Annotated in this window: 90 protein-coding genes and 9 pseudogenes (2 of these 99 running past the window's edge); 51 read left to right on the top strand and 48 right to left on the bottom strand. The window is 72.9% G+C overall.

Annotated features, from left to right (window positions below):
* On the bottom strand, positions 1-849 hold the 5' portion of the coding sequence (locus OG715_RS01560; protein WP_327063666.1) for an ROK family protein. It extends 171 nt beyond the left edge of the window; only the first 849 of its 1,020 coding nucleotides appear in the window; its start codon is at positions 847-849; the stop codon falls past the left edge of the window.
* A gap of 408 nt (positions 850-1,257) precedes the next feature.
* Between OG715_RS01560 and OG715_RS01555 the strand changes: the two genes are divergently transcribed.
* The 5 genes from OG715_RS01555 (at position 1,258) to OG715_RS01535 (ending at position 8,277) form a co-directional block, all read left to right on the top strand.
* Positions 1,258-2,058, top strand: a complete 801-nt coding sequence (locus OG715_RS01555) for a DeoR/GlpR family DNA-binding transcription regulator (RefSeq protein ID WP_266308944.1) — start codon at positions 1,258-1,260, stop codon at positions 2,056-2,058.
* A gap of 495 nt (positions 2,059-2,553) precedes the next feature.
* Entirely contained in the window at positions 2,554-3,822 is a 1,269-nt protein-coding gene (locus OG715_RS01550; protein WP_327063665.1) for an extracellular solute-binding protein, read from the top strand.
* Positions 3,823-3,865: 43 nt separating this feature from the next.
* The gene (locus OG715_RS01545) at positions 3,866-4,798 is read left to right on the top strand and encodes a carbohydrate ABC transporter permease (RefSeq protein ID WP_327063664.1); all 933 of its coding nucleotides are present in this window, start codon (positions 3,866-3,868) and stop codon (positions 4,796-4,798) included.
* Complete coding sequence (locus tag OG715_RS01540; RefSeq protein WP_327063663.1) at positions 4,798-5,721, top strand: carbohydrate ABC transporter permease; 924 nt, start codon at positions 4,798-4,800, stop codon at positions 5,719-5,721. The genes OG715_RS01545 and OG715_RS01540 overlap by 1 nt, the downstream gene beginning before the upstream one ends.
* Before the next feature lie 405 nt (positions 5,722-6,126).
* Positions 6,127-8,277 carry a family 20 glycosylhydrolase gene (locus OG715_RS01535; protein ID WP_327063662.1) on the top strand — a complete coding sequence of 717 codons (2,151 nt, stop codon included), beginning with the start codon at positions 6,127-6,129 and terminating at the stop codon, positions 8,275-8,277.
* Positions 8,278-8,332: 55 nt separating this feature from the next.
* On the opposite strand, the gene OG715_RS01530 is transcribed toward OG715_RS01535, so the two are convergent.
* Positions 8,333-11,212, bottom strand: a complete 2,880-nt coding sequence (locus OG715_RS01530) for an ATP-binding protein (RefSeq protein ID WP_327063661.1) — start codon at positions 11,210-11,212, stop codon at positions 8,333-8,335.
* A 521-nt stretch (positions 11,213-11,733) separates the two neighbouring features.
* Between OG715_RS01530 and OG715_RS01525 the strand changes: the two genes are divergently transcribed.
* Together OG715_RS01525 and OG715_RS01520 are read left to right on the top strand one after the other, a co-directional pair.
* Positions 11,734-13,182: an RICIN domain-containing protein gene (locus OG715_RS01525; RefSeq protein WP_327063660.1), complete on the top strand. Its 1,449-nt coding sequence runs from the start codon at positions 11,734-11,736 to the stop codon at positions 13,180-13,182.
* Between the two features lie 125 nt (positions 13,183-13,307).
* Positions 13,308-15,749 (top strand): RICIN domain-containing protein, encoded by a 2,442-nt coding sequence (locus OG715_RS01520; protein ID WP_327063659.1) that lies wholly within the window; start codon positions 13,308-13,310, stop codon positions 15,747-15,749.
* Between the two features lie 68 nt (positions 15,750-15,817).
* On the opposite strand, the gene OG715_RS01515 is transcribed toward OG715_RS01520, so the two are convergent.
* The 5 genes from OG715_RS01515 to OG715_RS01495 form a co-directional block, all read right to left on the bottom strand.
* Entirely contained in the window at positions 15,818-16,891 is a 1,074-nt protein-coding gene (locus OG715_RS01515; protein WP_327063658.1) for a LacI family DNA-binding transcriptional regulator, read from the bottom strand.
* Positions 16,892-17,082: 191 nt separating this feature from the next.
* On the bottom strand, positions 17,083-18,123 hold the full coding sequence (locus OG715_RS01510) for an ABC transporter permease (RefSeq protein ID WP_327063657.1): 1,041 nt from the start codon (positions 18,121-18,123) through the stop codon (positions 17,083-17,085).
* Positions 18,120-19,703 (bottom strand): sugar ABC transporter ATP-binding protein, encoded by a 1,584-nt coding sequence (locus OG715_RS01505; protein ID WP_327063656.1) that lies wholly within the window; start codon positions 19,701-19,703, stop codon positions 18,120-18,122. The genes OG715_RS01510 and OG715_RS01505 overlap by 4 nt, the downstream gene beginning before the upstream one ends.
* A gap of 151 nt (positions 19,704-19,854) precedes the next feature.
* Complete coding sequence (locus tag OG715_RS01500) at positions 19,855-20,898, bottom strand: substrate-binding domain-containing protein (protein WP_266308933.1); 1,044 nt, start codon at positions 20,896-20,898, stop codon at positions 19,855-19,857.
* 667 nt (positions 20,899-21,565) lie between these two features.
* Positions 21,566-22,195 (bottom strand): hypothetical protein, encoded by a 630-nt coding sequence (locus tag OG715_RS01495; protein WP_327063655.1) that lies wholly within the window; start codon positions 22,193-22,195, stop codon positions 21,566-21,568.
* A gap of 265 nt (positions 22,196-22,460) precedes the next feature.
* Here OG715_RS01495 and OG715_RS01490 point away from each other — a divergent pair, with 265 nt between their 5' ends.
* Positions 22,461-23,774 (top strand): hypothetical protein, encoded by a 1,314-nt coding sequence (locus OG715_RS01490; protein WP_327063654.1) that lies wholly within the window; start codon positions 22,461-22,463, stop codon positions 23,772-23,774.
* 131 nt (positions 23,775-23,905) lie between these two features.
* Here OG715_RS01490 and OG715_RS01485 read toward each other — a convergent pair whose 3' ends face one another.
* Entirely contained in the window at positions 23,906-24,589 is a 684-nt protein-coding gene (locus OG715_RS01485; protein ID WP_327063653.1) for a hypothetical protein, read from the bottom strand.
* Between the two features lie 188 nt (positions 24,590-24,777).
* On the opposite strand from OG715_RS01485, the pseudogene OG715_RS01480 reads away from it, so the two are divergent.
* The 5 genes and pseudogenes from OG715_RS01480 to OG715_RS01460 all read left to right on the top strand — a co-directional run.
* Positions 24,778-26,406: pseudogene (locus tag OG715_RS01480) on the top strand (RICIN domain-containing protein); the annotation flags it as partial.
* Positions 26,407-26,430: 24 nt separating this feature from the next.
* A pseudogene (locus tag OG715_RS01475) lies at positions 26,431-26,940 on the top strand (WxL domain-containing protein); the annotation flags it as partial.
* A gap of 63 nt (positions 26,941-27,003) precedes the next feature.
* Entirely contained in the window at positions 27,004-27,966 is a 963-nt protein-coding gene (locus OG715_RS01470) for a WxL protein peptidoglycan domain-containing protein (protein WP_327063652.1), read from the top strand.
* Positions 27,967-28,077: 111 nt separating this feature from the next.
* Positions 28,078-30,837 (top strand): SpoIIE family protein phosphatase, encoded by a 2,760-nt coding sequence (locus tag OG715_RS01465; protein ID WP_407660934.1) that lies wholly within the window; start codon positions 28,078-28,080, stop codon positions 30,835-30,837.
* Between the two features lie 172 nt (positions 30,838-31,009).
* Positions 31,010-32,152 (top strand): ABC transporter substrate-binding protein, encoded by a 1,143-nt coding sequence (locus OG715_RS01460; protein WP_407660933.1) that lies wholly within the window; start codon positions 31,010-31,012, stop codon positions 32,150-32,152.
* 57 nt (positions 32,153-32,209) lie between these two features.
* On the opposite strand, the gene OG715_RS01455 is transcribed toward OG715_RS01460, so the two are convergent.
* On the bottom strand, positions 32,210-34,048 hold the full coding sequence (locus OG715_RS01455; RefSeq protein ID WP_327063651.1) for a sigma-70 family RNA polymerase sigma factor: 1,839 nt from the start codon (positions 34,046-34,048) through the stop codon (positions 32,210-32,212).
* A gap of 853 nt (positions 34,049-34,901) precedes the next feature.
* On the opposite strand from OG715_RS01455, the gene OG715_RS01450 reads away from it, so the two are divergent.
* The 3 genes from OG715_RS01450 (at position 34,902) to OG715_RS01440 (ending at position 39,424) form a co-directional block, all read left to right on the top strand.
* Positions 34,902-35,288 (top strand): hypothetical protein, encoded by a 387-nt coding sequence (locus tag OG715_RS01450; protein WP_266308927.1) that lies wholly within the window; start codon positions 34,902-34,904, stop codon positions 35,286-35,288.
* Positions 35,289-35,649: 361 nt separating this feature from the next.
* The gene (locus OG715_RS01445) at positions 35,650-38,094 is read left to right on the top strand and encodes a M4 family metallopeptidase (protein WP_327063650.1); all 2,445 of its coding nucleotides are present in this window, start codon (positions 35,650-35,652) and stop codon (positions 38,092-38,094) included.
* Positions 38,095-38,482: 388 nt separating this feature from the next.
* Positions 38,483-39,424 (top strand): hypothetical protein, encoded by a 942-nt coding sequence (locus OG715_RS01440; RefSeq protein ID WP_327063649.1) that lies wholly within the window; start codon positions 38,483-38,485, stop codon positions 39,422-39,424.
* A gap of 28 nt (positions 39,425-39,452) precedes the next feature.
* Here OG715_RS01440 and OG715_RS01435 read toward each other — a convergent pair whose 3' ends face one another.
* From OG715_RS01435 to OG715_RS01415, 5 genes are all read right to left on the bottom strand, one after another.
* The gene (locus OG715_RS01435) at positions 39,453-40,814 is read right to left on the bottom strand and encodes a PhoH family protein (RefSeq protein WP_327063648.1); all 1,362 of its coding nucleotides are present in this window, start codon (positions 40,812-40,814) and stop codon (positions 39,453-39,455) included.
* A 494-nt stretch (positions 40,815-41,308) separates the two neighbouring features.
* A complete protein-coding gene (locus OG715_RS01430) occupies positions 41,309-41,713 on the bottom strand; it encodes a hypothetical protein (protein ID WP_327063647.1) in 405 nt (134 codons plus the stop codon).
* A gap of 92 nt (positions 41,714-41,805) precedes the next feature.
* Positions 41,806-43,485, bottom strand: coding sequence for a phosphocholine-specific phospholipase C (locus tag OG715_RS01425; protein ID WP_327063646.1), 1,680 nt, complete (start codon positions 43,483-43,485; stop codon positions 41,806-41,808).
* Positions 43,482-43,853 (bottom strand): alkaline phosphatase family protein, encoded by a 372-nt coding sequence (locus OG715_RS01420; RefSeq protein WP_327063645.1) that lies wholly within the window; start codon positions 43,851-43,853, stop codon positions 43,482-43,484. The genes OG715_RS01425 and OG715_RS01420 overlap by 4 nt, the downstream gene beginning before the upstream one ends.
* Before the next feature lie 69 nt (positions 43,854-43,922).
* The gene (locus tag OG715_RS01415) at positions 43,923-44,987 is read right to left on the bottom strand and encodes a Gfo/Idh/MocA family protein (protein ID WP_327063644.1); all 1,065 of its coding nucleotides are present in this window, start codon (positions 44,985-44,987) and stop codon (positions 43,923-43,925) included.
* Between the two features lie 443 nt (positions 44,988-45,430).
* Here OG715_RS01415 and OG715_RS01410 point away from each other — a divergent pair, with 443 nt between their 5' ends.
* Positions 45,431-47,734 carry a glycosyl hydrolase family 95 catalytic domain-containing protein gene (locus OG715_RS01410; RefSeq protein WP_327063643.1) on the top strand — a complete coding sequence of 768 codons (2,304 nt, stop codon included), beginning with the start codon at positions 45,431-45,433 and terminating at the stop codon, positions 47,732-47,734.
* A 752-nt stretch (positions 47,735-48,486) separates the two neighbouring features.
* Positions 48,487-48,873, top strand: a complete 387-nt coding sequence (locus OG715_RS01405) for a winged helix-turn-helix transcriptional regulator (protein WP_407660932.1) — start codon at positions 48,487-48,489, stop codon at positions 48,871-48,873.
* 95 nt (positions 48,874-48,968) lie between these two features.
* Here OG715_RS01405 and tatC read toward each other — a convergent pair whose 3' ends face one another.
* Positions 48,969-49,883, bottom strand: coding sequence for a twin-arginine translocase subunit TatC (gene tatC / locus OG715_RS01400; RefSeq protein ID WP_327064203.1), 915 nt, complete (start codon positions 49,881-49,883; stop codon positions 48,969-48,971).
* Between the two features lie 350 nt (positions 49,884-50,233).
* Here tatC and OG715_RS01395 point away from each other — a divergent pair, with 350 nt between their 5' ends.
* Positions 50,234-51,988 carry a glycoside hydrolase family 35 protein gene (locus tag OG715_RS01395; RefSeq protein ID WP_327063642.1) on the top strand — a complete coding sequence of 585 codons (1,755 nt, stop codon included), beginning with the start codon at positions 50,234-50,236 and terminating at the stop codon, positions 51,986-51,988.
* Positions 51,989-52,063: 75 nt separating this feature from the next.
* On the opposite strand, the gene OG715_RS01390 is transcribed toward OG715_RS01395, so the two are convergent.
* The gene (locus OG715_RS01390; RefSeq protein WP_327064202.1) at positions 52,064-53,083 is read right to left on the bottom strand and encodes a LacI family DNA-binding transcriptional regulator; all 1,020 of its coding nucleotides are present in this window, start codon (positions 53,081-53,083) and stop codon (positions 52,064-52,066) included.
* Between the two features lie 335 nt (positions 53,084-53,418).
* On the opposite strand from OG715_RS01390, the gene OG715_RS01385 reads away from it, so the two are divergent.
* From OG715_RS01385 to OG715_RS01370, 4 genes and pseudogenes are all read left to right on the top strand, one after another.
* Positions 53,419-54,348 (top strand): carbohydrate ABC transporter permease, encoded by a 930-nt coding sequence (locus OG715_RS01385; protein WP_407660931.1) that lies wholly within the window; start codon positions 53,419-53,421, stop codon positions 54,346-54,348.
* A 4-nt stretch (positions 54,349-54,352) separates the two neighbouring features.
* Complete coding sequence (locus tag OG715_RS01380; RefSeq protein WP_327063640.1) at positions 54,353-55,420, top strand: carbohydrate ABC transporter permease; 1,068 nt, start codon at positions 54,353-54,355, stop codon at positions 55,418-55,420.
* Positions 55,421-55,536: 116 nt separating this feature from the next.
* A complete protein-coding gene (locus tag OG715_RS01375) occupies positions 55,537-56,883 on the top strand; it encodes an ABC transporter substrate-binding protein (RefSeq protein ID WP_327063639.1) in 1,347 nt (448 codons plus the stop codon).
* A gap of 282 nt (positions 56,884-57,165) precedes the next feature.
* Positions 57,166-57,420 (top strand): annotated as a pseudogene (locus OG715_RS01370) (hypothetical protein); the annotation flags it as partial.
* 696 nt (positions 57,421-58,116) lie between these two features.
* Here OG715_RS01370 and OG715_RS01365 read toward each other — a convergent pair.
* Positions 58,117-58,479, bottom strand: a pseudogene (locus OG715_RS01365) (hypothetical protein); the annotation flags it as partial.
* Between the two features lie 140 nt (positions 58,480-58,619).
* Here OG715_RS01365 and OG715_RS01360 point away from each other — a divergent pair.
* The 3 genes from OG715_RS01360 to OG715_RS01350 are packed head-to-tail and all read left to right on the top strand — an operon-like array spanning position 58,620 to position 60,397.
* On the top strand, positions 58,620-58,979 hold the full coding sequence (locus OG715_RS01360) for a hypothetical protein (RefSeq protein WP_327063638.1): 360 nt from the start codon (positions 58,620-58,622) through the stop codon (positions 58,977-58,979).
* Complete coding sequence (locus OG715_RS01355; RefSeq protein WP_327063637.1) at positions 58,976-59,986, top strand: hypothetical protein; 1,011 nt, start codon at positions 58,976-58,978, stop codon at positions 59,984-59,986. Before OG715_RS01360 ends, OG715_RS01355 begins: the two co-directional genes overlap by 4 nt.
* 12 nt (positions 59,987-59,998) lie before the next feature.
* Complete coding sequence (locus tag OG715_RS01350) at positions 59,999-60,397, top strand: roadblock/LC7 domain-containing protein (RefSeq protein WP_327063636.1); 399 nt, start codon at positions 59,999-60,001, stop codon at positions 60,395-60,397.
* Between the two features lie 360 nt (positions 60,398-60,757).
* On the opposite strand, the gene OG715_RS01345 is transcribed toward OG715_RS01350, so the two are convergent.
* Positions 60,758-61,594 (bottom strand): hypothetical protein, encoded by an 837-nt coding sequence (locus OG715_RS01345; RefSeq protein WP_327063635.1) that lies wholly within the window; start codon positions 61,592-61,594, stop codon positions 60,758-60,760.
* A 267-nt stretch (positions 61,595-61,861) separates the two neighbouring features.
* Between OG715_RS01345 and OG715_RS01340 the strand changes: the two genes are divergently transcribed.
* The 5 genes and pseudogenes from OG715_RS01340 to OG715_RS01320 all read left to right on the top strand — a co-directional run.
* Entirely contained in the window at positions 61,862-62,146 is a 285-nt protein-coding gene (locus OG715_RS01340; protein WP_327063634.1) for an SHOCT domain-containing protein, read from the top strand.
* Positions 62,147-62,168: 22 nt separating this feature from the next.
* A complete protein-coding gene (locus OG715_RS01335; RefSeq protein ID WP_327063633.1) occupies positions 62,169-62,324 on the top strand; it encodes a hypothetical protein in 156 nt (51 codons plus the stop codon).
* Between the two features lie 20 nt (positions 62,325-62,344).
* Positions 62,345-62,632, top strand: coding sequence for an amino acid kinase family protein (locus OG715_RS01330; protein WP_327063632.1), 288 nt, complete (start codon positions 62,345-62,347; stop codon positions 62,630-62,632).
* 85 nt (positions 62,633-62,717) lie between these two features.
* Entirely contained in the window at positions 62,718-63,110 is a 393-nt protein-coding gene (locus tag OG715_RS01325; RefSeq protein WP_327063631.1) for a sigma 54 modulation/S30EA ribosomal C-terminal domain-containing protein, read from the top strand.
* An 11-nt stretch (positions 63,111-63,121) separates the two neighbouring features.
* Positions 63,122-63,349 (top strand): annotated as a pseudogene (locus OG715_RS01320) (hypothetical protein); the annotation flags it as partial.
* 447 nt (positions 63,350-63,796) lie between these two features.
* Here OG715_RS01320 and OG715_RS01315 read toward each other — a convergent pair.
* The gene (locus OG715_RS01315; RefSeq protein WP_327064201.1) at positions 63,797-65,257 is read right to left on the bottom strand and encodes an MFS transporter; all 1,461 of its coding nucleotides are present in this window, start codon (positions 65,255-65,257) and stop codon (positions 63,797-63,799) included.
* A gap of 236 nt (positions 65,258-65,493) precedes the next feature.
* On the opposite strand from OG715_RS01315, the gene pucL reads away from it, so the two are divergent.
* From pucL to cutA, 4 genes are read left to right on the top strand one after another with little or no spacing between them, the layout of a single operon-like run.
* Positions 65,494-66,387, top strand: a complete 894-nt coding sequence (gene pucL, locus OG715_RS01310; RefSeq protein WP_327063629.1) for a factor-independent urate hydroxylase — start codon at positions 65,494-65,496, stop codon at positions 66,385-66,387.
* Complete coding sequence (locus OG715_RS01305; RefSeq protein WP_327063628.1) at positions 66,384-67,310, top strand: FAD binding domain-containing protein; 927 nt, start codon at positions 66,384-66,386, stop codon at positions 67,308-67,310. Before pucL ends, OG715_RS01305 begins: the two co-directional genes overlap by 4 nt.
* Positions 67,310-67,855: a (2Fe-2S)-binding protein gene (locus OG715_RS01300; RefSeq protein ID WP_327063627.1), complete on the top strand. Its 546-nt coding sequence runs from the start codon at positions 67,310-67,312 to the stop codon at positions 67,853-67,855. Before OG715_RS01305 ends, OG715_RS01300 begins: the two co-directional genes overlap by 1 nt.
* Positions 67,852-70,230 (top strand): aerobic carbon-monoxide dehydrogenase large subunit, encoded by a 2,379-nt coding sequence (gene cutA / locus OG715_RS01295; protein WP_327063626.1) that lies wholly within the window; start codon positions 67,852-67,854, stop codon positions 70,228-70,230. Before OG715_RS01300 ends, cutA begins: the two co-directional genes overlap by 4 nt.
* Positions 70,231-70,791: 561 nt before the next feature.
* Here the strand turns inward: cutA and OG715_RS01290 are convergent.
* Genes OG715_RS01290 through OG715_RS01275 form a run of 4 tightly spaced genes read right to left on the bottom strand, consistent with a single transcriptional unit; the run spans position 70,792 to position 73,872 of the window.
* Entirely contained in the window at positions 70,792-70,965 is a 174-nt protein-coding gene (locus OG715_RS01290) for a hypothetical protein (protein ID WP_327064244.1), read from the bottom strand.
* A 33-nt stretch (positions 70,966-70,998) separates the two neighbouring features.
* Positions 70,999-71,973, bottom strand: a complete 975-nt coding sequence (locus OG715_RS01285; protein WP_327063625.1) for an FAD:protein FMN transferase — start codon at positions 71,971-71,973, stop codon at positions 70,999-71,001.
* Positions 71,970-72,485, bottom strand: coding sequence for an FMN-binding protein (locus OG715_RS01280; RefSeq protein WP_327063624.1), 516 nt, complete (start codon positions 72,483-72,485; stop codon positions 71,970-71,972). Before OG715_RS01280 ends, OG715_RS01285 begins: the two co-directional genes overlap by 4 nt.
* A 10-nt stretch (positions 72,486-72,495) precedes the next feature.
* Positions 72,496-73,872, bottom strand: a complete 1,377-nt coding sequence (locus tag OG715_RS01275; protein WP_327063623.1) for a ferredoxin reductase family protein — start codon at positions 73,870-73,872, stop codon at positions 72,496-72,498.
* A gap of 231 nt (positions 73,873-74,103) precedes the next feature.
* Here OG715_RS01275 and OG715_RS01270 point away from each other — a divergent pair, with 231 nt between their 5' ends.
* Together OG715_RS01270 and OG715_RS01265 are read left to right on the top strand one after the other, a co-directional pair.
* The gene (locus OG715_RS01270) at positions 74,104-74,814 is read left to right on the top strand and encodes a response regulator transcription factor (protein WP_327063622.1); all 711 of its coding nucleotides are present in this window, start codon (positions 74,104-74,106) and stop codon (positions 74,812-74,814) included.
* Positions 74,815-74,843: 29 nt separating this feature from the next.
* The gene (locus OG715_RS01265) at positions 74,844-76,286 is read left to right on the top strand and encodes a sensor histidine kinase (RefSeq protein ID WP_327063621.1); all 1,443 of its coding nucleotides are present in this window, start codon (positions 74,844-74,846) and stop codon (positions 76,284-76,286) included.
* Here the strand turns inward: OG715_RS01265 and OG715_RS01260 are convergent.
* The 3 genes from OG715_RS01260 to OG715_RS01250 all read right to left on the bottom strand — a co-directional run bounded on the left by OG715_RS01260 (position 76,283) and on the right by OG715_RS01250 (position 81,478).
* On the bottom strand, positions 76,283-76,765 hold the full coding sequence (locus tag OG715_RS01260; RefSeq protein WP_327063620.1) for a CBS domain-containing protein: 483 nt from the start codon (positions 76,763-76,765) through the stop codon (positions 76,283-76,285). The two genes, OG715_RS01265 and OG715_RS01260, sit on opposite strands and share 4 nt — an antisense overlap.
* Positions 76,766-76,974: 209 nt before the next feature.
* Positions 76,975-77,679: a helix-turn-helix domain-containing protein gene (locus tag OG715_RS01255; protein ID WP_327063619.1), complete on the bottom strand. Its 705-nt coding sequence runs from the start codon at positions 77,677-77,679 to the stop codon at positions 76,975-76,977.
* A 244-nt stretch (positions 77,680-77,923) separates the two neighbouring features.
* A complete protein-coding gene (locus OG715_RS01250) occupies positions 77,924-81,478 on the bottom strand; it encodes a hydantoinase B/oxoprolinase family protein (RefSeq protein WP_327063618.1) in 3,555 nt (1,184 codons plus the stop codon).
* A 126-nt stretch (positions 81,479-81,604) separates the two neighbouring features.
* On the opposite strand from OG715_RS01250, the gene OG715_RS01245 reads away from it, so the two are divergent.
* Positions 81,605-82,759: a Rossmann-fold NAD(P)-binding domain-containing protein gene (locus OG715_RS01245; RefSeq protein WP_327063617.1), complete on the top strand. Its 1,155-nt coding sequence runs from the start codon at positions 81,605-81,607 to the stop codon at positions 82,757-82,759.
* A gap of 3 nt (positions 82,760-82,762) precedes the next feature.
* On the opposite strand, the gene OG715_RS01240 is transcribed toward OG715_RS01245, so the two are convergent.
* The 3 genes from OG715_RS01240 to OG715_RS01230 form a co-directional block, all read right to left on the bottom strand.
* The gene (locus OG715_RS01240; RefSeq protein WP_327063616.1) at positions 82,763-83,374 is read right to left on the bottom strand and encodes a hypothetical protein; all 612 of its coding nucleotides are present in this window, start codon (positions 83,372-83,374) and stop codon (positions 82,763-82,765) included.
* 379 nt (positions 83,375-83,753) lie between these two features.
* Positions 83,754-84,467, bottom strand: a complete 714-nt coding sequence (locus OG715_RS01235; protein WP_327063615.1) for a CBS domain-containing protein — start codon at positions 84,465-84,467, stop codon at positions 83,754-83,756.
* Positions 84,468-84,509: 42 nt separating this feature from the next.
* Entirely contained in the window at positions 84,510-84,869 is a 360-nt protein-coding gene (locus tag OG715_RS01230; RefSeq protein WP_327063614.1) for a universal stress protein, read from the bottom strand.
* A 14-nt stretch (positions 84,870-84,883) separates the two neighbouring features.
* On the opposite strand from OG715_RS01230, the gene OG715_RS01225 reads away from it, so the two are divergent.
* The 3 genes from OG715_RS01225 to OG715_RS01215 are packed head-to-tail and all read left to right on the top strand — an operon-like array spanning position 84,884 to position 85,723.
* The gene (locus tag OG715_RS01225; protein ID WP_327063613.1) at positions 84,884-85,009 is read left to right on the top strand and encodes a hypothetical protein; all 126 of its coding nucleotides are present in this window, start codon (positions 84,884-84,886) and stop codon (positions 85,007-85,009) included.
* Positions 85,006-85,221, top strand: coding sequence for a hypothetical protein (locus OG715_RS01220; RefSeq protein WP_327063612.1), 216 nt, complete (start codon positions 85,006-85,008; stop codon positions 85,219-85,221). The genes OG715_RS01225 and OG715_RS01220 overlap by 4 nt, the downstream gene beginning before the upstream one ends.
* A 1-nt stretch (position 85,222) precedes the next feature.
* Positions 85,223-85,723, top strand: coding sequence for a hydrogenase maturation protease (locus tag OG715_RS01215; RefSeq protein WP_327063611.1), 501 nt, complete (start codon positions 85,223-85,225; stop codon positions 85,721-85,723).
* A 182-nt stretch (positions 85,724-85,905) separates the two neighbouring features.
* Here the strand turns inward: OG715_RS01215 and OG715_RS01210 are convergent, their stop codons facing one another.
* From OG715_RS01210 to OG715_RS01200, 3 genes are all read right to left on the bottom strand, one after another.
* Positions 85,906-86,439 carry an ester cyclase gene (locus tag OG715_RS01210; protein ID WP_327063610.1) on the bottom strand — a complete coding sequence of 178 codons (534 nt, stop codon included), beginning with the start codon at positions 86,437-86,439 and terminating at the stop codon, positions 85,906-85,908.
* 163 nt (positions 86,440-86,602) lie between these two features.
* Positions 86,603-87,067, bottom strand: a complete 465-nt coding sequence (locus OG715_RS01205; protein ID WP_327063609.1) for a universal stress protein — start codon at positions 87,065-87,067, stop codon at positions 86,603-86,605.
* Positions 87,068-87,330: 263 nt separating this feature from the next.
* The gene (locus OG715_RS01200) at positions 87,331-88,332 is read right to left on the bottom strand and encodes an Acg family FMN-binding oxidoreductase (protein WP_327063608.1); all 1,002 of its coding nucleotides are present in this window, start codon (positions 88,330-88,332) and stop codon (positions 87,331-87,333) included.
* 701 nt (positions 88,333-89,033) lie between these two features.
* Here OG715_RS01200 and OG715_RS01195 point away from each other — a divergent pair.
* Positions 89,034-90,578: a hypothetical protein gene (locus OG715_RS01195; RefSeq protein WP_327063607.1), complete on the top strand. Its 1,545-nt coding sequence runs from the start codon at positions 89,034-89,036 to the stop codon at positions 90,576-90,578.
* A 20-nt stretch (positions 90,579-90,598) separates the two neighbouring features.
* Here OG715_RS01195 and OG715_RS01190 read toward each other — a convergent pair whose 3' ends face one another.
* The 5 genes and pseudogenes from OG715_RS01190 to OG715_RS01170 form a co-directional block, all read right to left on the bottom strand.
* A complete protein-coding gene (locus OG715_RS01190) occupies positions 90,599-91,939 on the bottom strand; it encodes a cation-translocating P-type ATPase (protein ID WP_327063606.1) in 1,341 nt (446 codons plus the stop codon).
* Positions 91,940-92,184: 245 nt separating this feature from the next.
* Positions 92,185-93,390 (bottom strand): annotated as a pseudogene (locus OG715_RS01185) (HAD-IC family P-type ATPase); the annotation flags it as partial.
* Positions 93,391-93,621: 231 nt separating this feature from the next.
* The gene (locus OG715_RS01180; protein WP_327064200.1) at positions 93,622-93,735 is read right to left on the bottom strand and encodes a hypothetical protein; all 114 of its coding nucleotides are present in this window, start codon (positions 93,733-93,735) and stop codon (positions 93,622-93,624) included.
* A 128-nt stretch (positions 93,736-93,863) separates the two neighbouring features.
* A pseudogene (locus OG715_RS01175) lies at positions 93,864-93,995 on the bottom strand (putative PEP-binding protein); the annotation flags it as partial.
* On the bottom strand, positions 93,995-95,725 hold the full coding sequence (locus tag OG715_RS01170; RefSeq protein WP_327063605.1) for a PEP/pyruvate-binding domain-containing protein: 1,731 nt from the start codon (positions 95,723-95,725) through the stop codon (positions 93,995-93,997). The pseudogene OG715_RS01175 and the gene OG715_RS01170, both read right to left, overlap by 1 nt.
* A 522-nt stretch (positions 95,726-96,247) precedes the next feature.
* On the opposite strand from OG715_RS01170, the gene OG715_RS01165 reads away from it, so the two are divergent.
* Together OG715_RS01165 and OG715_RS01160 are read left to right on the top strand one after the other, a co-directional pair.
* Positions 96,248-96,919, top strand: a complete 672-nt coding sequence (locus tag OG715_RS01165) for an alpha/beta fold hydrolase (RefSeq protein ID WP_327063604.1) — start codon at positions 96,248-96,250, stop codon at positions 96,917-96,919.
* Positions 96,861-97,592, top strand: coding sequence for a GAF and ANTAR domain-containing protein (locus tag OG715_RS01160; RefSeq protein ID WP_327064199.1), 732 nt, complete (start codon positions 96,861-96,863; stop codon positions 97,590-97,592). Before OG715_RS01165 ends, OG715_RS01160 begins: the two co-directional genes overlap by 59 nt.
* Here OG715_RS01160 and OG715_RS01155 read toward each other — a convergent pair.
* The 5 genes from OG715_RS01155 to trpA form a co-directional block, all read right to left on the bottom strand.
* Positions 97,552-99,324, bottom strand: a complete 1,773-nt coding sequence (locus OG715_RS01155; protein WP_327063603.1) for a helix-turn-helix transcriptional regulator — start codon at positions 99,322-99,324, stop codon at positions 97,552-97,554. The genes OG715_RS01160 and OG715_RS01155 overlap by 41 nt on opposite strands.
* A gap of 257 nt (positions 99,325-99,581) precedes the next feature.
* A complete protein-coding gene (locus OG715_RS01150) occupies positions 99,582-100,535 on the bottom strand; it encodes an IS481 family transposase (protein ID WP_266272374.1) in 954 nt (317 codons plus the stop codon).
* Between the two features lie 60 nt (positions 100,536-100,595).
* The gene (locus tag OG715_RS01145; RefSeq protein ID WP_327063602.1) at positions 100,596-101,357 is read right to left on the bottom strand and encodes an AAA family ATPase; all 762 of its coding nucleotides are present in this window, start codon (positions 101,355-101,357) and stop codon (positions 100,596-100,598) included.
* A gap of 68 nt (positions 101,358-101,425) precedes the next feature.
* Entirely contained in the window at positions 101,426-102,331 is a 906-nt protein-coding gene (locus OG715_RS01140) for a hypothetical protein (protein WP_327063601.1), read from the bottom strand.
* A gap of 14 nt (positions 102,332-102,345) precedes the next feature.
* Positions 102,346-103,218: a tryptophan synthase subunit alpha gene (gene trpA / locus OG715_RS01135; RefSeq protein WP_327063600.1), complete on the bottom strand. Its 873-nt coding sequence runs from the start codon at positions 103,216-103,218 to the stop codon at positions 102,346-102,348.
* Between the two features lie 435 nt (positions 103,219-103,653).
* Here trpA and OG715_RS01130 point away from each other — a divergent pair, with 435 nt between their 5' ends.
* The 3 genes and pseudogenes from OG715_RS01130 (at position 103,654) to OG715_RS01120 (ending at position 105,975) form a co-directional block, all read left to right on the top strand.
* Positions 103,654-104,109 (top strand): ATP-binding protein, encoded by a 456-nt coding sequence (locus OG715_RS01130; protein ID WP_327063599.1) that lies wholly within the window; start codon positions 103,654-103,656, stop codon positions 104,107-104,109.
* Between the two features lie 25 nt (positions 104,110-104,134).
* A pseudogene (locus OG715_RS01125) lies at positions 104,135-105,154 on the top strand (thiamine pyrophosphate-binding protein); the annotation flags it as partial.
* 266 nt (positions 105,155-105,420) lie between these two features.
* The gene (locus tag OG715_RS01120; protein WP_327063598.1) at positions 105,421-105,975 is read left to right on the top strand and encodes a thiamine pyrophosphate-dependent enzyme; all 555 of its coding nucleotides are present in this window, start codon (positions 105,421-105,423) and stop codon (positions 105,973-105,975) included.
* Positions 105,976-105,992: 17 nt separating this feature from the next.
* On the opposite strand, the gene OG715_RS01115 is transcribed toward OG715_RS01120, so the two are convergent.
* The 3 genes from OG715_RS01115 to OG715_RS01105 form a co-directional block, all read right to left on the bottom strand.
* Complete coding sequence (locus OG715_RS01115) at positions 105,993-107,594, bottom strand: oleate hydratase (protein ID WP_327063597.1); 1,602 nt, start codon at positions 107,592-107,594, stop codon at positions 105,993-105,995.
* A gap of 300 nt (positions 107,595-107,894) precedes the next feature.
* A complete protein-coding gene (locus OG715_RS01110; RefSeq protein ID WP_327063596.1) occupies positions 107,895-108,365 on the bottom strand; it encodes a cupin domain-containing protein in 471 nt (156 codons plus the stop codon).
* 31 nt (positions 108,366-108,396) lie between these two features.
* The gene (locus OG715_RS01105) at positions 108,397-109,440 is read right to left on the bottom strand and encodes an alcohol dehydrogenase catalytic domain-containing protein (RefSeq protein ID WP_327063595.1); all 1,044 of its coding nucleotides are present in this window, start codon (positions 109,438-109,440) and stop codon (positions 108,397-108,399) included.
* A gap of 299 nt (positions 109,441-109,739) precedes the next feature.
* Between OG715_RS01105 and OG715_RS01100 the strand changes: the two genes are divergently transcribed.
* The 3 genes and pseudogenes from OG715_RS01100 to OG715_RS01090 form a co-directional block, all read left to right on the top strand.
* Positions 109,740-111,212 carry a pyridoxal phosphate-dependent decarboxylase family protein gene (locus OG715_RS01100; protein ID WP_327063594.1) on the top strand — a complete coding sequence of 491 codons (1,473 nt, stop codon included), beginning with the start codon at positions 109,740-109,742 and terminating at the stop codon, positions 111,210-111,212.
* The gene (locus OG715_RS01095; protein ID WP_327063593.1) at positions 111,209-112,147 is read left to right on the top strand and encodes a hypothetical protein; all 939 of its coding nucleotides are present in this window, start codon (positions 111,209-111,211) and stop codon (positions 112,145-112,147) included. The genes OG715_RS01100 and OG715_RS01095 overlap by 4 nt, the downstream gene beginning before the upstream one ends.
* Positions 112,105-112,254: pseudogene (locus tag OG715_RS01090) on the top strand (adenylyl-sulfate kinase); the annotation flags it as partial. The gene OG715_RS01095 and the pseudogene OG715_RS01090, both read left to right, overlap by 43 nt.
* A gap of 389 nt (positions 112,255-112,643) precedes the next feature.
* Here the strand turns inward: OG715_RS01090 and OG715_RS01085 are convergent.
* On the bottom strand, positions 112,644-113,189 hold the full coding sequence (locus tag OG715_RS01085) for a hypothetical protein (protein ID WP_327063592.1): 546 nt from the start codon (positions 113,187-113,189) through the stop codon (positions 112,644-112,646).
* Positions 113,190-113,693: 504 nt separating this feature from the next.
* Between OG715_RS01085 and OG715_RS01080 the strand changes: the two genes are divergently transcribed.
* Positions 113,694-114,527 carry an SDR family NAD(P)-dependent oxidoreductase gene (locus tag OG715_RS01080; RefSeq protein WP_327063591.1) on the top strand — a complete coding sequence of 278 codons (834 nt, stop codon included), beginning with the start codon at positions 113,694-113,696 and terminating at the stop codon, positions 114,525-114,527.
* Here OG715_RS01080 and OG715_RS01075 read toward each other — a convergent pair whose 3' ends face one another.
* Positions 114,528-114,935: a bestrophin-like domain gene (locus tag OG715_RS01075; protein ID WP_327063590.1), complete on the bottom strand. Its 408-nt coding sequence runs from the start codon at positions 114,933-114,935 to the stop codon at positions 114,528-114,530.
* A gap of 145 nt (positions 114,936-115,080) precedes the next feature.
* Positions 115,081-115,343, bottom strand: the 3' portion of a protein-coding gene (locus OG715_RS01070; RefSeq protein ID WP_327063589.1) for a GNAT family N-acetyltransferase. It continues 361 nt past the right edge of the window; only the last 263 of its 624 coding nucleotides appear in the window; its start codon lies off the right edge, out of view; it ends in the stop codon at positions 115,081-115,083.

Below are 115,343 nucleotides of genomic sequence, written 5' to 3'. Positions count from 1 at the left end.
GTCGCCGAGTTCGGCCCGCACGACGACGGGACGGCGCTGGAAGGTCAGGCGCTCCGCCAGACCGGCCCGTACGGGGTCGAGCAGGAGCCGGTCCGCCTCGGCGAGACCGCCGCCCAGGACGATAAGTTCCGGTGCGAGCAGGGTGGCGGCGGTGGCCAGTGCCTCCGCCAGTGCGGTCGCGGCCCGGTCCCAGACCGCTCGCGCCACGGGGTCGCCCTGTGCGGTGAGGGCGGCCACGTCGGCCGCGCCGGACACGGGCCGGCCGGTGCGCGCGGTGTAGGCGGACGCCACGGCGGCGGCGGAGGCCACCGTCTCCAGGCAGTCGGAGCCCCCGCAGGCGCACGGCCCCGCGCCGGACGGGACGGGGATGTGGCCGATCTCGCCCGCGTACCCGCCGGCCAGGAGCGGTCGGCCGTCGCAGACGACGGCCGCGGCGATGCCGGTGCCGATGGCGACGAACAGGACGTCGGCCGCCCCGCGGGCGGCCCCCATCGCGCACTCGGCGACGCCGCCCGCGCGGACGTCGTGGCCCAGGGTGACGGGCAGGCGGGTCCGTTCCTCCAGCAGGGCGGCGAGCGGGAGGTCGTGCCAGCCGAGGTTGACCGACCTGACGGCGACTTGGCGGGCGTCGTCCACGATGCCGGGGACGGCCACCCCCGTGTGGTGCACCGGCAGACCGGACTCCGCGGCAGAGCGGTCCAGGGCGAGCAGGGTGTCCGTGATGGCGTCGAGCACGGCGGCGGGCCCGTCGGCGCGCGGAGTGTGTCGGTGCACGGTGTGCAGCGGGCGCATGCCGTGGTCGAGAACGGCGCCCTTCATCCCGGTGCCGCCGACGTCGAGTGCGATCACGCAACCGGGCGGACGGTCGTCGGGCGAAGGGTCCGCCGGGGGAGCGGGCGGGAGTAGGGCGGGAGGCAGCGGTACGGAGCCGGTCGGGTGAGGGGAGGTGTTGCTGATCATGGGTGTCGAACCATCCTGGATGATCGAAGATGCGCACTGAAAGCGCCAAAGATGCGAAATCCATCAAGATGTGTGAGCGCAGTATCCAGCGAGAAGGCCCACTGAGTCCAGAGGTCGGCCGCCGAATGTCGTGTGACGTGCGCGGCTTGCCCGTGTCACCCGCCGCGCGACGCTGCGGCGATACGATCAACTCCGCGCACACGTCCCGGGGCGGCGGACCGGCCGCCACGGGGCGGCGTCCGTTCCCGCCGGGCGCGGCGCGGTGCCGGAGTTCCAGTCGAAGAAGGGTTGCTGCGCATGTCCAAGCAGGAGCGGTGGAGCAAGCTGCTCGAACTGCTCGCGGTCGACGGCAAGCTGGACGTCGACGAGGCGGCCGTTTCGGTGGCGGTGTCGCCGGCGACCATCCGGCGCGACCTCGACGAGCTGGCCGAGCAGCGGCTGCTCGTCCGCACCCGCGGAGGGGCGATCGCGCACGGTGTCTCCTACGAGCTCCCGATGCGCTACAAGTCCTCGCGGCGGGTGTCGGACAAGCAGCGCATCGCGACGGCGGTGGCCGAGTTGCTGGGGGAGGGGGACGTCGTCGGACTCAACGGCGGCACCACCACCACCGAGGTGGCCCGGGCGCTGGTGCTCCGGGCCGGCGGGGGGCCCGCGGAGCGCGGGGAGGCGGCCTCCGGGCCGGTCTACACGATCGTCACCAACTCCCTGAACATCGCCGGTGAACTCGCGGTCCGCCCGCAGTTCAAGCTGGTGGTGACCGGCGGCGTGGCGCGGCCCCAGACCTACGAACTGGTCGGGCCGCTCACGGAGGGCGTGCTGAACCAGGTGGTCCTCGACGTCGCCGTGCTGGGCGTGGACGGCGTCGACCCGAGACTCGGCGTGATGACGCACCACGAGGACGAGGCCGGCATCAGCAGGCTGCTCGCGGAGCGCGCCCGGAAGGTGATCCTCGCGACGGACTCGTCCAAGATCGGCAGGCGCGCCTTCGCCCGGATCTGCGGCCTGGACCGGATCGACGTGCTGGTCACGGACTCCGGTCTGGTCCCCGAGATGGCGGCGCGGTTCATCGAGGCCGGTATCGAGGTCATCGCGGTCTGACTCTCCCGCCCGGCCCTCGACATACAGACGTACAGACATACACACAGCCGGAACCGGGTGCGCGAAGCACCTCCGCCCGGCGGGCTCCGCTCCGGCGGCGGCCCGCCGGGCGTCGTGCGTTCCGGCGCCGGAGCGAGGACGTCGCCGGAACGAGGACGTCGCCGGAACGAGGAAACCGGCCGGGGACAGCGGCCGGGGGCCGCGACAGGGGCCGGTGGCCGGGGCCGGCGACCTGCCGCTTTCCCCGTCGCCGCCGTACGGTGTTCCTCCTGTGTGCCTCCGGTGCCCGACACCTGCGGTGTTGGCATCGTTTGCGTAACGGGCCTGGCCCGGGCCTGCGTCCTCGTGTTTACTTTGCCCACAGCAGATGCTCGTTTATGAGCGAAACACGGTTGGATCTTCCACGTGTATGCACGCTCCGAACTCTGCGGCTGTTTCCAGACCCCCACTGGGCCGTGTCTCCTGGACCGGCCGGGAGACAAGGCGGTACTGACGATGAACAAGCGCTCTTTCGCGGCGGCCTGTGCCTGCACCCTCGGGGCGCTCGCCCTCACCGCCTGCGGCAGCGGCGGCGGCGGCACGGCCTCCGCCGACAAGGACGTGACGCTCAAGCTGGTGGCCGCCGACTACGGCGACAAGGCCTCGAACAGCTCGGCCGCCTATTGGAAGGATGTGGCGGACCGGTTCACCGCCGCCAACCCGAAGATCAAGGTCGACGTCCAGGTGATCAACTGGAACGACATCGACTCGCAGGTCAAGACGATGATCCAGAGCGGCAACGTGCCCGACGTCCTGCAGACCGGCGGCTACGCCGACAAGGTCGCCGACGACCTGCTGTACCGGGCGGACGAGGTGCTGTCCGAGCCGACCCGGGCCAACCTGATCGACAGCTTCGCCAAGGCCGGCGAGGTCGACGGCAAGCCCTACGGGATCCCGTTCGTCGCCTCGGCGCGGGCGTTCTTCTACAACAAGGCGCTCCTTGCCCAGGCGGGCGTCACGGAGGCACCCAAGAGCTGGGACGACGTCAGGGCCGCGGCCGAGAAGATCAAGGCGGCGGTGCCGGGCGTGACCCCGTACGCGCTGCCGCTCGGCCCCGAGGAGGCCCAGGGCGAGTCCCTGATCTGGGAGCTCGGCACCGGCGGCGGGCTCACCGACGCCAAGGGCGCCTACACGCTCAACAGCCAGGCCAACATCGACGCGTTCACCTGGCTGAAGACGAACCTCGTCGCTCCCGGCCTCACCTACGCCAACCCCGCGACGACGGACCGCAAGACCGCCTTCGCGGACTTCGCGGCCGGCAAGGTCGCCATGCTCAACGGCCACCCCTCCCTGATCCAGATGTCCAAGGAGGGCAAGGTCGACTACGGCGTCGCGCCGATCCCCGGGAAGGCCGGTGCGCTGAAGTCCACGCTCGGCGTCGCCGACTGGATGATGGCGTTCAAGGGCCCCGGCCACAAGGAGCAGGTCGGCGCGTTCCTCGACTTCGCGTACGCCAAGGAGAACACGCTCAAGTTCGACGAGCTCTACAACCTGATGCCGGTCACCGAGGACACCCTCAAGGAGATGACCGGCAACGGCAAGCACGCCGACCTCGAACCCTTCTTCTCGCTGCTGCCGAACGCGGTGTTCTACCCGCTCGGCGACACGACCTGGGACGCCGTCTCGGCCGAGATCAAGAAGAGCGGGGGCACGGCCGTGACCGACCCGGCCAAGGTCCTGGGGGAGCTGCAGAAGAAGGCCGAGGCAGCGGTCTCCGACAAGTAGGCAGCCCGCGCACCGCACTGTCACGGAAGGCAGGCACTCCCTCGTGTCCACCACCTCAACCACACCGGGCCCGGTCCACAAGGACACCCCGGTCCGCAAGGACAGGGGCGGTCTGGCCCGGCTCGGGCCGCTCCCCTGGATCGGGCCGGCCGTCCTGCTGATCGCCCTGGTCGTCCTCTGGCCGGTCTACGAAATGGTCCGCACCTCGTTCCTGAGGATCAGCAGCAGCGGATTCGTCCGGGGCTCGGCCGGGTTCGACAAGTACAAGCAGCTGTTCGCGGAACCGTCACTGCCCTCGGTCGTCCTGTCGACCGTGGTGTGGACGGTGGTCGTGGTCGGCGCGACCATGCTGGTCTCCCTGGCGCTGGCCCAGCTCTTCAACCAGCGGTTCCCCGGCCGGCGCCTCACCCGCTGGGCGCTGATCGCGCCGTGGGCCGCCTCGGTCGTGATGACCGCCATCGGCTTCAAGTGGATGCTCAACCAGACCGCGGGCGTCCTCAACACCCTCATGAAGGACCTCGGTCTGATCGACGGCCCCCGGGACTGGCTCGGCGATCCCGCGACGGCCTGGCCCTGGATGATGTTCGTCGCCGTCTTCGTCTCCCTGCCCTTCACCACCTACACCCTGCTGGCCGGGCTGCAGACCGTCCCCGGCGAGGTCTACGAGGCGGCCCGGGTGGACGGCGCGGGCCCCTGGCAGACGTATGTGCGGATCACCCTCCCGCTGCTGCGGCCGGCCTTCCTGGTCGGGGTGGTCATCAACCTGATCAACGTCTTCAACTCCTTCCCGATCATCTGGAGCATGACCCACGGCGGCCCTGACAGCGACACCGCCACCACCACCGTGTTCATGTACCAGCTCAAGAACTCGGACATCGGCGAGTCCGCCGCGATGTCCGTGGTGAACTTCGCCCTCGTCGTCGTCATGGTCGTCGTCTTCCTCAAGGCCAGCCGCTGGAACCAGGAGGAGAACTGATGGCCCGCTCCACCCTCACGACCGGGGAGACCGCCCCGGTCGCGGAGACCGCGGCTCCCGCCGTCACCGCCCGCACCGCGAGGGCCGCCGCCCCGCGCCCCACCCGCACGTTCCGCCCGCGCACCCTGCTGATCGCCGCCGCCGCCTGGCTGCTGGCGGCCGGGTTCCTGCTGCCGTACGTCGAGATGGTCGTCACCGCACTGCGGCCGGCGAACGAACTGCGCGACGCCGGCTACCTGCCGTCCACCTTCGAGTGGGCGAACTTCGTCGACGTGTGGCGCGAGTCCCACCTCGGCGACAACCTCCGCGTCACGCTGCTCGTCGCCGCCGGGTCCACCCTGCTCGTCCTGCTGGTCGCGATCCCCGCCGCGTACTACACCGCCCGGGTACGGTTCCGGGGCCGCAAGCTGTTCCTGCTGCTGGTGCTCGTCACCCAGATGTTCCAGCCCACCTCGCTGCTGGTCGGCCTCTACCGCGAGTTCTACCAACTGGACATGCTGAACTCGGTGTGGACCCTGATCCTGTGCAACGCGGCCTTCAACCTGGCCTTCGCGATCTGGATCCTCACCGCGTACTTCGCCTCCATCCCGGTGGCCCTGGAGGAGTCCGCCATGATCGACGGACTGGGGCGCGGCGGAGCGCTGCTGCGGATCACCCTGCCGCTCGCGATGCCCGGGGTCGTCACCGCGATGATCTTCACCTTCATCGCGGCCTGGAACGAGTTCGTGATGGGGCTGACCCTGTCCACGGTCCCGGAGAACCAGCCGCTGACGGTGGGCATCAACAGCTTCATCGGCAACTACACCGTCCAGTGGAACTTCCTGTTCGCCGGCTCGGTCATCGCCATCGTGCCGGTCGTCGTCCTCTTCGCGATGATCGAGCGCAAGGTCGTCTCCGGTCTCACCGCGGGATCCGTGAAGTAGCGCCGAACCGCCCCGAACGCCCGCCCCCGAGAACCCGCCCCCGAACGCCCGCCCCCGGCCCCCGAGCCCGGGGGCGGGCCCTTCGGCATGCCCGGCCCGACGGGTGGCGGAAGCGCCCGAAACTACGGCCGGGTAGGTCTTGACGCCCACTCGGCGCCCTGACACCTTCGTGGTTGAAGCTGCTCGAAAAGCTCTCCATTAGAGCATGTACGAGCGCCATTCATGCTCTGTCGCACTGTGGGCCAGCCGAACTGCTGCCACAGGACGAGCAGTCCGCAGTGCGGCAGGACCCCCGGCGCGAACCCCCGGGCGGCGACGCACCCTCCGCCGCCGGCGCGTACCGCGCCCTCCCGGCCGCCCGCCCTTGAGCGGCTCCGTACCTTCCCCCCACAGAAGGAGTCCAGCATGAACCGGTTCCACCGACGGGGCCGAGGCCTCGTCGCGCTCGCCTCGGTCGCCCTCACCCTCCCGCTCACGGCGATGGTCTCCCCGGCCGCCGCCGCACCCGCCGCGTCCACCGCACCCACTCCCGCCCCGTACGCCCTGGTGCCGCAGCCCGTCTCGCAGCAGGCGGTACCGGGCGCGGGGTTCACCCTCACCCCCAAGACCCGGATCGCCGTCCTCTCCAAGGACGCTGCGGCGCTTGGCGTCGGCAGCTACCTCTCGAAGCTGCTCGCGCCCGCGACCGGCTACGACCTCAAGGTGGTCAGGAAGGCCAAGGCGCCCGACAAGGCCCTCGTCCTCGACCCCGGCGGCCCGGCCTCCTTGGGTGCCGAGGGGTACATCATCACGTCCGGCAAGAACGGCGTCGTCGTCACGGCGTACGGCGCCCAGGGCCTGTTCCGCGGTGTGCAGACCCTCCGTCAACTGCTGCCCGCCGCAGTCGAGTCCCGCAGCAAGCAGTCCCGGACGTGGACGGTGGCGCCCGCGAAGATCTCCGACGCGCCCCGCTACGAGTACCGCGGTGTGATGCTGGACGTGGCCCGCCGCTTCTTCCCCGTCGAGCAGGTCAAGCGCTACATCGACGAGGCCGCCGCCTACAAGATCAACAAGCTGCACCTGCACCTCACCGACGACCAGGGCTGGCGCATCGCCGTCGACGCCCTGCCCAACCTGACCAAGGTGGGTGCCGGCACCCAGAGCGGCTTCACCGGCGGCACCGACTGGTACTACACGGCGGCCGACTACAAGGAGATCGTCTCCTACGCCGCCTCCCGCTTCATGACCGTCGTCCCCGAGATCGACGGCCCCGGCCACACCATGTCCGCCCTGGCCTCGGTGCCCGAACTCAACTGCGACGACAAGGCCAAGGCTCCCTACTCCGGCTTCGACGTCGGCATCAGCCTCTACTGTCTGAAGGACCAGAAGCACAAGGACGCGACGAAGAGCTTCCTGCAGACCGTCGTCAACGCCGTGGCCGACCTGACCCCCGGCCCCTACGTCCACCTCGGCGGCGACGAGACCCCGCAGGCCACCCAGGACGAGTACGACTCCTACGTCAAGGCGGCCACCGACGCGACCACCGCCCGGAAGAAGACCGCGGTGGGCTGGCACCAGCTCGGCCAGTCGCCCCTCCCCGCCGGCAGCCTGCTCCAGTACTGGGGCGAGGACAGCGACCGGGAGACCATCGGCACGGCGAACGAGAAGCCGGGCATCACCCACCTCCGCCAGGGCGTCGCGCAGGGCGCCAAATACATCATGTCCCCGTCCGACCACGCCTACCTGGACATGAAGTACGACGTCTCCACCCCCTACGGCCTGAGCTGGTCCGGCTACGTGCCGGTGCAGCGCTCCTACGCCTGGGACCCGGAGACCGTCACCGGCAAGCTCGACGGCACCGGCGCCATCGTCCCGGCCGGGCAGATCGCCGGCGTCGAGGCCGCCCTCTGGGCCGACCGCGCCTACGAGGGCAGCAACAACCTGCCGACCTCCGGCACCCGCTGGCCCTCGCCCCAGGAGTACGCCGACTACATGAGCTTCCCGAGGCTGCCCACCGTCGCCGAGGTCGGCTGGAGCCCCCAGTCCGCCCGTGACTGGAGCAGCTTCCGCCAGCGCCTCGCCCAGCACGGCCAGCGCTGGACCGCCGCCGGCATCGGCTTCCACGCCGCTCCGGGCGTTCCGTGGCCCGGCACGGTGCGCACGGTGGAGGGCGAGCACGGCATCGTGGTCGGGAACGTCGACGGCGTCGGCCTGGAGAACGCCGGCTCCACCTCCGACGGCACCGACCTGGTGCTGTGGGCCCCCAACCGCGGACCCAAGCAGACCTGGACCGTCGCGGCGCAGTCCGACGGTACCTACACCATGGCCAACAAGGCCTCCGGAAAGTGCGCCGAGGCGTCCGGGAGCGCGGCCGGTGCCACTGTGGTCCAGCGGACCTGCGACGCCGCCCGGACCGGCCAGCGCTGGAGGATCACGGCCCGCCCGAACGACGACCGGCACAGCATCGCCTCCGCCGCCGGCGGCCTGGTCCTCACCGCGGGCTCGGCCACCAACGGCGCCAAGGTGACCCTCCAGTCCGACACCGGCTCCGCCCTGCAGACCTGGACCGTCGACTGACCGCTCCCGTCGCTGGAGAGCCCCTGCCCCGAGTACGTACCCGGGGCAGGGGCTCTCAGCCGTGCGGCCCGTCCGTCCGGGTGAGGTCGGTGCGGGTGGTGTTGAGTTTGGTGAGGATGCGGGCGACGTGGTTCTCGACGGTGCGGGTGGAGAGGAAGAGGGCGGCGGCGATGTCCTTGTTGGTGGCGCCGGTGGTGAGGAGGTCGCGGATCTGTTGTTCGCGGGGGGAGAGGTTGTTGCCGTAGCCGGTGCGGCCGCGCGGGTTGGGGGCTTGCCGGCCGTGTTCGCGCAGGAGGCGGTGGCAGCGGGCGGCGTCGGAGGTGGCGCCGAGCTGTTCGAAGGCGGTGAGGGGTGCGGCGAGGCGGGTGACGGCCTCGGCGGGGTCGGTGCGGGCACGGGCGGCGCGTTCGGCGGCGAGGGCCGCGTGGTGGGGGCGGCCGATGTCGGTCCACTGGGCGGCGGCGAGGCCGAAGGCGGCCGTCGCGGCGTCCGGGTCGGTTCCGCGCAGCAGCAGGCCCCGGCACAGGTGCTGTTCGGCGATCGCGCCCGGGGCGTCGCGGCCCTGGATCTCTGCGGCGTGGTGTTCGGTCAGCTCGCGGGCGTCGTCGGCGCGGTCGAGGGCGAGCAGGGTTTCGACGGCGGTGGGGACGAGGTCCCAGGCGTGGGCCCAGGCCTCCTTGCGGTCCAGGAATCCGAGGAAGTCGAGCGGGTCGGTGAGGGTCCGCCAGGCGGCCCGCGGGTCGTCGCGGCCGAGGTGGAGCCGGGCCCGCCCGGCCGCCGCGCCGAGCGAGTTCAGGTGCAGACCACCGGCGAGGACCTCGTCGAACACGGTGGCGGCCCGGGCGGAGAGGCCGTGGACGGCGGCCGTGAGGCCCTGCACGGCGGCGGGCAGTCCGGCGGATCCCAGACGGCTCTGGGGATAGCGTTCCCGGAAAGCCGCCAGGCCGCGTTCCGCCTCGTCCCAGCGCCCGGACTGCCAGTCGAGCACGATCTGCTGGCAGGTCAGGTAGAACTCCAGGACCGGGAGACCGATGAGCGGCAGCATCGCCCGTGTCTCGGCAAGGGCGGCGCCGGCGCGGGCGTCGTGGCCGACGGCGATCGAGCGGCCGATGGTCGCGCAGACCATCGTCGCGGTGTGCTGGAGCACGGGCACGTCGGAGCCCCCGCGGGGCAGCGCCGCTAGCACCGCGGGAACCGCGGGGTCGGCCGCCGTGCTCAGCAGCGACAGACGGGCGAGGTCGAGCATCGACCGGGAGCGGTGGTCCTCCTGGGCCAGCGGCAGCGCGCGACCGCGTTCGACCATGGCCCGCTGCTCGGCGAGCGTGAACCGCCCCGTCTCCGACAGGGCCAGCAGGGCGAGCAGCCGCGCGGTGGCCGAGGGATCGCTCCCGCCCGCCTCCGTCAGCGCGGTCACCAGCTCCTCCTCGCCCGAGAGGTCGCCGACCTGGTGGATCAGGATCACGCCGAGGCTCGCCCTGATCGCCGCGCGGACCGGGGCGGGCAGGCCGGGCAGCCCGAGGATCCTCCGCAGAGCGACCGCCTTGGAACCGGACAGCGTGCTGACCGAGACCGAGTAGGCCAGGGCCCTGGCCGCACGAACGAGCTGCTCTGGCGCGAGGTCGGGCTGTTCCACGATCTCGCCGAGCAGCACGGCCTCGGTGCCGTGGTCACCGACCGCTGCGGCCCGGTCGGCCGCCTCCTGCGCGCGGAGCAGCCAGGCCGCCCGGTCGCCGACGGCGCGGGTGTGGTGGGCGATCTGCACCAGCGGCGGCGGGTCCAGCGCCAGCAGCGCCGTCAGGACGCGCCGGTGGACGCGGGTGCGCACCGGGCCGGGGAGGGAGCCGTACACCGCCTCCTGCGCGAGCGCGTGCGCGAATCCGTAGGCGTCCGGACCGGTCTGCCGGAGCACCGCCGAGGCCACCGCCTCCTGGAGGGCCGCGGCGGTACGGTCCTCGTCCAGACCGGCGGCCGCGGCGAGCAGCGCTTCCCCGGCCGGGACCGCCAGGACCGCCGCGACGTCCACGAGTGCGGCGGCGTCCGGGCCCAGGCGGCTCCGGCGTTCGGCCAGCACCTCGCCCAGGCTCCGCGGCACCCGCAGGACGCCGGGGTCCGCGTCGGCCGGCGAGTCGGCGAGCGTGAGCAGATCCTCCTCGATCACCAGCGGCAGGCCGCCGCTGCGCTCCAGCAGGGTGCGCACCAGTTCGGCCGCCGGTTCGCGGCCGAGCCCCTCCCGGGCCATCGCCCGGAGTTCCGCCTCGCCCAGAGGGCCGAGCCGGAGCTCGACGACGCCCGTGCCCGGTGGACGCCGGAACGGTGCGCCCAGCACCGGCCGACCGGCGGGAAGGTCCTCCGCCCGGTAGGTGAGCACCAGCGCGACGTCCTGCGGCATGTCCGTCGCGAGCAGGAGCAGCAGTTCGCGGGTGGCCTCGTCGGCCCAGTGCAGGTCCTCCACCACCAGGACGGCCGGTGCCACCGCCTCCAGCAGCGTCCGCACCGCCGACACCACCCGGAACCGGTGCAGGCCGGCACTGGAGGAGCCCGCCTCGATCGGGGGCAGCGGGGGCGGGGGAGGGGGCAGGGCGTCGGCGAGGTCGGGCAGCAGCGGTACCAGCGCTCCCGTCGAGGCGCCCAGTCGCTCCACCGGGGGCAGCCACGGCCGGATCCGGCGCAGTGCGTCGATCACCGGTCCGTAGGCCAGCGGTTCGCGCAGCGGGTGGCAGGCGCCCGCCAGCACCCGCAGACCCTGTCCGCGCAGTACCTGCGACGCCTCCGCGACCAGCCGGGACTTGCCGATCCCCGCCTCGCCCTCCACCAGGGCCACTGTCGGGCGCACCCCGGAGACCGCGCCCAGCAGCGCGCGCAGCTCGGCCTCCCGGCCCGCGAAGGAGAAGCCCCGGGCGCCGTCGGGAGTCGTGACACCACCGTGGTCGTCCACACCCTGCTCCCATCGGATCCGCGGCCTCCACGGCGGAGGGGACGGGCTGCCGCGCTCCCGTCCGTCCACCCTAGCGCCGCCCCGGGCGGGGCAGCGGGGAGGCGCGGGCCACGTGCTGCCGAGCAACATCGGCCGGCTTCTTGATCGAACAGAAATCAACGAAAAACAACGCCCAAACATGACGATCTGTGGTCGGACGTATGCCCCTGGTGGAGGATTCGGCCCCGATTCCCCTGTTCCACCTGTCAATCGGTCAGAAGCCTTGACACAACCGAACAGCGCTCTGAAACTCTGCATCACCCCGATTGTTTGCGCGAACATCAGCGACTGGACGCGCTGTCGCCGCGACGGTCGGGGCCACCCCCCCACCCACGACGCGCCCGCGATCGGTCCCCGTCGCCGTCCGGCCCGGGCGGAGGCGTCGGCGCGGCCGCCGCCGCGCGGTCACCCGCACCGGCCGGACGGTCCGCCGCGCCACGATCGGCCCGCGGGCGCGTCGTTGAACGAAGGACGAAGTGGACATGCTGCGTTTGAGAACGGCCGTCGGCGCCGCCGCACTGGCCCTGTGCGCCTCCCTGTTCCAGGGCGCCGGGCAGGCCGAGGCGGTCACCGTGACGGTCACGAACGGGACCCAGTTCGTGGACACCGCGGGCAACCCGCTGCACGCCCACGGCGGCGGTGTGATCAAGGTCGGTGCGTACTACTACTGGTTCGGCGAGAACCGCAACGCCGACAACTCCTTCCGGTACGTCTCCGCGTACCGCTCGACCGACCTGAAGACCTGGGAGTTCCGCCGGCACGTGCTGACGCAGGCGACCGACCCGGAGCTGGCCGGCGCGAACATCGAGCGCCCCAAGGTGATGTACAACGCCGCCACCGGACAGTTCGTCATGTGGATGCACAAGGAGGGCAGCGCCACCGACTACAGCGAGGCCCGGGCGGCCGTCGCGGTCTCCTCCACCGTCGACGGCGACTACACCTGGCGCGGCAGCTTCCGCCCGCTCGGGGAGATGTCGCGGGACATCACCACCTACGTCGACGACGACGGCACCGGCTACATGGTCTCCGCCTCCAACGAGAACCGCGACCTGCACGTCTACCGCCTCACCGCCGACTACACCGGCATCGACGCGCAGGTGCAGAGCCTGTGGAACGGCGAGTCCCGCGAGGCCCCGGCCCTGTTCAAGCGCAACGGCGTGTACTTCCTGCTGACCTCCGGCGCCAGCGGCTGGGCCCCCAACCAGCAGAAGTACGCGACCGCCAGCAGCATCACCGGCACCTGGAGCGGACTGCGGGACGCCGGTGACGGCGTCACCTACGGCAGCCAGACCGCCTTCGTCCTGCCGGTGGCGGGCAACCAGGGCACCAGCTACCTCTACATGGGCGACCGCTGGGGCAACTCCACGGGCGGCACGGTCAACGACTCGCAGTATGTGTGGCTCCCGCTGGCCTTCCCCACCGACACCACCCTCACCCTGGGCTACTCGCCGCAGATCAACGTGAACGCCGCCGCCGGACGGATCACCCCGCTCAAGGCCACCTGGCAGCAGCTGGTCGGCCGGCAGAGCGGCAAGTGCGTCGACGTCGGCGACTACTCCTTCGCCGATTCGGCCCGGCTGCTCCAGTGGACCTGCGGCAACGGCGCCAACCAGAACTTCTTCCTGAAGAACCTCGGCACCGGCTACGCGCAGGTGATGGCCCGGCACAGCGGCAAGTGCCTCGACATCGAGGGCGGGTCGCCCCTCGACGGGGCCCTCGCCGTGCAGAAGACCTGCACGGGTGCGCTGTCCCAGCAGTGGCAGGTCCAGCAGGTCGGCGACGGCTCCGGGAACGTCCGGCTGATCGCCCGGCACAGCGGCAAGTGCCTGGACGTCGTCAACCAGGCCACCACCGACGGCGCCGCCCTCGAACAGTGGGCCTGCAACGGCGGCGCCAACCAGCAGTTCGGGCGCCGGACCGTCACGGTCTGACCCCGGGCGCGGCTCCGCCCGCCCCGGCGTGGTCCCACCGTCGTCCACGCCTCCCCACCGGCACGCCCCTCCCCCCACCCGAGGGGCGTGCCGTTCGCCTGCCCGCTCCCGTCCCTGGAGGACCGATGGCTCCCCGAACGAAGACCCGGCACCGTACGGCCCGCGGCTGCCTCACGGCGGCCGTCGCGGTCGCCGCGGCCGGCGCCGGCCTGCTCGCGCCGCCGCAGTCGGCCGCGGCCGCCGAACCGGCCCCGTCCGCCCGCCTCACCGTCCGGCTCGACCCCTCCTACCAGCAGCAGCCCTTCCAGGGCTGGGGCACCTCGCTGGGCTGGTTCGCCAACGTCACCGGCGGCTGGCCCGAGGCCCAGCGCAATCGGCTGGCCGACGAGCTCTTCGGCGCCGAGGGCCTCGGCCTCACCGTCGCCCGCTACAACATCGGCGGCGGCGACAGCCCCGAGACCGCGCCGTACATGCGGCCCGGGGCGGCCGTTCCCGGCTACTGGAACCGCCCTGCGGAACACGGCCCGGGCGGCGCCGCCGGGGCGGCGGACTGGTGGGACCCGGCCAACCCCGAGCACTGGAACGCCGCCGCCGACGCCAACCAGCGCTGGTGGCTCACGGCCGCGAAGAGCCGCGGCGCGGACACCTTCGAGGCGTACTCCAACTCCGCCCCGTACTTCATGACCAACAGCGGCCTGGTCTCCGGCGCGGCCAACAGTTGGCAGGACAACCTCCGCCCGGACCAGTACGAGAAGTTCGCCGCCTACCTGGCCGGAGCCGTCAAGCGGGTGCAGGAGTCCACCGGCGTCGCCTTCGGCTCCCTGTCGCCGGTCAACGAGCCCGGCACCGGGTACTGGCACGCGGGCGGCCCCCAGGAGGGCTCCCACTGGGACCACGCCTCGCAGGCGCGCATGATCGGCAGCCTGCGCGGCGCGCTGGACGCGGCCGGACTGGCCACACCGGTGGCGGCGATGGACGAGACCGACCCGGCCATGTTCCGGGACGACTGGAACTCCTACCCGGCCGCGACCCGCGCGGCGATCGGCAAGCTCAACGTCCACACCTACAGCCCGCGGGACCGCGCCGGCGCCCGGGACATCGCCAAGGGCTCCGGCAAGCCGCTCTGGATGTCCGAGGTCGACCTCGGCGGCAGCGGGCCGCAGAACTTCACCGACATGGACCCCGCCCTCGACCTCGCCGACCGCATCACCGGCGACCTCAAGGAGCTCGAACCCCGGGCCTGGGTGCTCTGGCAGGCCGTCGAGGACTACGAGAACATGACGCCCGCCCACGAGAACTCCAACTGGGGCCTGATCCAGGTCGACCTGACACCCCAGGACGCGGGCGCCGAGCCCGTCCGCAAGAACAAGAAGTACTGGGCGATGGCGAACTACACCAGGTTCGTCCGGCCCGGCGCCCGGGTCGTCGCCACCAACTCCGCCGCCACCCTCGCCGCCCTGCGGCCGGGCGGCGCGGGCACGGTGGTCGTCCACACCAACGACACCGGCGCGGCGCAGGCCCTCACCCTCGACCTGGCCGGCTTCCAGAAGCCGGGCTCCGGCACGGCCGTCCAGCGCTACACCACCGACGCCACCAAGGACCTGCGGCGCGAGGCGGACCTGACCGTGACGGCCGCCGCCACGGTGACCACGACGGTCGCGCCCGGGTCGGTCACCACCTTCGTCCTGCCGGGCACGACCGGCGTGAACACCTCGACGGCGGCCACCTCGGCCGGTGACTCCCGGCAGCTGCTGAACGGGAACAGCGGCCTGGCCCTCGCGGCCGGGCCCTCCGCCCAGGGCGGGCCCGTCCAGCGCACCCCCGACCCGGCCGACCCCGGCCAGAAGTGGAACATCACCCGGATCGGCGGCGGCTGGGACAGCACGGCGACCTACCGGATCGCCAACGCCGCCACGGGCAAGGCACTCGCGGTGACCTCGGGCACCCTCGGCTTCGCCGATCCCGGCAACGCGGCGAAGCAGCTGTGGATGCGCTCCACCACCGGCGACGGGCACGGCACCTTCGTCAACAGGGCGAGCGGGCTCCTGCTGGACGTCGGCGACGCGGCCCGCTGGGACGGTGCGCCGGTGGGCGTCTGGCCCGCCACCGCCGGCAGCAACCAGTCGTGGTCGGTGCGCGGCGCGGCCGCGGACGTGTGGCAGCCGGTGACGGTCCGGCGCAGCGGCCTGTGCGCGGAGGCCGCCGGGGGCGCGGACGCCGCCGGCAGCGCCGTCGTCCAGTCCGACTGCACCGGGGCCCCGGGCCAGCAGTGGTCGCTGCGGGCGGCGAGCCCGGGCCAGGTGTCCGTGGTGGTGCGCTCCGGCGGGCTGTGCCTGGACGTGGCGGGCGAGTCCGTGGCGGACAACGCCCCGGTGGTGCAGTACGGGTGCAGCGGGGCGTGGAACCAGGAGTGGTCGGTCCGTCCCACCGGCGGCGGCTGGTCGGCCCTGGTGGCGCGGCACAGCGGCAAGTGCCTGGCCGTCGCGGCGAACGCCGCGCAGCCCGGGGCGGCGCTGGCGCAGGAGCCCTGCGGAGCGGGTGCCGGGCAGCGGTTCAGGATCGGCTGACCCTCGGGTGGAAGGCGCGTGTTCCCGGCCGGACGACGGCCGGGGGCACGCGCGTCCGTCGTGTCCGGTCAGGAAGCGCGGCCCGTGCGACCGGCGGGCGGCGGCGCGGCCGAGCTGGCGCGGACGATCAGTTCGGGCCGGACCACCACCGACGTGACGGGGGCGCCCTCGTCCGTCGGCGGTTCGATCCGGTCGAGCAGCCGGGCCACGCACTGGCGCCCGACCTCGTCGAAGTCCTGCCGCACGGTGGTCAGCGGGGGCACGAAGAAGGCCGCTTCGGGGATGTCGTCGAAGCCGACCACGCTGACGTCCTCCGGCACCCGGCGCCCGGCCTCGTGCAGGGCGCGCAGCAGGCCCAGCGCGAGCTGGTCGTTGGCGGCGAGGACGGCGGTGACGTCCGGCTTGGCGGCGAGCCGCCTGCCGATCGCGTAGCCGGACGCGGCGGTCCAGTCGCCGAAGTCGATCGGCGGCACGGGGGCTCCGGCCGCCTTGAGCGCGCTGTGCCAGGCGGCGGCCCGCCGGCGGGCGGCATAGGAGTTCTGCGGGCCGCCGATGTGCCGGACCGTCCGGTGCCCGAGGCCGAGCAGGTGCTGGACGGCGGCCGTGACGCCCGCTGCCTGGTCGGTGTCGACGGAGGTGTAGCGGCGGTCGGGATCGCCGTCCGCGACGACGACCGGCACGCCGGAGGTGATGTCGAAGCCGGGCCGGTCGAGGATCTGGGCCTCGATGACGGCGAGGCCGTCGACGGCCTGGTCGGTGAGCCGTCGGACGGCGCGCTGGACGGCCTCCTCGGTCTCGTCCTCGATGCAGACCACGTGGACCGAGTAGCCGGCGGCCTGGGCGGCCCGGGAGATCGCGGCGAGGGTCCGGGCGTTGCCCTGCGCGGTGACGTCGAAGGTCACCACCCCGAGGGCGTGGAAGCGCCCGAGGGTGAGGGCCCGGGCCGCGCTGTTGCGCTGGTAGCCGAGCATGCGCATGGCGGACAGCACCCGCTCGCGGGTCTCGGGCTCGACGTTGGGCCGGTCGTTGGCGACCCGGGAGACCGTCTGCGAGGACACTCCCGCGAGGGCTGCCACGTCGGCCTGGGACGCCGGGCGCCGCGTGGAACGCGCGGCAGCGCCGGGGTTCGCCGCGCTGTTCATACCGGCCCCTTCCGCTGATGTCTGCGCGGACATCGTAGCGGCAGTGATCAGCGGGCGCGCCCGACAGGCAGGCCCCGTCCCTCCCCCGGGTAAGGACCGGGGGTACGGACGGGGCCGGGGCGCAGGGTCGGACGGGTCAGGCAGCGGGTCGTGCGGTCAGGCGGGTCAGGCGGGTCAGGAGGTCAGGCAGGTCAGGCGGGGAGGCCGATGGGGCGTTCGCCGCTGCGGCGCTGCTGGATGACGACGGCGATGACCAGCAGGGAGCCCTGGGCGACGTTCTGCCAGAAGGAGTTGACGCCCTGGACGGTGAGGCCGTTCTCCAGGCAGCCGAGGAGGGCGACGGCGAGCAGGGTGCCGCCGATGCCGCCCTTGCCGCCCTTGAGGGCTGCGCCGCCCAGCGCCGCGGCGGTGATGGCCTTGAGTTCGAGGCCCTCGCTGCCGGAGACGGGCTGGCCGCTGCCGGTTCGGGCGGTGAGCAGGACGCCGGCGACGGCGGCGACGACGCCGATGAGGCCGTAGACGGCGATCAGGTACTTGTTGATGCTGATGCCGGCGAGGCGGGCGGCGGTGTCGTTGCCGCCGATGGCGTAGATGTTGCGGCCGATGTCGGTGTACTTGAGCAGGACGTGCGCGGCGACGGCGACCAGGATGAGGATCCAGACCATGACGGGGAGTCCGGCGATCTTGCCGCGGCCGAGGAAGACGAAGAGGTCGTCGTTGAGGACGTAGCCCTGGGCGCGGCCGTCGGAGAGGAGCTGGGCGAGGCCCTTGTAGGCGGCGAGGCCGGCGAGGGTGGCGATGGTGGGGTTGACCCGGCCGTAGACGATGACGAGGCCGTTGAGGATGCCGACCAGGACGCCGACGGCGAGGGCGGCGGCGATGCCGAGGTAGGGGTTGGACCCGGCGGAGGTGAAGGCCATCGCGGAGACGACGGAGGCGACGCCGGCCTGGGAGCCGACGGAGATGTCGAGGCCGCCGATGATGATGACGACGGTCTGGACGACGGCGAGCAGTCCGGTGATGGTGGCGGCCTCGGCGACGACCTGCATGTTGCCCAGGCTGAGGAAGTTGTCGTTGAGGGTGCCGAACAGGGCGAGCACGACGACGAGGGCGCCGATCAGGCTGAGGTTCTGCGCGCCGACGGAGGCGAGGATCCTGGTCGCGCCGCCGGAGGTGTGCGGCAGGTTCCCGCCGGCCTTGGCAGTGGGCGGATTGCCGGTGGTGGTGCTCATGCGGATGCTCCAGGAGTGGGGACGGTGGCGATGTCGTCGGCCATGGCGAGGCTGAGGATGGCCTCCTCGGTGGCGTCGGCGCGGTCGAGTTCGCCGGTGACGCGGCCGTTCTGCATGACGAGGACGCGGTCGGCGAGGCCGAGGATCTCGGGGAGTTCGGAGGAGATGACGAGGACGGCGACGCCTTCGGCGGCGAGGTCGGCGATGATCCGGTAGATCTCGGCCTTGGCGCCGATGTCGATGCCGCGGGTGGGCTCGTCCAGGATCAGGACCTTGGGTTTGCGGGCGAGCCAGCGGGCGAGCACGACCTTCTGCTGGTTGCCGCCGGAGAGCTTGCGGACCTCGTGCTCGATCGAGGGCGTCCGTACCCGGAGCCGGTCGGTGTACTCCTGGGCGAGTTCGCGTTCGGCGCCGCGCTTGACGAAGCGGAAGCGGCGCAGGCGTTCCAGGACGACGGTGCTGGTGTTGTCGCGGATCGAGCGGTGCAGGAACAGGGCCTGCGCCTTGCGTTCCTCGGGGGCCAGGCCGAGGCCGGCGCGGACGGCCGCACCGGGGTTGCCGGTGCGCAGGGGCCGGCCGTCGAGGGTGACGGTGCCGGAGCGGACGGGGCGGTCGCCGGCGAGGGCGAGGGCGAGCTCGGAGCGTCCGGCGCCGATGAGTCCGGCGAGGCCGACGACCTCGCCGGCGTGGACCTGCAGGCTGATGTCGTGGACGTCGTCGGTGGTGACGCCCCGGACGTCGAGGACGAGGCGGTCGGTGGCGACGCGGGTGCGGGAGAACATGGCGGACAGGTCGCGGCCGACCATCAGGCGCACGAGGTCGCCCTCGGTGGTGGTCGCGGCGTCCTGGACGCCGGCGAGGGTGCCGTCGCGCAGGACGGCGATGCGGTCGGCGAGTTGGAAGATCTCCTGCATCCGATGGGAGACGTAGATCACGGCGACGCCCTGGTCGCGCAGTCGGCGGATGAGGGCGAACAGGGCGTCGACCTCGTGCTCGGAGAGCGAGGAGGTGGGTTCGTCGAAGGCGATGACCTTGGCCTCGCCGGTGAGGGCGCGCAGGATCTCGACCAGTTGCCGCTGGGCGGGGGTCAACTGCGAGCCGAGGAGGTCGGGGTCGAGGACCTTGTCGAAGCCCAGGCGCTCCAGGTCGGCGGTGATGCGGCGGCGCAGTTCGGCGCGGTCCAGGCGGCGGCCCGCGGCGCGGGGGAGGGCGCCGGCGTAGACGTTCTCGGCGACGGAGACGTGCGGGATGATCTCCGGTTCCTGCGGGATGATCCGGATGCCTGCGGCGCGGGCCTGGGCGGGGGAGGCGAGGTCGATGCGGCGGCCGTCGAGGACGACATGGCCCTCGGTCGGCTGGTGGTCGCCGGTGAGGATCTTGAGCAGGGTGGACTTGCCGGCGCCGTTCTCCCCCATGAGGGCGGTGACCTGACCGGCCGGGAAGTCGAGGGTGACTCCGCCGAGCGCCTGCACCGCGCCGAACCGCTTGGTCACCTGGTGCACGCCGGCGAAGCCTGCCGGGCCCTGGCCCTGGCCGGTGGGCGGGCGCGGGGCGGGAGTCGGGTCGTGGGCTTTGCTCATGGAGATTCCTCGGGAGGTCTGTCGGGGAGTGGGTGGAGCCGGTCGGGGCGCCGGGGAGCCGGGCCGAGCGCCTCCGGCCCCTGGTCAGGGCAGCTGAGGGGGCCGGAGGCGGGCCGGGCCGGCGTGGGTGCGCCGACCGTTCGGGGGGAGGTCAGCCGCAGGTGACGCCGGCGGACTTCCAGGTGGCCGCGTCGACCATGGTGGTGGGCGCGAACGCCTCCTTCGGGAACTCCTTGCTGTTCTTGAGCTTGTCGTACATCGTCTGGACGGCCAGGGCGCCGACGTCCTTGCCGTTGATGAACAGCGCGCCCTTCATGCCGGAGGGCTTGCCGGAGCCCCAGTTCTTGCAGGCGAGGTAGGCGCCGATGCCGACACCGATCACCCGGTCCGCGCCGATGCCGGCGTTCTCCAGCGCGGTGACGCCGCCCTGCACGTTCTCGTCGTTGCAGCCCCAGACGACCCAGTTCTTGACGCCGGGGTTGGCGGTGACGGTGGCCGCGATCTTGTCCTGGGCGCCGGTCGGGGTGTTGTCGGTGGCCACGTCGATGTTCTGGACGCCGGGCGCGGCGGCGCCGAAGGCCTCCTTGGCGCCCTTCACCCGGTCGCCGCAGACGGTGACGTCCTGCTTCCAGGCGGAGATGGTGCGGGTCTCGGCCGGGTTCCAGCCCGCCTTCTTGTACTCCTCGGCGGCGCGCTTGCCGACCTCGCCGCCCATCTGGGAGCCGGAGAAGCCGATCCGGGGGACCAGGTTCTCCTTGGCGCAGGTCGAGGGGTCGGGGCCGTTGGTGCAGATCTGGTCGTCCGAGGTGAGCAGCGCCAGCTTGGCGTCCTTCGCGGCCTGGACCACCTGCGGGCCGACCGCCGGGTCCGGCACCACGATGATGATGCCGTTGGTCTTCTGCGCGACGGCCGCCTGGACCTCGCTGATCGTCTTGTTGGCGTCGTTGCCCAGGTTCACCACCTTGAGGTCGACGCCCAGCTCGGCCGCCTTCGCCTTGGCACCGGCGGCCTCGCCGACGAAGTACTCCTGGTCACCCTGCTTCTGCAGGTAGGTGATCGAGATCTTGCCGTCGACCTTGGCGACCGGGGCGTCGCCGCCGGAGGCGGCCTCCTTGCCGGTCGAACAGGCGGTCGTCAGACCGAGGCTGAGAAGCAGCCCCGCTGCGGCGACGGTACGGCTGGTGGTACGGAACATGGGGAGCTCCTTCGGGACCGCACCCGTTGACGGCAGGGTGCCGGGTGCGGTGGGGCGCTGGTACGTGGGGCCCGAGGTGGCGGACCACGATCTGGAGGAACGTGGCTGGTCGGGAACTACGTTTGTCGGTGAACAGCAAAGCGAACACAATGCTTCAGAAACCAACAGACTCGAACGTAGTGGGGATATGACACCTCTGTTTCGGAAGTCACGTCAAGAGCATGCCGGTGTCGAGACCACCTTGTGACGTGTGGCACTCGGCCCCGCCCGGCACCGTGCCCGGGCTGCGTGGGAGGTGGCGGGCGCGGGACCGCCGGCGGGGCCCGCGCGTAACGGTTCGGTAAACCCGCGGGACGGATCGGGGTCGAGCGCCTCGTACTCCAGGGACCTGCGCGCGGACCGGCGGCAGGTTGCCCGGAGAAAGCCGACCCGAGCCGAGGAGAGCAGTGAGAGACCCCGCATCGTCCTGGAGTGCCTTCGTTCCCCGCGGCGAGAAGCCCCGGCGGGGCGAATCCGCCCCGGCCGCCGACCGCGCCGCCGACGCGGAGAACGGGCGGTCGGACGGGACGGAGTGGTTCGGTCCGGCGCCGGAGGACACCGAACCCACCATCGTCGTGCGCCGCCCCGCGGCCCGGGTCCGCACCGGGGACCCGTTCCCGACGAACCATCAGGAGGCCCCGGAGGAGTGGGACATGGTCGGGCGGGGCGCCTTCCCCCGAACCGCGGCGTGGTGGACGCTGGTGGTCTCGGTCGCCGCCCTGGCGGGCGGCACGGCCGCTGCCGTCCAGTACGAAGGCGCCACCGGCGGGACGCCCAGGCCGGGGGCCTCGCCCCCGGCGGGCGGGCCGGCCGGTGCGCCCGCGCCGACGGCCGGGAGTCCCTCCGGCCCTGCCCAGCCCGTCCCGCCCGCCCCGGCCACGACGGCGGCACCGCGGAAGGGAGTTGCGGAGAGGAGCGGGGGCACCGCCACCGCGTCGGGTACCCCGGAGCCGGTGAAGCCGAGCGGAGCCCGGTCCTCCGCTTCCGTCCCCGGCGCGCCCGCCCCCGCCGCGTCCGGCGGGCCGCTGTCGGGCGAACGCTCCTCGTCCGAGCACTCCGACGGTCGCCGACCCGCGCCCGAGCCGACGCCCGAGTACTCCGAGACCGCCGCGCCACCGGCGGCCCCGGGCGCCGGCGGGTCGGCCCGGCCGTCCTCCACGCCCCCTGCGGGCCGTCCTCCCGTCACCGCGTCGGACAGCCCGACCGCGCGCCCGACGGAGGCCGCGACGCCGCCCGCCCCGAGTCCGGGAAGCACCAACGGGCCCACCACGCCGGTCCCGAGCGCCTCCGGCACGGGTCTGCCCGGCGCGGAGCCACCGTCCGGACTGCCGGCCCCGCCGCAGCAGCCGTAGCGCCTCGCCGACCGGGGCGGCCCCGCTGCGGTTCCGCCCTGGTCCCGCTGCCGTCCCGCCCTGGTCCCGTAACGAATTCGCATACCAGCGGGACGGGTGGGGACACGGGGGCTCTAACCGGCAGACACCGAGACGGGTGTCCGAACTCCTCCTCGCCGGAAGGTGACCACGTTGTCCACCCCCCGCAGTCTGATCCTCGCGGGTGCCACCGCACTCGTCCTGTCGGCCGTCCCGGTCGTCGGTGTGGCAGGAGCCACCGCCGATGCCGCGTCGGCCGGCCCCTCGGCCCCGGCCCTGAGCCTCGACGTCCCGCTGCAGCGGGGCCTGGAGCCGTCGGTGACCGGGGTGCCGCGGGAGTTCGAGGCGGGCGGCGGGGCCAAGGAGTTCACCGTCACCCTCACCAACCCGACGGAGCACGATTTCGTGGCCTTCGCGCTGCTGAAGTTCAAGAACCAGGCCGGTGACCTCCGCGCCGCCGACCTCAAGGTCGAGTACCGGCTTCCCGGTGGCACCGCCTGGCTCCCCGGCTCCCTCGCCCCGGGCGGCGAGGGGACGGACGGCAGCGTCCTGACGGTGCTCGGGGCCAGGGACGGCGAGGGTGTCTCCGACGACGCGCTCCTCGCGGTGCGGAAGGGGCGCAGCCTCGTCCTCAAGGTCCGTGCCTCGTTCTCGGCCAAGGCCCCGCGCGGCAAGGCCGGCGTCGCGCCGGTGACCTTCGCCGCGCGGCTCGACCCCCGGACCGGACTGCCGGTGGACCAGGGCAGTTACGGCTGCGCGTGCGCGGTCGGCTGCGCCGGGTTCAAGATCAAGGAACCGGCCCCGCCGGTTCCGGTCCCCACCGCGACTCCGTCGCGGACGGCCACGCCCAAGTCCACGCCGACGCCTACGACTACGCCCACGCCGACTCCCACCGTCACGGCCACTCCGTCGCGTCCGCCGACGCCGACGCCGACGGTCGCGCCGACACCGACGACCACCGCGACTCCCACCGCCGCGCCCTCGCCGTCGCCGACGCCCACCGCCACCCCGACGGCGGCGCCGACCGCGACCCCGACGCCCAAGGGGGCCCCGACCTCCGTCGCACCGCCCACGACGCCGAGTGCCACGCCCACCACCCTCCCCAGCCGCTCGGTCACCCCGACCCCGACCCCGACCGCCACGTCGGCACCGGCCGCTCCGACGCCCACCGCCACCGGGGCCACGGTCGCACCGCCGGCCGAACCCTCCTCCGACAGCACGGCCGAGGGCGCCGACCAACTGCCGGTCCCGTTCCCGATGGAGGTCCCGACCGGCGCGCCCCTGAAGATCGTTCCGGCGGCGGTCACCAAGGCGACCAGCACGGCCGACACCCTGGAGCGGAACCTCGCCACGACCGGTGGCGGCGAGGGGAAGGCCGTGATCGCCGGTGCCGGGGCGGCCATGCTCGGCGTCGGCGCCGGTGCCCTCGTCCTGCTCCGCCGCCGCAGGACGGCGCGGCACGGGTGACACGTAGCGCGGGGCGGGCCCGGGTCCGGGCCCGCCCCGTCGGACCAGCTCCGCCGCCGGGACGCTGTCCGGCGGCGGTATTTCCCTGCTTTCCGTCAACTGTCTTTCCGACGGCCTTGCTTGAGTATCAGTCAGGCTCCGGTCCGACGTCGGCGGCCGGGGGCGGAGAGCGCGATCCGGTTCATCCGGCGGCGGACCGCGCGGACGACGGGGTCGGAGTCCGGACCCGGGGTGACGAGCAGGAGAACCGCCAGCAGGGCGGTGCCGCCGATCGCCGCCTCCGCGTCGGGAACCTCCCACCAGGACGCGGCCGCCTGCCGTGCGCCGAAATGGGCGAGCGGGCTGGTCGGCCCTTCGAGCCGTGCCCACCCTTCGGCGATCAGAATCCAGAACTCCGCCGCGCACCAGGCCTCGCCCGACAACCAGGCGACGTCGGCACGGACTTCGGCGGCGCTGAGGGTGAACCGGTGGTGGGGGCCGAACGAGGAGGCCAGGGTGGTGAGCAGGCTGTCCGCCCGCCGGACGGCCAGGGCGAAGTCGTGGCACCGGGCCGCGGCGAACACCTGCTCCAGGGCACGGTGTTGGTCGAGGGGCAGCCGTGTCCGCACGTCGGCCCCGAGGGCACTCCTGTCCGTCACGCCCGGGGCCGAGAAGCCCAGCACGCACCGCCCGTCGGGCCCGAGGCGCAGCTGGAGCCCCCGGTCCCGGTCGGCGCCGGGCGCGTCCGTGGTGACCAGCCGGAGGCCGGGGAAGGCCGTGCGCGGGCCGGTCGGTCGGTGCGGTGGAAGGTCGGACGCCGTGCGGTCGGACACCATGCGGGCGGTGCTCCCTCGGTCGTGGGCGGCTGCTCGGGGCCTCGGGCCGGCGGAGGCCCGGGCATGAGGGGGAGGGTCGACTCCCGGGACCGAGCCCGCACCGTTATCGAACGGTTGCGATCGAATCCGCACGACAGGTGGTGCGGGAAGGGGCTCCTGTGAGCGATTGTGATTGCGGTTCGGCCGCAATGCTGCGACAGGATGAACCAGATGTTTCGTATGTGTTGACAGTGGCCCCTGAGGCGAGTCAGGCTACCCCTCAACATGTTGATTTCCGTTTGATGGTGTCGCTTGCTGTTCGGTTTTGGATGAGTGATCTCTCCGGCCGGACCTGGGCGCGGGACCGGACGGATGACATCAAGGAACCCTGCATGAGAAGAGTGGGATCCGTTTTCGTGGGCCTTCTGGGCCTGCTCCTGTCACTCACGGTCTGGGTGCCGGCGGCGGAGGCCGCACCTGTCACCACCTCCACCGGGACCCAGTTCCCGGACACCGCCGGCGCGGGCGTTCAGGCGCACGGCGGCGGTGTGATCAAGGTGGGCGAGTACTACTACTGGTTCGGCGAGGACCGGGGCGAGGACAACCTCTTCCGCTTCGTCTCCGCCTACCGCTCCAAGGACCTGAAGACCTGGGAGCCCCGGGGGCACGTCCTCGCCCAGGACTCCTCCCCGGAGCTGGCCGACGCGCTGATCGAGCGGCCGAAGGTCCTCTACAACGAGAAGACCAAGCAGTTCGTGATGTGGATGCACAAGGAGGCCGACGCCTGGTACGCCGAGGCCCGTGCGGCGGTGGCGGTCTCGCCCACCGTGGACGGCCCGTACGAGTGGAAGGGCTCGTTCCGGCCGAAGGACGCGGCGGGCAACGAGTACATGTCGCGCGACATCACCGTGTTCGAGGACAAGGCCGCCGGCAAGGCGTACATGATCTCCGCCGCGAACAACAACGCCGACCTGATGATCTACGAACTCACCGACGACTACACCCAGGTGAAGGACGTCGTGGCGAACCCCTGGCCGGGCCAGCACCGCGAGTCGCCGGCGCTGTTCGAGCGCGGGGGCGTCTACTTCATGCTCACCTCCGGTACCAGCTACTGGGACCCGAACCAGCAGAAGTACGCCAGCGCCCCGAGCCTCGCCGGGCCGTGGACGCCGATGCGGGACGTCGGGAACCAGGACGGCCACCAGTCGCAGACCACGTTCGTGCTGCCGGTCGAGGGCAGTGAGACCACCTCCTACCTCTACCTGGGCGACCGCTGGGCGGGTAAGTGGTCGGATCCGAAGCGGGTGAACGACTCCACCTACGTGTGGCTCCCGCTGGAGTTCCCGGACGCCACGACGATGATCCTGCCCTGGTACACCGAGGTCTCGATCGACACGGCCACCGGCCGGGTCCGGGGCAGCGGCGGGGACCAGCTCAACACCCTCGTCAACAAGGCCAGTGGGCAGTGCGCGACCGTGCCGGGCAGTGTCTCCGACAACGGCGTGGTGGTGGTCCAGGGGGCCTGCGACAGCGGGCTCAACAGCCAGTGGCGCTTCACCGACAACAACAACGGCAACGTCCGGGTGCTCGCCCAGCACAGCGGAAAGTGCCTCGACGTCTCGGACAAGTCGACCGCGAGCGGGGCCGAGGTCAAGCAGTACGACTGCGGCTGGGCCGACAACCAGCGCTGGCGGTTCGAGGACCTCGACGAGGGCTACGTCCGTATCGTCGCCAAGCACAGCAACAAGTGCCTCGCGACCGAGGACGGATCGGCCCGGGTCGGCGCCCGGCTGGTCCAGACCGACTGCGGTACCGGTGCCGGCCAGGCGTGGAAGGTCACCAAGGTCGGCGCACCCACCGACCCGACCGGCCCCACCGACCCGACGAACCCCACCGACCCGTCCGGCGGTGACACCCCGGGCAAGGTGGACCGGCGGATCAGCACCTCGGTCAAGGCCGGTGCCCTCACCATGAGCGCCGCGACCGACGCCGTCCGGCTCCCCCCGGTCGCCTTCGGGGCCGGCGGGGCATCGACGGGCACCCTGAACCCGGCGACCGTCAAGGACTTCCGCGGCGGGGCGACCGGATGGTCGCTCACCGGCAAGGTCACCGACTTCACCGGCCCGCGCGGCAGGATCGAGGCGGCCAGGCTGAGCTGGACCCCGACCTGCGCCACCAGGGCGAAGAGCCCGAGCACCTGCGTGGCCGGCAGCGCCGGAACCGTCGGCACGGTCGGCGCGACCCTCGCCTCCGCACCCGACGGCGCCCTGACCGGTGGCGAGTTCACCGCCGGTGCCGCCGTCTCCCTCGACGTCCCCGAGTTCACCCCCGTCGGCGACTACACCGGGACGCTGACCCTCACCCTCCTCTGATCGCACCACCGGGTGCCGGACGTCCCGCGTCCGGCACCCGGGTTCCAGGAAAGCGGGCGCGCCATGCGCAGAGCCTCCGTTGCCACCCTCCTCCTCGTCGTCCTGACGGTGTTCCTCCCCGCCCAGGCGCGGGCCGCCGACAACGGCGAATGGTCCGTCGAGCCGGCCGACTCCGTCATCACCCCGCGCACGGCCTTCCATCTCTCCGCGAGTCCCGGTGCGACCTTCGCCGACCGCGCCGTCGTCACCAACAGCACCGACGGGCCGCTGACCCTGCGCCTCCACGTCGCCGACGCGTACAACACACCCCGGGGCGGCGGCCTGGCGGTACGCGGCGAGGAGGAGACCCAGCGCGACGTCGGCACCTGGGGAAGGCCCGAGCACGACGTCGTGACCGTCCCCGCCCACGCGTCCGTGACGGTGCCCTTCACCCTGACGGTCCCCGCCGACGCCCCGCCCGGGGACCACGTCGGCGCCCTGGTCGCGGTCGACGACCGGGTGCAGCCGGGGGCCGGCTCGTTCATCGGGGTCCGGCGCGCGGTCGGGGCGCGGATCTACCTGCGGGTCGAGGGACCGCAGCGCCCGGCCCTCGCCGTCGAGGGACTGCGCCTCACGACCAGGAACCCGCCCGTGCCGGGGACCGGCGACAGCAGCACCACCGTGTCCTTCACCCTCCACAACACCGGGAACGTGAAGCTCGACCCCCGGGCCACGCTGCGGGTCGGCGGGATCCGTGTCGGAGGCCCGGCGACGAAGCAGTTGACGAACGTGCCGGCCGAACTGCTCCCCGGCGAGAAGGTCCAGGTGACCGAGGGCTGGGAGGGGGCGCCCTCGGGCTGGGGCGAGGTGACGGTCACGGCGACCGCGAACGGGGCCGACGCCACCGGCTCCGTCGGCTTCCTCGACCTGCCGTGGATCCTCCTCGGCGCGGTACTGGCGCTCCTCTCCGGAGGCTCCGCCGTCCTGGTGGTCAGGCGCCGCCGCGGCGGCCGGGGCCGGACCGGGGCCCGCCCCGCGGTCGGCTGAGCCGGCCGCCGGCAGGGCCCGCCCAACAGCAGCCCGAGCCCGCCGCCGGCAGGGCCCGCCCCGCAGTCCCCGGAAGCCGCTTGTTGCCTGAAACCCGGTAAACCGGGATAAATGATGACTATGGACCCTCGCCCGGGTGGAAGCGACGCGCACCGTCCGGCCGGCCCCCGGGCCGGCCCCGGCGCGCGAAGGATCGGGCGCAGCTTCGCCCGCGAGATCTTCCTGCTCCAGCTGGTGATGGTCGTCCTCCTGGTGGTCGGCGCCGTGGCGGCCCTCGTGGTGCAGCAACAGCGCTCCACCACGACCGACGCCCGGCACCGCACCCTCGCCGCCGCCGAGTCCTTCGCCCACGCGCCCGGACTCGTCGCCGCCCTGGACGGCCCCGACCCCACCACGACCCTCCAGCCGCTGGCCGAGGAGGTCCGCACCGCCGCCGGGATCGACGCGCTCATCGTCTACCGGCTCGACGGCACCGTGCTCACCCACAGCGACACCTCGCAGATCGGCAAGCACCTCATCGGCCCCTACGCCGAGGCCGCCGAGGGCAAGGCCTTCACCAGGACCTTCAACGGCGCGCTGGGCCGCTCCGTGGTCTCGGCCGTCCCCGTCGAGGACGCGACCGGCGCGGTGGTCGCCATCGTCGCCGCCCCCGTCACCCTCGAATCCATCCACAAGTCCGTCCACCACGAACTGCCCGTCTTCCTGGTCGGAGCGGTCGCCGCCAGCGCCCTCGCGGCCGGCTGCGCCGCCCTGGTCAGCCGCCGACTGCGGCGCCAGACGAGGGGCCTCGGCCCGGCCACGATGACCCGGATGTACGAACACCACGACGCCGTCCTGCACGCCGTGCGCGAGGGCGTCCTGATCACCGACGACACCGGCCGCCTGCTCCTGGCCAACGACGAGGCCCGCCGCCTCCTCGACCTCCCCGCCGACGCCGAAGGGCAGCACGTCGACACCCTCGGGCTCGCCCCCGGCACGGCCGCACTGCTCGCCTCCAAGCGCACCGCCGACGACGAGGTCCACCGTTCCGGGGACCGGCTGCTCTCCCTCAACAAACGGCCCACCTCACCCACCGGCGAGCACGGCACCAGCGTGGTGACCCTGCGCGACACCACCGAGCTGCGGGCACTGGCCGGCCGCGCGGAGCTGGCCAGGTCGCGGCTGCGGCTGCTCTACGACGCCGGGATGCGGATCGGCTCGACCCTGAACGTGGTGCGGACCGCCGAGGAACTGGCACAGGCGGCCGTCCCGGGCTTCGCCGACATCGCCACCGTCGAACTCCAGGACCCGGTGCTGCACGGCGACGCCCCGGCCGGGGCCTCCACGGTGCTGCGCCGCAGCGCCGTCGCGGGCCTCGCGCAGGACCACCCGCTCTACCCGGTCGGGAAACTGATCGACTTCGTGCCGGGCACGCCCATGGCGGCGAGCGTGCGCGAGGGCCGAGCTGTCGTGGAGGCCGACCTCGCGGCCTCCACGGGCTGGCGGAGCCAGGACCTCGAACGCGCCCAGCAGATCCTCGACCACGGCATCCACTCGCTGCTGGTCGCCCCGCTCCAGGCCCGCGGCGTGACCCTGGGGCTGGTGAACTTCTGGCGCGCCCACACCTCCCCGCCGTTCGACGAGGAGGACCTCGCCTTCGCCAAGGAGGTCGGCGGCCGCGCCGCGGTCTGCATCGACAACGCCCGGCGCTACAGCCGGGAGCACGCCATGGCGGAGACCCTCCAGCGTAGCCTGCTGCCCCGGGAACTGCCCGCCCAGGAGGCCCTGGACGTGGCCCACCGCTACCTGCCCGCCCAGGCCGGCGTCGGCGGCGACTGGTTCGACGTCGTCCCGCTGCCCGGCGCCAGGATCGCCCTCGTCGTCGGCGACGTGGTCGGCCACGGCCTGCACGCCGCCGTCACCATGGGCCGCCTGCGCATCGCCGTCCACAACTTCTCCGCCCTCGACCTGCCCCCGGACGAACTGCTCGGCCACCTCGACGACCTGGTCGCCCGCATCGACGACCAGGAGGGCGAAGGCCCGGACAGCGCCCAGGTGATGACGGGCGCCACCTGCTTCTACGCCATCTACGACTCGGTCGCCGGACGGGTCGCCGCCGCGAGCGCGGGCCACCTCCCGATGGCGCTGGTCGGCCCCGACGGCACCGTCACCTTCGTCCGGCCGCCGGTCTCCCCTCCGCTGGGCCTCGGCGACGGCCTGCCCGTGGAGGCCGTCGAGTTCGCCGTGCCCGAGGGATCCCGGCTGGTGCTCTGCACCGACGGCCTGCTCAAGGCCCGCGACCGGGACGTGGACCTCGCCCTGGACGCGCTGGCACAGGTGCTCGCCGGTCCGGCCCGCGCCCCGGAGGAGGACTGCGAGCGGGTGATCGGGTCGATGCTGCGCACCAGGCCCACCGACGACATCGCGCTCCTGGTCGCCCGCACCAGGCTCCTCGCCCGGGACCGGGTCGCTGAATGGGACGTCACCAGCGACCCCGCGGCCGTGGGCCCGGTGCGCCGGGACTGCGCCCGGCAACTGGCCGACTGGGGGCTGGAACGGCTCTCCTTCGGCACCGAACTCATCCTCAGCGAACTGATCACCAACGCGGTGCGCTACGGCAGGGAACCCGTCCACGTCCGGCTGCTCCTCACCGACACCCTGGTCTGCGAGGTCTCCGACGGGAGCAGTACCGCACCGCACATCCGCCGGGCCGCGGACACCGACGAGGGCGGCCGGGGGCTCTTCCTCGTCGCCCGCTACGCCGAGCGCTGGGGCACCCGCTACTCGGCGCGGGGCAAGACCATCTGGACCTCCCAGTCGCTCACCGGGGAGGACGCCTCGGCCGACGAGCTCTCGGAGGACGACCTGCTCGGCCAGTGGGACGATCTCTAGGCCCGACCGTGCCCGGATACCGACTGTGTCCGGACACCGACCGTGGCCGGGTACCGACCGTGGCCGCCCGCAGGCCCCCGCCCGGACGGGCACGCCAGGAGCGCACCGCCGCGGCCGAGTAGGCTCGGAAGCGGACACATCGCGTCACCGCCGAACCCCCTCAGGAGGCGTCGTGGCCCCGACCGCACGCCGTGTCGGCGTCCTCGCCGCCTGTTGCTGCCTGGCGGTGACGGTCCTGGCCGGCTGCGGCAGTGACGGCCACCGCGCGCCGACGAGGCCGGCCCTCGCCGTCTCCGCCCAGGACGCCGGCGGGACGGACGCGCTGGTCGCGGCGGCCAGGGCGGAGGGGAAGCTCAACGCCACCACGCTGCTGCCGCACTGGGCGAACTACGGGGGCCTGATCGAGGGCTTCACCGCGAAGTACGGGATCCCGGTGGTCGTCGACAACCCCTACGGCTCCAGCCAGGACGAGATCGACGACATCAAGCGCTACCGGGGCCAGGACCGGGCACCCGATGTGCTCGACCTCGGCGACACCTACGCCCGGTCCGCGGCCGGGGAGGGCCTGCTGGCCACCTACCGGACGGCGACGTTCGGCCGGATCCAGGCCGACCAGAAGGACGCCGCCGGACGCTGGAGCAACAGCTACGGAGGCTACGTGGCGATCGGCTGCGACGCGCACCGGGTCCGGCACTGCCCCGCGTCGTTCGCCGACCTGCTCAAGCCCGAGTACCGGGGCATGGTGGCGCTGAACGGCAACCCCACCACCGCCGGATCGGCCTTCGCCGGAGTGTTCGCGGCGGCCCTGGCGAACGGCGGCTCGTTCGACGACATCGCGCCGGGCGTCGCCTTCTTCGCCCGGCTCGACGCCGTCGGCAACTACAACCGGGCCAACCCCGACCCGGCCGCGATCGTGAGCGGCGCGACGCCCATCAGCATCGAATGGGACTTCCTCAACCTCACCCACACCGCCGACTTCGCCGGAACCGGGGTGGACTGGCGGGTGGCGATCCCGTTCGACGGCAGCTTCTCCCAGTACTACGCCCAGGCCGTCAACAAGGATGCCCCGCACCCGGCCGCCGCCCGGCTGTGGGTGGAGTACCTGGCGAGCCCGGAGGGGCAGAACCTGCGGCTCGTCGACTACGCGCGCCCGGTGCTGATGGACGTCATGGCGAAGAACGGCACCCTGGACAAGTCCCTCGCCGCGAAGCTGCCGACGGTCGAGGGCACGCCGGTGTTCCCCTCCGAGGCCCAGCTGAACACGGCGCTGCAGTACGTCCGGCAGCACTGGCCCACGGCCGTCCCCGCCCGGTGACAGCGGGCCCGGCCCGGCCCGGCTCGGTCCGCCCAGGTCCGGTCCGGCCGGGGGCGTTCACAGGCGGAAGGCGGCGGCCGGCCGACAGGCCGGGTCCGAGGTGCAGCCGGCGGCGCGCAGCTCCAGGACGCCGTCCACCTTTCCGGCGGCCTCGGCGGCGAGGAACAAGCCGGAGGAACGGTGGCGGAGCGCGCTCTCCCCGCCGCCGAGGTCGACGAGCTGCCAGGACTGACCGGTACCGCCGTCGCACACCTGCTCGGCGACGGCGGTCCCGGCGCTCCCGGCCGCTTCCAGGCACCCGTTGTTCGCGGCGCCGACGAGCCGGACGCCGCCGGAGCGGTCGGCGCGCACGATCCAGACCTGGTCCTCCGAGCCGGTGCAGGGAGTCAGGAACGGCTGGCCGCCGGTCGCCTCCCGGTCCTCGACCTCACCGCAGGTGCCCGGTCCGGCGAGGCGCAGCCGGACCCGCCGGTCCCCCGGGAGCGCGGCGGCCGGGGTGGAGACCGAGAGCACGCTCGCGGACAGCCCGCCGCTCCGCCCGCCGGCCGGCGGGGGCGAGGGGGCGGTCGCGGACGGGGAACCGGGGCGGGTCGAGGTGCTCGGCGGCGTGGTTCCGGTGGGGGAGAGGAGAGTGCCCGGTGTGCCGGTGGCGCGGCTGCGGTCCCCCGTCGGGACCGGCGGCATCGGCGGTGTCGGTGTCGGTGTCGGCGTGGGCGTCGGCAGGAGGTCCGGGAGGGTCGGGGCGGTGGCGGCCGGGGTGTCGTCCGCCGGGACGGGGGCGGGTGGTCGCGCGTCCGCGGGCCGCTCCGGGGAGGGCGGGACGAAGAACGGTGTCAGCGCGAGCGCGGCGAGGACGGCCACGCCGACCGTGAGCGAGCCCGCCACAGCCTTCGAGGTACCCGTACGCGGGCCGGGGACCGACGGCGGCTCGTACGGCGGCGGGCCGGTCTGCGGCGTGTCGACCGGTGGTGCGTCGTGCGGTGGTGCGTCGTGCGGCGACGGGGAGGACACCGGCCCGGTGGCGCCCACGAGCGCGGACGCGTCCGCCCCGCCCGCCGGCCACGGGCCGACGAACGCCACCGCGGCGAGCCGCAACCGCCGGTTGACGTCCTGCAGTTCCTCGTCGCAGCGGCGGCAGTCCGGGCACTCGTCGAGGTGCCGGGCCAGGGCTTTGGACCTCCGCTGGCCGCTCCCGCGGACCTGGGCGGCGAGCCGGCCGGAGAAGGCCTGGCACTCGGCCGACTGCGCCGTGGACAGGTGCGCCGTCAGGTAGGCCGTGCGCAGACCCTCCCGGGCCCGCGCGGCGAGCGAGGAGACCCCGCTCGCCGACAGGCCGAGCAGCTGCGCCACCTTCTCCGCGGGCAGGCCCTCGACCACCGAGTGCCACAGCACCGACTGCCACCGCTCCGGGAGCGAGCGGAACGCCGCGACGATCAGCTCGTGCTCGGCGGAGGCGGCGAGGATCTGGTCGGGGGAGAGGGCGTGCTCGGCCTCGTCGGCCCAGTCCTGGACGTCGTCGGTGGGGAAGGAGCGCCGGTCGCTGGTCGCCCACGCCGCCGCGGTGTTGCGGACGACCGTCAGGAGGTAGGGGCGCCAGCTGTCGGTCGGCCCGCTGCCCGCCCGCACGGCCGCCAGGGTCCGGACGAAGGCCTCGCTCGCGAGGTCCTCGGCGCGGTGGTCCATGCCGCCGAGCGAGCGCGCGTAGCCGAGCGCGGCGCGGTGGTGACGCTCGAACAGGGTTCCCACCACCTCGTCGTCCCCGGCCCGCAGACGGGCGATCAGCGCGGCGTCCGACTCGGTGTCGGCGCCCGAGGAGGACGGGTGGGGCCCGCCGGCCGTCCCTCGCGGGGAGGTGGGCTCGGGGGCGGCGTCGGCCGGGTGCGGCGGCTGGGGCATGGGTGTCCTTGAGGGGGTGCGGACGTTCGGTGGATCGTGGGGCGCGGGTGGCTCAGGGCCCCGCGCGGACGGCCGGGGGCGCGGTGCGCCGTCCGGGTACCGGAGGGCTCGGGGCGTGCGGCCGCGCCCGGTCCGCCTCCGGGCGGTGATGTTGGCGCGGCCACGCGCTCCGGCGGCCGGTCCGTGGACGGTGCGTCAGCGGGTCTTCGGCGTCGGCGACATGACAGGTCGGCACGGCGCACTCCTCGGTTCGGGGGACTCGGACAGGGGGGAGTGGCGATCGCAGCCCGCGTCCCGCTGCGTTGCGAGATCGTTACCCGCCCGGCGAGCGACGGACGAGTGGGTCGGGCGAGGGGCGGGGGAGGTCGGGGCAAAAGGCATCGGGGGTGGCCGCCTTTCCCGGAACGGGGCGGGGTCTGCAAGAGTAATCACAGATCGGCGGAACGGGGAAATGCGTCAAGATGCTTTCCCGTCGGTGCGGGTCCGCCGGTCGCCCACGGGTTTCCGTTCGGCGCGACCGAATCCCGGAATCGGAATTCCCGGGCCGCTGAGGGCCCTCCGCGACCTTGCCGCCGACCCCTGGCGGCCCCCGCCGGAGGTGGCCGCCGAAGGTGACGGACGGTAGTGGGACGGCTTCCCGCCGGTGCGGCAGGGCCGCCTCCGGGCCGGTACTGCCACGTATTCGGCCCCCGGAGGCCCGTACTACCCAGAGTTGCGGCCGGGGGTACCTACGGTTCCGCCGGCCCGTGAGAACTTGGGTGGCCGTGACTCTGGACCACCCCGTGTGCGTTTGCTTTCCTGGAATCAGCAATACCGCCCGGGACGACCGGGTGCGGCACCGAGGAGAAATACCATGGCCACGAGAATTCGGCCCGTTGCGAGCCGTCCCACCGCCATTTATCTGCGGTGCTACCCGTGCGACGCGGTCCGGATGCTCGATTTCTGGCAGATCCTGGAGCGCTATTCCGTCGAATCCGGACTGGGTGAGGCGACCCTGTTCCTGGACAACGGCAGGCGGTCGACCGAGCCGCTGGCGGCGCTGGCCGACCTGACCCGCGCGGTCGAGGCGGGTGTGTGCGAGACCGTTCTCGTCCCCGGTCCGTTCGTGTTCTCGCTGGACGACGCCAAGGCTGCGGCGACCGTCCGGCGGCTGGAGGAGGCGGGCGGCCGGGTGGTGGAGATGCCGCGGCCCCCGTACTCCGCCGCGGTGCCGCCGGCGGACGCGGTCGCGGTCTGCTGACCCCGCGTCCCGGCCCGTGACCGGGGCCGGTGCACGTCCGCCCGTCGCCGCCACCTATGCCCCGGCCTCTCCGGAGAGGCCGGGGTATAGGTGTGCGTAGGGGTGGTGGGCCCGGGGCGGCGCCGCCGGTGGGTGTGCGGGGGTGACGGCTGTTGGCCGGATCCAGCCGGTCCGCGAAGGGCAGGGTGACATGTTCGCGCAAACATGTCAGGCTTCGTCGCGCCTGCCGGACTCGCCAAGTCGTCAGTGGAGAGCGGCAGTTGCCTGTACGCCGTTGCCCGGACGGCGACCGGACAACGTCGTCCGGCGCATCCGGGCCCCGAGGCCGGGCCCGACGCCGGCCACCCCCCGAGGAGTTTCCTTGACACCTCACACCCGCAGGACCGCCGGAGCGTGCGCGCTCGCGCTCGGCGTCTCCCTCGTCACCGCCCTGCTGCCGTCCGGGGCCGCCACGGCCGGACCGGTCGGCGCCGGCCCCACCGTGACCGCCGCCGGGCGCGTCGGCCCCGGCCCGGGCGTCCCCGGCGTCCCCGCCCCCCGGGCGGGCTCCGCGCCCGCGGCGCTGGACCGGGAGGAGCAGGCCGCGCTCACGGCCGACGCCCGGACCCGCCGCTCGGCCACCGCCGAAGCCCTCGGCCTCGGCCCCGAGGAGGAGTTGGAGCCGAAGTCCGTCAGCAAGGACACCGACGGCACACTGCACACCCGGTACGACCGCACCCTCGCCGGAGTCCCGGTCCTCGGCGGAGACCTGGTGGTCCACACGGCCGCCGACGGAACCGTCAAGGACGTCGACCTGGCCACCGGCGCTGCCCTGGCGGTCGCCCCCGCCCTGGCGGGCGTTACCGCCGGGACCGCCAACGCCCGCGCACTGGAGCGCGCCGGGGCCGAGGGGGTGAGCGCCGCGAAGATCGACTCCGTTCGCGAGGTCGTGTGGGCCGCGACCGGTCGGCCGGTGCGCGCCTGGGAGAGCGTCGTCGGCGGGGTGCAGGGCGACGGGACCCCGTCCGAGCTGCACGTCGTCACCGACGCCGCCACCGGCACCCGGCTCTTCGAGTACCAGAACGTCAGGAACGGCTCCGGCCACAGCCAGTACTCCGGCGACGTCACCCTCGGCACCACCGCGGCGGGCGGCACGTTCAGCCTGACGGACGGCACCCGCGGCGGGCACCGGACCTACGACCTGGAGCACACCGAGGACGACCGCGCCACCGGCACCCTGTTCACCGACGCCGACGACGTCTGGGGCACCGGCCGGCCCGACCACCCGCAGACCGCCGGGGTCGACGCCGCCTACGGGGCACAACTGACCTGGGACTGGTACAAGAACGTCCAGGGCCGCGACGGCATCCGGAACGACGGCGTCGCCGCCACCAGCCACGTCCACTACGGCACGGGCTACGCCAACGCCTACTGGTGGGACGTCTGCTTCTGCATGACGTACGGCGACGGCGACTACGACGCCAAGCCGCTCACCTCGATCGACGTGGCCGCCCACGAGATGATGCACGGCGTCACCGCCAACACCGCCGGCCTGGTCTACAGCGGCGAGTCCGGCGGCCTGAACGAGGCGACCTCCGACATCATGGCCGCCGCGGTCGAGTTCTGGGCCGGGAACACGGCCGACCCGGGGGACTACCTGATCGGCGAGAAGATCGACATCAACGGCGACGGCACGCCGCTGCGCTACATGGACAAGCCCTCCAAGGACGGTGCCTCCAAGGACTACTGGTACGCCGGGATCGGCTCCAGCGACGTCCACTTCTCCTCCGGCCCGGCCAACCACTGGTTCTACCTGGCCTCCGAGGGCAGCGGCGCCAAGCTCGTCAACGGCGTGGCGTACGACTCGCCGACCTCCGACGGCCGGCCGGTCAACCCGATCGGGCGCGAGGCCGCCGCAGCGGTCTGGTACCGCGCCCTCAGCACCTACATGACCTCCTCCACCGACTACGCCGGTGCCCGCACCGCCACTCTCGAGGCCGCCGCCGACCTGTACGGTGCCGACAGCCCCGCCTACCGGAACGTTGCCAACGCCTGGGCCGCCGTCAACGTCGGGGCCCGCATCACCACCGGCGTCACCCTGGCCAGCCCCGGCGACCAGGTCACCCGGACCGGCACCGCGGTGAACCTCCGGACCGAGGCCACCAGCAGCAATGCCGGGCCGCTCGCCTACACCGCCACCGGCCTGCCCGCCGGCCTGGCGATCGACGCCACCACCGGCGTGATCACCGGCACCCCCACCACCCAGGCCACCGCCACCGTCACCCTCACGGCCACCGACCCCACCGGCGCCCACGACGTGGTGTCGTTCTCCTGGACCACCTGGACCACCTGGACCGCCGGCCAGTGCGCCACCGCCCAGCAGTTCGCCAACCCCGGCTTCGAGGACGGCCCGGTCGCCTGGAGGGCCTCGAACAGCCGGAGCATCGACTCCACCAACCCTTACACCCTCCCGCGCAGCGGAGCGTGGAAGGCCTGGCTGGGCGGCCACGGCGACACCAGCACCGACACCCTGTCCCAGTCCGTCCACATCCCGTACGGGTGCCGGGCGGTGCTGACCTTCTGGGTGCACATCAGCACCGACGAGAGCACCACGACTGTGCCCTACGACAAGCTGACCGTCCAGGCCGGCGACACCGTGCTGGCCACCTGGTCCAACCTGGACGCGACCACCGGTTACGTCGAGCGGAGCGTCGACCTGTCCTCCTACGCGGGTCAGTACGTCGACCTGCGCTTCGTCGGCCGGGAGGACCTCGCGGCCCGGACGACCTATCTGATCGACGACACCGCGGTCACCCTCGGGAACTGACCCACCCGCGGGACCACCGGGACACCTTCCCCCAGGACCGCCGCCCGCCGGGGCGGCGGTCCGCCGCTTACCCGGGCGCGGTCGCAGGCCCGCGCGGTAACGGTTGGGCAACACGGCGGGCGCGGCCGCCGGTCAGCGGCTCCCCCAGGGACAGCCGAAGGAGACCCGGGGCCCCGGCAGGGCACGGGTCCGCCCGGGACCGATCCAGCAAGGACCTCCATGCCCGCTCCCGTCGCCCCCCTCACCGACTCCGAACTCTGCGGTCTGCTGGTGGCGGCGCCCACCCGGCGCGCCGCGGCCGAGGAGCTGATGCGCAGACACGGCGAGGTGGTGCTGGCCTACGCCCGGCGTTCTCTGCGGGGACCGGCAGAGCGCCGAAACGCTCACGGTGGCGACCTTCAACCGGGCGCTGGACGTCTTCGGCCTCGGGCCCGTCCCCGCCCCGACCTGGATGTCCTGCCTGGTGGACGGGGCCCGTGAGCTGGCCGCCCGGTGGGCCGACGACGGACACCCCGACCTTCTGTCGCCGGCCTTCGGGGGCTGGCTGCGGCACCGGCAGCAGGTGTCCGACCGGGTCGGGTCCGTCGCCGCGCTGCGTGCGGCCGAGAGCGGCTGCCCGCTCCTCCGCGCGCTCCACCGGCTTCCCGAACCCGCGGCCGCCGAGGTGTGGCACACCCTGCTGCCGGCGCCCGGAACCGGTGTTCCGCCGGTGCCGCCGGCCGGCCCGGTACGGCGGGAACTGGCCATGGCCTACCTGCGGGAACGCAACTCCCTCGTGGCCGAGCGGCTGTGCCGGCACCTGGCCGTCCGACTGGCCGATGCCGCGGGCGACGGTCGTCCGGCTGGCCCGGAGCTGACCGGGCACCTGGACGGGTGCGGGCCCTGCGCGCGAACACTGGCCGACCTGCGGGCCGTCCACCACTGGGACATCGCCCGACTACGGGCGCGGGCGCTGCTGGACCAGTGGGAGCCCAGCCCGCAGGACCCGCCCGCGCCCGGCGCCGAGGACGCCGTCACCAGTCCCGTACCCGCACCGGCCGGAGCGGGTACGAGTGTGCCGGAGCACCGTCGGCGCCGCCGGTCGGCGCGGCACGCCCGCAAGCCCCGGACGGGAGCCGTCTGGGCGGCCGGACTCGGAACACTGACGCTGGCCTGCGCCCTGACACCGGTGCTGGGCGCGTCCGACCGCGAGCGCACCGTGCCCGCGGTGCCCACCCCGTCGGAGGGGCCGGGCAGCGAGCCCGCTCCGACACCTCGAACCGTGACCCCCACCCCTCCGACCCCGACCCCGACGACCCTGCGCCGGGCGAGCTGGGAGCACACGTCCTGACACCGCGGTGGCTCCAGCCGCAGGGCGGTCAGACCTCCAGGCCCTCCAGCATCTCCGTGACCAGGGCGGCGATGGGGGAGCGTTCGGAGCGGGTGAGGGTGATGTGGGCGAACAGGGGGTGGCCCTTGAGCTTCTCGACGACGGCGACGACGCCGTCGTAGCGGCCGACGCGGAGGTTGTCGCGCTGGGCGACGTCGTGGGTGAGGACCACCCTGGAGCCCTGGCCGATCCGGGAGAGCACCGTCAGCAGGACGTTGCGCTCCAGCGACTGCGCCTCGTCCACGATCACGAAGGCGTCGTGCAGGGAGCGCCCCCGGATGTGGGTCAGCGGCAGGACCTCCAGCATCCCCCGGGAGATGACCTCCTCGACCACGTCCGGCGTGGTGACGGCCGACAGGGTGTCGAAGACCGCCTGCGCCCAGGGGCTCATCTTCTCCGACTCGGACCCCGGCAGGTAGCCCAGCTCCTGGCCGCCGACCGCGTACAGCGGCCGGAACACCATCACCTTGCGGTGCTGCTGCCGCTCCAGGACCGCCTCCAGCCCCGCGCACAGCGCCAGCGCCGACTTCCCCGTACCCGCCCGCCCGCCCAGCGAGACGATCCCCACCTCCGGGTCCAGCAGCAGGTCCAGCGCCACCCGCTGCTCGGCGCTGCGCCCGCGCAGGCCGAAGGCCTCGCGCTCGCCGCGCACCAGACGCACCCGGCCGTCGCCGGCGACCCGGCCCAGGGCCTTCCCGCGCTCGGAGGTGAGGACGAGGCCGGTGTGCACGGGCAGGTCGGCGACGCCGGGGACGTCGACGCCGGCGTCGTGGCCGGCGGCGAACAGCGCGTCCACGTCGTCGGCGTCGACGTGGAGCTCGGCCATGCCGGTCCAGCCGGAGGTGATCGCGAGCTCGGCGCGGTACTCCTCGGCGAGCAGGCCCACCGAGGACGCCTTGATCCGCAGCGGGAGGTCCTTGGAGACGACGGTGACGTCGTATCCCTCGGCCTGGAGGTTGCGGGCGACCGCCAGGATCCGGGTGTCGGCCTCGCCGCCGCCGGCCCGGTAGCCGACCGGCAGTATCGAGGTGTCCGAGTGGTTGAGCTCGACCCGGATGGAGCCGCCGAGCTCGCCGACCGGGATCGGCTCGTCCAGGCGCCCGAACCGGATCCGGAAGTCGTCGAGCAGCCGCAGCGCCTGGCGGGCGAAGTAGCCCAGCTCCGGGTGGTGCCGCTTGGCCTCCAGCTCGGTGACCACGACCACGGGGAGGACGACCTCGTGCTCCTCGAAACGGGTCATCGCCAGCGGGTCCGCCAGCAGCACACTGGTGTCGAGAACGTACGTCCGCCGGTCGCGCTTGCGTGCGTGGAGCCACTGCTCGGGCCGGTTCTCGTGGTCTTCGCTGCTCATCGGGTACCTCCAGGGGGACTGGCCGGAGCGGGAACCGCGGCCCGGGGGAGGGGCCGGACGGCGCACGGTCCGCCGGGGCGGGCGATCCCTTCGCGGATCGCGGCGGACGCCGGATCGGCGGGGCGTTCCGCGACCGCCGACCGTGTCCGGTCCGATAGCCCGGAGGCAGGGGCGGATCATCGGGGGGCGAGACCGCCGGAATGCCGACCGGTGCCGTATTCCTGACCGGGGCGACCTCCTTCCAGCGAGGCGGGGAATCGCGGTGCGACGGCCCCTGACCTGCGGTTGTGCGGCTCCGAATGCGTGCGGGGAATCCCGGTGACGGACCGGGATCCGCTGATCCCGGGCACTCCTCGGGCGGGATCTGGTTGCCCGGAATCGGGCCGCACCGCGGTGGGCCGGAAATCCTTCCCCGCTTCGTTGGGAGCACGATAACCAGCGATCCACGCCACGGGAACGTGACGTGGATCACGGTGCGGTGTCGGCGCGCGGCGTCACGGTGCGCCGTGCGGACCCGCCTTCCCGCGACGGTGGGCGGGGCGGGCCGACGGCAGGTGCATCAGCACCTGGGCGGCCGGGGGGAGGAGGGCGGTCGCCAGGTCGAGGACGGGCAGCGGCGTGCGGGCGCCGATCGTCAGCACCACCGTCACGGCGGCCAGCAGCAGCGAGAGGCCGGCGAGGACGTCCAGCATGCCCCGAGCCCGGCGGCCTCCGCGCACGGCGCGGCGGACGATCAGGCCCGACGCCGCCAGCACTCCGACCGCCGGAACCAGGAGGACGATGTCGCCGGGCTCGAGCCCGGCGGGAATCCGGGCGGAGAACACGTCCAGCAGCATCAGGCCCGCGACGAGCAGGAGGAGGGACCAGAGGGCCGTCGCGCAGCGCAGGGGGAGGGGCATGTGACCTGTCTTCGGTGGAGGCGGCTCGGTGACGGGCGGGAGGACGGCGCGCGGGGCGGGGTGGGGCCCGCCCCGCGCGCCGGACCCCCGGCCTACCGGAGGTCGGCCCCGGAGGTGCCGCCGGCGGCCGGGTCGGTGATGCTTTCGGCCCCGTGCTCGACGTGGCCGGCGAACCGGCGCAGGAAGCCGTCGGCCGTGTCGGCGGTGGCGGTGAGGTCGTACCACCAGCCGCTGTCGGTGATCGTCCAGGAGTTCCGCACGGTAGCGGAGGCGGGCAGGTGGAACGTCCATGGGCCGTCCGCGCGGTAGGCGCCGGCCGTGACCGTGACGGTACACGGGGCGGCGCCGCTGTTGGTCATGGTGAGGGTGAGGCAGCCGTTCGGGACGTCGGCCGCCGCGGTGACCTCCGGGTTGGCGCGCCCGGCGGTGGTAGCGGTGAGCCGGTTGCCGCGGAAGCGCCGGTGCAGGCCGTTCGGACCGTAGAGGGAGAGGTCGTAGGCGCCGGCCGGCGTGCCGCTCACGAAGTGGTCGCTGAGGCTCTTGCCCGCCTCCACCGTGTGCCGCCAGGGTCCGTCCGTCCGGAAGGCGTTGGCGTAGAGGTGGACGCACTGCCCGGCGGTGCCGCTGTTCACCATGTCGATCCAGAAGGCCTCCGGGGTGACGCGTCCCGAGGCCTCGAAGGCGTACGGCAGGGCGCGGGCCCTGCGGTGCCCGGCCTCCTGCACCGGGAGGGCCTGGACGTCGGGCACCTCGGGCGCGGGAAGGTTGCCGCACTGTGCGGCGGCCCGCGCCCGGTAGCCGACGGTGTCCGGCAGGTACGGCCAGCCGGTCCGCGCCGAGGTGAAGTCGAACACGGACATCAGGTCGCCGGTGACCGCCCGGCGCCAGGGGCTGATGGTGGGCTCGGGCACGCCGAACACCCGGGAGCAGAACCGGAGGACCGAGGTGTGGTCGAAGACCTCGGAGCAGACGTACCCGCCGCGGGTCCAGGGGGAGACGACGATCATGGGCACGCGGAAGCCGAGCCCGATGGGCTTCCCGGAGCTGATCTCCCCGGCGGTGGAGACCGTGGACAGTCCGTCGGCCTCGGAGGTCGGCGGCACGGGCGGTGGCACGTGGTCGAAGAAGCCGCCGTTCTCGTCGTAGTTGAGGACGAACACGGTCCTGGCCAGCACCGCCGGGTCGGCGGCGAGTGCGGCGAGCAGCCGCGCCGTGAGGTTCTCGCCGTCGGCGGGACGGTGGTTCGCGTGCTCGGACAGGGCCGTCGGCGCGACGATCCAGCTGACCTGCGGAAGCGTGCCGCGCGCTACGTCCTCGCCGAAAGCTTCGACGAGGTCGGCGACCCTGGCCATCTCCTTGTCGTGGAGGGGCTGCCCGGGGCGGGACCGCTTGAAGGTCGTGAACCAGGCGAGCGCGTTGTCGTCGAAGTTGTCGTCCTCCTGGTAGACCTTCCAGCTGACGCCGGCCGCCTCCAGGCGTTCGGCGTAGGTGGTCCAGCCGAACCCCGCGTCCGGAGTCGTGTTGTCCATGACCGCCGCCTCGCCCACCGAGAGGCCGTTGCTGCCGGTGAAGGCGTGCAGCCGGTTGGGGTTGGTCTGGGTCAGGGTGGACTGGAAGTAGTGGTCGCAGATGGTGAACTCGTCGGCGAGCCGGTAGTAGAACTCCAGGTCCGGGCGGGTGAAGCAGCCCATTCCGAGACCCGGGTCCCTGGCCGTGTTCCACCGGTCGTACCGTCCGCCGTTCCAGACGGCGAGGTCGATCGGCCAGTTCATGGCGGCGCGTCGGCGCAGGTCGCGGAGGTGGTCGTGGTGTCCATCCGGAAGGGCAGGATCGTGCCGGCGGCACTGGACGCGGGTTGGTGCCACACCGGCCTGCCGGTCGGGAGCCTCACCGCGTTGCGGTCGCCGAAGCCGCGGACCCCGCTGAGGGAGCCGAAGTAGTGGTCGAAGGCCCGGTTCTCCTGCATGAAGATCACCACGTGCCCGACGTCGGCGACCGTACCGGTGCCCGTCGGTGCCGGGGCGGCCGTCGCCCGGCGCAGCGCGGGCGGCAGTGCGGCCGTGCCGGCGACGGCGGCCGCGGCCGCAGCGCCGCCGAGCAGGGCGCGCCGACTGACACCGGCTCTGGACTTGTCGTTCATCGGGGAAGGAACTCCTCTGCGGCCGAGGGGATGTGTGGGGGAGACGGCGCAAAGCGGTGTCGGGGCGGGTCACTCGCCGGGGAAGACGACGCCGAGGTCATGGCGGATGCTGTCCAGGACTCGCATGATCCTCAGCGTCTCGGCGAGCGGCATCAGGTCGGACTCCGGTCGGCCGGCGGCGATGCAGCGGGCCGCCTCGGCGGCCTGGTAGCAGAGGCCGCCGTCGCGCAGCGGCGGGGCGAAGCTGTCGACCGGCCGGTTGTCCCGGCCGACGAGGCGGACCCGGGCGGGTTCGTAGAAGGGGCCGTCGATCTCCAGTCGGCCGTGCGTGCCAGAGATCGAGGCCGTGGTCGGGGTGCGGGCGAAGAGCGTCGTGTTCAGCACGCCGTGCGCGCCGGAGCCGGAGGTGACGATGATCGACGCCTGGCCGTCGACCCCGGTGAAGGCCCTGGTGCCCACCGCCGTGACGGAGGCGAAGGGTCCCAGCACCATCGAGGCGAAGGAGACCGGGTAGATGCCGAGGTCCAGCAGCGCCCCGCCGGCCAGCTCGGGGGCGAACAGACGGTGTGCCGGGTCGGGTTCGAACGGCTGCCCGTGGTCGGCGGTGACGGTGTGCACCTCGCCGAGCAGCCCGGCGTCGAGCACCTGGCGGACCACGTCGATGTGCGGCAGGAAGCGGGTCCACATCGCTTCCATGAGGAAAACCCCGCGCTCGCGGGCCGCCCGTATCAGCTGCTCGGCCTCGTGGGCGTTGCGGGTGAACGCCTTCTCCACGAGCACGTGCCGACCGGCCTCGATCGCCTGGAGGGCGTGTTCGTAGTGGCCGGAGTGCGGCGAGGCGACGTAGACGATGTCGATCCGGTCGTCCTGGAGGAGTTCGGTGTAACTCCCGTACGCGGCGGGGATGCCGAAGCGGTCGGCGAAGGCGCGGGCGCGCCCGGTGTCGCGGGAGCCGACCGCCACGACCTTCTGCGTGGTGTGCTTCTGCAGCGCGTCGACGAACCTGGCCGCGATCCAACCGGGTGCCACCACCCCCCAGTTGAGCGACGGTGCGGTGCGGGGGTCGGGGGTCCGGGGGGCGGGCAGCGCGGTGGCCGCCGGTGCGGGGGCGGGGACGGGTCGGGCTTGCGTCATGGGATTCCTTCTGGGTGGGGTGCGATCCGCGTGGAATCGCGAGCGTGTCGCGGTGTTCGCCCTGTGCCTTCCTTGCCCCGCCCTGTTCGGCGGGCGACGAGGGCTCAAACGGGAAGCGACATAATCAAACATATTCAAACAGGCGGGGGCTTTCATGACATCCGAAGACGGAAGAGGTGTCAAGTACCGGCCCGGGCGTTCCATGTCGGAGGCCGCCCGCCCGGCCGACCGGCCCGGGGAGCAAAGGGCTTGCGGGGCCGAGACCTTGACGTGGGCCGACCCGTCCTCGAAACTCGGCTGCAACCAGATGTTCACGCCAACATCTCACCGGGCGTGACCGTGCGCAGCACCGGACCGGACCACGGCGCCGAGCCGCCCGTGCGTACCGCAGATGCTCCGCGCCTCCCCCCGCTGCTCCCCCATCCGGCCGATGGAGCCCCACCATGAGCCTGCCCGATCCCCCTCTGCGCCGCCGGCACTTCCTCGCCGGAGCCGCCGCCACCGCCGGCGCCGTCGTCCTGCCCGGCGCGCTCCGGCCCTCCCGGGCCGCGGCCGCCGTGCCGTCCCGGGTCACCCTCCCGGAGCGCGGGATCCACGACACCGCGCCCGCCGCGGACTGGACCGACGGCTTCCTCACCGGCAACGGCGAGTACGGCGCGGTGCTCCACGGGACCCCCGCCCTGGAGAAGGTCGTCCTCAACCACCACCGCTTCGTCCTGCCCAACGGCACCCGCACCGTCCAGCCCCCCGACCTCGCCGGACGCCTCCCCGCGGTGCGGGACAAGGCCCTGGCCGGCGACTACGCCGGCGCGGCCGGGGAGTTCGCCGGGGACTGGACCCTGCGCTGGACCCAGACCTACCACCCCGGCTACGAACTCCACCTGGGCACACCGGAGGCGAGCGGCGCCGCCGACTACGCACGGCTGACCGACTTCCGCACCGGCGAGGTCACCCACACCTGGGCCGACCCGGCCGGTACCTGGCGGCGCCGCGCCTTCGTCTCCCGCGCGGACCGCGTGATCGTGCACGAGCTGCTGCCCGCGACCGGCCGCACCGTCTCCACCGTGCTCGGCGCCCACACCGCCCTCGAAGGGACGCCGGGCAGCGTCACCTTCCGCACCACCGCCAAGGTCGTCGGCCGGGACGGCTACCTCGGCCTGCGCGGCACCTACCCCGCCGGACAGGGAGCGTTCGGCTACGAGGGCGTCACCCGCGTCGTCGCCGCCGGCGCCCGCGCCTCGGTCACCGTCGACGGCTCCACCCTGGTCGTCGCCGGGGCCGCCAGGGTCCTGCTCCTCACCAAGCTCGACCGCTACGAGACTCCGGACGCCTGGGACGCCGAGCCGCTGCAGAAGGCACTCGCCGCCCTGACGGCCGACTACGGCACCCTGCTCGGCCGGCACCGGCCGCTGCACCGGGCGATGTTCGACGGGTCGAGCCTCGACCTCGGCGTCCCGGCCGCCGACCGCCGACTGCCCACCGGTGACCTGGTCGCCCGCCAGAACGGCAACCGGTGGAGCCTCGACCTGGCCCTCCTGGAGCGGATGTACGACTCCGGGCGCTACCTGTTCGTCAGCTCCAGCGGGGTCCTCCCGCCGCGGCTCACCGGCATCTGGACCGGCAGCTGGACCGGAGCCTGGGCCGACGACATCACCACGGACGCCAACGTCAACCTCCAGGTCGCCGGCGGCAACATCCTCAGCCACGGCGACGCGATGCGCGGCTACTTCGACTTCGTCCTCGGCCAGCTCGCCGACTGGCGCGACAACGCGGCCAGGATCTACGGCGCCCGCGGCTTCCTCGCCCCCAGCCGCACCGACGGCGAGCACGGCCACATGCTCCACTTCAACGACAGCGACTTCCCCGGCCAGTGCTGGACCGGCGGCGCCGACTGGCTGCTCCACCCCCTGCTGGAGTACTACCAGGTCACCGGCGACACCGCCTTCCTGCGCGACCGGCTCGGCCCCGCGCTGATGGAACTCGCCCTGTTCTACGAGGACTTCCTGACCCGCACCGACGCCGCCGGGAAGAAGGTCTTCGTCCCGTCCTACTCGATGGAGAACGCGCCCGCCAGCACCGGGCAGATGCTGGCGGTCAACGCCACCGGCGACATCGCGGCCGGCCGGCACGCCCTGCGGGCGGCGGTCGACGCCGCCGACGCCCTCGGCGCCGAACAGGGCCCCGGCCGGGGCGTCGCCCGCTGGACCGCCCTGCTGGCCGCCCTTCCCGACTACACCGTCAACGGCGACGGCGCGCTCGCGGAATGGTCCTGGCCCGGCCTGACCGACCGGTACGACCACCGGCACGTCCACCACCTTTACGGGGCCTGGCCGCTGCACGAGATCAACCCCGAGGAGCGCCCCGACCTGGTCCGCGCCGCCGGCCGGGCCCTGGACCTGCGCGGCGACGAGAACCTCTCCGCGCACGGCAGCCTCCACCGGGCGCTGGCCCGGGCCCGGCTGAAGGACGGTGCCGGTGTCCACGAGAACCTCCGGAAGATCCTCGGCAACGACATGGTCTTCCGCCGGGCCGGGGCGCAGCGAGGTGGAGCGGCTGGGCCGAAGGCCCGGTCCCGGGCGACTGCGTCGGGGGCGACATCGGGGGCGAACTCGGGGAAGAACTCGCACCAGTGCAACGCAGAGTCGGAGATCGAGTCAAGAGTTGCTCGAAGCGAGGCCGGATCGCGCATGATCGAGCAGCGTTGTTGGCGCGGGACGGTGTCCCGGGTCCGGGGCCCAGTCGCCTGACCGCCGTGCCTCCGTCGACGACACGCGGCACGACGTGGTTCGCTGCGGGTGCGTCCGTCGACCGCGCGCCGCTGTGAAAGGGTCGGGAGATCCCCGGCGGCCGCCGCCCACGCGGTGGACCGGACCAAGACCCGGGCCTTTCCGGCCACCGGACGGCCCGCGCGCGGGCCGCCGTCGCGGGGGAGGAGCGGGCGGCCCGGGCGTCAGGGCGGCACGAGGGACACCCGGGCGAGGTGCCGTCCCCGCGGAGCACCGGAGGCGGCCCCGACCGCACGTGCTTACCCGGAGGGAAGTAGGTGCCCTTGATGGTAACCAGCCGGCTTCCCGTACAATATTGCCACGGCCGCAGGCGAGTTGACGGCACGTCGGCCGGTCGACGACGACCGGCACGGCTGCCCCCCCCCGGAGCGGCCCCGGACCGGTGCTGCCGGGCACTGCCGCCCGCGGAGACGCACCGTCGCCGGCCCGCCCGTCCGGAGCCTCCGCCCGGACCGTTCACGTGGGGCCGGTCGGTGCCGTCGCCACGCGCAGGGGTCGACGGTCGTAACGCTTCGACAAACCCGCGGGACGGCCGGGGACCGCAGGCCTCCTGGTCCAACGGGCCGGGCCGGCCGGCCCATGCCCGGGGAGCGCCCGGCCCGGAACCCGAGGAGAGCAAGCGTGAGTGAACCCGCAGACGCCGGTGCGAACAGACCCACCCGGACTCCTCCACCGCCTCCCTCCGCCGACCCGGCCGTCGAGGGGGCGTCCGGGTGACCCGGCGCGTCCCGGGCCGACCCGACCACCACGATGTCTACGCGGCCCAGTGCCCCTGTCGGGCCATGCTCGACCTGCTGTCCAACAAGTGGTCGGCCCTGGCCATCGGCGCACTCGAACAGGGGCCCCGGCGGTTCGGCGAACTCCAGCGGCGGCTGCAGGGCGTCAGCGCCAAGGTGCTGACCCAGACGCTCCGCCGCCTGGAGGACGCGGACCTGCTGACCCGCACCGTCTATCCGGCGGTCCCCCTGCACGTGGAGTACGCCCTGACCGAGCTCGGCCACGGCGCGGCGGTCCCCCTCGCGCACCTGCGGGCGTGGGTCGAGGAGGCGAGCCACAGTGACGACGTTTGCCCGGGGCCGCCGTCCCGGCCGGAGCTGTGACGGATCCGCACACCCCCGCTCCGCACATGCCCGGCTCGTTCGGCCTCCCCTTCCCGTCCGGCCGCCGCCGAGACGTGCGGCCTCCCGTCACCGGATCAGGTGATGTCGTCCAGGGGTGCCCGGTGCTCCACCTGCTCCTGGCGTTCCTGGTGCGGCAGGAGCACCTCGACGCTCGCGGACGGCTGGGCGGAGGCCTCGACGGCCGCCACCGCCGAAACCGGTCGCACCGTGAGGTCGACGTCCGAGGCCTCGTCGTCGTCGAGCCCGAGGTCGGGATTGCGCCGGGCCTTGCGGCGGTCGTTGACCATCGCGATCCCGCAGGCCAGGAAGTACAGCGCCCAGATCGGCGCGGCCAGCGCCAGCATGCTCAGCGGGTCGACGCTCGGGGTGGCGAACGCCGCGAAGACGGTGATGCCCAGTACCATCCCGCGCCACCAGCCGAGCAGCCGCTTGCCGGTGACGATGCCGGTCAGGTTGAGCATCACCAGCAGCAGCGGGAACTCGAAGGCCAGGCCGAAGACCAGGATCAGCCGGGTGGCGATGTCGAAGTAGTCGTCGGGCGGCAGGATCGGTGTGGTGTTGTCGGGCGTGAACGACATGAGCATCCGGACCGTCGTCGGCAGCAGCACCATCGCCAGGGTGACGCCCGCCAGGAACAGCGGGGCGCCGCAGGCGACGAAGATCCGGGTGTACTTGCGCTCGTTCCGGTGCAGGCCGGGCGCGACGAACGCCCAGATCTGGTAGAGCCAGACGGGGACGGTGGCCACCACGCCGGCGGTCAGGGCGACCTTGAGCATCCAGGTGAAGCCGGCCGTGAGGCCGATGGTCGAGACCTGCGCGCACTTCTCCTTCCCCGCGGCGACGATCTCCGGGGTGCAGCGGAGCGGCTGCAGCAGGAAGTCCTCGATCCTCTTGTGGAAGACCAGCGCCAGGACGGTGAACACCACGATCGCCAGGACCGACTTGACCACGCGGTTGCGCAGCTCCCGCAGGTGGTCGGCGAGGGCCATCCGCCCCTCGGGGTCCTTGGACGCCTTGGACGCGTCGAGCGACTTGGAGGTCTTCGGTACCTTGATCAGCTTGCTCAACCCGGGCCTCGGCTGGTGTTCGGAGGCCCGCTGGTGGACGGGCCTCGGGCGGATCCGTGCCGAGGCGGGACGGGACACGGGCCCGCGGCGCCGCCGGTACGCGAAGTCTGCGGGCTGCCGGGTCCGTCCGTCAATGCTCCCACCGTCAATGCTCCTGCCGGGACCTTCCCGGCCGCCCGGAAGCTTGCCACGAGGTCGATGGTTACGTAAACATAGTCGAAGGGGCAGGCCCCCTGCCGCACCGCATCCCTTCCCACAGGAGCAAGACGCGCATGCCCGTTCTCCAGACAGACCAGGCCGGACTCCTGCTCGACGGCCAACCCTTCCGGCTGCTGTCCGGCGGGCTCCACTACTTCCGGGTCCACCCCGCGCAGTGGGCCGACCGGCTGCACAAGGCCCGGCTGATGGGCCTCAACACCGTCGAGACCTATGTGCCCTGGAACCTCCACCAGCCGCGACCGGAGCAGTTCCGGCTCGACGGCGGGCTCGACCTGCCCCGGTTCGTCGAACTCGCCGCCGCCGAGGGCCTGCACGTCCTGCTGCGCCCCGGCCCCTACATCTGCGCCGAGTGGGAGGGCGGGGGCCTCCCGTCCTGGCTGCTCGCCGAACCCGACATCCGGCTGCGCTCCCGCGACCCCCGGTTCCTGGCCGCCGTGGACGACTACTTCCGCCGCCTGCTCACCCCGCTGCTGCCCCAGCTGGCCTCGCGCGGCGGTCCGATCCTGGCCGTCCAGGTGGAGAACGAGTACGGGGCGTTCGGCGAGGACACCGCGTACCTGGAACACCTCGCCGACTCGCTCCGGCGCTGCGGCGTCGACGTGCCGCTGTTCACCTGCGACCAGCCGACGGACCTCGAACGCGGCGCGCTGCCCGGCGTGCTCGCCACGGCCAACTTCGGCAGCCGCTCCACCGAGCACCTGGCCGAGCTGCGCCGCAAGCGGCCGGACTCGCCGCTGCTGACCACGGAGTTCTGGATCGGCTGGTTCGACCGCTGGGGCGCCGGGCACGTGGTCCGCGACCCGGACGACGCGGCCCGCGAGCTCGACGAGCTGCTCTCCGCCGGTGCCTCGGTCAACTTCTACATGTTCCACGGCGGCACCAACTTCGGCTTCACCAACGGCGCCAACGACAAGCACACCTACCGCCCGACCGTCACCTCCTACGACTACGACGCGCCGCTCGACGAGGCCGGGGACCCGACGGCGAAGTACCACGCCTTCCGCGAGGTCATCGCCAAGCACGCCCCCGTGCCCGAGGAGCCGGTGCCCGCGCGCGGCCCCAAGCTCGCCCTCCCCCCGGTCGTGCTGACCGGGAGCGCCGAACTGCTGCCGAACGCCGCCGCCCTCGCCCCGGCCACCGTCCGGTCGCCCCGGCCGCTCACCATGGAGGAGCTGGCGCAGGACTTCGGCTTCGTGCTCTACGAGACCGTGCTCCCGGCCGCCGGCCCGGTCCTGCTGGAGGTCGAGCAGGTCCGCGACCGCGCCCAGGTCTTCGTCGACGGCCGGCCCGTCGGCGTCCTGGAGCGGGAGAACCACGAACACGCCCTGGCCTTCACCTCCCCCGCGGCCGGGAGCACCCTCACCGTCCTGGTGGAGAACCAGGGGCGGGTCAACTACGGCCCCGGCATCCACGACCGCAAGGGACTGCTCGGCGAGGTCCTGCTCGACGGGGTTGAACCTGCGGACTGGAGCTGCCGCCCGCTCCCGCTGAGCAGCCTGGCGGACGTCCCCTTCGCCGCCGGCGCGCCGACGCCCGTCGGGCCCGCCTTCCACCGCGGCGGCTTCGAGGTCGCCGAGCCCGCCGACACCTTCCTCCACCTGGAGGGCTGGACCAAGGGCAACGCCTGGGTCAACGGCTTCCCGCTCGGCCGCTACTGGTCCCGGGGGCCGCAGCGCTCGCTGTACGTGCCCGCGCCGGTCCTGCGGGCCGGGAGCAACGAGGTCGTGGTGCTCGAACTCCACTCCGCGCACCGCGCCCGCACCGTCGAGTTCCGCGGGACGCCGGACCTCGGCCCGATCGGGGAGTGACGGGGGAGCGGCCGGACGGCGGGTTGTGCGTCCCGGCGTCCGGCCGCCCTCGGGGGGTCGGCCCGTGGGGCGCCCTCAGCGCCGTTCGGCCGCCCCCCGCCGCGCCGCGCCGCCCGGCCCCGGGGCCGCCGTGCTCGCCCGCTCGACCAGGGTGGTCGGCACCAGCCGGACGCCCGTCACCGTCTCGCCGCGCAGCTCCCGAAGAGCCGCGTCCACGCACAACTCGCCCACCCGGGCGAAGTCCTGACGTATCGTCGTCAGCGGCGGGATGAAGGAGGCCGCCTCGGCGATGTCGTCGAAGCCGACCACGCTGACGTCCTGCGGGACCCGCAGGCCCCGCTCGTGGAAGGCCCGCAGTACGCCCAGGGCCATCTGGTCGTTGGCGACGAACACGGCGGTGCAGTCGGCCTCCTCGGCGAGCCGCAGCCCCGCCTCGTACCCGGACTCGGGCGTCCAGTCGCCGCGCTGGGCCGGCGGCACCCGCCGCCCCTCCTCGCGCAGCACCGCCTGCCAGGCGTCCGACCGGCGGTCGGCGGCGAAGGACTCCTCGGGGCCCGACACGTGCCAGACCGTCTCGTGCCCGAGGTCGAGCAGGTGCTGCACCGCGGTGCGGGCCCCCTGCCGCTGGTCGGTGTCGACGACGGGGAAGCGCCCGGTGGCGTCGGAGTCGACCACGACGACCTTGACGTGCGGGGGGAGGGTCGGCGCGGTGGTGTCGAGCAGGTGCACCTCCATGATGAGGACGACGGCGTCGACGGCCAGCTCGTCGAGCCGGGTGAAGGCACCGCGGACGTTGTCCTGGGTCGGGGCGTCGAGGGGGATCAGGGTGACGGCGTAGCCGGCGCGGGCGGCCGAGCCCGCGATGGCCTCCAGGGTCCGGACGTTGCCGGTGCTGGACAGGCCCATGGTGATCACGCCGATCGCCCGGAACTCCCCGCGCTTGAGGGCGCGGGCGGCGCTGTTGGGCCGGTAGTCGAGCTCCTTCATGGCGTCCAGGACCTTCTGGCGGGTGCTGTCGATGACGGCGGGGTCGCCGTTGGAGACACGCGAGACCGTCTGCGAGGAGACCCCGGCGAGGGCGGCGACGTCCGCCATCGAGACCCGGCGGGCCCGGCCCCGGCCGCGCCCGCCGCCGGCTGCCCGGCCGGCCTCCTCGTCGGCCGTCCGGCCCGCCTCCGACCCGGATTCCGCGCCCCCCGCGTCCGTGTCGGCCGACCGGTCGCTCGTCTGCATGCCCCTCACCGGATTCCTCTCGTTCGTCTCTTCTTCGTGCTTGACGCTCCTCATCGGGAGTGCCACGATCGCCACACCGATGATTACGTAAACATCCTTCGTTGGCCAGCCGCCGCGGAGCCGTTCACCGGTCCCCGGCCACTCGCCACCCGTCCTCCGACACCGCACTTTCCGGTCACCGATGCAAGGACCCCGCCATGACGCTCCTCTCGACGCGCGCGACGGAAGCACCACCCCCGCGCCGACCACGTCCCCGCCTCCGGCTGCGCAAGGAGGCCCTCGTGGGCTGGGGGTTCGCCGGCCCGTTCGTCGCGGTGTTCGGCCTCGTCTTCCTCGCCCCGATCGGGTACGCGCTGTACCTGAGCCTCTTCAAGGACCGGCTCATCGGCGGCACCTCCTTCGTCGGCCTCGACAACTACGGCGAGGCGCTCGCCGACACCCGCTTCTGGGAGGGCCTGGCCAGGGTAGGGCTCTTCCTGCTGGTCCAGGTGCCCGTCATGCTGGGTGTCGCGCTGCTGGTCGCCCTCGCGATCGACAGCGGCCGACTCTACGGCAGGACGTTCTTCCGGGTCGCGGTGTTCCTCCCGTACGCCGTCCCCGCGGTCGTCGCCAGCCTGATCTGGGGCTTCATGTACGGCACCCGCTTCGGCCTGGTCGGCAACATCAACGACGCCCTCGGCGTCACCCTGCCCGACCCGCTCTCGCCGTCCCTCGTCCTCGCCTCCATCGGCAACATCGTGACCTGGGAGTTCGTCGGCTACAACATGCTGATCTTCTACTCGGCCCTCAGGGTCGTCCCCCGCTCGCTCTACGAGGCGGCGGCGATCGACGGCGCGGGGGAGTGGCGGACGGTCCTCTCCGTCAAACTGCCCGCCATCCGTGGTGCCCTGGTCATCGCGACGATCTTCTCGATCATCGGCAGCTTCCAGCTCTTCAACGAGCCCAGCATCCTGCAGAAGCTCGCCCCCAACGCGATCACCAGCGACTTCACCCCCAACCTCTACACCTACTCGCTGTCCTTCTCGGGGCAGCAGCACAACTACGCGGCCACCGTGGCCATCGTGATGGGCGTGATCACCGCGGTCATCGCCTACACCGTCCAGCTGCGCGGCATGCGGAAGGGCTGAGCCGATGACCACCTCTCCCGTTCCCGCCCCCGTCCCCGCATCGACGGCCACCCCCGCCGTCTCCGCGCCCGCCCCGGCCGCTGCCGCGTCCACCCCCGTACCGGCCGACCGGGGGCCGGCCGGCAGAAGCCCGTCCGCCGCACCGTCCGCCGCACCGTCCGCCGCCCTGTCCGCCGCCCTGTCCGCCCCGAAGCGCCGCCGGAGTCCCCGGAGCCCCCGGACCCCGCTGAGCCCCCGCCCGAGTGTCCCGCTCACCCTGGTCACCGGACTGGTCCTGGTCTACACCCTGCTCCCGCTCGCCTGGCTGTTCATCAACGCGACCAAGGACCAGAAGGGGCTGATGGACTCCTTCGGGCTCTGGTTCGCCGACGACTTCAACCTGTGGGACAACATCACCCGCACCTTCTCCTACGACGACGGCGCCTTCGTCCGCTGGCTGCTCAACACCCTGCTCTACGTGGCCGCCGGCGCGGGCGGCGCCACGGTCCTCGCCGTCCTCGGCGGCTACGCGCTGGCCAAGTTCGCCTTCCCGGGCCGCCGGGCGGTCTTCGCGGTCGTCATCGGAGCCGTGGCCGTGCCCGGCACCGCGCTGGCCGTGCCCACCTTCCTGATGTTCAGCAAGATGGGGCTGACCAACACCCCGTGGGCCGTCATCATCCCGTCCCTGATCTCCCCGTTCGGCCTCTACCTGATGTGGGTGTTCGCCGCCGAGGCCGTCCCCACCGAACTCCTGGAGGCCGCCCGGATCGACGGCTCCGGCGAGCTGCGCACCTTCTTCCGCATCGCCCTGCCGCTGCTGATGCCGGGGGCCGTGACCGTGCTGCTGTTCTCGATGGTCGCGACCTGGAACAACTACTTCCTGCCGCTGATCATGATCAAGGACCCCGACTGGTACCCGCTCACCCTCGGGCTCAACGCCTGGAACGCCCAGGCGCAGACCGCCGGCGGCGAGCCGGTCTTCGACATCGTCATCACCGGTTCCCTGCTCACGATCGTCCCGATCGTGGCGGTGTTCCTGCTGCTCCAGCGGTACTGGCAGTCCGGCCTGGCCGCGGGCAGCGTCAAGGAGTGACCGCGCCACCCGCGTCGCTTCCTCTCCCACCGCTCTCTCCCGCACTCGCACCACCTGCACCACTTGCCCCACCCGAACCGCAACCCTCTCCCACCCTCGTCGTCAGGAGCTCCCCCATGCGTACGCGCACCCCCGTCACCCGCAGACTGCTCGGCGCCGTCGCCGTGGTGTCCGCACTCACCCTCGGCGCGACGGCCTGCGGCTCCGGCGGCACGGACGACGGCTCCGCCTCCGCGGGACCGAAGGACCTCGCCGCCGCACTGGAGAAGGGCGGCAAGGTGACGGTGTGGGCCTGGGAGCCCACGCTGAAGAAGGTCGCGGAGGACTTCGAGAAGAAGTACCCGAAGGTCGACGTGGAGCTGGTCAACGCCGGCACCGGCGACAAGCAGTACACCGCCCTGCAGAACGCGATCGCGGCCGGCTCCGGGGCCCCCGACGTGGCGCAGATCGAGTACTACGCCCTCGGCCAGTTCGCGATCGGCAAGTCCGTCGAGAACCTCGCCCCGTACGGCGCGGACAAGCTCGCCTCCGGCTTCACCCCCGGCCCGTGGAACGCCGTCCACCGGGACGGGGCCGTCGACGCCCTGCCCATGGACTCCGGCCCCATGGCGCTCTTCTACAACAAGAAGCTCTTCGACCAGCACGGCATCGCCGTACCGACCACCTGGGACGAGTACGTGGACGCGGCCCGCGCCCTGCACAAGGCCGACCCCAAGATCTTCATCACCAACGACACCGGTGACGCCGGCTTCGCCACCAGCCTGATCTGGCAGGCCGGGGGCCGCCCCTACAAGACCAAGGGCACCGACGTCACCGTCGACTTCGGCGACCAGGGCACCAGGACGTACGCCGGGACCTGGCAGAAGCTCCTCGACGAGAAGCTGGTCGCGCCGATCAGTTCCTGGAGCGACTCCTGGTACAAGGGCCTGGCCGACGGCACGGTGGCCACCCTGGCGATCGGTGCGTGGATGCCGGCCAGCTTCGTCTCCGGTGTGGCGGCCGCCGCCGGCGACTGGCGGGTCGCCCCGCTGCCGCAGTGGACGAAGGGCGCGACGGCGAGCGCGGAGAACGGCGGCAGCTCGCTGGCCGTCCCGAAGGCCGCCAAGAACAAGGAACTCGCCTACGCCTTCACCGAGTTCGCCACCACCGGCGCGGGCGCGAGCACCCGGGTGGCTGCGGGAGCGTTCCCCGCGACCAGGGCCGACCTGGAGTCGCCGGCCTTCCTGGACACGGCGTTCCCGTACTTCGGCGGGCAGCAGGCGAACCGGATCTTCGCCGACTCCGCCCGCAACGTCGGCACCGACTGGTCCTACCTGCCCTTCCAGGTGTACGCCAACTCGGTCTTCAACGACACCGTCGGCAAGGCGTACGTCTCCTCCACCACGCTCACGGCCGGCCTGAACGCCTGGCAGGAGACCAGCGTCAAGTACGGCAAGGACCAGGGGTTCACCGTCAACAAGTAGCCGTCGAGGCGTCAACTGACGCCCCGTCCCGCCCCGCACCGCTGGTCGACTCCGGCGGTGCGGGGCCGGCGCCGTCCGGTAGGCAGGCGTCCGGTGTGCGGCTGTCCCGACGAGGGCCCCTGCACGGCCCGACGGACCCCCCGGGTGAGCGGCTCGGTCCGAGGAGCATGTCGACCCGTTGCTAGCCTGCACCACCGTGCTGCGCCCACGTATCCTGCCGTTGCTGTTCGTGCTCTGCGGCTCGTTCGTCGCCGCCGGGCTGGCCCTCTCCGGGAGCCCCGGCGAGGCCGCGGGGCTCGCAGCGCCCGCGGGCTGCACTGGGTCGACATCTGGCGCGACCCGGCAGGAGCGGCGGTGGTGCGGGCGGTCAACGACGGCAACGAGACCGTGCCGACCGCCGTCGTGGCAGGCAGGCCAGGCACCAACCCCGATGTCGAATGGGTGCGGGAACAGCTCTCCCGGTCCGTCCGATCCACGGTGTCCCGCGCGGACGGATCGCGGCCGGTCGTGCCGCGGTGTCCGTACCGGACGCTGTAGCGGCGACAGCCATGATCGGCGGTGCGCTCTTCTCCGCGCCCGCCGCGTCGGCCACCGGGCAGGCCGCCCGAGCGGGGTCGGCTCGTTCCTGCGGAACACCAACAGCGGCAAGTGCCTGAGCCCGGTCGGTGGCGGCAGTGCCAACAACACGCCCGCCGTAATCTTCAACCGCGGCTCCGACCCGTCCCGCGCATGGCGGTTGGCGTTCTGACGCCGACCGACGAGCACTGACCCACGGCGGTGCGGCCGGCACCCGAGGCGGTGCCCGCCCCACCGCCGCTGCGTGTCGCCACGGGGCCGGAGGTCTCGTTCGTGCAACGCGTCGGGACGACGCGGAATCCCGGAACTCTCACGTGTGAGTCCGAAGAGCCCACAAGGCTCGTGACGTCGTCGCCCCACCGCGAGCGGCGACGGTCGGAATGTCGAGGAATGCCGCCCGGGATTCCTCGGGCGTGTCATTTCTTGACCCCCTTTTCCTGGTCGGGTCGGAAACGAAGTAATGATTCCATGCAAGGTCTTCCTCGGAGTTTTACAATCTCCTGATTGACGCGTGCATGAATATTTAGAGATCGGTCCTCCGGCGGCAGAGTCGCCGCGCTGGATCCCGGTATTCATGGAAGCCGTCCCGCCAGGGATCCCGCCGCGCCCCCGGCCGGTGGAGGATTCCCGGTCGGGGGCGCGGCCGGGTACGGGCCAGATGTCGAGTGCGGCCTCGATGCGCTTGAGGCCGTGCCGGGCGAGCGCGAGGTTGGCGCGTGAGCGGTCCAGTGCCAGGTAGAGGAACAGGGAGCCGTATGCCCTGCTGAGCGGGCGGATCAGGTGGTACTGGGCGCCGAGGGTGATCAGGATGTCCTCGATGGCGTCGTCGATCGACAGCGCTGCCAGGGCGCGCACCTTCGCCCGGACGACCTCGGTGTTGGCGGCTGCCGCGACCTCCAGGTCGAGCTGCTGCCCTCCGCCGAGGGTTCCGAGCGACATTCCGCTCTCGAAGTCGGCCAGCGCCGCGCCGATGGCACCGTCAATGGTCATTGCGCTCTTGAGAGCATCGTCTATCTTCATGTGCTGATCGTCCTTCGTCGGTCTCTTGGAAAACCCCCGTGCGGTAGACCAAAGCAGCAAGAACAAACATGCGACGGTCACCCTGCGGGGGCCGCGGAATGCAGTACACTGCCGGATATTCAGAACGCGAAAGGGGCCCGGTGCGCGCACTCGAAGCTTCTCTCTCCGAGGTGCTCGGCCGGCCCGGTGCGGTCGGCGCCGCTCTCGTCGACGCCGTCACCGGCCTCTCCTTCCGGTCCGCCGGGGAGCACCGGTTGCTCGGATCCGGGGCGGAGCTCGCCGAACTGGTCGACCTGATCGGTGCGCGGCTCCACGAGGCCGGTGCCGAGGGTGAGTTGGAGAGCCTGGTGGTCACCAGCACTCGTCGCTACGAGATCGTCCAGGTCGTTCCCCGGCAGGGAGACCCCTTGCTGCTGGCCACCGTGCTGGACCGGGAGCGGGTCAATCTGGCGTTGGCGATCCAGTGGACCGCCGACCGTGCGAAGGAAGTGCTGCGATGACCGGATCCGCCGGGGATCCGCCTGGTCCGGTGCGGGCCGCGCGCCCGCCGGCCCGCGCGCTCATCGCCCGGGTGCGGGAGCTGGGCAGTCGTGGATTCACCGGCTCCGTCACCGCCTCGGGCGGCACGATCCACCTGGAGGACGGTTCGGTCGTCGCCGTCGAGACTCCCGCGGCCCCGACCACCGAGACCCTGCTGTTGAAGTCGCGACGCGTCAGCGAGGCCGACTGGCGGGCCGCCGAGTCGGCCGCGTCGGCGAGGTTCCCGAGCGGCGCTTCGACGGCCGGCGGCAGCGACCTCGGCGCGGCCCTGCTGGGGCAGGGCTCGATCGGCGCCGGAGAGCTCGAAGTCGTCTGTGCCGCCGCCGCTTTCGACGCCGCCTTCGCCCTGATGATCGGTCCGCCCGGCGAGTGGCGGACCGTCGAGGAGCCTTCCCCGCCCGCGCGGATCGCGCTGCGCCCGGGGATCGCACCGCAGGAGCTTTTCGAGGAGGCCACCCGGCGAGTGGCCCTGCTGGAGGAACTCTGGGGCCCGCCGGCGGAGTTGGCCCGCATCCGGATCAGGCCCGCCGCGCTGCCCGAGCACGGCGCCGCGCGGGCCCCGGTCCGGTACCGCCGGATCCTGGATGCCGCGACCGGTCGCCGCACGGCGCGCGACATCAGCTTCGCCCTGGGGCGCGGGGTGTTCGCCGTGCTCCTCGACATCGCCCGGATGGACGCCGAGCGCCTGCTCCACCGGGACGGGGCCGAGCGGACTGCCGTGGCACCGAGCGTCGCCCCGCGCGTGCCACCGGACGGGCCGCTGCCGACCACGACCGCGACAGTGACCGCGCCACTGCCGCGCCGCGTCCCCGGCGGACGCGCAACAGGGGGCCGACCCGCGCTGCCCGGGGGCACCGCGACCGCCTCCCGCGGACCGATGAAGCCACCAGGGCCGCTGACCCGACCGGACCCGACGCACTCGGCGCACTTACCGCACCCGGTGCACCGGGACGACAGAGACGATTGAGAAGAGCACATCATGAGCAGCCGGATACCGACCACCGTCCTCGTCGACGAGTTGCACGCCCTCCGTGACCGGGTCATGGGCGTCGGTGAGAGTGTCATCTCCACCGCGGACGGGATGCTGGTGGCCGCCGATACAGCCACCGTCCACCCCGAGTCGGCCGCCGCGCTCGCGGCCGCCATGCTCGGCCTCGGCCGGCGCACCGCGGCCGAGTTCGGCGTGGGGGGCCTGCGCGACGTGGTGACCCGGTGCAACGGCGGTTACGTCGTGGTGCTGGCCATCGGGGAGCAGGCCCTGCTGGTGATCCTGGGCGACGAGGGGCTCGATGTCGTCGGCCTGCACCGCGAATCGCCCGCCACGGTACGCCGGTTGGGCGAACTCCTCGGCGTGGTGCCCACAGTCCGGCCGTACTGACCACGGAGCCCGCTCGTCCGTCCACGGCCGGAGCCCCGGACGTGTGAGGCCGAGCGTGGGTGCGGAGCCCGGTTCGTCCGGGCCCGGCACTCGCCCGGGCGAGTGCCGGGCCCGTGGGCGGGTCGGCGGCACCGGTCGCGGACGGCAAGGACCGGGGTGCGCCGTCGGTGCTTCGGGCCACGGCTCCGGTGGGTTCCTGACCCCGTCCGGAGGCCGCCGGCCGGCGAGCCCCGCTCGACGGCGGCAGGCGGGCAGGCGGGCAGGCGGGCAGGACGGTGCCGCTCTCTGGACAAGGTCGGGGTGGAGTGAGGACCGGGGAGGCGCTGTGGTCGGCGGGACTGCCCGCTGCCCCGTGGCTTCTCAGCCCTTGAGCGACTGGACGCGGATGTCGAAGAACCTCACGGTCGCGTTGGAGACCCGCAGGAAGATGCCCGAGTCGCCGCAGTCGGCAGGCAGCAGGCTCGCAACCTCCTGAGGATCGCTGGGGATGACACTCTTGTTCGTCAGCGGAAACGTCCCCAGCCGTTGGTGGTCGAAGTTCACTGTCACGCGCGAGTTGCTGACGTCAAGGTGCCAGTGGTGCGTGCCGGAATCGGGGGCGAGCGAGAGCCATTGCAAACTTCCGCTGGGCATCACTGCCCAGTTCGACATGTCCGTCGCGCCGTCCCTCGCGTAGCCGACCGTGAAACCTCTCCCTTGTCCTGCCTGCCACGTGTCACAGGTACCCACTTGGTACCCGTACCGGGGGGCACTGCTGGCTATCGAGGAAATCCGGGCGTCCAGATCCACCGTGTAGGTGCACAGGGTGTCGGGAAGGGCGATGTGGAGTCCGGCATCGGCATAGCTCCTGACCGTCACCTCGTACTCGCCCTGTCCGCTCTGGCTCAGGGAGACGTTCTCCTTGTTGACGAGTTGCGGAGCAACGGTCACGGGCGGCTGCCCGCAGGTCGGGGAGGGCGTCGGCCTGACAGGTTCCGCACCGCCTGGCAGGGCTGCTGCGCCTGTGCCTGTGGGCGCGCTGTTCTTCGAGTCGCCATTTCCGGTGGCGAGGAGCATGGCCGCGGCGGCGACCAGAGCGCTTGCCACCGTTGCCCACGCGCTGAGCCACGCGGCCCGATTGCTGCTTCTCGTCGGCTGCCGGTCGGTGTTCGACAGGCTGCTGGTGTTCGCCGCACTCGCGGTGCCCGGTTCGGGCACGGACCCCGGAGCACTGTCTCCTCGCGATTCCACTGAACCCCCCTGTACATCGACAGCTTTGAGATCCGCAGACTAGCGACCGGCCCGATCGCGGCGCCATGGGGCCGACGGCGACGCGCTGCTCGACGCGATCATGGCGGGCGTGGCCGCCCCGGGCCCGACCGGCCCCGCGTACAGGGCCGGTCGGCCCATCCACCGGCCCGGGCGCCGGATGCACGGTGGAGGTGAGGCACCAGCCCCGCCCCGTCCACGGCCGAGGAGCCCGCGATGACGTACTGGAACGATCACGGCATGAACGGCTGGGGCTTCGGCCTGATGGCCGTCGGCATGCTGCTGTTCTGGGGACTGGTCGTTGTGGCGGTCGTCCTCGTCGTCCGCCACCTGGTGCAGACCCCGCAGCACCCGCAGGGCACGCACCCCTCCCCGCCGCCCGAACGCGTCCAGCCTGAGCAGCTGCTCGCCGTACGATTCGCCCGCGGGGAGATCGACGCCGACGAGTACCGCCACCGCTTGGAGGTGCTGCGCTCAGGCGACAGCTCGCCCACCGGCTGACGGCTCACCCCGGGAGCCCGCCGTGCCGCCCTTCGTGCTCGACGCTGCCGCCCCGTCGAAGCTGGTCTCCGCCGACGTGGCCGCACCCTCGATCCACAACAGCCAGCCCTGGCACTTCCGGTTCGACCCGGCGGCCCCGCGCTCCTCGCCGAACAACTGGACGCCGACGCCCTGCTGATCCTGACCGACGTCACGCACGTGTTCACCCGCTTCGGCACCCCCGACCCCGGCCCGCTGGTGTCCACCGCACCGGAGCGCCTGCGCGCGCTGGACCTGCCCGAAGGGTCGATGCGGCCCAAGGCCGAGGCCGCCGCGGCGTTCGTCGAACGGACCGGCGGCCTGGCCGCCATCGGGCCGCTCGACGACGCCCTCGGCACGACCGGAACCACCGTTCGCGCGGCCCAGGAGGGTGGAGCGATCGGCCCCACGGCCTCGGCCGCGGCACGTCCGGCCGACGACGGCGCCTCCTGGCGCCCGGCAGTCTGAGAACCCGTCCGAAAGACCGGACTCCTGATGAACCGTCCGCATGCGCCGATCACCCGCGAGATCCGGGTGGAGAACCGCGGCGAACGTGGCGGCCCCGACCATCCAGAAGGCCGTCGATCTGCTCCGGGGCCGGCTGACCTCCCGGCTGGCCCGGGTGCGCGGGCACCGCGACCCCCATCGCCTCCGTGGCACGGCCGGGCCCGCCGGGCGGGACGACGAACCGACCCGTGAGCACCGCCCGCACCGGCGCGGCCTGCCGCCGGAGGAACGGAGCATCGTGCGGCACAGGTCCTACAGCCTGCCCTGCCGGACCGCCGCGGCCGCAGTGTGCGAAAAGGAGGCCATGGACTACGACTTCCACCTGTTCACCGATGCCGCGACCGGGCGCGGCAGCGTCCTCTGCCACCGCTACGACGGCCAGTACGGCTCATCACACCCGCGCGGTAGCGGGACCGGACGAGCCCGACGGGGAGCGTGAACCGGAGACGGAAGGGCGTCGAGTCCCTCGCGGCCGCGGTCGAGGACCTGCGCGACCGGGCCGGCATCCCCCGCTCGTTCAAGGCGGCCGGCGTCGACGAGGCGGCCTTCCTGGCCGCCCTGCCCCAGCAGGCCATGAACGCCTACGAGGACCAGTGCGCCCCCGCCAACCCCCGGATGCCGATGCTCGCCGACATGCAGCGGCTGATGCGCCAGGCCTACTACGGCGACCAGGCCTGAGATGCCGGGAGCACGACGGCACAGGCAGGCCCGCTCCCGACCTGCCCGCCGTACGGTGTTCGTCAACGAAGCGGGGAGACGCTGTTCGGCGTTGCGCCGGTGAGCCCTGCGGCGGCCCTCGTGACTGTGATGCCGCATGCCTCGAAGCCGTCGGCCGGCGCGGGAGGTTCGCAAGGCGGAGTCCGCAGAGCGGGCCGAGTCCTCGCGGCGCCGCCGCTCCGAACAGGGCCGCCCAAGGGGAGCGGCTGGGGAGTCTCCCTGGTCCGGACTGCCCCTGCGGGGGGTGACCATCGAGATGACGGACGGTCCCGACAGCGGCCCGTTCGACGATGCCCACGCCGAGAGGGGTCCACCATGTCGTCCATCGTGTCGTCCATCGCAATGGTCCCCCTCGCTGCCCGGGGTCCGGGGCCCCAGCGGTTGCCGCTGTGCTCCGTTCGTCTCGGGTCAGGGGCCTTCACCGTCGCGGCGGGGTTCGGACCGGGCCCGCTCGGGCAACTGACGTGCCGTGAGCAGGGCCATGAGGGCGAGGGCGCCGGCGCAGCAACCCAGGGCAACCGCGAGGCCCTGCTGGAATCCGACGGCCATCGCCGCACCGGCGCCCGCGGGGGCGGTGGAGAAGACGACTCCGGAGCGGGCCGACTGCCACAAGGCTTCCTCCGCTCCGGGACCGACCGGATGCGCGCCGAGCCATCGGGTCAGTTCTGCCGCGAGTCGCGCCACCACGATGCTGCCGATCACGGCGATGCTCAGGGCACCTCCGGCCATCCGCGCCGTGGCCAGCATTCCCGCCGCGACACCCCCGCAGTGCGCTGGGACGTCCCGAAGGCCTGCGGAAGTGATCGATCCGTTCGCGAGCCCGACTCCGGTGCCGACGAGCACGTAGGCGGCGATCCTCGGGGCCCAGGAGGAGGCGTCGAGCGTGAATGCCAGCAGCAGCAGGCCTCCGGCGAGCAGCAGGCAGCCGGTTGTGACGGTGCGCCGGGGGCCGAAGCGGAGGTAGCACCATCCGCTGACGGCCGCGATCACGAGCAACGGGATCGCGGTGAACAGCATCCACGCCCCGGTCATGGCCGGCGAGAAGCCGTGCACTCGCTGGAGGTAGAGCGCGTTGTAGTAGGTGAACCCGTTCAGCGCGAGAAACAGCGTGCCGGCGAGGAGCAGCGGAACGGCGAAACCGGAGCGGGACACCAGCGCCAGGTCGACCGCGGGGTAGGGCCGACGCTGCTCGACCAGTACGAACGCGACACCGAGGACGACCGCCGCGGCCGCCGCCAGGCCGGCCACTCCCAGGCTGTTCGGAAGGACGATGATCGCCTCGATCAGTCCGGCCAGGGTCAGGGCGGCGAGAGCCTGGCCCACTACGTCCGGCGGTCGGTGCCGCGCCGGCGGCCGGTCCGCGCCGACGGTCGACGCCGTCAGTGGCAGGGCGATCAGCGCAATCAGCGCGGACAACACGAAGACCGCGCGCCAGCCGAACTCCTCCACGAGCAGGCCGCCCCCCAGCGGCCCCGCGACGATGCCCACCCCCATGGCGGACGTCCAGATGCCCACCGCCCTGCTGCGGGCCGCGGGATCGGGCACGTGCCGGACGATCAGTGCGAGGGTGCCCGGAGTGAGCACCGCGCCGCCGGCACCCTGGACGGCGCGGAAAGCGATCAGGGCCGCCGGCGACCCGGCGGCCGCACACCCGGTGGCCGCCAGGCCGAAGACCGCCAACCCGGTCAGGTAGACCCGGCGATGGCCGTACCGGTCGCCGAGTGCCCCTGCGGTCAGCAGCATGCTGCCGGCCAGCACCTGGTACCCGTCCACGACCCACTGCACCTGGCTGTCCGAGGCGGCCAGGCCGAACTGCAGGCGGGGCAGGGCGACAGCGAGGATCGCCGTGTTCATGCTGCCGAGGAACATTCCCACGCAGCACACGGCCACGAGCCCGCGACTGCCGCGCAGCGTGCGCGCCGTGCCCGTCATCCTCCCCGAGCACCTTCCGTTCCGGGCGTCCGTGGAACCGGTTCCGCCGACCACCGCCGCGCGCCGTGCCTGTCCGCACCGAAGGAACCCCGGCCTGTCCGAACGGACAGGGCCGACCGATCACTCCACCCCCGCCGGACTCCCCGGGCGGGGGACCGAGAGGAATGACGACAATGAATGTGACCGTACGCAACCACGACTACGGTAAATCGGAGATCTCGTTCGTCACTGCCCGGCGCACCGAAGGCGGTGAAGAACTCACCGAGACCACTGCCGCGGTGGCCTTCGAGGAGGGGTTCGAAAAAGCCTTCGCCACCGGTGACAACGCGACGATCCTCCCGACCGGTGCGATGGCCAACACGGTGCTGGCCTTCGCACCGGAGTACCTCGGCGCTCCGCCCGAGCGCTTCGCCCTCGCTCTGGCCGAACATCTGGCGGCCGCCTGTCCCGCCGCCGGCGCGGTCACCGTGCGAATCGCCAGCCGCCCCTGGCAGCGGATCGACACCGCCCAGGGCCCGGACCCGACGGGCTTCACCGCCGGCGCGCCGACCCAGGACACGGCGAAGGCCACCGTGTTCCGCGACGACCGGCCGCCCCTGGTCAGCGGCGGGCTGTCCGGCCTACGACTGGTGAAGACGACGGACGCCCGCTTCACCGGCTTCCTCCGCGACGAGTTCACGACGATCCCCGACTTCCACGACCGGCTGATGGGACTCGCGGCCGACGTCGAATGGGAACACGACAGCAACGACGGTTTCGACAGCTGCAGGTCCGCCGCCCGGGCGGCGCTGCTGCGCAGCTTCAGCGAGCACACCAGCCTGTCCGGCCAGCACACCCTGTACGTCCTCGGCTCGGCCGTGCTCACGGCCTGTCCGGATGTCACGCGGGTGCACCTGACCTGCAGCGCGAACGACCACCTTCCGGCCGACCTCGCACGGTTCGGCCGCGCGAACGGCAACCAGGTGTACCTGGCCCCCGCCACGCCGTACAGCCTGGTCCATCTCACCCTGGAACCCGACGGGCGGACGCCCGCCGACCCCGGGAAGACCCGGGGACACCGGCCGTGAAGCCCCCGCCGCTGCACTACCACCGAGCGGAATCGGTGTCCGGTGCCGTTCGTCTGCTGACCCGTTCGGGAGAACGGCCGGTCGTCCTGGCCGGAGGGCAGAGCCTTGTGCCCGCGCTCAACCGCCGCGAACTCGCGCCCACCGACCTCGTGGACATCACCCACGTCGCAGCACTCGCTCGCACGACCAAGCACCGCGGATGCCTGTTCGTCGGCGCCGCGGTCCGACAGGCCGAGGCGGAGCACGGTACGGCTGCCCGTGAACTGCCGCTGCTGGGACAAGCCCTGGAACTGGTGGCCACAGCCGAGATCCGCAACCGTGGGACAGTCGTCGGCAGTCTGGTGCACGGCGATCCCGCGGCCGAACTCCCGGCCGTCCTCCGGCTCACCGGCGGCCGTCTGCACATCATCGGACCACACAGTGGGCGCGTCGTGTCCGCCACCGAATTCCTCGACGCCCCGCGGCACGAACGGCTGGATCCAGGGGAACTGGTCACCGCTGCGGAGTTCCCACTCCTCGCCGACCACAGCGGCAGCGCCTTCGTGGAGGAGGCCCCCCGGGCGGCGGATCGCGCCCTGTGCGGCGCTGCGGCCGTCGTCACCCTCACCTCTGGCCACGGTGCGACAGCCGTGGTCAGCCGGGCAGCCGTCTGCCTGATAGCCGTTGCCCGGGCACCGGTGCTCCGCGAGGTCGACGGAACCCTGCTGGGCCGCCCGGTCGCCGCCACCGCCTGGGCGGAGGCGGCGCACCGGGCATGCGCCGACCTCGCACCGCCCAGCGACCAGCATGCCGACTCGGCGTACCGACGCCACCTAGCGGCCGTTCTCGCCGCGCGGGCCCTGCACACGGCGGGCCTCCGCGCAGCGGCGCTGCAGGCGGCGGACCGCCGCACACCGGATCACGACGCCATGGAGGTCGCGTGATGGACGTACCCCCGCGAACCGTTTCGCTCACCGTCAACGGCCGACGGATCGAAGTACGCGTTCCGGACCGGAGGCTGCTCTGTGACGTGCTTCGCCACGACCTGGCCCTCACCGGTACCCACGTCGGTTGCGAGCAGGGCGACTGCGGGGCGTGCACCGTGCTGCTGGGCAGCCTGCCGATCCGCTCCTGCCTCGTCCTCGCGGCTGCGGCGGACGGGGCCGAGGTCACCACGGTCGAGGGCCTGGCCCTGCCGGACGGCACACCCGGCCCGCTCCAACGTGCCTTCGAGCACCACCGCGTGCCGCAGTGCGGATTCTGCGCCCCCGGCCTCCTGGTCGCCCTGACCGCCTTGCTCCGGGAGCGGTCCGTGCCGACGGCGACCGAGGTCGCCGGGGCGGTCCGCGGTCACCTGTGCCGGTGCACCGGCTACCACGGCATCGTCGAGGCCGTCCAGGAAGCCGCTCGGGCTCTGCCGGACACGCCACCCGTCCTCCGCGCGGTGCCTCCCCGTGGCGTCCGGTCCCAGTGCGAGGCCGGGCGATGAGCACCGACCCGCACACCGCAGGGCGGGCCGACGGCCGCCGTTTCCTCCTCGGCCGGGGTCGCTACCTCGACGACCTCGCGCACGACGCCTTCCAGGCGGCGTTCGTCCGGAGCCCGCATGCCTCCGCCCTGATCACCGGAGTCGACCTCGACCGGGCCCGGTCCATGCCCGGCGTCATCGCCGCGTTCGCCCATCCCGACCTCACCGGCCGGGTCCGCGACCCACTGCCGGTCCTGGTACCCCACCCCGCACTGACGGCGCCCCGCACGGCACGCCCGCTGGCCGCCGGACGGGTACGGCACGTCGGCGAGGCCGTCGCGATGGTCGTGGCGACCGACCGGTACCTTGCGGAGGACGCCTGCGCCCGCGTGGCGGTCGGCTACCGGCCCCTGCCGCCCGTCGTCGACCTCACGGAGTCCTCCAGGGCCCAGCGCCTGGTGCACTCCGACGTGTCCGGCAACATGGCGGGCCATTCGGTCCATCAGGCCGGGGACTGCGCGGCGGCCCTGAGAGCGGCGCCGTACCGGCTGGAACTCGAGCTCACGGTCGAGCGCAGCGCACCCGCCCCGCTGGAGGGCCGCGGGGCCCTCGCGCGCTGGGACGACACGACGGACACGCTGCTGCTCCACAGCTCGACCCAACTGCCCACCGGTCTCCGTGCGGCCGTCGCCGCGATCCTGGAACTGCCGGTGTCCTCGGTGGAGTGCGTGGTACCCGACACGGGCGGCGCGTTCGGTGGCAAACTGGTCCACCCGACGCCGGAGGAGGTTCTGGTCGCGTGGGCCGCGCTCAGCCTGCGCCGCCCGGTGAAGTGGGTCGAGGACCGGTGGGAGAACCTCGCCGCCTCCTCCCACGAGCGTGCCCAACGGCACCGGGTGACGGTCGGGTTCGACGAGCGGGGAAGGGTGCTGGCCATCGACGCCACCTTCCTGCACGACACGGGCGCCTACACGCCGTACGGGCTCGTCGTTCCCCTGGTGACGGCTGCGCAGGTGCTCGGACCCTACCGGATCCCCGCGTACCGGATCGAGTTCCGCAGCCTCTACACCAACACCACGATGGTCACTCCCTACCGCGGCGCGGGACGGCCCCAGGGCACCTTCGTGACCGAGCGGACCATGGACGCGGTCGCCCGCCACCTGGGCCTGGACCGCGCGCAGGTGCGGGCCGCCAATCTCGTCCGGCCGAAGGACATGCCCTACGAAGGACGGATGCCGTTCCAGGACGGGCGCCCGCTGGTGTACGACTCGGGGGATCTCCCGGCCGCGCTCGCCCTGGTCCAACGCGCAGTGGGGTGGGAGGACTTCCCCGCCGAACGTGCGGCTGCCCGCGCGAACGGGCGCCGGATCGGCATCGGGCTTGCCTGTTACGTCGAAGGCACCGGCATCGGACCCTACGAGGGAGCCCGGGTCACGGTCGCCGCGACGGGTCGGGTCCGGGTTGCCGTCGCCACGCCGTGCCAGGGGCAGTCGCACGCCACGATGCTGGCCGGGATCGTCGCCGGCACGCTCGGCATCCCGCCCGGCGACGTGACCGTGACGGCCGGGGACACCCGTGCGCTCGGTTACGGCGCGGGCACCTTCGCCTCCCGCACGACGGTAGTGGCCGGCAACGCGGCGGCGACGGCTGCGGCGGCCGTCCGGAGCAAGGCCCTGCAAGTGGCCGCCCGTGCCCTCGGGACCGCTCCGGAAGACCTCGAACTCGTCGACGGTGCTGTTCGTCGGCGCGGGACCACGGCACCCTCATTGGCCCTGGGGCAGATCGCCGTGCTGTCGAACCCCTTGAGGTACGCGTTCGACAGGGCCAGCCGGGCCGCTACCCAGTTCGCCGCTCCTCTCGACGGCCCTGCGCTCCCGCCTGGCGGAACGCCGGGCCTCGACGAGGTGGCGTACTTCGCTCCGCCCGCCGCGACCTTCGCCGACGGTGCGCACGCCGCCGTGGTGGAGACCGACCCCGACACCGCGCGGATCCGTGTCCTGCGCTACTGCGTCGTGCACGACTGCGGCGTGGTCCTCGACCGGGATGCGGTCGAGGGACAGCTGCGCGGAGGGGTCGCGCAGGGCATCGCGGGAGCACTGTACGAACGACTGGGCTACGACCGACGCGGACACCCGCGCAACACGTCCTTCCGTGACTTCCTCATGCCCGGTTCTGACGAGATACCACCGATTCGGATCGAGCACATCGTGACGCCCTCGACTCTCAACCCGCTCGGTGTGAAAGGTGTGGGGGAGGGCGGCATCATCCCCGTCGCGGCGGTCCTCGCCGCAGCCGTCGAGGATGCCGAGGGCATCGTGATCGACTCCGTGCCGATCCGGCCCGCCGACCTGTTCGTCCTGCGCGGCCGGTGCGCCGGCCGGCCCGTCCGAAAGTGATGCCGACATGATGACACCACCGCCCGGAGTCACCGCCGGAGACAGTCTCACCACCCATGCCCGTGCGCTGGCCGCGGCTGCCCCGGACACAGCAACCGCTCCCGGGCCGACCTCCCGGGCGGCCGGACCTCCCGGCCGCGGAAGCCTCGCCCTCGAGGTGCTCGACACGGTGACGGGCCGTCCGGCCGGGGTCTGTTCGGTCCGGGTCGACCGTCGTGGTGAGCACGGGTGGATGCCCAGGGCCCGTTTGCGGACGGGGTCGGACGGTCGGGTCCTCACACCGCTGGCCCCGGGCGGGGCCCACCGCATCACCGTAGAGCCACAGTCGGAGAGTCGGCTGGTCGCCGAGGTGTCCTTCACGCTGAGTCCGAGCCGGTCGTCATGCCCCTACGCGGTGACCGTCCTGCTCGCTCCGGCCGGCGCCCAGATCGCCGTCAGGCCCGGACACCTCCTGCCCGTCCTGGAGGCCGATACCCCGTCCGGTCAGGACCTGCCCCCGGGAACTGCCGGCTGACCGACCCGAACCCGGCCCCGGGCGCTGCGGCGGGGCGCCGACCGGCTTCAGGTGTTCCGAGGTATGGAGGACCTCCGCCACCGCTCCCACCACAGGGCCACCGGCGCGAGTCTGCCGGTGATCACCGCTCCGGGGACCACCACGGTCAGGGACATCTGGTTGCTGTGCTCGGACTCGACCATCGCGGCGATGTCGACGAGCAGCCTGTCAGTGATCGACATGCACCCCGGACCAGGACACGGCCTCCGCGGTGTTCACGCGCGGTTTCCGGGTCGGGAGGCGGCCCCGCCGGCCGCCCGGGCACGGTTGTCGTTCGCACGGCCTTCGGCGGCGCCCAAGTCCTCGACCTGCCTGTGGTCAGCAGCTGCCGCGGACTTGCTGACCACGGCTGCGCGCTCCGGCGGGCCCGCCGGAGCGCCCGCAGTACCCGGGCACGGGGCACGCAGTGTCCAGTCGGCCGGTCCGGCAGCGGACAGGTGGCGGGACAGGCCGCCGGTCCGCAGCCGGCGGCCGTCCGGCAGCACGGCGAGGGCCTCGATCCCGGCCTGCTGCTCTGCCCAGGCCAGTCCCCGTTCGGGCCCCATCGCGAACACCGCAGTGGCCCAGGCGTCGGTCCTGGCGAGGCCGGTGCCGGGATCCCCGACCAGGGTCAGCGAGGCGAGGGCGACGGCCGGGCGGCCGGTGAACGGGTCCATGATGTGGGCGCCCCGCTCGGCCGTGCCGGAGGTCGCCACGGCCAGGCCGGTGCCGGTGAGCACGGCGGCGAGCGTGCCCGGCAGCAGCGGGTTCGCCACGCCGATCCGCCACGGCCCGCCGGTCGTCCGGACGTCACCGCCGCCGCTCACGCAGTGTTCGCGGGAGCCCGCCGCGCACAGCGCGCGGCAGACCTCGTCGACCGCCCAGCCCTTGACCCACCCGCTCGGATCGAGCCGCCCGGCGGGGTGCGCGGTGAACCAGCCGCCGGTCTGCGCGGCGGTCTCCCGGCACCGGGCCAGGACCTCGGCCACGTCGGGGTGGCACTGCCCGACGGTGACCTCACCCCGGTCGAGGCGGCTGACGGCGCTGTCCTCGCGGTACGGCGAGAAGAGCGCGTCGATCTCGTGCAGCCGGGCCACGGCCCGTTCGAGAGCCGGCCCGGTGCGGGGCCCCGGGTCGCGAACGGTGACGGAGAACACCGTCCCCATGACGTGCTCGGCGTGGCGGAGCCGGTCCGCCGTCCCGGCGGTCACCGTCCCGCCCGGTCGAGGGCGCTCTGCAGTGAGCGTACGTACCCGTTGCTGGTGTAGGTCGCCCCGGAGACGATGTCGATGTGCGCGCTCTGCGCGGCGATCGCCTCCTTGTTGAGGACCGGAAGCGCGTTGGCGTTGATCTCCCGGTCGCGGCGGTCCTCGGACGGGTACTGGACCACGTCCACGGCGGTGATCCTCGTCCCGGAGAGCGTGACCTTCACCTGAACGGGGCCGTACCGGGTGTCGACGGCGCCGCCGGTGACCGACCGGGACGCGGCCGAGGCGTCCGGGAAGACGGAGGGGTGGGCGGACGGGTGGGCGGAGGGCGCGCCCGTGGCGGGTGCGGCGGACGGGGCCGCGGGCCCGCCGGACGGCTCGCCGGCGGTGCCGGACGGCCCGGTGTCGTCCTGGGAGCCGATCGCCGGGGCGGGGGTGTTCCCGTGCGGCTTCAGTGACAGCAGCAGGACGACCCCGGCCGCGGTGGCGGCGCTGGTGATGACGGCTCGGCGCATGACGGGCTCCTCAGAAGGCGAACGACTCGCGATGGATACGGTCGGGCCGCACACCGGCGGCCCGCAGCGACCGGACGGCCTCCTCGGCCAGCCGGTCCGGGCCGCACAGGTAGACCTCGTGCTCGGCCAAATCCGGGAGCAGCCGGCGCAGCGCCCCGCCCAGGTCCCCGACCTCCGAGCGGGAGCCGAGCACCGGGTGCACGCGACCGCCGCGCCGGACGGCGAGCGCCTCCAGTTCGGCCGTGAAGAGCAGGTCCTCGGCCCGGCGTGCCCGCTGGACCAGCGTCACCTCCCCCGGAAGGGTCTCGAACAGCGCCCGCAGCGGGGCGACCCCGACGCCCGCGCCCAGCAGGAGCACCTTGGGCCGGCGGTGCATCCGCTCGGTGAACGCTCCGTAGGGGCCTTCCGCGCGCACCCGGGTACCGGGCCGCAGGCGGGCCACCGCCGCGCTGTGCTTGCCCAGGTCCTTCACCGTGAACCGCAGGAAGCCCGGCTGCGGTGGCGCGGACAGCGAGTACGGATTGGCCGCCCAGCGGAGCCCGGGAGCCAGGAACTGGAGGCGGAAGAACTGGCCCGGCTCGGCCCGCAGCTCGCTCAGACGGCGGCCGGTCAGGTAGAGCGAGACGACGCCCGGACCCTCCGGCCGGACCTCCGCCACCCGGAGCCGGTGCCGCCGGTCCCGCAGCCACGGCAGGGTCAGCCGGAACCAGCCGAGCGTGGCGGCGGTGCCGACGTACAGCGCGCACCAGGCGAGCCGGGCAGGCCCGTCGCCGAGGTCCGCGCCGGTGGCCAGCTGGTGGCCGAAGGCCAGCGCCACCGCGAGGTAGGTCGCCAGGTGCAGGTAGTACCAGACCTCGTAGGACATCCGGCGCCGGGCGAAGCGGGCGGAGACCGCGCCGGTGCCCAGGATCAGTACGGTGCCCAGCGACGCCTTGAGCATCTCGGGGTAGTGGAGGACGACATCGACGCCCTCCCTCCACAGCCCCCGGCCGCCGGTCAGCGCGTAGCCCCAGACGATCGTCAGCACGTGCACGGTGATCAGCGACACGAGGCAGCGGCCGCCGAAGGCGTGCCAGCGTGCCAGCCGGTCGGCACCGACCTCCCGCTCCAGGAGCGGTATCCGCGCCATCATCAGCAGCAGGACCGGGGCCGCGTACCCGGCCAGCAGGCCGGTGATCCGGCCCGCGCCCGTCAGCCAGCCCGCCGTGCCGGTGACCGACCCGGTGTCGCGCCACCAGAAGGCCAGGACCCCCAGCGCGCCGAGGGCGAGCACGGCCACCACTGCCGTCGGCACGGTGGCGACCGGGAAGCGGCGCGGCGTGCGGTCCGGCGCGCGGCGCGCGCGCCGGCCGGACGCGGACGTGTGCGGTGGTGCGACGGCTGCCATCGCGGCCTCCTTCCGGCCTCGGACGGCCCAGTGCCGCCACGGAGGCCCACCCTGCCACCGGAACCTCTCAGTTCCCTCTGAGTGCCGTCCGCCCCGATCACCGCCGGGACCGGCTCCGCCGCAGGTCAGCGCCGTGATCGGGATCGGTGCCCGACCGGGGGGGCTCTCACGGCTTTCTCACGGTCGGCGCCACAATGGGAGACGCCGTCCGCGCCAGCACCCGGGAGCACCGTGGAGTCCAGAACACAGCCGACCTGGCGGATCCTCGTCGTCGACGACGAACCCGACCTCGTCGAGGTGCTCCGCGGCGCGCTCGGCTACGAGGGCTGGCAGACCCGCGGTGCGACCAGCGGCCGCGAGGCGGTCGGGATCGCGGCCGCCTGGCACCCGCACGCGGTGGTCCTCGACATGATGCTGCCCGACCTCGACGGCATGGAGGTGCTCCGCCTCCTGCACCAGCAGCAGCCCGAGGTCCGGGTGCTCTTCCTGACCGCCCGGGACGCCGTCGAGGACCGGATCGCGGGCATCGCCGCGGGCGGTGACGACTACGTCACCAAGCCGTTCAGCCTCGCCGAGGTCACCGTCCGCCTGCGCGGCCTGCTGCGCAGGACCGAACCGCGGCCCGCGGGCGGGCCCCCGCCGCACGCCCTGGTCCTCGGTGACCTGGTCCTCGACGAACAGGCCCGGGAGGTGACCCGCGGCGGTGACCTCGTCGAGCTCAGCCCCACCGAGTACGCCCTGCTCCGCCACCTGGTGCGCCACCCGCGCCAGGTGCTGAGCAAGGCGCAACTGCTGGACGCGGTGTGGTCGTACGACTTCGGCGGCCGGGCCCACGTGGTCGAGCTGTACATCAGCTACCTGCGCAAGAAGCTGGACGCCGGCCGCCCGCCGATGATCCACACGGTCCGCGGGGCCGGCTACCTGATCAAGGCCGCCCCGTGATCCGCCCCGGGGCTCGGGGCTCCCGGCTCGTGCCGCGCACCCTGCGGGCCCGGCTGGTGGCCGGACTGCTCGCGCTGCTCGTGCTCGCCTTCGTCGGAGTGGGGCTGGCGACCACCGCGGCCCTGCGCCACTTCCTGGTGGACCGCCTCGACCAGCAGCTCGCCGACAGCGGCGGACGGTACGCGGCGAGTCTGGAGCAGGGGACGCCGCGAGGCGGTGCCGACACCCGGGCGCAGGCACCCGGAACCTTCGGGGCCCGCCTGGTCTCCGGCCGGGTGACCGTCGCCGGCGTCGTCGACGGCGACGCCGACGACGCCGGTCAGCCCAACGCCGACGACACCGTGGCACTCACCTCGGCCGAGCAGCGGACACTGGCCGGCCTGCGGGCCGACGGCACCGCCCGCACCGTGCGGATCGCCGCCCTCGGCGAGTACCGGCTGCGCGCCGTCGCCGGCCGCGACGGCGACGTCCTGGTGACCGGGCTGCCCCTGCGTCAGGTCCACGAGACCACCGAGCGCCTGGTCAGCCTGGAGCTGACCGTGTTCGCGGTGGCCCTGGTCGCCGTCGGCGTCACCGGCACGGCCTGGGTGCGCTGGTCGCTGCGGCCGCTGGAGCGGGTCGCCACCACCGCCGAACAGGTCAGTGAACTCCCGCTGGCCAGCGGCGCGGTCGCGCTGTCGCACCGGGTTCCCGACGACGACCCGCGCACCGAGGTCGGCCGGGTCGGTGCCTCGCTGAACCGGATGCTCGATCACGTCGGCGCCGCGCTGAACAGCCGTCACGAGATCGAGGAACGGCTGCGCGCCTTCGCCGCGGACGCCAGCCACGAGCTGCGCACGCCGGTGGCGGCCGTGCGGGGCCACGCCGAACTGGCGCTGCGCCACCCGGGCCCGGTCCCCGAGCCGGTGCACCACTCCCTGGAGCGGATCGACGCGGAGGCCCGGCGGATGGGCGCGATCGTCGAGGACCTGCTGCTGCTCGCGCGCCTCGACGCCGGCCGCCCGCTCGCCGACGAGGAGGTGGACCTGACCAGGATCGCCCTGGACGCCGCCGCGGACGCCCACGCCACCGGCCCCGACCACCGCTGGCGCCTCGACCTGCCGACGGAACCGGTGCTGGCCCGCGGCGACGCGGACCGGCTGCGCCAGGTGGTTACCAACCTGCTGGCGAACGCCCGGTCGCACACCCCGCCCGGGACGGAGGTGACGCTGCGGCTCTCGGCGGACCCCCACGTGGTCCGGCTGGAGGTCGCGGACACCGGGCCGGGCATCCCGCCCGAGCTGCTGGGGCACGTGTTCGAGCGCTTCGTGCGCGGCGACCGCGCCCGCTCGCGCTCGACCGGTTCCACGGGCCTCGGGCTGGCGATCGTGCGGGCCGTGGTCGCCGCGCACGGCGGCGGCGTAGAGGTCGGCAGCGGCCCGGAGGGGACGGTCTTCACCGTGCGCCTGCCGCAGCCGCAGCCTGGGGCCTAGGACGGCGCCTGCCGCGCGTCCCGTCGGCCGGGGACCGGCTCCACCGTGACAGGATCACGCGTTCCCTCCCGCAAGGCGCTGTGGGAAACCGGGATCAGCAGGTCGGAGAGCCGCTCGGCGACGTCGCGCAGCAGGTCGTCCACGGTCAGTATGCCGATCGGGCGTCCGTCCTCGAGTACGGGGAGACGGCGGACGTCGTTGCGGCGGAAGGTGCGGTACACGGCGTCGAGCTCGTGGTCGGCCTCCACGGTGACGACCGGAGCCGACATCAGCTCGGCCACCGGCAGACCGAGGTGCTTACCCTGTGCCAGTCCGCGGACCGCCAGGTCGCGATCCGTGAGGATGCCGCACAGTCGCCCGCCGTCCGTGACGAGGACGCAGCCGACCGCCTCCTCCTCGATCCGCAGCGCGGCCTCGAAGGCCGTTGCCGTGACGTCGACGGTGACCGCCGGTGCGGTCATCAGGTCAGAGGCCTTCATAGCGGGTACTCCTCTCCGCCGGGTGGCGGTACGTGAATCGTCGTTGCGCACGGTTGTGCCTACGGGGCGGGTGTCCGGGCGGCGCGACCGGCATCCGGCTCCAGGGGACCGTGCGCCGACGGGACAGGAGAGGGCCGTTCGGTCCGCCACCTGGATCCACCCGCCGGGCGGAGCGGTCGGCCGTCGGCTCGTCGCCGTGCCCGCTTCCCCTACTCCGGTGTCCCGATGAGCGGAGGCCCTTCGGGCCGGATGATCCGGCCGGTGATCATGGCGGGCCTGATGCGCATCCAGACGTCCCGGGTGCCGTCCGGCCAGGGGTGGGGGTCGGCGTGCCGTCGGAGCCACTGCACGACCTCCTCCTCGGCGACGACCGAGACGGTGCCCTTCAGAAGTACGCTCCAGCCGGTGGCGAACGTCTCGTCCAGCTGGTCGACCTCGAAAGCGACGTCCGTGCCCGCCGCCCCGGCGAGTGTGCCGTCGGCGCCGGTGCGGTAGAGGACGGTCGCGTCCAGCACACGGTAGTTGACGGGCAGCGCCGTCGGGCCGTGGGCTGTCGTCAGTACCACCCGGCCCACGCCGCCCGGGCTGATCCTCGCCCAGCACGCGGCCGAGTCGAGTTTCTCCAACCGGACGCGGGCATTGGCGCGGGCTCTGCCGGACGGAGCGCTCCGCCCGCCGCCCAGGAGGTCCGAGACGGTGGTGTCGAGGGCGTCGGCGAGCCGGGTGAGCGTGTCGACACCGACCGGGACGGGGTGCGTCTCCAGGTACTCCAGGAAGCCCGGGTCCAGGCCGCTCCGCTCGGCCACCAGCTCGCGGGCGAGCCCCAGCCGCGCTCGGCGGTCCGCCACGCGGCGCCCGAGGTCGCCGGGGTCGGCGGGCCGGGCGTGCGGCCGTCCTCTGTTCGTGGTCCTCATGGCAACCTCCCGTGTTCACACCCCGGCCCCGACGGCTGCGTCGCTGCTGTTCAGGAGCCCGGCCATCTCCATCATCGGTCGCTCCGGCGCGGGCGGAGGAGGGCCGGTCGGGCCCGGACCGTGGGGCGATGGGTCCACGGTGGGTCCGCAGTGCCGATCGACCGGTGCGCGGGCGCGGCCGCAGGCCGGGCGGAGGTCGTCGCAGGACGGGGCCGACGGGCCGGGCGGGACCTGTTCAGGGCCTTCACGGGCTCCCGTAGCCGCCGCCGCCGGGGGTGCGGATCTCCAGAACGTCACCGGCCCGGAGATCGGTGCTCCCGCAGCCGGGCAGGGATTCGACGGTGCCGTCGCGGCGCAGCACGCGGTTCCCACCGAGTGCGCCCGGTGAGCCGCCTGCCATGCCGTACGGCGGGATCCGGCGGTGGCCGGACAGGATACTTGCCGTGACCGGCTCGCGGAAGCGCAGGCGGCGCAGCGCACCGTCGCCGCCGTGCCAGCGGCCGTGGCCTCCGCTGCCCGGGCGCACGGCGAACTCCTCGACGAGGACGGGCAGGCGCCACTCCAGGATCTCGGGATCGGTCAGACGGGAGTTGGTCATGTGCGTCTGCACGACGTCGGCGCCGTGGAATCCCGGTCCGGCGCCCGAGCCCGAGGCGATGGTCTCGTAGTACTGGTGATGCTCACTGCCGAAGCTGAGGTTGTTCATCGTGCCGGACCCTTCGGCCTGGACGCCGAGTGCGGCGTAGAGGGCGCCGGTGATGGCCTGGGAGGTCTCGACGTTGCCGGCGGCAACGGCCGCCGGGTACAGCGGGGCGAGCATCGAACCGCGCGGAACGATGATCCGCAACGGGCGCAGACATCCGTCGTTGAGAGGGATGTCCTCGGCGACGAGGGTGCGGAAGACGTACAGCACGGCGGCGGTGACGACGGCGGAGGGGGCGTTCAGGTTGGTGTCGAGCTGAGGTGAGGTGCCGGTGAAGTCGATGGTGGCGGTCCGCCGGTCGCGGTCGATCCGGACTTCGACGGCGATCACGGCGCCGGAGTCGGTCTCGTAGCGGTAGGACCCGTCGGGGAGGTCGTCGATCGCCCGCCGGACGGCCTGCTCCGCATTGTCCTGGACGTGGCGCATGTAGGCCTGGACGACGTCGAGGCCGAAGTGGTCGATCATGGCGTTGACCTCGTCGACGCCCTTGCGGTTGGCGGCGATCTGGGCGCGCAGGTCGGCGAGGTTGGTGTCGGGGTCCCGGGACGGGTACGGCGCCTCGGTGAGCAGGCCTAAGGTCTCCTCCTCCCGAAGACGCCCGTCCACCACCAGCGGCCAGTTGTCGAAGAGGACGCCCTCCTCCTGGATCTCGCGACTGTCCGCGGGCATCGAGCCGGGGGTGATGCCGCCGATCTCGGCGTGGTGGCCCCGGGAGGCGACGAAGAACAGGAGGTCCCGCCCGTCCGTGTCGAAGACCGGGGTCACCACGGTGATGTCGGGCAGGTGCGTGCCGCCGTGGTAGGGGTCGTTGACGGCGTAGGCGTCGCCGGGGCGCAGCCCGGGGCCGTGGCGGCGGAGCACCTCCTTGACGGTGGTACCCATCGAGCCCAGATGGACGGGAATGTGCGGGGCGTTGGCGACGAGGTTGCCGTCCGGGTCGAAGAGGGCGCACGAGAAGTCGAGCCGCTCCTTGATGTTGACCGACTGGGCGGTGGACTCCAAGCGGGCGCCCATCTGTTGGGCGATGGCCATGAAGAGGTTGTTGAAGACCTCCAGGAGCACGGGGTCGGCGGCAGTGGTGACGGCCTCGTCGGTCGGGGCCCGGAGGTGTTTCACGAGGAGGTGTCCACCGGGGGTGACCGTCGCCTGCCAGCCCTCGTCGACGACGGTGGTGGCATTGGCCTCGGCGATCACGGCCGGGCCGGTGACGATGTCTTCCACGCGCATCGACGCGCGTTCCAGCAGGGGGACCCGGTGCCACTGGCCGCCGGTACGGAGCGCGACCGTGGTGGACGCAGCGGGTTCCGCCTGCTCCGGGGAGAGAGCGTCGGGTCCGGGTTGTTCGGTGAGCCCGCTGCCCTCGACTGTGAGGGCCTCGATCACGAGCGGACGGTCCATCAGGAACGAGTAGGCAGACCGGTGCCGCTCCTCGAACTCGGCCTTCATGGAGGACGGCTCGCCCAGTGGGACGCCGATCGTGGTGTCGGTGCCCCGGTAGCGCAGCCGCGCCCGGTGCGTCAGCCGGATCCGCTCGTGCGGGACGCCCTGGTCCAGCAGTTGCTCGGTCGCCGCCGTCGCCAGCTTCTCGGCCCGCTCCCGGACGGCGGCCATCTCCGCGGGGGCCAGAGGCCGTTCGACCGCCTGCTCACGCAGCACGGTGGTGTCGGCGAGGCCGATGCCGAGCGCGGACAGCACACCGGCCATGGGGGGAACCAGTACCGTGCTGACGCCCAGGGCCTCGGCCACGGGGCAGGCGACCTGTCCGCCCGCGCCACCGAAGGTGGTCAGCGCGTAGCGGGTGACGTCGTGGCCCTGTTGCACGGAGATCCGTTTGATCGCATTGGCGATGTTGGCCACCGCGATCCGAAGGAAGCCCTCGGCCGCCTCCTCGGCCGTGAGGCCGCCGATCCGCCCGGCCAGCTCGGTGAACCGGCGTTGCGTCAGTTCCAGGTCGAGCGGCTGGTCGCCGTCCGGCCCGAAGACGTGCGGGAAGTGCTCGGCCTGGATCCGGCCGAGCAGCAGGTTGGCATCCGTGACGGTCAGCGGCCCGCCGTTCCGGTAGGACGCCGGACCGGGATCCGCGCCGGCCGAATCCGGGCCGACCCGTAGGCGCTCGCCGTCGAAGCGCAGTACGGATCCGCCGCCCGCCGCGACGGTGTGGATGGCCAGCATCGGCGCCCGCAGTCGCACGCCGGCGACCTGGGTGGTCACCACCCGCTCGTACTCGCCGGCGAAGTGCGACACGTCGGTGGACGTACCGCCCATGTCGAAGCCGATCACCCTGTCGTACCCGGCGAGCTCCGACATCCGCACCATGCCCACGATGCCGCCGGCCGGGCCGGACAGGATCGCGTCCCTGCCCCGGAAGTGCCCGGCCTCGGCCAGGCCGCCGTTGGACTGCATGAACATCAGCCGGACCCCGGCCAGCTCGTCCGCGACCTGTCGCACGTAACGGCGCAGACCGGGATCGAGGTAGGCGTCGACCACGGCCGTATCCCCGCGCGGCACCACCTTCATCAGGGGACTCACCTCGCTGGACAACGACACCTGGGAGAAGCCGAGCCGCTCGGCCAGCCGCCCGACAGCCTTCTCGTGCGCGGGGTGCAGACTGCTGTGCAGGCAGACTACGGCGATGGATCGGAGACCCTGGCGCAGGCAGTCGCGCAGGTCCTCGGCGAGGCGGTCCAGGTCGGGCGGGCGCAGCACCTCGCCGTCGGCGGTGATCCGCTCGTCCACCTCGACCACCCGGGCGTACAGCGGCTCGGGCAGTGTGATCTCCCGGGCGAAGATCTCCGGCCGGTCCTGGGAGCCGATCCGCAGAGCGTCCGCGAACCCGCGGGTGATGCACAGGACGGTCGGCTCGCCCGTGCGCTCCAGCAGGGCGTTGGTGGCGACCGTGGTGCCCATCCGGACCGCCTCGACGTCCGCGCCGGGTGGCAGCAGCGCCCGGATGCCCGCCACGGCGGGATCGCGGTAGCGGGCCGGGTCGTGGGAGAGCAGTTTGTGCGTGGTCAGCCGCCCGTCCGGCGCCAGGGCGACGATGTCGGTGAAGGTCCCGCCCCGGTCCACCCAGACCTGCCAGCCCCTGGATGCCATCACCGGCTCCCTCCGCCGTCCCGCTCCGCGTCCTGAGCGCGAGTGGCCCCGCGTCCGAGTATCCAGCCGGGTGAACCATCAAGGCAAACAGAACATACTGGGCATGGAGGGCGATGCGGAGGCGCCATGACAGTCACGACAGTGGGTGTACTGCGGGAGACGTCGCCCGGCGAGCGCCGGGTGGCCATCGTGCCGGACCTGGTGCCCGCGCTGGCCCGCCTCGGCGCGACGGTCTTGGTCGAACCCGGCGCCGGCGTCCGGTCCGGTCACCACGACGCCGACTACCGCGCCGAGGGGGCGGAAGTGACCGGGCGCACCGAGCTGCTGCGCCGTACGGACGTGCTGCTCGGCATCCGTCCGCCGAACATCGACCCGGACCGCGAGCTGCGCCCGGGGCAGGTGCTGGTCGCCCTGCTGCGGCCGCAACGCATTCCGTACCTGGTCCGGAAATGGGCCGACCGGGGTGTGACGGCGATCGGTCTCGACCTGGCACCCGACCTGGCCGCCGCCTACCCGCTGGACGCCGAGGCCTCGCAGGCCAGGGTGGCCGGCTACCGCGCCGTGCTGATCGCCGCCGCCCGGCTGGACCGCTGCCTGCCGCCCTGGGGCGCGGCGGACGGGTTGTTCGACCCGGTCCGGGTACTGGTCGTCGGAGCCGGACACGCGGGGCTCCAGGCGATCGACACCGCCCGTCGGCTGGGTGCGCCGGTCGACGCGTTCGAACCGCGGAACCGCGAGCGCGCCGCGGTCGCCGCCCTGGGTGCCGCTCTGCTCGAACTGCCCGGGTGCGATGCGGTGGAGGACGACCGGGAGTTCCGGGAAGCCCTTGGTCGCGAGTGTCCCGCGTGGGTGGCCGGGCTCGACAAGGTGGTCGGTCGGTACGACATCGTCGTGTCGGCCCTTGCTCCGCCGGGCCGGATGCCCCCGCTCCTGCTCCGTACGGCGACAGTGGCACGGCTGCGGCCGGGCTCGGTGCTGGTGGACCTGGCGGTCGGCCCCGATGCGGGCAACATCGAGGGAGCCCGGCCGGACACCACCACGCTGGTGGGCGACGGGGTCACGGTGATCGGTGCCGGGGAACTCGCCGCCGAGGTGCCCGGCACGGCCTCCCGCGCCTATGCCCACAACGTGGTGGCGCTCCTCGAACGGCTCTCGCACTGCGGGCCGGTCGCGGCGGACCCGGTTCTCGGCCCGATGCTGGTGGCCGACCGTGGCGCAGTGCGGCACGGACCTACCGGCCGGCTGCTGACGGAGGCGGCCGCGGTCGCCGGTCTCCCGTAGGACTCACACGGCGCTGTTCGAGAACAGCAGGGAGTGGCGGACGATCGCCCCGGCCCGGTCGGCGCACTGCTGGTAGCAGCACGACAGCAGCACCAGGTCGGTCACGTCGACCAGGTCCGTCCCGTTCTCTCGGAGCAGCAGCTCGTACAGCAGCCGCTGCCGCTGGCCGACCTCGTGCAGCGCCGTCAGTACGTCGGCGACGCCTTCGGGCGAGGCGGACTCCAGGACGTCTGCCGCGCCGGCGACCAGCTCCAGGGCCGCCTCGGCGATCCCGGCCAGGGGGAGCCACAGGCGACCCGCGACCGGCTCCCGTTCCCGGCGGGCCCAGACCGCCTCCAGCAGCCGCTGGGCGAGTCGGCCCAGGGTCTCCGCCTCGGTACCCACGTGGACGGCGACGACTGCCCCGGCCCGCCCGTCGAGTGCCCCGGCAGCGTCTTCCTCGATCCGGGAGCGCAGCTCGGCCAGGGCTCTCTCGGCTGCCGGGACAGCGTCGGCGTCGCCCGCGGGGTCCGCCAGTGCGGCCGTCGCGCCGCGCAGTGCGTCGTGCGCCAACCGGACCAGGCAGGCCAGCTCGGCGACCAGCGCACCGTAGGTGTGGTCTCCGCCGTCGGACATCCCGTTCACTCCGTCCTCGCCCCCGACCAGTCTCGCCCCGTCGGCGAGCTTCGGCCCGAGGAAGCCGGACCGGTCCCTCTCGCGTCGGCCCGAGGTCCGTCGCAGGATGGAGGAGGCGGGCCGTGAACGGCGGGCCGCGATCGGAGGGAGCGTGCCTGACGATTCACCGAAGGCCGACCAGGACCGACCCGGGACCAGTGCCGCGCTCCGGCCGCGGTGAGGTGAAGGGCTCGTCGGCGCTCGGGCGCACGGTGACGGGGTACCGGGTCGTGGCCTGAGCCCGGCCGGTGTGCAGCTGGGAGCTGCACGACGGCATGCCGGTGAAGGCTGAGGCGGGTTGCCGCAGCGCCGGCCCGGCCCCGTACCGCGACGGCGGCGCTCAGTGGTGAGGTGCAGAATGCGGGGCGACGATGCCGCGGGCGCCGGGTCTCGAGGTGTCCTCGTGGGTGTCGTCGCGGTCGTAGCCGAGCGTTTGCCGGACGGCGACGACTCCGTCCAGTGACCGGCACATCCACTCGATGACGGGGATGAGGCTCTTGCGTTCGACCGTGCCGGTCAGTGTGACGATGCCGTCGTCGACGGTGACCCGGACGGCGTCCGCCGGGAGCCACAGGGTGTTGAGGAGGACGTCGTGGGCTATCTCCTCGCGGATCGCGTCGTCGCCGCGCAGGAACGGCTGCAGCAGGTCGCTTCGGCTGACAATGCCCGTGAGTCGGCCCTCGTCGTCGGTCACGGGCAGTCGCTTGAGCCTCTTGCGGTGCATGACCCGGGCGGCCCCGACCAGGGCCCAGTCTGCGCGTGCGGTGATGACCGGCCTGGTCATCATCTCCTCGGCGATCTCGCCCTCGGCCCGGTAGTGCTCCCGTGGGTGGAGCCAGCGGGTGATCGGGCGGTCCTCCCCGAGCAGGGCGGCTTCCTTGCGGATCAGGTCGGCCTCGGACACGATCCCGATGGGGTGTCTCCGGTCGTCGACGACCGGTACGGCGGTGATGTCGTTCCGGTGGAGCAGGCCGACGATCTCCTTAAACGTGGTCTCGCGGTGGGCGACGACCACGTCGCGGGTCATCACGTCCTGCACGGTACGGTGCTGCATGGCCTGCTCTCCTTCTGGCGATCCACAGGTTCGCGCGCCGGTTCACTCGGACGCGGCGCCGGCTTCTGGCGGCACGACGACGACGGGGACGCAGGCATGGTGGACGGCCTCGGTGCTGGTCGATCCGAGTGCGAGCCGACCCCAGGCGCCGGCACCGCGAGTGCCGACGACGAGCAGGTCGGCGTCTCCGCTGGCGTCGAGGAGGACCTGTGCGGGCCGTCCGCGCTCGCAGTGGACCTCGACCTCGACGAACGGTTCGCCGACCTGGCGGCGCAGCTCCTCGACCGAGTCGGTGACCTCCCGCGAGACGATGTCGTGCAGGTGCGGCGACGGCTCGCTGCGGTGCTCTCTGTCCGTCGTACGGTCGTGGCTGCTACGGCTGCTTCGGTCCGGTCGAGACACCCAACACGCGTGCCTTGCTTCCGCTGCTGCGTCGTGACGGCCTTGCGGGCAAGGACATCGCCCGCCTCTACCGCACCTTCAATGCCGCGGCCCTGCCCTTCGCGGAGGCAGCCCGACAGGTGGAGGAGGACACCGAATGACCCACCGCAGTCGCCTCCGGGAGGCCACCATCGTCGCGCCCACCGCACAGAACCAGGCGGCCCTCGAGGCCGACCTGCGTGCGTTCATCGGGGCCAGGCTTCACCTGGACGACGAGGAGCTGACACGCCAGTGCGAACAGGCGATACGCAACTACGACCCGTGCATCTCCTGCGCCGCCCACTTCCTCACCCTCAGCGTGGACCGGGGCTGACGTGGCCGCCGACCGTACCGCGCTCGTCGGCGTCGGCAACGAGTACCGTCACGACGACGACGGCGCCGCCGCCGCTGTGCTGGCGGAACTGATCGGTGGCGGGATCGAGGTCGACCGCGTCGCGCTCTGCGACGGTGAACCCACCCCGCTGATCGAACTCTGGATGGGGGCTGATCTCGCCGTCGTGTTCGACGCGGTCCACGGTCACCTCGGGGAGCCGGGCCGGATCCACCAGGTCGCCGTGGGTCCCGGCCTGCTGGATACCCCTCCGGACGAGGCCGGAGGGGCCGGCACCCATGGCCTGGGGCTCGGCCATGCCGTCGCCCTGGCCTCTGCGCTCGGGCGCCTTCCTGCCGTACTGCTGATCATCGCGGTGGAAGGCGCCGAGTTCACCGTCGGCCAGGGCCTTACCCCGGCCGTCGCAGACGCCGTCCCGCGCGCCGCCCTACTGGCCCGGGAGAAGCTCGCCGCCCACCGGGCCTCCCGAGAGGGAGGAGCCTGACGCGCCGGCCTAAGCACGGCCGGTCCGGGTCCACAGCACGGTCCAGGGGGCCTGCCGTCGTGCGCCGGCCCGCCTCCTCCCCGGGCCGACCGGTTCGTCGCGCAGCGAGGACGGGTACGTGGTGCCCCTGGCCTCCCTTCGTGTCGAGGGGCACAGCGACGACACGGTTTTCGTCACGACCTCTAATCGGTCCGCTTCCCTGCGGCGTGCCGACGTTCGCGCCATCGCCGGGCGATCCGTGTCCTGAGGTTGAAGACAGCCTGGGCGGCGGACTCGGCCGCCGAGCCCCGGGGCGGGAGCAGTCCGAGCTGCCGGGCCCATTCCGCACCGTCGAAAGCGATCCGGTCGTGCCGGACCCGGCCGGAGTCGATGTCCATGAAGTCGATGCCGCGGATGTCGAAGGCGCGGCCGTTGGGTTCGAACCCCTGGAACCTCTCGCCGTTGAACGTGCCCGTGATCCGCCACGCGACGGCTGCGCACCGCGCGTCCCCGGTGACGGCCTCCACGGTCATGTCGAAGTCCGGCAGCGCGCCGCGCAGCTCGGCGAAGAAGCCCCGCGCGGCCAGCCGGCCGTGCCGTTCTCCGAAGGGGAGGATGTCGAAGGCGACATCCTCGTGGACGAGTTCGGCGAACCGGTCGAGATCACCGGCGTTGAGAGCGGCGGCCGCGATCCGGGCGACGTCGACCGGGGCCGTTTGCGACGTGTATGTACTCATTTGCTCCTCCTGGTGCGGCAGGCGGCGAAGGGTGTCCGTGCACCCTTGCAAGGGTTGCCGGGCAAGCCCGGGGCAGCGAACGGGACAGGGCCGACGTTGCCGCTGCTCGGCGGGGGATACGGTCCGGAGCTCCGGCCCGCTGCACGTCGCGGTTCCGACGGCATCAGGGGCGCGTGTGGTCCGCCGCGCCGCGGACCACCACGACGGGGCAGGGCGAGTGCTGCACGCAGTACTGGCCCACGGACCCCAGCAGGGCGCCTTCGAAGCCGCCGATGCCACGATGGCCGACGACGAGCAGCGAAGCCTGTTCCCCGGCAGCGGCCAGGAGTACCCAGGCCGGTGTGCCCTCCCCGACTCTGAGCCGGATGTGCACGGGCGGCTGGGAACCGGCGGCCTTCTCAACGGTCTCGGCCAGGATCGTCCGCGCCCGCTTGGCCAAGTCCGCTTCCTCGCCCACCGGTACCGCGCTGCCCCACCCGGAGAACGGCGGCTCCCAGGCCATCACCGCCTCCACCACGCTGTCGGTCAGCTCGGCCTGCCGAACGGCCCAGCGCAGAGCTTTCCTGGACTGTTCGGAGCCGTCCACCCCAACGACGATCTTGCCTCCGAGGGTCGCTTCCTCGACCATGGCTCCGTCCTTTCGATCAAATCGACTGCGGCTCGCGCACGTGGCGGGGCCGCTTCCTGTGCGGGCGCACCGAGCGCCGCGACGGCATCGGAGTCGTGCCCGCGCTCTAGCAGCATCGTTCTTCCGTTCCGGGTTCGCGCACGGACCAGTGGTTCCACCCGGACGCCCCGTTCGGTGCGTCGCCGCCGACACGGCCTGCCGTGTACGCCGACCACCACCACCACCGGCGGTGCGGCGGCCCCGGTCGTCCGGCATCGGTGAGGTCACGATCCGACGGTGGGCCGCTGGTCGCTCAGGTCGAGGATCTCGTCGACCTGACGTCGCGGGGTGGCGGGTCCGGGCGGGCCGTAGCCGAGGCGCAGGACCAACTGGACGTGCCCTGGGCCCTCGGCCGGGTCGCGGAGGCCCCAGCGGGTGTCCGGCCACTCGACGGCCTGGTGCAGGACCGACAGCCGCACGCCGTGGGCTGTCGCCAGCAGCCACACCCGCTCCATGGCCTGGCCCGCGCGCAGCCAGTCCGCGGGCAGGTCGCCGTGGGTGGTGAGCGTGGCCAGCTGGGGCAGGGCCTCGAAACGCTGGGAGGCCTCGGTGGGCGACGGCCGACCGGTGAAGTTCCGCATGGGCACGCGGGCGTCGTGGTCCTGCGAGCCCAGCGCGAACTCCGGGATGCCGTCCACGGACGGCTCCTCCAACCGCAGCCAGGCGCGGGTCTCGGCCATCCGGGCGAGGTCCGTCCCGGTGCGCCGTTCGGCGTCGTGCGTCAGGGCCAGGACCCGGCGGACCCCCGCCTCCTCCAGCAGGGACAGGGCCGCGCCTTCGTCAAGGGCCGCGGTGAGGAGATCGCCGAAGAGTGCCTCGGGGATGTCGCGGTTTGTGTACGGCCGGCGGCTCGAATGGCGTTGCGCGACCGCCTCGAAGAGGTCCCTTCCGAAGGGGGGCGACGCGGGGGCGGGCCGGGAGAGGCGGACGGTGGCCGCCAGGCCGGGGTCGTCGTCCTCGGGGAGCAGTCTGACCTCCGGGTCGCGGCCGAGTCGCAGGGCGGCGACCCGGAGGTTGAACAGGGCCGCGCCCACCGAGATGTGGAGCGCCCGGCCGTCCGGGTCGGTGAGTGGCACGGCCCGCGACGGGTCGGTGTACACCCGCATGCCGAGTGAGTCGGGTGCGGGGCGCAGGCGCCAGGGCTGGCTGTTGTGGAGGGAGGGCGCCGCGCCGGCGGCTGCTGCGAGGAAGCGCAGTTGCTCGGTGGTGAGGGCTTGCTCGCTCATGGTGGACCGCTCCTTGTCCCAGGGGTCGGCGCTCCGCCGCGTGACCCGGAGGCTGAGTCCGGAGCAGCGGGCGCCGGGGAGACAGCGCTTTCCGGATCCGCAGGTCCTCCGCGCTTCCTCTCCGGCCGTACCTCCATCGTGCTGCGGGTTCGTTGCTCCGGCATGGGCCGACCGGCCCCACGGGTGCGGCGGTCGGGCCTTTCACAGGCCCTTCGCACCGTGTCGGCGCGGACCACGACGACCGGGCACCGTGTGTGCCGCACGCAGTGCTGGCGACGGAGCCGAGCACTGCGCCGGCGAATCCGCCGTGCCCGCGGCCGCCCACCGTCCATCCCCACCACGATCCTGGGTGTCGCCGAAGGGTCCCGGTCCATGGCGTACCTCGCTCACCGACCGTACCGATGCGACATCGGGTGGCCGATGCCTTGTGGGACGGGCCTGCCGGGAGCACGGCATCCCGTCGGCTCCACTCTCCGCCGTCCGTGAGCCTCGTGCACAGGGCCGGTCGGGTCCTCGCGGACCTCCGGCCCCGGAGGGAGCGTGCTGCTCGTGGTCCTGTTCGTGCCGGCGATCGGCGGCGGGGCCGACGACCCGAACGGCTCCCGGGCCGTGCGGTGCTGTGATCGCCACCGTATGTTCACAACACGTTATGAGTGAACACTCAGTGTCACTCGCTCGCATTCCCAGAGACGGGCATATCGATGAAGCGCACGCGCGGGCTGGTCGGAGCCGCCCTGTTCCTGATGGCGGGGCTGCTCCAGGGGGCGTCCTCGGCCACCGCCGTCCCCGCCGCGGCCAGGGCCACCGAAGCCGGCCCGGCACGGATCCTCAGCGAGTCGGGCCGTGAGGCCGACAAGGAGATCTGCCTGCGGGCGGACAGCGCAGGCGACCGGGTCCTCGTCGATGCCTGCGGCCAGGGGGATCCCGCCCAGGACCTGTGGAACGCAACCCCGACCGAGGACGGCTTCTACCTGCTGGAGAACGTCCACCGCAAGAACCAGGGCAAGCCCCCCTGCCTGCGGATGGGTGCGACGACCGCCTCCGTGGTCTTCGGCAACTGCCACAGCAACGGCACCGACGGCTACGACTCCAAACGCAGGTGGGGGCTCACCTACACCCACAAGGGAACCGGCCAACTGCGACTCTCGTACACGGAGCAGGTGCGCGCGGGTGTGTGCCTCGCCGTCACCGCACAGGCACAGGCGTCGAACAGCGACTGCGCCTCGACCCCGGCGAGCCGTCTGAACTGGACCTCCTCCCTGTGGCCCGGCTACCCGCAGCGCCCCTTCCTCGGCGACACCACGGCCCTTCTCCTGGCCACCCACTTCACCGGCGAGAAGCCGGCGGCCCCCGACCCGGTGAAGAAGGCCGTGTTCGGAGACTCCTATCCTTCCCTGCGGGACTACCTGCGCACCGTCTCCGGTGGTCGGGTCCGCCTGGCGGGCGATTTCCTCCAGGACATCGACCTCGGTCCCCGTCCCGCCGTGTGCCCGGACGCCGGGCAGGTGGTCGAGCGCGCCCGATCGGCAGCGAGGAACGCCGGCTACCGCCCCGAGGCTTACGACCGCATCCTCGTCGACATGTCCGCTTCCAAGTGCGACTGGGCCGGCATGGGCCAGATGCCGGGCAACTGGATCGTCACCAACGGCAGCGGCTGGAAGACCTGGGCCTGGACCCACGAACTCGGCCACAACCTCGGCTTCCAGCACTCCCACGCGCTCAAGGGCTGCGCCGCCTCCGACAACGTGGTCACCATCGGCGCACAGTGCAAGGACGTCATCTTCAACGAGCCCACCGACACCATGGGCGGCGGCGGCATGAACCCCTACCCCGCGAACTACCGCCAGTACGCCGGATGGCTCGGTCCGGACCAGGTGCAGGAGATCGACGCCGACGGGACCTACCGCCTCGGCGCCCTGGGCGACGCGAGCTCTCCCCAGGAACTCCGCATTCCGCGCGGCGACGGCACCTACCTGTCCGTCGAGTACCGACAGCGGCTGAGCCCCTACGACAGCTTCACCGACGACTCCCCGTTCTTCCACGGCGTCGTCGTCCGGATCATCAGTGTCAAGGGGACTGTCACCAACACCCTGATCGACACCCGCCCCGAGACCGACAGCTCCTCCGATGCCGCACTCACCGTCGGACGCACCCTGCGCGACGAGCAGGCCCACGTCGCCGTCCGTCTCGCGGCCCTGGACCCGAGCGGTGCCCAGGTGGCGGTCGAGAGCAGCCGGCGGAGCTGACGAGTCCTGGGCGGTGGCGGTCACGAGTGGCGACGGTGGTCGGCGGCGATGCGGCGGGCGTGGGCGACGCTCTCCGCTGCCGCGCGCTCGGTCAGGCCCAGAGTGTGGGTGAGGTGGTGGGCAGGCCAGCCGTGGCGGGCGAGGAGGACCGCGAGCTGGTGGTGGCCGGCCGGTTCGGCCGTGTGAGGTCGTGTGCTCCGGGCCGCTGCGCCGGGGGGCGGGGTGCGGCGGCGCACGAGGGCGCGGCGCAGTTCGTCCGCGCCCCAGACGATCAGGGGGAAGGGGGCGACGAGGGCCAGCTGGGCCGGGGTGAGGGCGGCGGTGCCGAAGACCCGGTGCAGCGGGGGCAGGTAGACGATCGCGGCGGCGAAGACGAGGGAGAAGGCGATGCCGCCCAGCAGGTGGGGGTTGCTGAAGGGGCCGAGCGCACGGAGCGGGGCGCGTTCGGTGCGGGCGGCGAAGGCGGTGCAGATCTGGCAGGCGACGATGCCCAACCAGGTGACGGTGGTGGCCTGCTGGTACGTCGAGTGCAGTGCGCTGCCCGCGCCTGTGGCGTCTCCGGGGTGCCAGCCGCCGGCGGTGAGGGTGAGGAAGTAGCCGGTCAGGACGAGTGCGCCGGAGATGAGGCCGAGGAAGCCCCAGGCACGGGCGAGCATCGCGGGCCGGATGATGTGTTCGCCGCGCGGTCGGGGCGGACGGTCCATCAGGCCCGGTTCGGCACGTTCCCGGCCGAGGGCGAGAGCGGGGAGGGTGTCGGTGCCCAGGTCGACGGCGAGGATCTGCATCACTGTCAGGGGCAGCGGGATCGCGCCGCCGGCCAGGGCGAAGACGAGGAAGGGGACGACCTCGGGGACGGCGTGGGCGAAGATGTAGACGATGAACTTGCGGATGTTGTCGTAGGTGCGGCGGCCGGCCTCCACCGCCGCGACGATGGTGGCGAAGTTGTCGTCGGTCAGCACCATCGTCGCGGCTTCCCGGGCGACGTCGGTGCCGGAGCGGCCCATCGCGACGCCTATGTCCGCGCGGCGGAGGGCGGGCGCGTCGTTGACGCCGTCGCCGGCCATCGCGACGGTGTGGCCCTCCGCGCGCAGGGCGTCGGCGATCCGGAGCTTCGCCTCGGGCGAGGTGAGGGCGAAGATCACTTCCTCGCCGCGGGCGAGCAGCGCGTCCAGGCTCTCGTCGCCCGTGGTGTCCAGTTCGGTGCCGGTGACGATGCGCATGCCCCGGTGGCCGATGCCGACCTGCTCGGCCACGGCGGCCGCCGTGAGGCCGTTGTCGCCGGTGACCACGTGGACGGTGATGCCCGCGGCGTGGGCCCGGCGGATGGCGTCGGCGACCTCTGGGCGGGGCGGGTCGGCCATGGCGACCAGGCCGAGCAGGCACAGGTGCTGCTCGGCCTCCTCCCGGTGGGAGGGTGGCGGCCGGCCGGGCTGCGGGACGCTCCGGGCGATGGCCAGGACCCGCAGCCCGCGAGCTCGCCGACCGCCCGGACCACTACGGTGCGGTCGGCGCCGGTGAGCGGGCGTTCGCTCTCCTGATCGAGCACGCGGTCCGCGTGTCGCAGGACCTCCTCCGGAGCGCCCTTGGTGTGCAGGGCGAGGCCGTCGTCGCAGTGGTCGGCGGTCGTCATCAGCCGGATGCGCGGGTCGAAACGGAACAGGGCGCGGCGCTCCTGGTCACGCCGGGCGGCGGGGAGCGGCACACCGGCCCGGGCGGCCAGGTCGAGCAGCGCGAGCTCGGTCGGATCACCGTGGCCGGTGGCGGGGTCGGCAGTGGTGCACCGGGCGGCGGCCCGGGCGACCGGTCGGACGTCGGCGGCCGGCTGCGGGCCGTCGGCGGCGGTCTCTCCGGAGAGCGTCCAGACGGCCGTCACCCGCATCCGGTTCTCGGTCAGCGTGCCGGTCTTGTCCGTGCAGATCACGGTGGTCGAGCCCAGGGTCTCCACTGCGGAGAGCCGCTTCACCACGGCGCCGGCCCGGGCCAGGGCGCGTACCCCGGCGGCGAGGGCGAGCGTGATGGTGGGCAGCAGCCCCTCCGGGACGTTGGCGACCAGCAGACCGATGGCGAAGCTCACGGCGGCTGCCAGGGAGAGACCGGCGGCGAGGCCGAGCGGCAGGAAAGCCAGGCCGATCCCGACCGCGATCACGGTGATCAGCCGGGCGGCGCGTTTGACCTGCTGCTCCAGTGGGCTCGGTTCCGGGTGGGTGCGTTCGCTGAGCGCCGCGATCCGGCCCAGTTCGGTGTGCATGCCGGTCGCGGTCACCACGGCGACCGCCTGGCCGCCCGTGCAGGAGGTGCCGGAGAAGAGCAGTTCCCGGGCGTCCACCAGCGGTCCTGTCACGTCCACGTACTCCGCGGACCGGACGGTGGGGACCGACTCGCCGGTGAGTGCGGACAGGTCGACCTCGACCGTGCCGGACAGGAGCCGGGCGTCGGCCGAGATCCGGTCGCCCTCCTCGACCGCCAGCACGTCACCCGGGACCAGGTCGGTGGCCGCCACCTTCCGGCGGGCGCCGTCGCGGACCACGGTGGCGGGCTCGGGCAGGAAGGCGGCCAGAGCCTCGACCGCCCGCTCGGCCTGCTGTTCCTGGGCGAAGGCCAGCATGGCGTTGAGCACGATCACCGCGACGATCGCCATCGCCAGCGCGGGTGCCCCGCTGACCACCGCGAGCACGGCGGCGAGCGCCAGCAGCAGAGCCAGCGGGTGGGTGAACTGCTGGGCGAGCTCGCGGGGCCAGCGTCGCCCGCCGCGCCGGGCCAGGGTGTTGGGCCCGTAGACCGTCTGCCGCCGGGCCGCTTCGCGTTCGCTCAGTCCCTGGGGCGAGCTGCGCAGCGCCCGTAGCAGCAGACCGATCGGCTCACGGGGGTCGGGGGCCGTCCACGGGCACGGTCGGCCGTTCGCCGGTGCTGGTCATGACATTTCCTGTCGTTGGTGCCGCCCTCTGCACGCTACGGAGACCGCCGGGCCTCGGGGAGGGCCGAGCGGAGCGGTCTGGTGGAGGCGTAGGGTGCGGGAACGCTCCTTGCGGGGCACGGTTCGAGCTCAGGGCGGGAACGACGTCGGTGTGCCGAGGCCCTCGGCCTCGGCCACATGGTGCTTGACGGTGGCGAAGCTGTCCGGGGTGACGGAGATGGAGTCGATCCCGGCCCGGACCAGGAAACGGGTGAAGGCCGGGTCGTTGCTGGGGCGTTGGCCGCAGAGGCCGACCGGGCGGCCGGGCGGCCGGCGGAGTGGGCCGTGGCGATCAGGTGCTCGATGGAGCGGGTGACGGCGTGGTTGCTCTCGTCGAAGAGATGGGTGAGCAGGTCGGAGTCGCGGTCGACGCCGAGGGTGAGGTCGTTGCTGCCGATGGAGAAGCCGTCGAAGCGCTCGGCGAACTGCTCGGCGAGGACGACGTTGGCCGGGATCTCGGCCATCACGTAGACCCGCAGCTCGTTGTCCCCGCGGGACAGGCCGTTGGCTGCCATCTCGGCGAGCACCCGGTCACCCTCCTCCGGGTGCGGCAGAACGGGATCATCGCGACCACGTTGGTGAGGCCGAGCTCGTCGCGGACCTTCAGGAGTGCTCGGCACTCCAGGGCGAAGCCCTCGCGGTAGCGCTCGTCGTAGTAGCGGCTCGCACCGCGCCACCCGATCATGGGGTTGGCCTCGACCGGTTCGAACGGCCGGCCTCCGACGAGACGGGCGTACTCGTTCGTCTTGAAGTCGCTCGTCCGGACGATCACGGGGTCGGGCCAGCGGGAGGCGGCGAGTCGGGCCACGCCGGAGGCGAGACGGTCGACGAAGCAGTCCGTGCGGTCGGCGTACCCTTCGGTGAGGGCGTCGACCTGGCGGCGCTCGTCGGCGGACAGGCGTTCCGGGTGGACCAGGGCCATCGGGTGGACCCGGACCTGGTGCGCCACCACGAACTCGGTGCGGGCCAACCCGACACCATCGGCCGGGAGTTGCCACCAGCGGAAGGCGGCGTCCGGGTCGGCCAGGTTGAGCATGACGCGGGTCCGGGTCTTCGGCAGGTCGGACAGATCGGTGTCGGTGGTCTCGTAGGGCACCTGTCCGGAGTACACGTGCCCCTCGGCACCCTCGGCGCAGGAGACGGTCACCTCCTGGCGGTCGGCCAGCAGGTCGGTGGCTGGGCCGGTGCCGACCACGGCGGGCACGCCGAGTTCGCGGCTGACGATCGCGGCGTGGGAGGTGCGCCCGCCGTGGTCGGTCACGATGGCGGAGGCCCGCATCATCAGCGGCTCCCAGTCGGGGTCGGTGATCTTCGTGACCAGGACGGCCCCGGCAGGGAACCGGTCGAGCTCCACCGGGCTCGCCAGCGCGCAGACCGGTCCGGCGCCCACGGCCTCGCCGACCGCGACCCCGTCCACCAGCCGCTCGCCCCGCCCGGTGAGGCGGTAGCTGCGCAACACGGCCGTGCGGCGGCGGGATTGGACGGTCTCCGGCCGTGCCTGGACCAAGTAGAGCTCGCCGGTACGGCCGTCCTTCGCCCACTCGATGTCCATGGGGCAGCCGTAGTGCTGCTCGACGGCCACCGCCCAACGGGCGAGCGCGCAGATCTCGCCGGGGTCGAGCACCCGGGCGGCCCGCTCCTCGGGAGTGGTGTCGACCACCTCGGTCAGGCCGGTGGGGGAGTACACCGCCTTGCGGCGCTTGGCGCCCACCGCCGCGCGCAGCACCGGGGTCAGCCGGGGGTCGCCCAGCGCGGGCTTGAAGACCACGTACTCGTCCGGGTCGACCTGTCCGCCGACCACGGTCTCGCCCAGGTCCCAGGTGGCACTGGATCGCACCGCCACGTCCGGATCGGTACGGCCGACGCTCCCGGCCAGCCGGTGGTAGGCATCGGTGAGCTCGCGTTCGAGCGCAGGCGGTAGCGCAGCGGCCAGGACGGCGGCGTGGATGGTGGTACCGGTCTCGGAGAGACGGGCGCCGCCGTGCAGCCGGTCCAGCTGCTGCCGGACCAGTTCGCGCAGACCGTCGGTGTCGAGGAACTCACGGTACGCGTCGGCGGTGGTGGCGAAGCCGTCCGGCACGCGCACCCCGGCTGCGCCGAGGCGGGTGCGGAGCTCGCCGAGGGAGGCGTTCTTGCCGCCGACCAGGCTCACGTCGGAGCGGCCGAGTTCGGCGAACCGCAGGACACGTCGCATCTCGGGACTCCTCACGCTCGGTACGGCAGTGGGCGGCCGGACGGGGTCCGCAGGTCGAGAGGCGGGCGGGGCTGCGGGCGACTGGTCTGCCTGGAGATCCGGATGCGCTTCACGGTGGCCACCTCCTGGGTGAGGACTTCCACGTTCCCGCCGGGTCCCGCCGGGTTCCCAGAGCCTGCTGTCCCTCGTCGGGGGCCCGACCGGGACCGGGAGGGGGTGGGCCGAACGGCCCAGGGGTGTGGGGCGGGTGGGGTCGGAGCGGGCGGGGGAGGCCGACGCTCGCCCCGAGCCGGGGTGCCGCCAGGGCGATGAGGAGCACGGTCGGCCGCTGTGCCTTCAACGGGCCCGGGGCCCGGTGTAGTTTCGGTTCCTGGTGTGCGTTCGCGGGCGCTACTGGACGTCGCGCTCCGTTCGGCGGACCGGGACCCCTGACGGTCCGAGTCCTTCGGACAGGGGAGGAGAAGGTGAGGTGTCAGGTTCATGATAGATCCGGTCGACCCGGCCGTCCCGCGGCCTCGGTGGATGGCTCGCCCCGATGCGGTCCTGCGTGGGGAGGAGGTCGGTGCCGGACCTACCTACCTCCTGCTCCATGCCGGTGGCGAACGCCGCAAGGTGTGGGCGCCGGTCAGCGAGGTCCTCGTCGGGGCCGGCTTCCGCTGCGTCGCCTACGACCAGCGCGGCCACGGCGAGAGCGACGGCCGTCCTCGGGCGCTGCCCCCGTGCGCGGAGGACATCGCCGCGATGCTCCGCGCCGAGCCTCCGGGCTGCGTGGTCGTCGGTGCCTCGCTCGGCGGGCTCGCTGCTGTCGCCGCGCTCGCCGATCCGGCGACGCGGGCACGGGTGGCAGGACTGGTGCTGGTCGATGTCGTCCCCTGCCTCGACCCCGACCGGGTCCGCCGTTTCCTCGCCGCAGGCGGCCTCACCGGCGCCTACGCCCCGCTCGTCGAGGACATCCTCGGCCAGGTCCCGCGGCTCCGGCGGATCACCGCGGAACTCGACCTCCCCGTCCTGCTCGTCCACGGTGACACCGGCTCCTCGGTCACCGCCGAGGACATCGACCAGCTGCTGCGCCTGGCTCCGCGCACCACCGTCCGGTCCGTCCGGGGCGCGGGACACCTCATCGCCCGCGAGCGGCCTGCGGCCCTGGCCCGGACCGTCGTCGCCGTCACCACGGAGTGGCACGCTCCGCAGTGATGCCGGCTCGTGGGCCGGAGCGGCGCCCGCGCGTCAGCCCCGTCGGAGACCACTGTGCGCCGGGGGCCGCGTCCGTCGTCGGCGGCCGGCCCTCGACGTGACCGTCGCGGCGCCGTGGCAGCCGTTCGCCTCCCGGGCACGCGCCGCAGGCTTCGTCACCGCCAACGCCGTCCCGATGCGCCTGCGGGGGCGGGTGATCGGCGCGCTGGGGCTCTTCCGGAGCGAACCGGGCCGGCTGCGCCCGGAGGATGTCCTCCTCGCCCAGGCGCTGGCCGACGTGGCCACCGTCGCCATCCTCCAGCAGCGCACCCTCGCCGACAGTGAGACCGAGCGCGCCCAGCTCCAGTACGCGCTGACCAGCCGCATCGTCATCGAACAGGTCAAGGGCATCCTGGCCGAACGCTGGAGGGTGCCGCTCGACGACGCCTTCGCCGCGCTCCGTTCGTACACGCGTGCCAACCGGCTCCAGCTGGCCGCGCTCGCCCGCGACATCGCCGACGCCGCCTTCGACACCCGCCGCATTCCCCGCCCCCAGCCGGCCGACGCCCGAGGCGGTCCGGCCGGGGCGCGGTGCGGGCGGACGTCGGCGACAGCGGCCGGTGCGGTCAGTTCTGGGACGGGCCGGCGTCTTGTCACCGCTCCAGCAGGGGGCGCAACTGGCGGCGGGAGGTGATGCCGAGTTTGAGGTAGATGTGTCCGAGATGGTATTCGACGGTTTTGGTGCTGACGCACAGTTGGCGGGCGATCTCCCGATTGGTGTTTCCGGCGGCGGTGAGGCGCGCGATGGTCATCTCCCGTTCCGTCAGCTGGCCGATGGTGTCGGCGGGGCCGAGGGGAGCGGTGTCCAGAGCCGCGCCGCAGGCGACGAGATCGTCGGCCACCCGGCGGGCGAAAGGTTCGGCTCCCAGCGCCTGGTACTGCTGGTGGGCGGTCCGCAGCAGTGGCGCGGCGGCACGCCGCTCGCGGATCTCCAGCAGCAGCCGGGCGTAGACATGAAGAAGGCGGGTGTGGTGCAGGGCGATCCGGTCGACGGGGGCGGGGGCGGCCAGGCCGGTGCGGAGGAGGTCGAGGGCGGCGTCGGTGTTGCCGCCGAGCGTGGTGTGCCGCGCGGTCAGCCAGGTCGACGCGTCGCGCAGGCACGGCACCTCGTCAGCCAGCTTCCGTAGACCCTCCAGGAACGCGGGTGCGCCTTCGGCGCGGGTTTCGACCAGGGCTTCGGCCTCCAGCGGCCGCCACAGCAATTGCCAGGTGCGGCGTACCGAGCCGGGGGCGGCGGACAGGTCGGCCAGGGCGGCGGCCATCGCCGGGTGGTCGGCCTCCGCCTGGCCGGCGGTGGCGCGCGCGATCAGCGGGTAGAGCGTGGTGGCCCCGCCGGCCGCCCTCTCGCAGGCCCGCAGGTGCCGTTCGGCGTCGTCACGCGCACCACGGCCCGCGAGGATCATGGCCGCCACGGCGTGGGCGAGGACCAGGGCCGGGTGGCGTTCCTGTGCCCCGGTGAGGGTGAGCGCCTCCTGGGTACTGGCCATCCCCGCGTCCCACGCGCCGGTGAGGTACTGGAACAGGCCGCGGTAGGCGTAGCCGGAGGCGGCGGTGTCGGTGAGTACCGTTCCGGGTTCCCGTTCGACCAGGGCGGTGAGGTCCGTGATCCCGGCGGTGAGTTCACCGGCCAGTCCGCGCAGTGTGCCGCGGGGGGCGAGCAGGGGGCTGTCGGGAAGGGGGACGTCCTGGGCATCGGAGGGCAGCCCGAGGTCGCCCAGGGCGGACAGTCCTGCCAGCGGGCCGTCGCTGTGGGCGAGTGCGAGGGCGAACAGCGAGCGCAGCGCTCGAGCGAGCTGGACATCGGGCAACGGGAGGTTGAGCGCGCGCAGCAGTACCGGCAGCGCCTCGTCGGTGCGGTTCCACAGCAGGTAGTGGCCGCTCAGCCAGAGGGCCGCGAGCAGCCGGGTGTGGTCGTCGTCGGCGGTGGCGACCGCCTCGGTGAGGAAGCGTTCGGCGTTCTGGGGCTCTCCTCGGGCGGTGGCCATCGCGCCGAGCAGTGCCTGGCGCAGTGGTGACGGCCGGCAGCCGAGGACGGCCTGGCGCAGCGTCAGCGCGCGGGCGGTGCGTGCGGCGATGACCAGGACGACCGCGGCTTCGGTCAGGCGGTGCTCCCGGCGCTCGCGGTCCTCCGAGAGGTCGGCGGCCCACAGAAGCAGGGTCGCGGCACGGTCGGGCTGCTCGCGGTTGCGTTCCGCCTCGCGTTCCAACCGAGTGGCGAGGTCCTCGTTGACCCGGTCGCTGGAGGCGACCCGGTGCAGCCACGCGCTGTGCTCGTCCACCAGCGGTGTTGCCGCGGCGTGGAGTGCGAAGCGGCGTGCGGGGTCGAGCGCGTGGTACACGGCGTCGCGCTGCAGGGCGTGGCGCATTCGGACCGGTGTGGACGGTTCGTTGGGCCACCACTGGACCAGGCCGCTGTGCAGGGCCGGCCCGAGGACCGTGGCCGGGTCGGTCAGACCGGCGACCTGACCGGCCAGCGCCAGCGGGACCCGGGAGTTCAGGACGGCCAGTGCTTCGACCAGGTCCCGGCTTTGATCGGGCAGTTGGGCCAGGGTGTGTCCGACCGTGCCGGCGAGGGTGTCCGGAACGGGAAGGGGGTGGCTGGTGTCGGCCAGTTCCTGGGGGGCTAGGTGTACTGACCCGTGAGGTTGGGAACGCGGCTGGCGGGTGGCTTGCCTGCGAGTGCGGTGTGTCCGCGGTGGTGATTGTAGGTGTGCAGCCAGGCGGGGTAGGCGTCGCGGCGCTCCTGCTCGCTGCGGTAGGGCTGGGCGTAGGCCCATTCGTCGAGCAGGGTGCGGTTGAAGCGTTCGACCTTGCCGTTGGTCTGTGGCCGGTAGGGGCGGGTGCGTTTGTGCGCGATGCCCTCGGCGGCGAGGGCATCGCGCCAGGCGTGTGACTTGTAGCAGGAGCCGTTGTCGGTCAGCACGCGCTGGACGGTGATTCCGGCCCGGGCGAAGAAGGCGTTCGCCCGGGCCCAGAACGCCGTGGCGGTGTCCTTGCGCTCGTCGGGCAGGATCTCGCTGTAGGCCAGGCGGGAGTGGTCGTCGACGGCGTTGTGGAGGTAGCTGTAGCCGGCTCCGGAGCGGTTCTTGCGGCCTGCCTGGCGTCCGAGGGCCTGGTGGCCTCCGCCGTCGGGGATGTTGCCGAGCTTCTTGATGTCGACGTGGACCAACTCGCCTGGTGCGCAGTGCTCGTAGCGTCGGATGACGCGGCCGGTGGTGCGGTCGAGGTGGGCCAGGCGGGCGAGGCGGTAGCGGGTCAGGACGCGGTGCACGGTGGCCGGGTTGAGCCGCAGCAGGTAGGCGATGCGGGCGGGTCCCCAGCGCCGGAGGACGCGGACCTTGATGATCCGCCGCTCGGTGCGGGTCGGGGTCTGCCAGGGGCTGCGGTGCGGGCGCGAGGACCGGTCCGCCATGCCGGCCTCGCCGAGAGCGCGGTAGCGGTCGGCCCAGCGCTTGGCCGTGGTGGGCGAGACCTGGAAGCGCTCGGCGGCCCGCCGCAGCGGCCAGCCGTCCTCGACCACGCAGCGGGCAAGGCGCAGGCGTCCGGTCTCGGTCAGCGGTGCGTTACGGTGTGGCATGAGGGCCTTTCTGGCGCTGGGGTAGATGTCGCAATCCACACCTGGCCAGAAGGCCCTCACTCATTTCAAGATCACCGCACCGTGAACCCCGTCACCAACCTCCGTGGTCAGTACAGCTAGGTCGGCCAGCAGCGCCAGAAGGTACAGGGGGTGGCCCCCGGTGTGTTCCAGCAGGCGCTGCCGAGCGAGCGGTTCGAGTGCCTCCCCGCCCGTGGCGGCCACCAGGTCCGCGAGTGCCTGGTCGTCCAGTCCGCGCAGTGCGATGTTCTTGATGCGGCCGGCCCCCCGGTAGAGCCGTTCACCCGGGCGTTGACCCTGGACGGCCTCCTGCCCGGGGCGGGTCCGGGCGCAGACCAGCACCAGTACCCGTGCCGACCACAGCCTGCGCAGGACGAAGGCCAGGGCGGTGCGCGACTCCTCGTCGGCCCACTGGACGTCGTCCACGACCACGGCCACCGGGGTCAGGGCCTGCCGCCCGTCGAGCAGACCCAGCAGTTCGGAGCCGACGGCCAGTGCTGAAGCGTCGGGCTTGGAGCGGGAGGCCAGCATGGGGGACGCCGCTGTCGCCTCCGGCGGGAGCCGGGAGAGCAACTGCGTGACCATGCCGAACCCGAAGTCGCGTTCGGCCTCGTCGCAGGAAGCCCACCAGATCTCGAAGTCGGGCAGCCGGGCCAGGGCCCGGCGTACGAGCGAGGTCTTGCCGACACCGGCCTCGCCCTCCACGGCGACCACCCAGACCTCTCCCTCGCGGACTGCGTCCGCGCAGGTCTCGATGGCCGCGAGTTCCTTGTCACGACCCACGAAGACGCCCGGTCCACCCATGGTCGTATTCAAACCACCATTGCGGGCCGGGCGCCATTCGGCACCGCGCGGTGCCGAGTCCCCGGAACTCACACCGCGGTGGCCAGCGCGTAGGACACCGAGGCCAGGGCGTCGGACGGGGCGAGGCAGGGCAGCGGCTCCCCGGCCAGCCGGGAGAGCCAGGCGTGCCGCAGGGCGTCCGTGGAGGGCGAGAGGTACTGGAACTCCAGGACCTGCGATGCCGTCCACCGGGGTCCGGACCAGGGGCGGACCGGATGTTCGGGACGAGGTGGACGCCCGGTCTGCGCATGGTCTGTCGCGAAGGCGTGGAAGGCGTCGAACATCACCTCGAAGACATCGAACATCCGGTTGGTCAGTTCGGCCGCCCGGCGCCGCTCGTCCGGGCCCAGCACCAGGCCGTCGAAGGCGTTCTCCGTCTCCACGTGCCCGCTCTCGCGTTCCAGGTGGTAGGGGCCCAGGTAGCGGTACTCGGAACCGGTGGCGAGGGAGAGCCGGGCGGCGACGGGGGCGGTGTGCCGGAAGAACACGTTTCCGGTGCTCTCGATGACCTCCGCCTGGCAGAAACGCAGCACCGGGTCCCCGCCGTCGCAGCAGGCGATCCGGGCGAAGGCGGGCAGCACCCCGCGCACCGCCGCGGTCTGCGGAGCGGCGGTCGTCCACCACAGGGCCTCGGCGGGAGACCAGTCGAGCCACTCGTCCATCCTCAGTGCCCGCCAGTCCTCCAGGTACAGCCAGGCGTGAGTCTCGTCCTCCCTGGTGTGCGCGTTGATCGCCTCCTCGAACGCGCTGGCCGGGTGCGGATAGCGCAGAACCCACCGGTTCAGGTCGCGAAATGCCAGGACGAACGGCGCCAGCGCGGGCAGGACGGCAAGGCGGTCGCGTTCGGCGATCGACTCGTCGGCCAGCCAGTCGCACAGCGGGTGGTCGGCCAGCTTGAGGGTGCGTTCTTCCTTCAGTTCCATGATCGTGCGCATGGTCCGGACTCCAGTCAGGCAGGGGGGAACGGGACGGGGTCGGCGCCCGGGTCGCCGGTCGGCCGCTGCGGGCGCAGCGCCCGGGCGAAGCCGGCGGCGAGGGCCTCGGCCGCCCGTATTCCGCCGGGGCCGGGGTCGGCCTGCGTCAGGCGCAGGAACGCCGATCCCACGACCACGCAGTCGACGGTTCGTGCCAGAGCGACCGCTTGCTGTGGGCAGGTGATGCCGATGCCGGCGGCGACGGGGAGGCCGCAGGCCTGGCGCAGCCTCCGCACGGCCTCACCGATGGGGACGTCGAGTCCGCCCCGGTGCCCGGAGACGGCGCGGGCTGCCGGGAGGTAGAGGAAGCCGTCGGCGGCCGCGGCGACAAGGGCGAGCCGTCGGGGGGAGCAGTCGGGGGAGACGAGGAAGGAGGTGCGAATGCCGTACTGGTGGGCTGCGTCCAGCCACGGCTCGGCCTCCTCGACCGGCAGGTCGGGGAGGAGGACGGCCGAACCGCCCGCCTCGGCGAGCCGCCTGGCGAAGTCCGGTGGGCCGAAGGCCCGCACCGGGTTCCAGTAGGACATCACGGTGATGGCTGCCGGAGTGCGGACCCGCAGCATCTCGACCAGGGGAAACAGGTCGGCGGTGCGGAATCCGGCCCGAAGGGCCTCGGCTCCGGCCTCGGCCACCACTGGGCCGTCCAGCCAGGGGTCCGAGTACGGTAGCCCCACCTCCAGTACCCCGGCGTGTCGGCCAAGGGCTTCCAGCAGGGTCCGGACCTCCCGCTGGTCGGGTGCGCCCGCCATGGCGAAGGCCGCCAGGGTGGCCTGGCCGGGCGGCTGCCCGGCCGGCAGTCGCCGATCGAGCCGGTCGCCCGTCCGGAGCGTGGAAAGTGTCGGTGGCATCGATCTGCCTCCTGTTGGTCGGTGTCCGATCCTGAAGGCGAACAGGTCCGGGCGGTCGTAGCGGGACAGGAAGCCGGCCGAGCCGCGAACCCGGTCCCGGCCACCACCGTCGTTCACCGGCTCCGACCGGGGACACGGGGAAACCCCCTAGTGACCGCCGCGCCCACCCCCCGGGGCCGGTTCTCGCGTGCCAGGGGGGCACCGCGGGAACAGGGCCGAACGGCCCTTGTCCGCACGCGTCCGGCGCGGACACGATGGAGCAGACGGTGTGTCAGCCGTCGCGGGACCGGTCACGTCGACAACCCCGGTCCGCCCTCGGGCAGGGACGAGGGTGTTTCCCCGGTCCCAGCGGGAGCGCTCCTTGCTGCACTGGAGTGGTCGGCCCTCAGTCGAAGGGCCCCAACCGGATCCGGGGACGTGACCGTCATGAACACCGTGACCGCTGAAGCTCCCGCAGCCTCCGCCCGCCGTTCCTGCGCCTGGGACCTCCCGCACGACCCGCGGTCGGTCGCCCTCGCCCGCCACGCCCTGCGCAGCGAGCTCGGCGGCTGGGGATTCAGCCCCGACCACATCGACCAGGCCGAACTGGTGCTCGACGAACTGCTCACCAACGCCGTCGAACATGCCAGGCCACCGCTGTGCGTACGCCTCCATTGCCCGCTGACCCGCCCGGTCGTGCGCATAGAGGTCGCCGACGGCGGCCCCAGCGCGCACGACGGGCCATGGACCACGAGCTGCGCACCGGACGAGCACGGACGCGGCTGCCTCATCGTCGCGGCGCTCTCCTGCGCCCACGGCGAGGGCCCCCACGGCGAGGGCGGCGCCGTCCACTGGGCGGACCTGCTCCTCGAAGACCCCGCCGCCCCGCCCGCGCCGCGCCGGCACGGCTGATCCCGCCCGACGAAGGGAGCCGACCATGCCCCACACCGTCCTTCGGCCGGTGGCTGCGACCCCCGCAGCCACCGTGACCGACCTGACCGCCCGCGCGACCCCGCGACTTCCCGCGCACGGCACCGTCCGCCTGACCGGCGCCCAGATCGTTCTCCACGTCCTGCGCGAAGCCGGGATCGACACCGTCTTCGGCATCCCCGGCGGCGCCGTCCTCCCGCTCTACCAGAGACTGGGTGACACTGCCGGGCTGCGGCACATCCTCGTGCGGCACGAACAGGGCGCCGGGCACGCCGCCAGCGGCTACGCCCAGGCGACCGGTCGCATCGGGGTGTGCCTCGCCACCTCCGGCCCGGGCGCCACCAACCTGGTCACGCCCCTCATGGACGCCGGCATGGACTCCGTCCCGGTCCTGGCCATCACCGGACAGGTGCCCAGCACCCTGCTGGGCACCAGTGCCTTCCAGGAGACCGACATCTGCGCGATCACCCGGCCGGTCACCAAGTCCTCGGTCCAGGTCACCCGTACCGCGGACCTGCCCTCCGTGCTGCGTACCGCCGTGCGTACCGCGTGCTCGGGCCGGCCCGGGCCGGTCCTCGTGGACATCACCAAGGACGCCCTTCTGGGCACCGCCGAGGTGGCTCTGCCCATGACCCGCCCACAGCCCCCCGCCGCCGGGCCCGTCCCCGCGGCCGGACAGGTCGACGCGGCCGCGCGGACCCTGCTCGACGCGGCCAGGCCCGTCCTCTACGTGGGCGGCGGCGTCGTCAAGGCCGAGGCCTGCCTACTGCTGCGTCGGCTGGCCAGGATGACTGGAGCGCCCGTGGTCACCACGCTCATGGCCCGCGGCGCGTTCCCGGACACCGACCCGCTGCACCTGGGCATGCCCGGTATGCACGGCACCGTCACGGCCGTGACGGCCCTGCAACGTGCCGATCTCGTCATGGCGCTCGGAGCTCGCTTCGACGACCGCGTCACGGGCCGTCTGGACACCTTCGCCCCCCACGCGCGCGTCGTTCACATCGACATCGACCGCGCCGAACTCTCCCGCAAACGGCAGGCCGACATCGCGCTGCACGGCGACTGCCGCGCCATTCTCACCCGCCTGTGCCGGGCGGTGGGAGCGCGTCTGGACGCGGGCCACCGGCCCGACTACCGGGTCTGGTGGGAGAACCTGTCCGACTGGCGCGCACGCTACCCCGTCGCCTGCCCCGGCGCAGCAGGCGAACTGACCCCCAGTACGCGATACAGCGGCTGGGTCGACTCACCGCGGGCCCCGACACCCTGTACACCACCGGGGTCGGCCAGCACCAGATGTGGGCCTCGCAACTGCTCACCCACACCCGCCCGCGGGCCTTCATCACCTCGGGCGGTGCCGGGACCATGGGCTACGCGATCCCCGCCGCCATGGGAGCCCTCGCCGCCCGGCCGCGGTCCACCGTGTGGGCGATCGACGGCGACGGCTCCTTCCAGATGACCAACCAGGAACTGGCGACCTGCGTCCACCACCAGCTGCCGGTCAAGGTCGCCGTCGTGAACAACGGAACGCTCGGCATGGTCCGCCAGTGGCAGAGCCTGTTCCACGACCGTGTCCACAGCCAGACCGACCTCACCACCCGTGCCACCCGGCCGAGCCCGGACATCACCGCGCTCGCCTCCGCCTACGGATGCCTGGCGCTGCGCTGCGACCGGCCGCAGGATGTCGACGACGTGGTGCGGGCGGCCGCGGCCGAGCGCCACCGCCCGGCGGTGATCGAGTTCGTCGTGTCCGACGAGGCGATGGTGTGGCCGATGGTTCCGGCCGGCGTCGCGAACGACGACATTCTCGTCGCCGCCGGCCAACGCCCGGACTTCGGCGACGACCAGTGACCGGCCTGCCGGGACGCTCAGCAGAACGCCGTCCGAAGGTCCTCGAACGCCATCCCCGCGTCGGTGTCCGCGTTGCGCACCGCGGGGATCGGCGCCGACAGCCCCAGCAGCGCGTGCACCGCGACCATCGCACTGCGCACCGAGTACTCCAGGCTCGCCCCGGCCTCGTCCGCAAGTTCCACGTACTGGCCGATGAGCGCGAAGTTCACAGCCCCGTCCGGGACGACCGGCGGCCTGTCGCCCACCGAACGTCGCGCCAGCGGACTGGTGATGTAGGGCAGCAGCGTCGTGGTGACGCTTGTCGCGCCGACGGCCTGACGCGCCGACGACCCCAGCCCGAACTGCCCGAGAACCTCGGCCAGCACCTCGGACCCGGTCGCGCCGCCCAATGTGGCGCCGGTGTGCTCGCCGGGCGAGTCCATCCGCAGTCCGTAGCCCCAGAGCGTCACCGGGCCGGACGGAGCGCCGGAGGGCGGCGGAGCAGGCTGCATCACGACGGTCACCAGCCAGGGCGAGTCGCGGAAGGTCGTGATGACGCCACCGTCGAGGGAACCCCCGGCGAGTGCCTCGATCCGCTTGGCGACCACCGATCCCTCCATGGTGAGCAGGAAGGACTTCCACGCGGTCTCGGCGGGCCGCTGGTCGAACGGGTCGGGGCGGCCGAAGCCCGGACCCTTGGCGGCGAGGGCCTCCCACAACTGCCATCCGCCGTCGTGCCGGCCGCAGGAAGGTGACGGGGCGGTGTCCTCGTCGCCCGACCGGGCGTCGGCGGTCGTCGACCCCAAGGTGATGAACGCGAGGTCGTCGCCGGAGAGCTCGACCTCGCCCGGCGCCCCGCCGGGCGAGGCGACGTGCAGCCGCACTGCCCGGCGGATGCCGCCGCTCTCCGCGAAGTCGACACCTCGCACCGTCGTACCCCATTCGAACCGCACACCCAGGGATGTCAACCAGGCGATCATCGGCTCCACGATCGCGCGGCGTCGGTCGAGGCGGCTGCGGCGGACCCCGCTCAGCTGTTCCAGCCGCGGCAGGTCCGCGGCGAACCGCAGCAGATGGCGCTTCATCTCCGCCGCGCTGTGCCACTCCTGGAAGCCGAAGGTCGTGCGCCACAGCGCCCACAGGCTGCCCCGCAGAAAGTTCGGGGAGAGGAATTCGTCGATCCTGTGCGCACCGATGTCCGCCTCCGGCAGGGACAGCAACCGGGCCAGCCCGACGCGGTCGGCCCGCGCCACAGCCAGCGACGAGGTGTTCACGACCTGCTGGCGGCCGTCCACGAGCCGTGCCCGCACCTGGACGGGCGCGGCCCGATGGAACTCCTCGATCTCGTCGCGCACCGTTGTACGTCGGCCGGGCCCGGCGGGCACACTGCCCAACACGTCCCACAGGCAGGCGGACGCCTCGTCGCTGACGACCCCGCCGCCTACCGCCGAACAGCTGTAGCGCGTGGCGTCCCAGCGGGCTCCGCCACGCCCGGGCCACTCGTGCTGTTCCAGCACGTGCACGTTCTCGGGCCGCAGGGCGCCGTCGCGTACCAGCAGGACGGCTGTTGCCAGACCGGCGATTCCCGAGCCGACCACCCATGCATGTCGTTCCCGTTGGGCATTGACTGTCGTGCTCATGACTGGCTCCCGCCGTCCGCTTCGTCACCACCAGTCTCCGCCTGGTCCGTGCGGGGCCGCAGGGCCGGTCGGGCACCGGCCAGGACCTTTGGTCCCGGGGGCCGCGGTGCCGACGCGTCGGCGGAGGTGCCCGGTCACCGGTCGCGAGACGAACGCGTACAGTCCCACCCTGACCGCCACACCCGGTACCACGGCCTTCGGATTCTGCTCCGAACCCCGGCCCCGAGGTCCGGCCGACCGGGCGGGACGCCGCCGAGGCCGATCCCCGGCGGCGTCCCGGGCGGGAACCGTCGAACAGGCTCACCACCTGCGGGCCGCGCCGCCCGAGGGGTGCCGGTGCGGTGCGGCGCCGCTCGGCCGTGGGGCACCAGCCGCAGGGTCTGCGGCAATGGAGAGCGGTGTGCGGGCCGTGGGCAGGAAGTGCACCAGGAGCAGCACCAGCGGGTCGGTCCCGAGGTTCCGTCCGCGATGGACGACGTCCACGTGCTCGGTGAACGTGCTTCCGGCAGGGTAGACCTCCTGCCGCCCGTCGGCGTCGGTGTACGTGAGCGTGCCGGCCGAGACCACGACGAGCATCGGGTACTGGTGGTAGTGCCAGTCGGTGGCTCCGCCGGGGGCCAGGGTGAGCTTGCGCACGACGATCCGCTGGGCCTGCGGACCCATGCAGGGGAGCGCCCGCCGGGGTGAGCCGCTGGCGAGGACGGTGGGTGCGACCGGTGGTGCGGGCATCGCAGCGCGGATGTCGGGGAACGCGGGCGTGGGTGCGGTCATGATTGTTTCCTTCCCATGCAGGTGGACGGGATCAGCACCGGAAGGCCGCGACCTTCAGCGCGCCACTCGCCCGCGCCTGGGAGAAGACGTCGTACGCGGCGGGGAGTTCGTCCAGGGCGAACCGGTGGGTGATGAGGCCACCGGGCTGCAGACGGCGGTCGGCGAGCAGGTCGAGCAGCGTTGGCACGGTGCGACCGTCGACCAGCCGAGTGGTGATCGTGAGGTTGTTGCTCCACAGCCGTTCGAGGTGGAGCAGGGCGGGGGCGCCATGGACCCCGGCGTTGGCGATCCGGCCGCCGGAGCGGACGACCCGGGTGCACCGTTCGAACGCCTCAGGAGTGCCGACGGCCTCGACCACCACGTCGTAGCCGGTCCCGTCCCGCCCGGCCGCCCTGATGGTGTCATCGTCGGTGTCCCCGGCCTCGAAGGTCGCATCGGCTCCGCATCGCTTCGCGGCCTCCAGACGTTCGGCACCGCGGCCGACGACCACGATGCGGCGTGGGCTGAAGAGCCGGGCCAGCATGACCGTGCCCAGTCCGACGGGTCCGGCTCCGATGACGGCGACGCTGTCCTCGGGACCTATGCCGCTTGCCTGGACAGCAACCTCGAAGGCTGTGGGAAGGACGTCGGCGACCAGCAGGGCGTTCTCGTCCGTGACGCCGTCGGGGATCCGGTGCAGGGAGCTGTCGGCGAACGGGACCCGGACGTATTCGGCCTGCGTGCCGTCGGCGGTGTGCCCCAGCACCCAGCCGCCGCCCCCGCTGCACTGACCGTACACGGCCCTGCGGCAGGACAGACACCGGCCGCAGGGGCTGATGCTCGGGACCACCACCCGCTCGCCCGGGGCGATCGTCCGCACGCCGGGGCCCGTAGCGTGCACGGTCCCGACGGCCTCGTGCCCCAGGACGCGGCCGGAGGCCACCCCGGGCACATCCCCCTTGAGGATGTGCAGGTCGGTCCCGCAGATCGTGAGCGCGTCGATCCGCACCACGGCGTCCTCGGGGTCGTGGACGACCGGGTCGGGAACCTCGCCCCAGGTACGGCGGCCGGGGCCCTGGTACGTCAGTGCTCTCATGGTCGTGGCTCCGATCGGAAAGTTCCTGCCCTTCTGTTCTACGAGCCGCTCGCGGGCGCGGCCCCAGGTGTTTCCCCTGGCCTCGCCCCTGGCCCCGGCACTCGCCGCCGCCTCCACTTCCCGTCCCTCCCGGGTGTGCGCACACCCGGGACCGCGCTAGGGAATCCCCCCGGGGCCGGACGGCCGTCTCAGCCCGCATCGTCGAAGAACGGACGCCGACGGACCGGTCCGCAGGCCGCCCCGGACCGGAAGGCCGTCCGCCCGTCGCCGACCAGTGAGACAGCAGGCAAGGAGGGACCATGAATCCGGACCGGTGGATCGAACGGATCCTCGCCCGACACCGTGACTGGCAGAACGGCCACGGAGACTCTCCGCACCACCCGTCCCTCGGCGTCGACGAGAACGTTCTGGCCCGTGCCCTGGACGAGTTGGCCGACCGCCTCGCCGGAAGCCACCCCTTCTTCCATCCGCGTTACGCAGGTCAGATGATCAAGCCTCCGCATCCCGTCGCGGTGCTGGGCTACCTGGCGGGCATGCTGGTCAACTCCAACAACCACGCCCTGGACGGCGGCCCGGCCACCTCCCGGCTCGAGGTCGAAGCAGTCGCCGCACTCGCGGCGATGCTCGGCTTCGGAACCCACCTCGGCCATCTGACCGGCGGCGGCACCGTCGCGAACCTGGAAGCCCTCTTCGTCGCCCGGGAGACCCATCCGGACCGGGGCATCGCCTTCAGCACCGAAGCCCACTACACCCATGCCCGTATGTGCCACCTCCTCGGTGTGCCGGCCCATCCCGTTCCGGTGGACCGGAACGGCCGGATGGACCTGGACGCCCTGCGATCGTTGCTCGCCACGGGAACGGTGGGCACCGTCGTGGCTACGGCCGGCACCCCGGCCCTCGGCGCCGTGGACCCGGTCCACGACATCCTGCCGCTGGCGCGCGCACATGGGTCCCGGGTCCACGTGGACGCCGCATACGGGGGATTCTTCGCACTGCTGGCCCGCGGTGACACACCACCCCTGGTCGACCCCGCCCCCTGGCGGGCCGTCGCCTCCTGCGACTCGGTCGTGATCGACCCCCACAAGCACGGTCTCCAACCCTACGGATGCGGCGCGGTGCTCTTCGCCGACCCTTCCGTCGCGCGTTTCTACGACCACGACTCTCCCTACACCTACTTCACCTCGAACCTCCCCCACCTGGGCGAGACCAGCCTGGAATGCTCCCGTCCAGGCGCCGCCGCGGCCGCACTGTGGCTCACCCTCAAGGTCCTGCCGCTCACCAGGGACGGCCTCGGAGAGGTACTCGCCGCAGGCCGTCGCGCCGCGCTGCGCTGGAGCACACTCCTGCGCGACTCCGCCGACCTATGCCTCTTCCAGCAGCCGGAACTCGACATCGTCACCTACTACCCCCGGTGCGATCCGCCGACCCTCTCGCAGATCGACCGGGCGAGCGCGAGCCTGCTCGACGAGGGCATGAGGGACCAGCGGGATCCGGTCTATCTGAGCACCAGCCACATTCCGGCGGACGCCTTCATCGCACGGCAACTGTCCGTCGTCACCGACCGGCCACGGGCCCGGATCCTGCGCAGCGTCCTGATGAAACCCGAATCCGAGACCTACCTCGGCCATCTGCATCGCCGGGTGGAGGCACTCGCACGTGCTCCGCGGCCGGCCCCGGCAGCAGCCGACCCGCACAGCGCCCTCGACCCATCTCGAAGCCCGGCGCCGCCCGGGCGAAACCTCACCGTCCCACCCGGGAAGGAGGCCGGGTGAACGCCGCGTCCACCACCGGCTGCCCACGAGCCGTCACGCTTCCAGGCCGGCCCCGTGCCGGCGAACACACCACCGAGTACGACCGCTACCTCGGCATCCTCCGCTCGCACGGCGGACGCCCACCCCTCGCCGAGGAGGTCCTCGCAGTCCAGAATGCCGTCCTGGCCGACCTGGACGACGCCGCTCTCGCGGCTGGGGACAAGGCCGCGCTCCTGGTCGGCATCGCACTGGCCAACCGGGAACTCCTCCCCGCCGGTAGCGGTGTCGGACAGCCGCCCGCACGGGCAGTTCCCGCAGGGTCGACGCGCGGCACCCGGAGGGTGCTCCTGCGTTGGAGACTCGGCCACCAGCTCTTCCACCTGTGCCTGCACACCATGAACCTCACGCTCGATCGGGCACTGTGCGCAGTGCCGGCGCAACGGTGGGCGCGGCTGGAAACGACACTGGAGGAACTCCGCCTCCTGTACGACGCCGCTGCCGCCGCCATGGCCTACAGCGCGTCCTACCCGCCGGGCGGATACCAGGAACGGATACGACCGACGACGCAACCGCCCTGTCTCAGCGCGGCATTCTCGGGAACCTTCGACCAGGACCACCGCCTCATGGTGGAACTCATGCACCGCCTCAGGACCGAATTGCGAACCGCGCCGACGCGGTGTCCCGTACCGGAGCGCGTGACGGTCGCCGCCCAACGCCTCTACGACGCCGAGCGGCGCAACTGCGCCAGGCACCTCCGGATCTGCCGGCGCTTCGTCCCAGCAGGGGCCTCCCTTCTCTGGCAGTGCCTCGCCTCTCCGCACGAGCCCGCCTCCCCGGACCGCGTCGATCCGGCAGTTGAAGAACCCAGCGTGACCACAGCCGACACCCCGGCCGCCGCCGGAGCCGCAGAGGCGGGCTGTATGCGAAGCAGGCGGCCGGGGAGATCTCCGGCCTGACCGGCGTCGACGACCCGTACGAGGCCCCGGAGAACCCGGAGCTGCGGCTGCAGACGCAGGGACGCGAGGTGGCCGACTCCGCCGTCGAGCCGCACGTCTTCCTGACCGCCTGCACACCCGCTGGGACAGCCGCGACGGCATCTACGAAGCGTTTCTCGAACTCGTCTGCTGCCTGCTCACCTACGGACGTGTCCAAGCTTTGTGTCAGCTCTTCCTGGACATTGAAGCCGAAAGCCGGGCCCGCACGATCCGCACGGGCCCGACCCGGCCGGGCACCAGGAGGTTCCTCAGGGGTTCCCCCCGGGCCCCGGTGGAGCAACGCGACCGCATCGCAACGGAGCGTCCCTTCCGGACAACCGGATGCGAGAAGGGGGTGCGATGGGCAGTCACCAGCAGCTCCGCCGGAGCAGGTCCAGGACACTGCCCGGGGAGCTCTGCCCGCAGGAGTCGGCTGATCGTCCTCGCAACGGGGGGCTGCCGCGCCTCTCTCCCCGTCTCAGGAGGTGAAGGTCCAGGTGGCGGTACCGGTCGTCTGGGTCAGACCGGGGGCCGCCGTGCAGGCGGCGACGTTGGTGTTGGGCTCGACGTCTGTGTTGTTGAGGTTCGTTCCGGCGTAGGCACCACTCGTGATGGGGCCGTTGTAGGTGCCGACGAGCTGGCCGGCCGAGTTGGTGGCGACGCTGGAGGACCATTGCCAGGTGGACGTCGAGCCGTCGTTCCAGGTCAGTGTCTCGGTGCCGCTGCCGGACTGGATCGGGGAGAGGCAGGAAGCGGTGTACTGGCCGGTGAACGAGGCGCTGAAGGAGGTCAGTCCCGAGATCCGCCCGAGACCGGTGCACCCGTGGCCCTCGTCGGTGCCGTAGGTACTCACGGTCTGCGAGGTGGTTCGCAGCCCCGGACTGTAGTTTGTCGTGTCGCTTCCGGTGCACACCACACTCACCAGGGAGTCCGGCGCGGCAGAGGCGGTCTGGGTGCTCGTGATCGCCGGAACAGCGAGGGCGATGGCAGTGGCGGAGACGGCGGCGGTCAGTGACTTGCGCATGATGGTCCTGCTTTCTGTCGGCGGCCGACACGGCGCTGGGGGGCAACCGGTCGTGCGATCCTCGGCGAAGGCGCGAGGGAGGCCGGAGCCCAGGTGAGGGTGATGCACGGGGAAGTGTCCGATTACCGGGGCCCGTGCGGTCATTCTTACGGGCGTGGCCGCAGGAGCGCCCCGGGGAAAGTCCCTGGTGTGTCCCCGAGGGCCGTCGCGGCCGCCGGGAGCCGGCCTGCGCCCGTACGAGTACGGACGCTCTGGTGAACCCGCGACGGCTCCCGGCGCCGGGCGGCCCGGCCGGTCAGGACGCCCCTCCACGGACGTCCGCGGGGCCGGGCCAGGGGAAACACCCGGGGCGCGGCGGCGTCCGGCTGTGAAGTGTGGAAGCACACCGCTCAGCCGAAGCCGTAACAGTTCCCGGGTCGGGCATTTCGAGACACCCGATGCTCGGGGCCTCGAAGGAGGACGGACGGCAGGGGTTGGCACCGACCGCTACTCCGAGGAGTTTCCATGGTCACCTCCCTGGCAGGACAAGTTGCCGTCGTCACCGGTGCGAGCCGAGGCATAGGAGCCCACCTCAGTCTCAGGCTGGCCGAGGAGGGGGCGAAACTGGTGCTCGTCGCCCGGAGCGCGCGATCGTGCGCCACGACCGCCGCTGCCTGCCGGGGCCACGGCGCGGAGACGCGGGTGCACCCCATGGACATCGCCGACGAGGTCGCCGTGCGGTGTGCTGTGGCCGATGTGGTGTCGGAGTTCGGCCAGATCGACCTCTTGGTGAACAACGCCGGGATCATCGATCCGAGTGAGGTTCCGCTCTGGGAGACCGATCCCGCCGCCTGGCTCCGGGTGCTGCAGACCAACCTGTACGGGCCCTACCTGCTCGACCGTTACGTCGTCCCCCACATGATCAGTCGGAGGTGCGGCCGCGTGATTCATCTGAACAGCAACGCCGCCGTCGTCGGACGCCCGGCGTACTCCGCGTACTGCGCCGCCAAGACCGCCCTGCTGAAGATGTCGGAGTGCCTCGACGCCTACGCCTCGGACCACGGCGTGCACTCTTTCGACGTCAGTCCGGGGGTGGTGCGCACCGACATGACCGCGAGCATGCCCATGCACGGGGACCGCGAGCGGTGGACCTCGCCGGAGAAGGTGGGTGACATGGTCCTCAAGATCGCGCGGGGTGAACTGGACGCACTGTCCGCGCGGTTCCTGCGCGCCGAGGACGACACCGAGCGCTCCCTGGGGCAGGTCATGGGCGGCGGGGACCGTCGGCTCCGGGTGATGCCGTACGGCCCCGCCGACGCCCTGGCCAGGGAGCCCGACCCGGGCACCCGGTCCCGGTGACTACAGGGACCGGTACCGGACGAGCGCGTCCAGGAAAGCGGTGGGCTCGACCCGGACCCCGTTGCCGTAGGGCATGTTGAGTTGCAGGACCATCCACACGCCGAAGCCCATGGCCGCGGCGAGGAGACCGAGACCTGCCACGTAGCGCCACCCGGGCGGCCAGCCCATCAGGACCGGGAACAGCAGCGCCAGTACTGCCGTTCCGATCAGGCCCCTGATGAGGACCGTCGGGATTCCCTTCGTGGTGTCCGCGATCCGGACCCGGCGCTGCTGGTACACCTGCCCCAGGGCGGTGTGCAGGTCGTTGTCGGCCTGCGTGACGGCGGGGCCGGCGTCGGCGTTCTTCGACGGGAGCTCGGCCACGATTGCCTGCAACCTGTCCAGGGTGGGCCCGACCCGAGTGCTCATTTCTGGATGCGCGACCTGTGCTCCGGTCCGGAAGAGGTGTCACTCGCCGTCAGCTCGGGGCCCGCTGGGGCTCTGCCGCCGGCTTGCCCCCGGCGCCCGGCGGCGCGCCGCCGCGTGAGCGTATCCGGTCGGGTCGTGCCGGGGATCAGAGCTCGGCGGTGAGCGGAGCGCGAGCCGTGGCTGACACAAGGGGGAACAGCCTGGTGCCGCTGCCGGGGATCGTGAGGGGTGTGCCGTTGTCGGTGAACCCGTGGCGCAGGTAGAAGCGGTGGGCAGCCTGGGTGGGCGCCTCCAGGTGGATCGGCCGGGCGTGCGCGGTGGCCAGGCGGCGTGCCATCAGCATCCGGCCGAGTCCTTGGCCCTGCCGCGCCGGGCGAACCGCGAGCAGCTCCAGACGGGTGTGTTCGC

The sequence above is a fragment of the Kitasatospora purpeofusca genome (assembly GCF_036010405.1).
In the GTDB taxonomy this organism is placed as follows: Bacteria; Actinomycetota; Actinomycetes; order Streptomycetales; family Streptomycetaceae; genus Kitasatospora; species Kitasatospora purpeofusca.
Note: the sequence above shows the minus strand (reverse complement) of the source record. Positions and strands in the feature narration are given on the sequence as shown.

What these genes read in the sequence shown, in the direction of transcription:
- OG715_RS01555 (WP_266308944.1), top strand. Translation starts at nt 1,258, where the DNA reads ATGTCCAAGCAGGAGCGGTGGAGCAAGCTGCTCGAACTGCTCGCGGTC.
- OG715_RS01550 (WP_327063665.1), top strand. Translation starts at nt 2,554, where the DNA reads ATGAACAAGCGCTCTTTCGCGGCGGCCTGTGCCTGCACCCTCGGGGCG.
- OG715_RS01540 (WP_327063663.1), top strand. Translation starts at nt 4,798, where the DNA reads ATGGCCCGCTCCACCCTCACGACCGGGGAGACCGCCCCGGTCGCGGAG.
- OG715_RS01535 (WP_327063662.1), top strand. Translation starts at nt 6,127, where the DNA reads ATGAACCGGTTCCACCGACGGGGCCGAGGCCTCGTCGCGCTCGCCTCG.
- OG715_RS01525 (WP_327063660.1), top strand. Translation starts at nt 11,734, where the DNA reads ATGCTGCGTTTGAGAACGGCCGTCGGCGCCGCCGCACTGGCCCTGTGC.
- OG715_RS01520 (WP_327063659.1), top strand. Translation starts at nt 13,308, where the DNA reads ATGGCTCCCCGAACGAAGACCCGGCACCGTACGGCCCGCGGCTGCCTC.
- OG715_RS01515 (WP_327063658.1), bottom strand. Translation starts at nt 16,891, where the DNA reads ATGAACAGCGCGGCGAACCCCGGCGCTGCCGCGCGTTCCACGCGGCGC.
- OG715_RS01510 (WP_327063657.1), bottom strand. Translation starts at nt 18,123, where the DNA reads ATGAGCACCACCACCGGCAATCCGCCCACTGCCAAGGCCGGCGGGAAC.
- OG715_RS01505 (WP_327063656.1), bottom strand. Translation starts at nt 19,703, where the DNA reads ATGAGCAAAGCCCACGACCCGACTCCCGCCCCGCGCCCGCCCACCGGC.
- OG715_RS01500 (WP_266308933.1), bottom strand. Translation starts at nt 20,898, where the DNA reads ATGTTCCGTACCACCAGCCGTACCGTCGCCGCAGCGGGGCTGCTTCTC.
- OG715_RS01485 (WP_327063653.1), bottom strand. Translation starts at nt 24,589, where the DNA reads ATGGTGTCCGACCGCACGGCGTCCGACCTTCCACCGCACCGACCGACC.
- OG715_RS01470 (WP_327063652.1), top strand. Translation starts at nt 27,004, where the DNA reads ATGCGCAGAGCCTCCGTTGCCACCCTCCTCCTCGTCGTCCTGACGGTG.
- OG715_RS01465 (WP_407660934.1), top strand. Translation starts at nt 28,078, where the DNA reads ATGATGACTATGGACCCTCGCCCGGGTGGAAGCGACGCGCACCGTCCG.
- OG715_RS01455 (WP_327063651.1), bottom strand. Translation starts at nt 34,048, where the DNA reads ATGCCCCAGCCGCCGCACCCGGCCGACGCCGCCCCCGAGCCCACCTCC.
- OG715_RS01450 (WP_266308927.1), top strand. Translation starts at nt 34,902, where the DNA reads ATGGCCACGAGAATTCGGCCCGTTGCGAGCCGTCCCACCGCCATTTAT.
- OG715_RS01435 (WP_327063648.1), bottom strand. Translation starts at nt 40,814, where the DNA reads ATGAGCAGCGAAGACCACGAGAACCGGCCCGAGCAGTGGCTCCACGCA.
- OG715_RS01430 (WP_327063647.1), bottom strand. Translation starts at nt 41,713, where the DNA reads ATGCCCCTCCCCCTGCGCTGCGCGACGGCCCTCTGGTCCCTCCTCCTG.
- OG715_RS01425 (WP_327063646.1), bottom strand. Translation starts at nt 43,485, where the DNA reads ATGAACTGGCCGATCGACCTCGCCGTCTGGAACGGCGGACGGTACGAC.
- OG715_RS01420 (WP_327063645.1), bottom strand. Translation starts at nt 43,853, where the DNA reads ATGAACGACAAGTCCAGAGCCGGTGTCAGTCGGCGCGCCCTGCTCGGC.
- OG715_RS01415 (WP_327063644.1), bottom strand. Translation starts at nt 44,987, where the DNA reads ATGACGCAAGCCCGACCCGTCCCCGCCCCCGCACCGGCGGCCACCGCG.
- OG715_RS01410 (WP_327063643.1), top strand. Translation starts at nt 45,431, where the DNA reads ATGAGCCTGCCCGATCCCCCTCTGCGCCGCCGGCACTTCCTCGCCGGA.
- tatC (WP_327064203.1), bottom strand. Translation starts at nt 49,883, where the DNA reads ATGGCCCTCGCCGACCACCTGCGGGAGCTGCGCAACCGCGTGGTCAAG.
- OG715_RS01395 (WP_327063642.1), top strand. Translation starts at nt 50,234, where the DNA reads ATGCCCGTTCTCCAGACAGACCAGGCCGGACTCCTGCTCGACGGCCAA.
- OG715_RS01390 (WP_327064202.1), bottom strand. Translation starts at nt 53,083, where the DNA reads ATGGCGGACGTCGCCGCCCTCGCCGGGGTCTCCTCGCAGACGGTCTCG.
- OG715_RS01385 (WP_407660931.1), top strand. Translation starts at nt 53,419, where the DNA reads ATGACGCTCCTCTCGACGCGCGCGACGGAAGCACCACCCCCGCGCCGA.
- OG715_RS01380 (WP_327063640.1), top strand. Translation starts at nt 54,353, where the DNA reads ATGACCACCTCTCCCGTTCCCGCCCCCGTCCCCGCATCGACGGCCACC.
- OG715_RS01375 (WP_327063639.1), top strand. Translation starts at nt 55,537, where the DNA reads ATGCGTACGCGCACCCCCGTCACCCGCAGACTGCTCGGCGCCGTCGCC.
- OG715_RS01355 (WP_327063637.1), top strand. Translation starts at nt 58,976, where the DNA reads ATGACCGGATCCGCCGGGGATCCGCCTGGTCCGGTGCGGGCCGCGCGC.
- OG715_RS01350 (WP_327063636.1), top strand. Translation starts at nt 59,999, where the DNA reads ATGAGCAGCCGGATACCGACCACCGTCCTCGTCGACGAGTTGCACGCC.
- OG715_RS01340 (WP_327063634.1), top strand. Translation starts at nt 61,862, where the DNA reads ATGACGTACTGGAACGATCACGGCATGAACGGCTGGGGCTTCGGCCTG.
- OG715_RS01315 (WP_327064201.1), bottom strand. Translation starts at nt 65,257, where the DNA reads ATGTTCCTCGGCAGCATGAACACGGCGATCCTCGCTGTCGCCCTGCCC.
- pucL (WP_327063629.1), top strand. Translation starts at nt 65,494, where the DNA reads ATGAATGTGACCGTACGCAACCACGACTACGGTAAATCGGAGATCTCG.
- OG715_RS01300 (WP_327063627.1), top strand. Translation starts at nt 67,310, where the DNA reads ATGGACGTACCCCCGCGAACCGTTTCGCTCACCGTCAACGGCCGACGG.
- cutA (WP_327063626.1), top strand. Translation starts at nt 67,852, where the DNA reads ATGAGCACCGACCCGCACACCGCAGGGCGGGCCGACGGCCGCCGTTTC.
- OG715_RS01290 (WP_327064244.1), bottom strand. Translation starts at nt 70,965, where the DNA reads ATGTCGATCACTGACAGGCTGCTCGTCGACATCGCCGCGATGGTCGAG.
- OG715_RS01280 (WP_327063624.1), bottom strand. Translation starts at nt 72,485, where the DNA reads ATGCGCCGAGCCGTCATCACCAGCGCCGCCACCGCGGCCGGGGTCGTC.
- OG715_RS01275 (WP_327063623.1), bottom strand. Translation starts at nt 73,872, where the DNA reads ATGGCAGCCGTCGCACCACCGCACACGTCCGCGTCCGGCCGGCGCGCG.
- OG715_RS01260 (WP_327063620.1), bottom strand. Translation starts at nt 76,765, where the DNA reads ATGAAGGCCTCTGACCTGATGACCGCACCGGCGGTCACCGTCGACGTC.
- OG715_RS01255 (WP_327063619.1), bottom strand. Translation starts at nt 77,679, where the DNA reads ATGAGGACCACGAACAGAGGACGGCCGCACGCCCGGCCCGCCGACCCC.
- OG715_RS01250 (WP_327063618.1), bottom strand. Translation starts at nt 81,478, where the DNA reads ATGGCATCCAGGGGCTGGCAGGTCTGGGTGGACCGGGGCGGGACCTTC.
- OG715_RS01245 (WP_327063617.1), top strand. Translation starts at nt 81,605, where the DNA reads ATGACAGTCACGACAGTGGGTGTACTGCGGGAGACGTCGCCCGGCGAG.
- OG715_RS01240 (WP_327063616.1), bottom strand. Translation starts at nt 83,374, where the DNA reads ATGTCCGACGGCGGAGACCACACCTACGGTGCGCTGGTCGCCGAGCTG.
- OG715_RS01235 (WP_327063615.1), bottom strand. Translation starts at nt 84,467, where the DNA reads ATGCAGCACCGTACCGTGCAGGACGTGATGACCCGCGACGTGGTCGTC.
- OG715_RS01220 (WP_327063612.1), top strand. Translation starts at nt 85,006, where the DNA reads ATGACCCACCGCAGTCGCCTCCGGGAGGCCACCATCGTCGCGCCCACC.
- OG715_RS01210 (WP_327063610.1), bottom strand. Translation starts at nt 86,439, where the DNA reads ATGAGTACATACACGTCGCAAACGGCCCCGGTCGACGTCGCCCGGATC.
- OG715_RS01205 (WP_327063609.1), bottom strand. Translation starts at nt 87,067, where the DNA reads ATGGTCGAGGAAGCGACCCTCGGAGGCAAGATCGTCGTTGGGGTGGAC.
- OG715_RS01200 (WP_327063608.1), bottom strand. Translation starts at nt 88,332, where the DNA reads ATGAGCGAGCAAGCCCTCACCACCGAGCAACTGCGCTTCCTCGCAGCA.
- OG715_RS01195 (WP_327063607.1), top strand. Translation starts at nt 89,034, where the DNA reads ATGAAGCGCACGCGCGGGCTGGTCGGAGCCGCCCTGTTCCTGATGGCG.
- OG715_RS01190 (WP_327063606.1), bottom strand. Translation starts at nt 91,939, where the DNA reads ATGGCCGACCCGCCCCGCCCAGAGGTCGCCGACGCCATCCGCCGGGCC.
- OG715_RS01170 (WP_327063605.1), bottom strand. Translation starts at nt 95,725, where the DNA reads ATGCGACGTGTCCTGCGGTTCGCCGAACTCGGCCGCTCCGACGTGAGC.
- OG715_RS01165 (WP_327063604.1), top strand. Translation starts at nt 96,248, where the DNA reads ATGGCTCGCCCCGATGCGGTCCTGCGTGGGGAGGAGGTCGGTGCCGGA.
- OG715_RS01155 (WP_327063603.1), bottom strand. Translation starts at nt 99,324, where the DNA reads ATGCGCCACGCCCTGCAGCGCGACGCCGTGTACCACGCGCTCGACCCC.
- OG715_RS01150 (WP_266272374.1), bottom strand. Translation starts at nt 100,535, where the DNA reads ATGCCACACCGTAACGCACCGCTGACCGAGACCGGACGCCTGCGCCTT.
- OG715_RS01145 (WP_327063602.1), bottom strand. Translation starts at nt 101,357, where the DNA reads ATGGGTGGACCGGGCGTCTTCGTGGGTCGTGACAAGGAACTCGCGGCC.
- OG715_RS01140 (WP_327063601.1), bottom strand. Translation starts at nt 102,331, where the DNA reads ATGCGCACGATCATGGAACTGAAGGAAGAACGCACCCTCAAGCTGGCC.
- trpA (WP_327063600.1), bottom strand. Translation starts at nt 103,218, where the DNA reads ATGCCACCGACACTTTCCACGCTCCGGACGGGCGACCGGCTCGATCGG.
- OG715_RS01120 (WP_327063598.1), top strand. Translation starts at nt 105,421, where the DNA reads ATGTGGGCCTCGCAACTGCTCACCCACACCCGCCCGCGGGCCTTCATC.
- OG715_RS01115 (WP_327063597.1), bottom strand. Translation starts at nt 107,594, where the DNA reads ATGAGCACGACAGTCAATGCCCAACGGGAACGACATGCATGGGTGGTC.
- OG715_RS01110 (WP_327063596.1), bottom strand. Translation starts at nt 108,365, where the DNA reads ATGACCGCACCCACGCCCGCGTTCCCCGACATCCGCGCTGCGATGCCC.
- OG715_RS01105 (WP_327063595.1), bottom strand. Translation starts at nt 109,440, where the DNA reads ATGAGAGCACTGACGTACCAGGGCCCCGGCCGCCGTACCTGGGGCGAG.
- OG715_RS01100 (WP_327063594.1), top strand. Translation starts at nt 109,740, where the DNA reads ATGAATCCGGACCGGTGGATCGAACGGATCCTCGCCCGACACCGTGAC.
- OG715_RS01085 (WP_327063592.1), bottom strand. Translation starts at nt 113,189, where the DNA reads ATGCGCAAGTCACTGACCGCCGCCGTCTCCGCCACTGCCATCGCCCTC.
- OG715_RS01080 (WP_327063591.1), top strand. Translation starts at nt 113,694, where the DNA reads ATGGTCACCTCCCTGGCAGGACAAGTTGCCGTCGTCACCGGTGCGAGC.
- OG715_RS01075 (WP_327063590.1), bottom strand. Translation starts at nt 114,935, where the DNA reads ATGAGCACTCGGGTCGGGCCCACCCTGGACAGGTTGCAGGCAATCGTG.